Source organism: Paenibacillus sp. J31R98, from assembly GCF_056269245.1.
Window position 1 is genome coordinate 1 of record NZ_JBWDNO010000005.1, and the last position, 115343, is coordinate 115343.

Consider the following 115343-nt stretch of genomic DNA (forward strand, 5'->3'; position numbering starts at 1 on the left):
TCACCCGTCCGCCGCTAACCTTGTCCCGAAGGACAAGATCCGCTCGACTTGCATGTATTAGGCACGCCGCCAGCGTTCGTCCTGAGCCAGGATCAAACTCTCCATAAAAGTAATTCTTTTATGAATTCGCTTGTTAGCTCATTCAAAAAACTAGCTCCGTCAGAAACTCCTTCGCCAACGAGTGGCGAGCGACGTTTCGACGTTATTTAAAACATTGTTGAATCTGACGTGATCCATATGTTCAGTTTTCAAAGAACTTGTTCGCACCGTTTGTTTCTCGGTGACAGGTGTATATGTTATCAGCTCTTGTCGACCATGTCAACACTTAATTTCACATTCTGTCGAATGTTGTTTGTTATTGGCGTGTGTCTTCCGAAGCGACAAGAAATAATTTAACACATCCATGAGCGCGATGCAACTTGTAAAAAATGACAGAGGACTGCGCCGACATAACCGTCAGACACAGTCCTCTCTATAAATCATTACTCGCCTAGCAAACGCTGCAGCTCAGCTTCGTCTTCAATAACCGTCACGCCGAGATCACGCGCTTTGGTTAGCTTACTTCCTGCGCTCTCGCCAGCAATAACGAAATCCGTCTTCTTCGATACGCTACCGCTGATCTTCGCACCGAGCACTTCCAGCTTCCTCGCTGCCTCATCGCGCGTCATGGTCGAGAGCGTGCCCGTCAGCACGACGGTCTTGCCGCTAAAGATGCTATCCGTGCGAACCAGCGCCTGCCGCTCCGCCTCAGCCTTCACGCCAAGCGCGAGCATACGGTCGATACTATCAGCCGCTACCGGGTCTCTGAAGTAGCTGTAGATACTCTCAGCAACAATGCCGCCCACGTCCGGCAAACCAACGAGTTCCTCGACGGTCGCTTCACGAACGGCGCTCAAGCTGCCAAATTGGTCCGCGAGCATCTTCGTCGTTGCTTTGCCCGTATTCGGGATGCCGAGCGCAAACAGGAATGCCGCTAGGTCACGATCCTTGGACTTATCGAGCGCTTCAAGCAGCTTCTTCGCTTTGCGGTCGCCGAAACGGTCCAGACCGATCAGTTGCTCATACGTAAGCGCGTAGAGATCCGCCGGATCACGCACCTCGCACTCATCAAACAGCTGTTCAGCCGTCATAATGCTGAACGATTCAATATCCATCGCATCACGAGATGAGAAGTGTGTTATACGACCAATCGTCTGCGGTCTGCAGCCAAGCTTGTTGTTACAGAATAGATGCGCTCCGCGAAGCTCAAGCGGCGTTCCGCAAGACGGGCACTCCGTCGGCGTCACGATCTCGCCGCCCGGCTCATCGTCCACTTTGCCCAAAATTTCCGGAATGACATCGTTGGAGCGGCGAATGAACACATGGGTGCCTAGAGCGAATTTTAAATTCTTCCGTTCGATATCGCCCATATTGTTGAGTGTACAGTTCTGTACCGTTACGCCGGCAAGATCGACGGCTTCGACTCGCGCTACCGGGGTGATCTTGCCTGTACGGCCCACTTCCCAAGAGACGGATTCGAGAATCGTCGTCGTTTCTTCCGCCTCGAACTTAAACGCAACCGCCCAGCGCGGGAACTTATCCGTATAACCTAATGCTTCACGCGTACGCATGTCGGTCAACTTCACTACCGCACCGTCAATTAAGAAATCATGCTCGGTTCGGCCAGCGGCAACTCTCTCAAGCTCCGCCTGCACTTCTTCAATCGTCGAGCAATAAACCGCATACGGATTCACTTTGAACCGGTTATCCCGCAAGAACTGAATCATTTGCTCATGTTTATCGAAAGAGATTCCATCCGCATAGCCGACATTATAGAAGAACGCGTTCAGCTTCCGCTCCGCCGTAATGCGCGGATTCTGGTTACGAAGCGCACCCGCTGCCGCATTGCGCGCATTCTTGAGCGGTTCTGCCGCCGTCTCATTGTAAGCTTCCAGCACCGACAGATTCATAATTCCTTCGCCCTGAACCTCGATAACCCCATCGGTAAACGGAATAGTGAGCGGAATGGAACGAATCGTCTTTACCTGTGCCAAAATGCCTTCGCCAACGACGCCGTTGCCGCGCGTTGACGCCTGCACGAGATTGCCTCCGTCATAAGTGAGGTTAAGCGTGAGTCCGTCGAACTTCAGCTCGATTACATAGCTAGGATCGGGCAATGGCGCTACGTCTGGATTCTTCGCATTATAATCGGCAATCGCTCTGGCAACACGAGCATTCCATGCCAGCAAATCTTCATGGTCCTGCGCTTTATCAAGACTCCATAGGCGAGCAAGATGACGGTGAGGCGCGAAGCCTTTCAAAATATCGCCGCCAACGCGCTGTGTCGGAGAATCCGGGAAAACCAGCCCCGTCGCTTGCTCCAGCTGAACAAGCTCATCATAGAGCTCGTCCCACTGTTTATCGCTAATCGCCGGCTTATCCAGCGTATAGTAGTTGTAATTATGTTCCGCAATGAGGTCCACAAGCTCGCGCATCCGCGCGTTCTGTCCCGTTTCCTTGGCAGTAGCCATTGTCGTCCTCCCTCTCTCGCCTCTCGTCGATTATACTTTCGTAATCGGAGCGAAGCTGGCAAGCAGCTTCTTCAGCCCGACCGGAGCCGGAAACGCAATTTGCAGCTCCTTGTCATTGCCAGTACCGCGCACGGATACGATCGTACCAATGCCCCACTTACCGTGCGACACTTTATCGCCGGCTGCGAAATCACCGCCGCCGGCCGCACCGCCTGCACCAGCGGCACCGCCAGCCGTACGTGCTGCATCCATCGGCGTGCTGACGCGTACGCCGCTGCCGCTCGCCGCGGCGCCTGGACGTGCCGACGCCCCGCCAGCACCGCTGCTGCCACCGTTCCGGAAACCAAAGCCGCTGCCGGAACCCGAACCGCCGCTACCACTGCTGCTTCCAAACCGACTGCCAGAGCCAAAGCCAATGCCGCTGCCGCCGCCAGAACGCGCTCCGCGGCCGGTCTCCATCTTCAGCTCGTCCGGCACTTCGCGCAAGAAGCGTGACGGCATATTCGCGCTTGTGCGCCCGAACAGCGTGCGCATCCGCGCACAAGTGAGGAAGAGGCGCTTCTCCGCACGCGTGATGCCTACATATGCAAGGCGACGCTCTTCTTCGAGTTCTTCATTATCTTGAAGCGCCCTGCTGTGAGGGAATACGCCTTCCTCCATCCCGATGATGAAGACAATCGGGAACTCTAGCCCCTTGGCGCTGTGCATCGTCATGAGGACGACTGCGTCCTTCACTTCGTTCTCGGACTCGTCCTTATCCATAGAGTCGATGTCAGCGATCAGCGCGAGGTCAGTCAGGAAGGAAACCAGCGACTTGTCCTCGTTGCGGTTCTCAAACTCCTGCGTAACGGAGAGGAACTCGTCGATGTTCTCAAGGCGAGCCTTCGATTCCAAGGTATTCTCGCGGTGCAGCTCCTCACGGTAGCCGCTCAGCTCGAGTATCTTCTCAGTCAACTCCGTTACAGACAAGTACTCGACCATACGCGTCAAGTTATCGATCATGTCGCGGAATTCGGTCAGCGCCGTACGAGCGCGACCTGTCACATCGAGCCAGTCAATCTGCTCAAGCAGGGCAAAGACCGAGATGCCGCGCAGTCCCGCTTCATCCGCGAGCTTCGCGACCGTCGTATCGCCAATGCCGCGTTTAGGCACGTTAACAATCCGCTGGAAGCAAATGTCGTCATCAGGGTTCGAGATGAGACGCAAATAAGCGAGAATGTCTTTAATCTCTTTGCGGTCGTAGAACTTTACGCCGCCGACGATTTGATACGGAATATCAGACTTGATTAGCGTTTCCTCGATTACACGAGACTGTGCATTCGTCCGGTACAGAATCGCATGGTCGCCGAACTTGCGCCCTTTGTTCACCTGCTGGCGAATCTCGCCTGTGACGAAGTAACCTTCGTCATGCTCGGTATCCGCTTGATAGATCGTAATCGCGTCGCCTTCACCTTGATCCGTCCACAGCTTCTTATCCTTGCGGCCCGTGTTCAGCTTGATCACAGCATTAGCAGCATTAAGAATATTCGACGTCGAGCGATAGTTCTGCTCAAGCAGAATCGTCTTCGCTTCCGGATAGTCTTCCTCGAAGTTCAAGATGTTCGTGATATCCGCCCCGCGCCAACGGTAAATCGATTGATCGCTGTCACCAACGACGCAGATGTTGTGATGCTTACTAGCTAGCATATTGCAAAGCATATATTGCGCTCTGTTCGTATCCTGATACTCATCGACGTGAATATAACGGAACTTGTTCTGATAGAATTCCAGCACTTCCGGCACTTCTTTGAACAGCTCAATCGTCTTCATGATGAGATCGTCAAAGTCCAGCGAGTTGTTGTTCTTCAGCCGCTTCTGGTACGCCGTGTACACTTTGGCTACGATACCGTCAAAGTAATCGCCAATCTTCAGCTCGAATTGCTCCGGCGTTATCAGCTCGTTCTTCGCGCCGCCAAGCGCCGCCTGCACGCTCTTCGGCTCGAATTTCTTCGTATCGATGTTCAGATCCTTCATACAGTTACGGATAACCGATAGTTGATCCGCGGAATCGAGAATGGAGAAATTGTTCGTGAAGCCGATCCGGCTAACATCTCTGCGCAGGATCCGCACGCACATGGAGTGGAACGTGGAAACCCAAATATCTTGCCCGGAATTGCCGACCAGCGCGCTCACCCGCTGCTGCATTTCTCTTGCTGCTTTATTCGTAAAGGTAATCGCCAGGATGCTCCACGGCGCTACGCGTTTCTTCTGGATTAAGTATGCAATACGGTGCGTCAACACGCGTGTCTTGCCGCTTCCCGCTCCCGCCATAATGAGCAGCGGACCATCTGTCGCTTGAACGGCCGCACGCTGCGGGGGGTTCAGCTTCTGAACAGCTTGGTCGATGCTAAATTCATTCAACATAAGGTAAATAAGCTCCTTTGTTCGCATTTGTTCGCCTATCTTTAGTCTAGACAACCGACCGGGCAGTGTCAATTGCATTCCGGCCAGTTAAGCGAAATAAAAACGGCCTCCAGTGAGCGAACTGCACGAATGATGCGATTCGCTAACGAAGCCGTTCTTCTGATTTATTGTTGCAAGGCAAGGCGAACTGCCTCTACGGTTGAGAGCGCCGCATCCAAGTCGTCATATATAATATTGCCTACGATGACCGTATGGGCCACTTCCGCCGCTGCCCTTGCTTTATCCGCGTTGTCGATGCCGCCGCCGTAAAATACTCTGGCTCCTGTGACCAAGCTCCTCGCTCGCTTCACAAGCTCCATGTCGCCGAATTTACCGCTGTATTCCATATAGATGACAGGAAGGCGCATAAGCCGATCCGCCATATAAATATGCGCTGCAACACCTTCTGCGTCAAGCGACGACGTCGCGCTGGTCAGCCTGGCCGCTTCTGCGTCCCCATTCAGGATGAGATAGCCTTCTGCTGAAGTATTTTCCCACGGAATGAACGCCCCGAACTTGCGCAACGCTTGAATCTGCCGTCCAGCCAGCCATTCTGCCTTATCGGTATTAAGCACGAGAGGAATAAAGTAATGATCGAAGCCCGGAACGGCAGCCTCTTCATTCGATACTTCCAATGCGCATGGCACTTCATACCGACGAATGCGCGACATTAAGTCGACCGTGTTATCGAATGTGACGCCGCTCGATCCGCCTACGATAATCGCATCCGTACCGGACATGCAGATCGCATCAAGCCGCTCGTCGCTAATCTCGCGGTCAGGGTCGAGCTTGAACAGATGCCGCCACTCTTTAAATATTGCCGATTGCAATTCCATAATGCCCTCCGCCTTCTCAAACTATCCTTCGCTTCCAGACTATTGTCCAAGCGCTTCGATCCGCTGCATGACGGCAAACTCGTTCGGATAAATCATCATATATTCCGTTAAGCCGACCATACGAAACAGTTTCTCGTAGTGAGGGGTAATCCCCCAGGCGAAAGTATGCACCCCCGCTTTGCTTCCCATGCGGGCAAGCCGGATCAATACAGCCATTCCACCGCTGTTTATGTATTCGACCTTCGTCAGGTCAAGCGTCAGGAAACGGATGCTCTTGCCAAGCTCCGCCTCTCCTTCGAAGCCGCTCAGCAGCTTCGTCTCCGCCGATTTGCTCAAATCCCCTTCCAGCTTCAGCGCAAGGCCACCCTGGAACTTATGTAATGCTATCGAAAACGGCTGGTCCGCCATATTCAATCTCCTTTCTGCGCAACCTGCTCTGCTTCGGAATCCGGATGTGATTTTCTCATAAAATAAAGCTCCGTGTAGAAGCCCCGCTCGTCCCGTCCGGTCGTCCAGTAATCCGCAAGCGTATCGATCATGACCAGCCCCCATCCGCGAGGGTCCTCGGATTCCAGCTTCTTACGCATTTCATCCTCATCCCGCGATAATTTCGGGTAAAAACCGCCGCCTTCATCGTACACCCGGCACACCATCAGCATGCCGCCAATCTGTGCGATTACAGATACATACGCATTGGGCTGCATTTTGTTGCCATGTTCAATTGCATTAATCATCGCTTCGCACACGGCGCTTTGCACATCTTCATATATATCGGAATTCGGCCATCGTTCCTTTATCCAATCGCCCAGCTTGAGCGCAATGAGCTTCTCGTCGCCGAGCTTGCTGCGGATCGCCCATTCGCGTGACATAAATGGATTCTCGAAGGAAGCCGCAGACGCGAGCGAACTGCGGTATTCGCCAGCCAGCTCAAGGACGACGACAGTCCTGTCATCCATGCCGGAACCACATTCCAGATCCATACGGGCCAGCCAGTCATCTACGATTTCCGTAAGATCCTGCTCAGGCTGCCATAACGCAAGCTCTGCCTCTAATCCGTCGAAGCTGTACATTTGACCGCTCTGATTAACGGCCTCAATGAGTCCATCGGTGTACAGGAGGAAACGGTCGCCATTGTTCAGTCCAAAACTGATCTCCTCATACGCTACGTCCGGATCAATGCCGATTGGGAGCGAGCTGCATGCCACTGCTTGAACGCGGCCATCTTGCGTAATGATATAAGGCGACAAGTGACCAGCGCTTGCATATTGCACCTCATTCGTCGTTAAATCAATGACGCCTACGCCGATAGAGACTGTTCCTTCCTCTCCCATCGCTTCGCACAGCTGCCTGTTCATCCGTGCCAGCACTTCCGATGGACTGCCGTTACGCCGAATTTCCGAGCGGAAAATAAGCAGCTGAGCAGACATGATAAGCGCCGCAGGCAACCCTTTGCCGGAAACATCGCCAATCATAACCGCGAATCGGTTCGGGCTGAGCGACACGACGTCGAAGAAATCGCCGCCAACCTCACGGTACGACTTGCAGCGCGCCGTAATCCGGTAAGCCCCGATCGTTAGATCCCCGGGCGGAAGCAGCTTCTGTTGTACATTGTAAGCCATCTTCAGCTCGCGCTCCAGCGATTCGTATTCGCGGTTGATTCGGATCTGCAGCTCGTTGTACGCAACAGCCAGCTCGCCGGCTTCATCATGGAGAATGGCAGGCGCGCCGCCGCCTGGCAAGCCTTGTCCGGCCACCAGCCCGCGAATGTCGCGGATAAGACCGCGCAGCTCCTGTCTGAATTGCATCGTGACGTAACTGAATAAAGCGATACTCATTATAATATAAAACGCAGCGATTAAGCCGAGCTTGTACGGGTCAATGGTTTCTTGCGGTCTTAATGTCATGAACGCCAGCTGAAGCAAGCTGAATATCGTCACCAGCATCGTACACGCGTAGGTAAGAATGATCGGCTGAACGATTGAGGTCCGCCCGTCAAACCGATTCGGCAGCGGCTGCATGCGCATGACCGGCCTGAATATACGCCTTGTCGTCGTGAACAGGACAATCGCTAGTGAGATGAACAAGCTCTGCTCACCGGATACTTGCCCGAACAGGTGCAGCCAAGTGCAACTGCCCTGCACCACTTCAGCATGGTACAGAACAGAGTAAACCACGCCGATAACGGATACGCCGATGAGCAGCTCATACGGCATCTTGTACAGCCGGTGAAGCGAACTGTTCGTCAATCCCGCGGAGCTCTTCTCGCATTGGCGATCGAGCTCCTGCATGATCGGCTTCAGCCGCCAAGCGGAATACCCTGCTATCGCTAGCGCAAGCAGCAGGGCGAATATCAGATAGCCCAGCCGCGGGATACGCAGCCCGTCAGAAGCCGAAGGTGCTACCAACATTGTATCCGCCTGCAAAATAATTAGTCCGCCAAGCAGTACGATACCATAGACGAACAGCAGTCTGCTTAGCAGCATATAGCCAGTGTAGTGCGGCTTGCCGTCTTGGTCACATCGGTAGGCTTGATGGACTGGTGGGACTTGGGAGGCTGGAGAGACGGGTTGGACAGGTGGAACTTGTTCCTTGCCCGTCACTTCCATAAGAGCTTCCTGACTTCCTCAAGCGGCTCACTGCCCAGCTCTTCCTTGCAAATCCGCTCCAGCCGCCGGTACCAGCTGATCGCCTCGATTCTCCGTTCTCCGCGCAAGCAGTGAACGATCATTGCCTCGTACGCTTCTTCCTGTTCAGGACGAAGCGCAATCCAATCCGCGAGGCACTGCTCTACCCGTGCCTCGTCACACAGCTCTCCATAATAGACAGCTAGCCGTTTAATCATATTCGTCTGACGATCTAGCAGCTGCTCCCGCACACGCTCAAGCCATTCAGTATGCGGCAGCTCCGTACCAAGCCGTCCATAGAGCTCTCTGGCCTTCTCATAGAGTCGGCAAGCTTCTTCACGGTCATCCATCCACAGCTGATCGCCGATTCTTGCCAGCGTCGTGTAATCCTCCACATCATTCGCTTCGAAGGTGTTCTCGGCAATACCGATAACGCCCCGCTTGGCAAAGACGATATCCTCCGGCATGCCGAGCTCCTTGAGCGATGAGCGCAAATCGTGAAGCGTCACATACAGCTGATTGGATCGTTTGGATAGATCGCCTTCGCCGAAGACACGATCAATCACTTGCTCCCGATTTGCACGGAAGTTCGGTTGCAAGAGCAGGTAGACGAACAATTCGCCTGCCTTGCGCCGCTTCCAGATTGGCTCGAAAACATGGCCATCCATCGCAGTGAAGTTAATGCCGTTAAACAGGCGCACCCGCCACTTAGCCGACGTTTCCGGTTGCTCTGGAGCAGCGGCTTCCACGTATTCTTCCAACACAGCATCTCTGTGGGGTCCATTTCGTTCCTCGATCACTGTCGGCGATGCGACTTCTTCTAAACCGGCCGCGGCGAGAGAGGCCGCCAGCTGCACCGTCAGCTTCTCTATAGCAGGCGTTGTTAACAGCTTGCGCATGCGGTCCAGCTGACCAAACGCTTGCTCCGCCTGGACCAGCTGACTTTCCTGCAGCAGCTGCTTGATTCTCGCACCTGCCGCATAGATGCAGCATTCGAGATCAGCCGTGAGCGCTTGCGGCAACTCCGGCGCCGAATCCAAGAAAATGGCTTGGCTTAAATAAGCGTAGCGAGCCGGCAGCTCGCTGCACAAGGACTCGCTCAGCTCAGTAGCGGCCAACACGCGAGCGACAGCCGCGCCATGCGAATGATCCGACGCGTGGCGCTTGAGCCAGCTTAGCCACAGCTGCCAATCCGGTTGTTCGCTCGCTGAGCCATCGAACAGCAGCCGTTCCAGCAGCACAAAGCCCGCCCAGACCGGCTTGCCTTCCTCGCGAAACCGCTCAGCCGATGCTTGGAACAATCGATTCGCTTCGGGAGCGTATTCCGCTGCACCTCTTTTAATCGATGCCGCGGCGCGGGCTAGCGCCCACGGCACAAAGCCGCTGCACTGCTCAGGCGTGCGGTTCCACTCCTCGGCGAGCTGAGCCATGAACGGCCCCGCTTCTTGCCGATCGCCAACTTGCATATACAGCAAGCCAAGCATCGCCATCATCGTCAGCATCGCTGACTCATCCGCTTGCGCAGCGAAGCCGCGCAGCGCCGCTTCCAGCATCTGCTTCGTCTCGATCAAGCGGCCGTTCAACAGGCCCTCTTCGCATTCCGCGCGAAGCAGCAGCGGCGATTTCAGACGTATATCAGCCGGGATGGCCTGTAAAAGCTGTGCGGTGGGCATGTTCCCATCCAATATCGCCCGCTCCGCCTTAAGTACCTCTATAAGCCAATTATCCTGCTGCGAAATCGTTATTCCATCGTTTTTTTGATTCATTGGTCATTCCTCACCATGCTACTTTGTTAACCTGCCAAGCAATATCCCGGCAGCCTTACATCCAAAATAATACTTTAGGGTATAGACATTATACGACGTTAACCTTTGCTACCTATTCGCCCTCTATCTCCTAATCCCTCCCTGCTTCTAGAAATCGCCACTGCTGGGGCTAACGAAAAAAGAGGAGCCGAATGACCGGCCCCTCTAGTTCTGTCCATTATTTGACCAACTGGCCGCGAGTTACGCCAAGCTGATTGATGGCTTTCAAGCTGCGCCACACTTGCGTTCCGCCAATGCGTCCTGCAAGCGCGTCGCTGTATAGGTCAATAACTTCATTCACTTTATCGGCTGTCTCTTCCAGGAACTCTATCCGGAACGAAGCTATGCCGAGCTCGCCGAACTGCTTCATATACTCCGCACCAGACTGCTCAATCGCATTGTACACCGTATTGCGGCAGCCTTCGTCGACGCGAACAGGATGCGACATGCCGATCCGATCCTGTAGGGAGACGTTATGATCCTCGCAAGGGCGACCGCAGTTCGTGAAGTCCGTCCCTTCACTGAGGAAGGTGCAGTAGACGCAGTGCTCGGTATGGAACATCGGCAAATGCTGATGGATAACGACCTCCATCTTCGACGTTTCGCTGCGGCGCAACAGGTCGAACATTTGCTGAACATTCAGGTCATAGGAAGGTGTGACGAGACTGCAGCCTGCATCTAGGAACAGATTCGCCGCCTTATGGTTCGCGATGTTCAGCGAGAAATCGCCAATCAGCTCCGGGAACGACTCGTTCGGCTTCGCAGCACGAGCGCGCAAGTAGTAATAGAGCGCGCCTGTGTTGCGAACTAGCACCGCATCCGGCTTCAGCTTCAAGATGTTTGCATGGTAGCCGTTCTCATTCGGCATGTGAATGCGCGGCGTTACAAGGCCGATTGGCTTGCCCGCGCTCCGCGCCAGCTCCATTGCAGCCGGCAGCTGCTTAATAAATTCAAAGTCGGCGTATACCATGCCTACTTTATCGGACTTCACGGCAGCTTCCAGCTGAGGAAGGCTGCGGCAGAGCACCGTGAGCTTCGCTTTAGCAGCTGTAGCAGACTGACGCCCGCTCTCGATGCCACGATTGTCGTCATTGATATCGACTTCGTGCTTGATATAAACCGGCGGCTTCGGACGTTCGCCAGCCAATGCTTCTACCGCTTCGCGGCGCATCCGGTTCAATTCGCGCATCGGCACGATCAAATCCCCGTTCAGCTCGGCTTCAAGCGACTCCAGCTGATAGACTGTGCCGCCAAGGCGGCCAAGCTGCTCTTCGAGAATGGCACGGTCCATCGGGCGCTTCTGCGCCTGCTCGAGCTCCAGCTCAGAGCTGACCTCAACCGTGTTGCCCTTCTCTACATCCGTCCATACGGTACGAAGCGGTTGTCCGAGCTCACCTGTCACTTTCACATTCAACGGGAATACACGATATGGCTTCTCCGTCTCGAACGAAGCGCGCAAACGCCGGTCAAGCGCCGGATCGCTCGTCTTCCATACACGGTCGCCGACATGAACACGGCGCAGGTCTACGTCATTTCGACCTGGAACAAGCTCAATGACGAGCCCCTCTTGCGCCTCGCCCTCCAGCTTCGTCCCTTGGCGACGAATATCATAGATGCGGCCGCCTTCTTCTTTCTTCGTTGGATCGCCAGCGTCGAACACGATCCCATCACCGCGCTTCACCGGCGCTTCCACCCGGCAAACGACCGCATCGCGAAGGATCTTCTCGACACGGCCGAGATAGACGCCGCGGCTCTTAGGGAATGTCCCTTCCACGAGCTGCTTGTTGTTCGTGCCGTCGAGGAAGCCGTGCGTAAACCCACGCGAGAAGCTCTGCTGAAGCTCGCGCATCTCTTCCTTCGACGGCGCAGAACGGTCGCCATCGAAATACTTGTCGATCGCGCGGCGATACTTGCTTACCACGTTCGCTACATATTCCGGACTCTTCAAGCGTCCTTCAATCTTAAAGGACGTAACGCCAGCTTCAATCAGTTCCGGCACAAGCTCAACCGCCGCAAGGTCCTTCGGCGAAAGCAGATACGCCACATCGCCCATCGGCTTCTGTTCTCCGTCGACCATCAGGTCATACGGAAGACGGCAAGCTTGCGCGCATTCGCCGCGGTTAGCTGAGCGTCCGCCCCACATTTCGCTCGTCAAGCACTGGCCTGAGTAAGAGACGCACAGCGCGCCATGCACGAATACTTCCATCGGAAGCTTCGCCTGATCGCCGATAGTTTGAATTTGCTTCAAGTTATTTTCGCGTCCAAGCACGACCCGTTCAATATCAAATGGCTTCGTGAACTCAACTGCCTCCGGCGACGTAATCGTCATCTGCGTCGATCCATGAATCGGGAAGTCCGGCGACATCTCGCGAATGAGCTTCACGAGACCCAGATCCTGAACGATTACCGCATCAACGCCGGCGTCGATACAAGCTTCAATTAGCGCTTTGGCTTCGCCGAGTTCTTCTTCGAATACGAGAATATTAAACGTAAGGAACCCTTTGACGCCGTAGCTGTGCAGAAACGCCATAATCTCTGGCAACTCGTCTGTATGAAAGTTATTCGCTCTCGCTCTAGCATTAAATTTCTCCACACCAAAAAAAACAGCATCGGCCCCATTGGCCACTGCCGCCCGCATACACTCCCAATCACCGGCTGGTGCCAGCAATTCGATATCTTGCCGTTTTATCGTACCCATCTTTAATTAACGCCATCCTTATCCTCGTTCACTTATTTCCCTACAGTGTACCAGAGCAGACGCCCAAACGAAAGCCGCGCTATAACGCAAAAGCCGCTTCTTCCCGAAATATTTCCGGTCCGAAGCGGCGCAGCGCCTTATGAATCACTAGCTTGTGAATGTGAACGATCCAATAACTTTCTCTACCGCGGCGATATTGCTGTCCGTATTGTTGGACTGCTGACGGGTATAGTTGATCATGTACGTCGTACCGTTCTTCTCGAAAATATAGTACGTCGTTGTTGTTGGAACCGTGTCTTTAGGGAAATCGACAACCAGCTTCGTTGCCGAAATGCCGCCTCCCAAAGTTACATTCTCTGTTCCTTGAATAGTCGCGCCAACCTTCTTCATCGTGTCATCGGTATTAAGGAAGGTTTTCACATCATTGATGTAGTCACTAGCACTCGTATCCTCAATAACATCAATTCCGAACGAACCATATGGAATGCTGTAGTAAACCGAATCCTTCTCAAAATCTTTATCAACGCCATGCCAAGATTCAGGAAGTGCAATGGAATAACCATAAGCTTTGCTTGATTTCGTAACCGTCTGCTGATCCAGCGATTCCGCATCATCCAGGTCACTGAAGTTTGCTTCTACATAAATCGTATTGATATCCAGTGAGCCAACGATATTCTTAAAGAGTGTTTCGCCAGTACCAGATCCATCCTCTACATAGTAGAAGTCCGTTTCATACTTATGCTCACCTACGGTGAGGAAAACATTATATTCTTTGAACCATTTCTTCTTGTCGAACGTGAACTCATAGCTTAGCACTTGCGCTGTTCCATCTACTAGAGAAAGCGTGGATTCTGCGACATTACGCAAAGAATCTGTTACAAATGCGCTCTCTACCTTCTGACGAACACGGTGCATCCAATCTGCCGCTGTGTCGCCTTCTTTCAACGAGCTGATCTCGAAGCTCATATAGCCTTTTTCATTGTAGAACGCCGGGCTTGGCAATTCTTGGTCCCGCACCCAATCCACAGGCAGCTGAACAGACAATCCGTAATCTTTATCTGTCGCCGTGAAGAAGCCATTGCGCACCTTCGTAATGTCTTTCAATGCCGATTCATTCTTTGCAAAAGAAGGCTTGAAGCTGCTCAAAATATCATCATATACCGCCAATTTATCGCGCGAATCCGACTTGATGCCTGCCATAATGATATAGATGCGATCACCGACTTGAATCGCACGATTATCGTAGAACCATCCGTCGCGGTCTTTACTAATGACTTTCTCAAAGCTCAGATCGCCGATCGTAACGGTTTTCTTCTCCATCGCAAACTCGTTATCATCGAAATAGCTCATAATCTGCTCGCGAACCTCTTCGCGGGTATAGCTCTGGTCTACTTTATCTACTCTGACGATTAGATCACGATCTTCGGCAATGGAAGACCACTGCGTGATACTGCCGTTGTCGCTCTGATACGTCAACACCAAGTCCGACGGATACTTCATCGACCAGTTGTAGTAGCTATCGCCTACCTGTGTTTTGCCTGCATCGGAATTAATGCCGCCTGTGTTACTGCCAGTTGAAGTACCTGGCGTAGACACCTTTAATCCTTTGATCGTAATGGAATTACCGTTTAGCGCAAGCGTAGCGCCAAACGCCGATACAATGACACGAAGCGGAACCATCGTTACACTGTTCACGATCTTCGGTTCAGCCGTAAGCGTAATTGGCGAACCGTTGACCTTTACCGTCTTGCTGCCGATCGTAAGCACAACTGTCGTCTTGTTGTAGGACAGCGTGATGATCTTGTTATTCTCCAGCTTCAAGCCTGCGCCGAATGCTTTCGTAATGACGCTGAGCGGCACCATTGTTGTGCCATTCTGCTTATACGGCTTCTGAATCGTGGATGTTGTACCGTTCACAGTAAGCGTTGGACTGCCAATCGCTAATTTAATCTCAACTGATTTGGTTTCATAGGCCATATCGGATGCTCCTGCGACTGCAGGCATAAGTGCAAATAACATACATGCTGCAATGAGTAGTGCAAGCAGCTTGTTCTTCATGTTGATTTCTCTCCCTTGATCTAATGTTAGTTCGTCTCAGACAATGTCAGTTTCTTCTTAACGAGGTCTCCCTCGGACTGCACCATCACTTCAATTTGCTGCCCAGGCAGATATGCCTTCAGCAGCTCATTCACTTCAACAATTGAGGATACCTGCTTGCCGCCAACGGAGTAGATCTGGTCGCCCGCATGCAAGTTCGCTTGCTTCGCCCCAGAGCCCCAAACCGACTTGACTTCAAGCGGTTCTGTTGTAGGCAGACCAACGAGTGCGGACCAGCTTTCTTCCAGCTCCACGCCTAGCGACGGACGCTTCACTTTGCCATACTTAAAGAACTGATTCACGACATAACGGACGGTATCCGCCGGAATGGAGAAGCCCAAGCTCTCGACGCCATCGCTGACAAACTTCATGGAATTGATCCCAATGACTTCGCCCTTCAAATTAACGAGCGGCCCGCCGCTGTTGCCCGGGTTGATTGCCGCGTCGGTCTGAAGCAGCTTGTAGTACGAGGAGATCGAACGGTTCATGCCGCTCAAGATGCCTGTCGTCGCTGTGTTGCGCAGCGAGAACGACACCGGCGTCCCTATCGCCACGACCGTCTCGCCCACTTGCATCTGCAGCGGTACAGGCGCGAATACAGCCGGCTTCAAATGGGTTGCGTTGATCTTCACAAGCGCAAGGTCGCTTGTTTCGTCGATATTGACGCGTTTGCCTTCGTACTGTTTTCCGTCTGATGTCACGACAACGATATTATTCATGTCTTTCACGACATGGGCGTTCGTTACGATCCATCCGTCCGCCTTCCAGATCACACCTGTTCCGTGTGCCAATGCAAACCGGTTGTCTTCATACTCAGCCGGCTTGCCGATAATGCCGACGACCGAAGGCGATACTTTCTTCACAACATCCGGTACTTCCGACTTAGGCGTATAAGCGTAGCTTTGCGTCTTGGCATCATAGACCCCAGAACCGCCGAGCTCCTTCGTCAATGAACTTGCTTTGACGTAAACTTCTCCGTTAATCATCTTTGCATCCAGCTTCGTACCGCCTGAACTTCCGGCGGCTAATGCGGTCCCTGTCATGAAGAGCGCACCGGCTATGATGACTAGAACTAGACGTAAACCCTTATGCCTCACAATGCTTCCCCCATTTGAACAATCTACTAATTTACAATATTTTACTAGACCAGTAGGTCCACTCTACTATATTTGGGTTTATGTGACAATTGGTTGCCCCTTAAACTTTATTAAAACTTGATTTGTCCACTTCGTATGCTTTTTTGGCATTAGCCCTGTTGAATCTTAACCTTGCAAGTTGCTCATGTTATAATAAGAAAGGCTACGCGCAATACATATCCCATTTAGGAGGTAACTATACACGTATGAAACTCGGTGTATTCTCTGTACTCTTCGCCCAAAAATCATTGGAAGACGCACTCGACTACATTGCATCCAAAGGCTTGGACGCAATCGAGATCGGCACAGGCGGCTACCCTGGAAACGCACACTGCGATCCAGACGTATTGCTTGCTGACGAGAGCAAGCTGAAAGCATTCAAGGATGCAGTTGACGCTCGCGGCTTAACAATCAGCGCGCTTAGCTGCCATGGAAACCCGCTTCACCCGCAAAAAGCAATTGCAAGCGAGCATGACGCTGTCATCCGTAAAACAATTCAGCTGGCTTCTAAACTCGGCGTACCTGTTGTAAATACATTCTCCGGCTGCCCTGGCGACCATGAGGATGCGAAATATCCGAACTGGCCGGTTGCTCCATGGCCAAACGATTTCCAAGACATCCTGAAATGGCAGTGGGAAGAGAAAGTTATTCCTTACTGGAGCGAAATCGCGAAGCTTGCAACGGAAAGCAACGTGAAAATCGGTCTTGAGCTACATGGCGGTTTCTCTGTTCACAGCCCGGCTACACTGCTTCGCCTTCGTGAAGCTTGTGGCGATGCAATCGGCGCTAACCTTGACCCGAGCCACATGTGGTGGCAAGGTATTGATCCTGTTCAAGCGATCCACATCCTGGGCCGCGCAGGCGCAATCCACCACTTCCATGCGAAGGATACAACAATTGATCCAATCAATGTGAACAAGCACGGCGTAACAGACATGCAGTCCTACGCTCTGATGCTTGACCGCGCTTGGCAGTTCCGCACTGTTGGCTACGGTCACGATCTGAAGGTTTGGGCTGACATCATCAGCGCGCTTCGCCTTGTTGGTTACGACTACGTCGTGAGCATCGAGCACGAAGACGGCCTGATGTCCGTAGACGAAGGCTTCACGAAAGCTGTTCAAAACCTGCAATCCATCCTCATCAAAGAGCCGCTCGGCGAGATGTGGTGGGTTTAATACCCGGATAAACGAAAACCTCCAGCCCTATGGGTTGGAGGTTTTTTATTTACGTATATAAAAATGCCGAAATCCTGAGCGCTCAAGATTCCGGCATTATCCGTTCATTCATTATGGTTCCCTGGAAATTACTGCAACCAGACTTTGAAAATCATAACGTAGTTCGCGAACAGGAATACGGCAAGCGAAACCCCCGCAAATCCGATTGCGAATACATTCTTCTTCGGACGAGCCATTAGCAAACGCACAAATCCGATGAAAATAACAATTGTAAATAGAAGCATCATAATATCCATTGGATCGAACTTTGTAAGGGTATTTGCTGCTTTTTCAGCAAGAAACATGGGTGTAGACCTCCTTATTTTCGCACTTAGCCTATATTAGTTTATGTTAGCCTCATCACGAGCTCGATGCAAGTGACAATCGAGAATCGTAACAAGTTTGTCACCATTTGCTAAAAGGATAGTTATATAAACAAACCCTTCATTAATTATAATAATCTCTTATAATTACATGATTCCTACTCATTGTCGCTTGGTCTGAAGTGTGGTACCATTCTGTGTAGTATTCATACGAAAATCGTCGGATTTTCGCAAATCAGCGCACGATATGCTGAGCATAACATCCTTAGGAGGAACGAGCAATGGCGTATGAAGCCGTGTGGATGAATGACCCTTCCAAACTAAATAAATTTGAATTTATTAAAATGGAAAAAGATGGACTAGATGTAATTCGAACCATTATCGACAAGTATTCAAAGGAAGGCTATGCCTCCATTCCCGAGGATGACATGAACCGGTTTAAGTGGGCCGGCGTCTATGAACAGAAGCCTAAAGACGGCTACTTCATGATGCGAATCCGTATCAACACCGGTATCATTACTTCTGCACAAGCTCGTGCAATCGCTTCAATCGGCCGCGATTACGGTCGTGACCTGATCGACGTTACGACGCGTCAAGCGATTCAATATCATTGGTTGAAAGTCGAAGACCTGCCGGACATCTTCAACCGCCTTGAAGCGGTTGGCTTGTACTCCTACGAAGCGTGCGGCGACTGCCCGCGTACGATTGTAGGCAATCCGCTTGCCGGCATTGACCGCGATGAGCTGATGGATACTCGCGAAATCGTTGAGCAAGTGAATGATTTCTACCTGATGAACCGTGATTTCTCCAATTTGCCTCGCAAATATAAAATGTCCATTTCTGCAAACATCTATAACAATGCGAATGCCGAGATTAATGACCTTGCATTCGTTCCTGCAACGAAAGTGATTGACGGCGAAGAAGTCATCGGCTTCCACGCTTATGTGGGCGGCGGTTTATCCGCTAAGCCTCACATGGCGAAAGAGCTCGACATGTTCGTTCGTCCTGAAGAAGTACTGAAGGTCTCGATCGGCGTTACGACGATCTTCCGTGACTACGGCTACCGTGAAAAGCGCCACCAAGCCCGTCTTAAGTTCCTTGTCGCTGACTGGGGTCCAGAGAAGTTCCTCGAGAAACTGAAAGAAATTATCGGGGACATGCCTTCTGCAGGCGAGAACAAAGTCGTTGGCTGGAATGCCGTTTACTACGATGGCGTATACCCGGAGAAAGAAGAAGGCTTGAACTTCATCGGCCTGAACGTGCCTGTCGGCCGTACAAACTCGGATGAGCTTGAGCAGCTGGCTGATGCAGCGGATCAATTCGGCGATGGCAAGATTCGTACGACGATGTCGCAAAACATCATGCTGAGCGGCATTCCTGATGATAAACTTGAAGAAGCGCTTGCTGTTCCTGTGTTGAAGCGTCTCTCTCCTAAAGCAAGACCGTTCATGAGCCGTACGGTTTCCTGCACAGGCAACGAGTTCTGTAACCTTGCTGTAGTAGAAACCAAAGAACGCGCACGCCGCGTTGCCGACTTCTTGGACGACCATGTGGAGCTGGATGAGAAGATTCGTATCCACTTCATCGGCTGCCCGAATGCATGCGGTCAGAAACACATTGCCGATATCGGTCTGCAAGGCGCCCTGATTAAGACCCCTGAGGGTATGGTTGACGCCTTCGATATCGCTGTTGGCGGCATCCTCGGTCCCGGTGCGAAGTTCAATGAATCGCTTAAAGGCCGTGTCAAAGGCGATGACCTTGGCTACGTGCTTGTGAAGCTGATCAACTTCTACAAAGAAGGCCGCGAGTCCGGCGAAACGTTCCATAACTATGTGAACCGTGTAGGCGTACCAGCGTTCCAAGAACGTTTAACTGAAATTTTAGCTAGCTAATGAATAAGGGGCTGAACATCCTGATGGATGGTTCAGCCCCTTTTTGTTATGATCGCTTACTTATTGATGCTTCGAATGCTGATCGACGTTCCGCCGCTGCTCTTTGTATACTGCACGACACAGCTATAAGCTTCTGCGATTGTCCGAAGTGGCACATAGACACGACCGTTAATCAGCTCAGCCGGTTGTGATATCGCGATCGTCTGGTTCCGTACATAATCGGTGAACTTCTTCTCGCCTATTGTAATTGTGAAGCCCTTGCGCCTCTCGCCGGGAGCATCTAAGTCAATCGTATCAATCTGGAGCGTTTTCTTTTCTGTTAGGTAATAAACCCCTTTAGATGCAACTCTGAACGGCAGGATATTCACGATATCGCCTGCCCAAAGCATGACTCTCCCGTTCACTAGCCGGTAATCACCTTGATGCTCCAATTTAGTTGAATAGTCATTCGGATATGCAATCGTAATCGGCTCCACCTTATTCGCGGCATTAGCCGACGGCATACTGGAAGTGAAACAGGCTAACAGCCCGAGAATTGCTGCTGCACCTAGAGATTGATATCGTCGTTTCAAGTTTGGTTCCGCCCCTTCTTATTGGCTTGTCATTCTTGCTGACGGCTATTATGTGCAGAAAGTTTCAGATCAGTAATAAATAAAGCCCTTCTGATAACACCGACGACAAGTATCGTCGATGACCAGAAGGGCTAACTATTTTCAGTTCTCGATTCCAGCTGCCGCAACGCTCTCTACTTCGCGCTGCTGCGCAATCGTGCGCTCACGGTCACGCTCGAGGATCGGCTTCAAGTAGCGGCCTGTATAGGAGCCTTCCACTTTAACGACGGCCTCAGGCGTACCTGTCGCCACAATCATACCGCCGCCATTGCCGCCTTCCGGCCCAAGATCGAGCAGGTAGTCGGCTGTCTTGATGACATCGAGGTTGTGCTCGATGACAAGGACACTCTCGCCGGAGTCGACGAGTCGGTGAAGCACGACGAGCAGTCGGTCAATATCATCGACGTGGAGACCGGTTGTCGGCTCGTCGAGGATATAGAGCATCTTGCCCGTGCTGCGGCGGTATAGCTCCGCAGCCAGCTTCACGCGCTGCGCTTCGCCGCCGGACAGCGTTGTCGCCGGCTGGCCAAGGTTCATGTAGCCGAGTCCGACGTCAAGCAGCGTCTGCAGCTTGCGATGAATACGCGGCACATTGCGGAAGAAATCGGTCGCATCTTCAATCGTCATCTCCAGCAGCTCTGCAATGCTCTTGCCTTTATATTTCACGTCAAGCGTCTCGCGGTTATATCGTTTGCCTTTGCAAATCTCGCACGGCACATAGACGTCCGGCAGGAAGTGCATCTCAATCTTAATAATGCCGTCGCCGCGGCAGGACTCACAGCGGCCGCCCTTCACGTTGAAGCTGAAGCGCCCCTTCTTATAGCCGCGCACCTTCGCTTCATTCGTCGATGCGTACAGATCACGGATATCGTCGAATACGCCGGTATACGTCGCCGGGTTCGAGCGCGGTGTACGTCCGATCGGCGATTGGTCGATATCGATGACCTTCTCGATATGCTCGAGACCGCGGATCTCCTTATGCTCGCCAGGGCGAACCTTCGCTTTGTTCAAGTCGCGAGCGAGCGTCTTGTAAAGAATCTCGTTCACGAGCGTCGACTTGCCTGAACCGGAAACTCCGGTTACCGCTGTGAATACGCCAAGCGGAATCTTCGCGTTCACGCCGCGCAGATTGTTCTCCTTCGCGCCGCGAACCTCCAGCCACTTGTCGCTCGTCTCACGGCGCTTCAGCGGAACCGGAATGAACTTGCGGCCGCTGAGGTAAGCGCCTGTGAGGGATTGCTCGTCCGCCATTACTTCTGCCGGCGTCCCCATGGAGACAACTTGACCGCCGTGAATGCCGGCGCCTGGTCCGATATCAATAATATAGTCAGAGGCAAGCATCGTGTCTTCATCATGCTCGACGACGATGAGCGTATTGCCTAGATCGCGCATATGCTCAAGTGTTTGAATGAGCTTGTCATTATCCCGCTGGTGCAAGCCGATACTCGGCTCATCCAGGATGTACAATACGCCCATTAGGCTGGAGCCGATCTGTGTCGCTAGACGAATTCGCTGCGCTTCACCGCCAGAGAGCGTGCCTGCCGCACGGTTCAGCGACAAGTATTCCAAACCGACGTTGACGAGGAAACCTAGGCGGCTGTTGATTTCTTTCAGAATGAGATGAGCGATTAAACGCTCTTTCTCCGTCAGTTCCACCCCATTGAAGAAGCGCTCTGCTTCACCGATGGAGAGAGAAGTGACATGCGAGATATTCTGGCTGCCGATCGTGACAGCAAGGCTCTCCTTACGCAGACGATGGCCCTTACAGCCGCCGCAAGGCTTCGCGCTCATATATTGTTCGATATGATCGCGAATGCCGTCCGAGCCTGTTTCACGGTAACGGCGCTCCAAGTTGTTTACGATACCTTCGAAGGGTACATGAGCTTCCTTGGAATGGCCGAAGTCGTTCTCGTAACGGAACCGGACTCGCTCTCCACCTGTTCCGTAGAGCAGCTTCTTCATATGCTCAGGTATCAGCTCACTGACTGGCACATCACGCGGAATGCCATAATGAAGGCATACCGACTCGAGAAACTGCGGATAGTAGTTCGACGTGCTGCCCGCCCATGCTTCAAAGGCACCTTCTTCAATCGACTTCGAGCTGTCCGGAACGAGCAGATCAGGGTCGACGATCATCTTCGCACCGAGTCCGTCACAATCCGGGCAAGCGCCGTACGGACTGTTGAACGAGAACATCCGCGGAGCCAGTTCATCGATACTGAAGCCGCACACGGGACATGCCAGGCTGGAGCTGAACAACAGCTCCTCCTTCTCCATCACATCGACGATGACTTGACCGCCAGACAGCTTCGTCGCTGTCTCCAGCGAGTCCGCGAGACGGCTGTGGATGTCGCTCTTCACGACGATTCGGTCGACGACTACCTCGACGTTATGCTTCTTATTCTTCTCCAGCTCAATCTTCTCGCTAAGCTCGCGCAGCTCGCCGTTCACGCGGACACGCACGAAGCCCTGCTTCTGCACGTCAGCCAGCAGCTTCGTATGCTCGCCCTTGCGTCCCGAAACGATCGGAGCAAGAATCTGCAGCTTCGTCCGCTCCGGATATTCCATAATCCGGTCCACCATCTGTTGAACCGTCTGGGAAGTAATTGGGGTCCCGTGTTCCGGGCAGTGCGGCGTGCCGACACGCGCGAACAACAGACGCAAATAGTCATAAATCTCCGTTACCGTACCGACAGTAGAGCGCGGGTTACGGCTCGTTGTCTTCTGGTCAATCGATATCGCCGGCGACAAGCCGTCAATGGAATCGACATCCGGCTTCTCCATTTGCCCGAGAAACTGACGCGCATAGGCGGATAGCGATTCGACGTAACGGCGCTGCCCCTCAGCATAGATCGTGTCAAAAGCAAGCGACGACTTGCCCGAGCCGCTGAGACCTGTCAGAACGACGAACTTATCCCGCGGAATCGTCACATCGATGTTCTTCAAATTATGGGCTCGCGCCCCTTTAATGACGATCGAATCATTAGCCATTTATTTAATCCTCCTAAAGGAAACATCAATATCATCAAATCTATCAATAATTGCAGCGCTACATCCCAAGCTCTGCCTTCAGCTCAAGCAGCGCATCGCGCAGCTCCGCCGCCCGTTCGAACTGCAAGCCCTTCGCCGCTTCCTTCATCTCGGATTCCAAGCGCTGCACCAGCGACTGGCGCTCCTTCTTCGTCATCTTCTCTACGCCGACGCCTGTGAGGTAATCGCTCTTCTGCTCGGCAACCTTCGTCGCTTCGATGACGTCATGAACTCTCTTACGAATCGTCTGCGGCGTAATGCCATGCTCATCATTATAAGCAGTTTGAATGGCACGGCGGCGCTCAGTCTCGCCTATAGCCTTCTCCATGGAGTCCGTTATCTTATCCGCGTACATAATGACGCGACCTTCGGAGTTACGCGCCGCACGGCCCATCGTTTGGATTAGCGACCGTTCGGAGCGGAGGAACCCTTCCTTATCCGCATCGAGAATCGCCACAAGCGAAACTTCCGGCAAGTCGAGACCTTCCCGCAGCAAGTTGATGCCGACAAGGACATGGAACACGCCCATCCGCAGGTCACGCAATATCGCAAGCCGCTCCAGCGTCTTAATGTCCGAGTGCAAATAGCGGACTTTAATCCCGACATCCTTCATGTAATCAGTCAGATCCTCTGACATCTTCTTCGTCAGCGTCGTCACGAGCACACGCTCATCCTTCGCAATGCGGTCGCGGATCTCGACAAGCAAATCATCGATCTGCCCCTTCGTCTTGCGCACTTCAATGATCGGATCAACCAAGCCAGTCGGACGAATAATCTGCTCTACCATCGTCGGACAGTGCTCCAACTCATATGGACCTGGAGTTGCTGATACGTAGACGAGCTGCTTCGCCTTACCTTCGAACTCCTCGAAACGAAGCGGACGGTTATCCATCGCGGACGGCAGACGGAAGCCGTGATCCACGAGCACCTCTTTACGCGCACGGTCGCCATTGTACATAGCCCGGATTTGCGGAAGGGTAACATGCGACTCATCGATGACAATCAGCATATCATCAGGGAAATAGTCCATCAGCGTATAAGGCGTCGCCCCACGCTCGCGGAATGTCAGTGGCCCCGAGTAGTTCTCAATGCCGCTGCAGAAGCCCATCTCCGCCATCATCTCCAGATCGTACCGCGTCCGCTGTTCCAGACGCTGCGCTTCAAGCAGCTTACCTTGCTCATGCAGCTCTGCAAGACGCCCTTCCAGCTCCGCTTCGATGTGCTTCAGCGCTACCTTCATCGTATCTTCATGCGTAACGAAGTGAGAAGCCGGGAAGATCGCAACATGATCGCGTTCGCCGACGATCTCGCCAGTCAGCACATCGATCTCGGTAATCCGTTCAATCTCATCGCCGAACAGCTCGATACGCATCGCGCGCTCGTTATTGGCAACCGGGAAGATTTCGATAATATCGCCGCGCACGCGGAATGTTCCCCGAATGAAATTAATATCATTGCGTTGGTATTGAATATCGACAAGCTTATGAAGAATTTCGTCGCGCGACTTCTCCATGCCGACCCGCAAGCTCAGCACAAGCTTCCCATACTCCATCGGAGAACCGAGGCCGTAGATGCAGGATACGCTCGCTACGATAATGACGTCTCGACGCTCGAACAAGGAGCTCGTCGCCGAGTGGCGCAGCTTATCAATCTCATCGTTGATGCTCGAATCTTTCTCGATAAACGTATCTGAGGACGGGATGTAGGCTTCCGGCTGATAATAATCGTAATAGCTGACGAAATAAGAAACCGCGTTGTCAGGAAAAAACTCCTTGAACTCGCTGCACAGCTGCGCGGCAAGCGTCTTGTTATGCGCAATAACTAGCGTCGGCCTGTTCAGCTTCTCAATGATGTTCGCAATCGTATAGGTCTTCCCTGTTCCGGTTGCGCCAAGCAGCGTTTGATGCCGAAGACCGGCCCCGATGCCCTCTAGAAGTTGCCCAATTGCTTTAGGCTGATCGCCCTGCGGACGGTATTCCGACTTCAGCTCGAAGAGCTTGCCTCCGCTTAGTTGCTCATTCATCTGTTCCTACACCCCAATCCTACGTCTTCTATGAATAAGTTCTATTAATTGTATGCCCAATATACACGGAAAAAATAGATTCATCCGTAACCAAATTTCATCGTCTTCCAAGGAACATAAGAATATGTGTTCCCATAACAAATTTATTATACCGATTCGGGGCAATTGATGCAATGAAAGGTTATCGCTTCTCGTCCCGAATGGCACAAAAAAACACCCCGGGCCCGCCAGACAAGCAGCGGTTACCCGAGATGTTCCATTCCATCAACACATTACTATTATAAAGGTGTCGTTGTTGTCGTTGATACGCCTGCCTGCCGTGATTTGGAAGCCCGCTTCTGACGAAGCAGATCGAAGAGCGAAGCCGGCGAAGCCACCGCATACACATCCGCCTTATCATCCGGCGATAGCACGACGCCAAGCTGATGATGCTCGCCTGCATAACGCGACCGCTGAACAAATTTGATTTGCCCCTCGTGATTAAGCACCTCAAGCTTACAGAACGCGGAGTTGACGTGCAAAGCGGCGTACAGTTCTTCTTTGGTACGTACCTTAACGCCGTTAACCTTGTGCAGCACTTCCCCCGTCAAGATGCCCATCGCTTCAGCCGGCGTGCCCGGAATAACGGCAAGCACGCGCAAGCCTTGGTCATTATGCACGTAATACGGCGGGCTTGATTCCTCTGTAAAATAGCTGATCGCAACGAGTGCCTCATGCAGCAGCAATGCGCCGAGTGCAGCCGCCAAGGTGAGCGGCGACCAATACGAAGCGAGCACTGCGACGATACCTACTCCGAGCCCGTAGATCAGCAACCCCTTCGAGGCGTTGCGCGCTTTCGCCGCAGGCAGAAGGCTGCGCGTTAATTCACTGAATCCGATCATCATCGGGAACCCGATCATCGTAAGTCCGCTGCTCCACTGCGCGCTACCTTCGAGCAGCATCGACCACGGCAGCGACAGATCTGTGCCGCTCCCCGCCGCAGCAGGCACCAGCATCAGCATCGGTACCGGCCAGTAGCCTTGCAGCGTATAACCGCCGACGATTTTGCCTCGCTTTCCTTCCAAGAAAACGGGGCTCGCGAAACGATCCCCCTGCCAGCGTACAAGCAGCGCCTCCGCCAAATGCATGAGCGCGACGATCACTAGCAAGCCTGGAATATCAAGTCCCGCAAGTGTTGCTGCCGTAGAGCCAAGCCAATCCGTACGGTCAGCCAGCGGCGTCCAGCCGATAATCCATTGCAGTACTCCGAGCAAGCCTACGCTGTACGCGAAGCATAAATATCGCACACGCACGAGGACGAGCACCGCCGCCGTCCCCCACATCCACAGTATCGCTTCTCCTGTTATCGTCACACCGAGAAACAGTCCTGCAAGCGACATAATCACACCGACAGCGAGACCCGCCAGCATCGTGCGGATCAGTTGATTCGGCCATGCGCGAAGCCTCACGCTGAACAGCTTCCGTTCCAGCCGAGTCTGACGCATATATTGAAGCATGATGAGCAGTACAGCTACATAATAGAATGGGGAAAGCAAAAGTCCGACCGTCGCCGACCCTGCCAGGCGAAGCAATTGTAATGCTGCATCCAACGCTTATCACTCCCTTAATATAAAAAAAGAAGGCCGCTCCTAATCATCGGAGCTAACCTTCTTTCTATTCGACACAGAGCCCGCATTCTCCTGCAAACCCTTTATTTGGATGCAACAAGCTTCTGCTGCAGCACGCTAACCGCCTTTTGCAGCTGCGTATCGCTCGCTTCATCGCGAACTTTCTGTACGAGCTGTTCTTCGAGCTTCTCCGCTGTCGCTTTGTCGGCAAACCCGGTTACAGGCAGACCCGATTTCTGCTGAAAAGCTTGAACGCTCTGCTGCGTAACTTTGCTATAGTAGCCGTCTTTGCGGTCCACTTTGTACCCGAGACCCGAGAGCATAATTTGCAGGCTCTTCGTGTTCTCGTCGATCGTATCCGGCGCAAGCGTCTTCGTCTTATCCAGACGCGCAACCGTGTAATAATCCGGCGGAAGCACTTCAACGTCCGGCTTCAGCCCTTTCTCATGCACCCAATTGCCGAGCGGCGTCAGCCACTTCGCAATCGTCATCTTCACCAAGCTGCCGTCTGACAGCACCTTGTCATAACTCACTTGTACCGTCCCTTTGCCGAAGGACGTCTCGCCGACAAGCACCGCATGCGCCTCTTCCTTCAGCGCACCCGCGAGCACCTCCGATGCGCTTGCACTGCCTTTATTCATCAGCACCGCAACCGGATAGCTCTTGCCTGTCCCGCTTGAGACCGTCTTCTCGCGGTGCCCGGTCTTGTCCTCAACCTGCACGATCGGCTCGCCCTTCGGAACGAACGGCTGCGCAACCGATACGACGACCGGCAGTACGCCGCCGGGATTGCCGCGCACGTCAATGATAAGCCCCTTCATGTGCTGCTTCTCGAGCTTGGCGAGCTCCTCGGCGAAGCGATCGCCCGTATTGAGCGAGAATTGGCGAATCTCAATGACGCCAATGCCATCGCTGCGCAGATGTGCATAAACCGTCTCGTAGTCGATATCGTCCCGCACAATCGTCAGCTGCAGCGGCTGTGATAGCCCTGCCCTCTCGATAACAAGCTTGACCTTCGAACCCTTCGGCCCGCGGATCTTCGTCACCGCATCGTTCAGCGACAAACCGTCTAGCGACACCCCGTTCACAGAACGAAGCACATCGTTCGGGAGCACGCCGGCACGCTCTGCCGGGGAGCCCTTAATCGCGGATTCTACCGTGATTTTGCCATCCTTCAGCTGCACCCCTGCTCCAATCCCGGTGAACGAGCCTTCAATCGACTCCGAGAAATGCTGCGCAACTTCTTTCTTCATATAAACGGAGTAGGGATCGCCGAGCGCCTCCATCATCCCGTTCACTGCACCGTCGAGCACCTTCGTCCGGTCCACTTCGCGAAAATATTTGTTCTCGATTAATCCGAGCACCGTGTTTAATTTCTGGAGCTCCTTCGCGGTTAAACCACTGTTTCGCATGGACGATTCTGATGACGCCGCACCAGCTGTACCGCTGCTCTCGATTGCGATGAATCGGTCGGCAACCGTCAAGGTGACAAGCGTTGAAGCCGCCATCGTGAGCAATATAAACGCTGCCACTGTCCGTCCTTTGAACTGCACGTTAACACTCCTTTCTACCCTAGCGCCATGCTCATTTTATGAGCCGAACATCTTCCCTAGTATACGACAAGCCGTACCCAATTATTTGCATCAGGTACGGCATTGTCTATTCGGATAGAGCCGCCAGCCTCTTGCACGGCATACTCTCATCCGTTATTTATTTCAAGTAAGGCGCCGGATTTACCGCTACCTCATTCTTGCGCACTTCGAAATGCAAGTGGTTGCCCGTCGAGTTGCCCGTGCTTCCAACCTCAGCAATTTTCTGACCTCGCTTGACTGCTTGGCCTTTCTCCACCATAATACCGCCGTTGCGAATATGACCGTAGATTGTCCATAGACCGCCGCCGTGATCAATGATTACGCAGTTGCCGTACTCGCCCATCCACTGGGCAACGAGAACAATCCCCGACTCCGCTGCATAGATCGACGTGCCTTTTGGCGCTGCCATATCCATGCCTGTATGCAGCTTCCGCTTGCCCGAGATCGGGTGAATCCGGTAGCCGAACGGCGAGGACAGATGCCAGCTCGCATGAAGCGGCATGCCTAGCTTACCGCCTGTATAGTACACTTTGATTCTGCGCTTCTGCGATTCGAGTTCAGATACCTTCTTTGCAAGCTTGATGAGCATCTCTTCCTGATCGTCGCTGATTTCTTCGAGCTCTTCTGCTTGCGCGCTGTACTTCTGAACCATGACTTCTTTCTCGTTCTCTTTATCCTTCAAGAGATCGTGGTAGTCTGCCAGCTTGCCGTACATCTCTTTCACATCGCCAAGAGACTTCTCGATTTCCTTCTTCTTGGCAGCGATCGTCGCTTTATCTTTCTTGTGATTCTCCAGAATGTCCTGATCCTGGCTAAGAATCGATTGCAGGGAATCCATCCGGTCGATGAAATCGCCAAAGCTTGTCGCACTAAGCAGTACATCCAAGTAAGAGACAACGCCGTTCGTGTACATAAGACGAATACGCGACTTGAGCAGCTTGTCCCGCGTGTTCAACCGCTTCTCGGCCGCCTCTAAATCCGTCCCTGCCTGCTGCAAATTCGCTTCCGTCGTATCAATCTGCGTCTGCACGCCCGTAAGCTGCGTACTCACATCATTAATCTGCTGCAGAACTTCACTAACCGACTTCGCCGTCTTCGCTTTCATCGAGAGCACATATTCTTTATCCTTGGCCGCCTGGTTGCGGTTATGGGTTGCAGCGCTCATTTCTTTGCGGACTTGTGAAAGTTCTTGGTTGATCTTATCGAGTGAGGAAGCTTCGCCTTGATAAGGCTGAAAAATATATCCGGCTAATAGGACAACAACGAGGACAATTAGCCCCTTCTTCACGCTTGCATTCACGCTCAACGTCACCTACACTTTCAAATATTTGCGCACAGACAACGTACTGCCCCATATGCCGATCAATGTACCCAAGCCAAGAATGAGCATGGAAATGTAGAAGCCTGCTTCCTTCAGCGTCACAAGCTTGATCATCATGAGGCCAAGCTCAAATTGGGACACTTCCACGAGACGAGAGTAGCCAAACAATAGGATGGCAATGGTTACACCGGAACCTGTCAGTCCAATCAGCGCACCTTCGATAAAGAATGGCCAGCGGATGAAGTTGTTCGTCGCGCCTACCAGCTTCATAATGCCGATCTCCCGGCGTCTTGCGACAATGGTCATCTTGATCGTATTGGAAATCAGGAACATTGCAGTGAGTCCAAGTCCTGCCACGATGACAAGTCCGATATTACGGACAGCGTTCGTAATCTTAAACAGCGTTTCAACGGTGCCTTTACCGTATTTGACGCTCGTAATTGGCTTTGTTTCGTCTGTCTTGCCGAGTGCTTCGATCTGCTTCGCCGCATACGCGATCTTCTGCGGCTCGAACACCTCAACCGTGAACGAGTCCGGCAGCGGATTGTTCGTCTTATCGTAGCCTTCCAGCAGTTCAGCGCCGTCAGCGCCAATGTTCTTCCGAAGCAGCTCAAGTCCATCATCCTTGGAGACGAACTCGACGCTCTTCACTTCCGGAATATTACCGATTGCATTCTTTAGCTCGCTGATCTTCGCTTGTTCGGTGTTCAGCTGCAGGTATACGCGGATCTCGACCTGGCTCTCAATTTGGTTCGCCAAGTTGTTGACGTTCATCGCAAGCAGCAGAAACACCCCGAGAATAAAGAGGGAGATGACGATTGAACTGACGGAAGCGAATGTCATCCATCCGTTACGCACCACATTCTTGAATCCCTCCCGCAAGTGGCGGATCACGGTATTAACTTTCATACCCGTACTCTCCTCTCAGTTCATCGCGCACAATCATTCCGTTCTCAATGGCGATGACACGTTTGCGGAGCGTATTGACGATCTCTTTGTTATGCGTGGCCATGATGATGGTGGTACCGCGGAAATTAATTTCTTCGAGCAAATTCATAATGCCCCATGAGGTCTCAGGGTCGAGGTTGCCCGTAGGCTCATCCGCTACGATTACAGCCGGATTATTCACGATCGCCCGTGCAATCGCGACCCGCTGCTGCTCGCCGCCGGACAGCTGCTGAGGCAGGCTGCTATGCTTGCCGCGCAAGCCGACGAGCTCAAGTACCTCCATCGTCCGCTTCTTGATAATGCGGCGCGGTGCTTCAATAACTTCCATCGCAAAAGCGATGTTCTCGTACACGGTCAGCTTCGGAAGCAGTCTGTAATCTTGGAAAATAACTCCGATGTTGCGGCGTACATATGGGATCTTGCGAGGCTTCAGCTTGCCGATATTAAAACCGTTGACGGAAATTTGACCTTTGGTCGGAATTTCTTCACGGTAGATGAGTTTCATGAATGTCGATTTTCCGGCCCCGGAAGGCCCGACCAAATATACAAATTCGTTGCGGTCGATACGAACGGAAACGCCGCGAAGCGCATGAGTGCCATCAGCGTACGTCTTCCATATGTCTTGCAGTTCAATCACAATATCACATCCTGTATGTAGTCAGCTTATTACTATTCGACACGTTTTCGGTAAATCCTCTACCAAAGTACTGTTTTCTGCATTTTTCATATTTCTCATGGTGCAAATTTTAGCCGGGACTCGTTGTTGGATGAAAGATTTTTCGACAAATGGTTGGTAGTGGACAAATTATAGGCAAAAATCCATTCTTGGCGCATATACATCTAGGAGGAATCCTTGTCCGAGGTGATGTGTGTTATGAAACTATCGCGGCTGCATCTGATATGGACCGCTATTGCGGCATGCCTTCTCCTGCTCTCTATCGGTGCTGGTCTGATATGGACCTATGCTTCGCAGAAGACCGTTCCGAAGCAGGTGAACATTGTGCTTACGAAAGATGGCGCAGGACTTTCGAAGCAGCAAATGCTGCTAAAGAGCGATGCCATGCTCCAAGTCGGCGCTATGCGTGGAGAAGAAGCGCTACAGCTGTTGGCCTCCCGGAAGCAGGCGCTGGAGCAGCTTGCAGTAACGATAGACGGCAATAGCGTCGCGAAGAACGGCAAGAAGCGGACATGGACGTTAGCCGAGCTAGGCGTTTCGGTGAGTATTGCAGATGCGCAGCGTGCGATTGAGGGGCTGAAGCAAGGCAGTGTGTGGGACCGCGCGCACTACCGTTATGATTTTCCGAAGGTGCTGGAGATGAAGGTGGTCTTCGATCGGGTTACGTTTGTGAAGCAGGTGCTGAGCCAGTGGGGGTATCTGAATACAGGCCAGCCGGTGAATGCGAAACGGACGATTACGTCGCGTGATGAGGTTGTATATTGGCCGCATAAAGACGTGTACAGACTTGATACGGATAAAATGATCGTTCGTGCAGTGGCGGAGATCGAAGGGGCTTTGCGCGACAATTGGAGCAGCGGCGGCAGCTTGGCGCCAATGAAGCCGATGACCTGGCCGCTCGTGCAGAGAACGGTGCATCCCGCCGTGACGCTTGATCGGCTGACGAATGAAGGCATTGATCACATGCTTGTCTCCTTCACGACGGAGTTTGCTACCAGCGGCCCTGGCCGTGCTTACAATGTGACGATGACTGCCCGCACGCTAAACGACTGGGATCTGGCGCCTGGCGAAGTCTTCGACTACAGCACCGTCATTAAGCAGACGAACAAGCAGTACGGCTACCGCCAGGCACCGGTTATTCTGAACGGCGAGTTCGTCCCCGGCATCGGCGGGGGCATCTGCCAAGTGTCGAGCACGCTCTACAATGCGGCACTGCTGGCGGGTCTTGATATGGTTGAACGTCGCAACCATTCGCTGCCGGTCGCCTATTTGCCCTTGGGACGTGATGCGACCTACGCGGATGATGCGATAAACTTCCGCTTCAAGAACACGACCGGCAAGCATCTGCTCATCCGTACCGCCGTGGATGGGCGCAAGCTGACGGTAAAGCTGTTCGGCTCGCTGCCGAAGGGCGTGTCCTACTCGCTGGAATCGAAGACGATTGGCACCGTTGTTCCGCCGGTGAAAGAAATTGCGAGAGCGGGCCTGTTCCGCGGTGAGCGTCAGCTCGTGACCGAAGGCAAATCCGGCTATGTCGTCGAGACGTACCGCATCAAGAAGGTCGCCGGCAAGGAAGTGTCCCGCACGCGGATCTCGCGGGATGTGTACAAGGCGCAGGCGGTCGTCTATGCAGTGCCTCCGGAGCAGGCGAAGCTGCACGGCGGCGGCGGCGACAAGCAGAAGCCGCTGCTGGAGGATGGGGTTGGGCAGTAATGCGGCACCCACCATTCTCGCGCAAACAAAAAAAGCCCGCTCGCGCCTCCGCTGCTTGATCATTATCGTGATCAGCAGTGAGACTCGAACGGGCTTCTATTATTTAACGGCTGCGCTCCGCAAATTCCGTGACCCATGCCGCTGTCGCAGCAAGCTCCACTTCAGCGCGGGCAATCGCTTCTGTCACTTGCGGCTTCGCAGTACCGCCGTAGACATTACGGGCGTTAACGACCTGCTCTGGCTGCAGAACAGCGTAGATACGGTCGTCAAACAGCGAAGAGAACTGTTTGAACTCGTCCAGCGTTAGATCGAGCAAATATTTGCCCTGCTGGATGCAGTATAGCACCGTCTTGCCAATGACTTCGTGCGCTTGGCGGAAAGGCATGCCTTTGCCAACGAGGAAGTCCGCGATGTCTGTTGCATTGGAGAAATCCTGATTCACCGCTTGGCGCATCCGTTCCTTGTTCACCTTCATTGTCGCGACCATCGGCGCGAACAACTGCAAAGCACCTTGCAGCGTCTTCACTGTATCGAACATGCCTTCCTTGTCTTCCTGCATGTCCTTGTTGTACGCAAGCGGCAGCGACTTCAGCACGGTCAAGAGGCCAACGAGATTGCCGTAGACACGGCCTGTCTTCCCGCGGACAAGCTCAGGCACGTCCGGGTTCTTCTTCTGCGGCATAATGCTGCTTCCTGTGCAGAAGGCATCATCAAGCTCGACGAAGTGGAACTCCGTACTCGACCACAGGATAAGCTCTTCGCTAAGGCGCGACAGATGCATCATGATGATCGACGCGTGCGACAGGAACTCCAGAATGAAGTCGCGGTCGCTGACTGCATCAAGGCTGTTCTCATACACACGGTCAAACTTCAGCTGGCTCGCGACAAAATGGCGGTCAATCGGGAACGTCGTTCCCGCAAGCGCGCCTGCACCAAGCGGCAGCGTGTTCACGCGTTTGTAGCTATCCTGCAAACGCTCGATGTCACGGCCGAACATGGACACGTAAGCCATCATATGGTGCGCGAACAGAATTGGCTGCGCACGCTGCAGATGCGTATAGCCTGGCAGGATCGTATCGACGTTGGCTTTCGCTTGCTCCACGAGCGCCGACTGCAGCTTCTTCAGCAGGTCAACGAACTCAACTACGCGTTTGCGCAAGTACAAGTGCATATCCGTCGCAACCTGATCGTTCCGGCTGCGGCCCGTGTGCAGCTTACCGCCGACCGGACCGATATCGTCAATCAGCGTCTTCTCGATATTCATATGAATATCTTCATCAGAGATGGAGAAATCAATATCGCCGCGCCCAATGCGCTGCAGGACGCGATGCAAGCCGTCCTTGATCTTCTCCACATCATCGAGCGTCAGAATGCCCTGTTTGCCGAGCATTGTGACATGTGCCAAACTGCCTTGAATATCCTCTTCAGCAAGCTCTTTATCAAACATAATCGATGCCGTATATTCTTCTACCAGTTGGTCGGTCTTCTTCGTGAACCGGCCGCCCCACAATTTACTCACAGTAGGTGCACTCCTTTATTCTCGCTCTCTTATTTCTTGCTTTGCTCTACACCGGAGGATACCTTCAGACGCAGCGCGTTGAGGCGGATAAAGCCGGTTGCATCGCCTTGATCGTATGCTTTGGACGGATCTGCTTCCATCGTTGCGATATCCGGGTTGTATAGGCTGACTGGGCTTTTCACGCCAGCGCCGATGACATTGCCTTTGTACAGCTTCAGACGAACGACGCCTGTCACGTTCTTCTGGCTTTCCAGTACCAATGCTTGCAGTGCAAGACGCTCAGGCGCAAACCAGAAGCCGTTGTATACGAGCGATGCATATTTGGAAATGAGCGAATCACGAAGGTGCATTACATCGCGGTCCATCGTGAGCGACTCCATTTTGCGATGTGCAGTGAACAGAATTGTACCGCCTGGCGTCTCATACACGCCACGGCTCTTCATGCCGACGAAACGGTTCTCGACCATATCGACGCGGCCGATACCGTGCTTACCGCCAAGCTCGTTCAGCTTCTCCATGACTTCGAGCGGGCTAAGCGCTTTGCCATTAACTGCTGTACAGTTACCTGCTTCGAACGTCAGCTCCACATATTCGGATTGATCCGGTGCATCCTCAGGGGACACGGACAGAACGAACATACCTTTGTTCTCATCGCTGCTCGGATCGAACCATGGATCCTCCAGCATGCCGCTCTCGAAGCTGATATGCAGCAGGTTGCGGTCCATCGAGTATGGCTTTGCAGCCGATGCCTGAACCGGAATGTTATGCTTCTCCGCGTATGCGATCATCTCTGCGCGTCCCGGGAACTGCTCGCGGAACTCTTCAAGACGCCAAGGCGCGATAACCGCGATGTCCGGTGCAAGTGCTGCAGCCGTCAGCTCGAAACGCACTTGGTCGTTGCCTTTACCTGTTGCACCGTGAGCAATTGCCGTAGCGCCTTCTGCGCGAGCGATGTCAACCATGCGCTTCGCGATCAGCGGACGAGCAATCGACGTGCCGAGCAGGTATTGGCCTTCATACAGTGCGCCGGATTGGAACATCGGATAAATGAAGTCCTGTGCGAACTCATCGCGCAGGTCATCGATGTATACTTTCGAAGCGCCAGTTGCCAGAGCTTTCGCTTCCAGGCCGTCAAGCTCATCCTTCTGTCCGATATCTGCCGTGAATGCGATAATCTCCGCGTCGTAAGTTTCTTTCAGCCATTTCAAAATAACGGACGTGTCCAGACCGCCCGAGTATGCAAGAACGATTTTTTCCTTCGCCATGAGTTCATTAACGCTCCTTATTTATAATTTCATTTATTAACGCCATTACATAATGGCAGCCATAATCGCTTTCTGTGCATGCAGACGGTTCTCCGCCTGGTCAAAAATAATCGAGTGCTTGCCGTCGATAACGCCTTCGCTCACTTCTTCGCCGCGATGCGCAGGCAGACAGTGCATGAACAGATAGTCGCTCTTCGCGTAACGCGCAAGCTCCTCATTCACCTGGAAGTTTGCAAAAGCAAGCTCGCGCTCCTTCTGCTCCGCTTCAAAGCCCATGCTCGCCCAAACGTCCGTGTAGACAACATCGGCATCCGCAATCGCTTCCTTCGGATCACGGCAAACGACGATGCGCGAGCCTGTCTCCGCTGCATTTTCCTTGGACAACTGGATGATCTCCGCATCCGGCTCGTAGCCTTCCGGTGTCGCCACCGAGATGTGCATGCCAAGCTTGGCAGCGCCCATCATCAAGGAATGAACCATATTGTTACCGTCGCCGATGTACGCCACTTTCAGCCCTTCCAAGCGGCCCTTATGCTCAAGCACCGTTTGGTAGTCGCATAGCGCCTGACAGGGGTGGGACAGGTCTGTAAGGCCATTAATGACCGGAATCGTTGCAGCGCGCGCAAGCTCAATGACGGTGCGGTGCGCAAACGTACGGATCATGATGCCGTCCACGTAACGTGACATCACCTGCGCCGTGTCAGAGATGGGCTCGCCGCGGCCGATTTGCAGATCATTGCGGCTTAGGAACAGCGCATGCCCGCCAAGCTGGTACATGCCTACCTCGAACGAAACGCGCGTACGCGTCGATGATTTCTCAAAAATCATACCGAGCGTTTTGCCCTTCAACGGGTGATACACTTCACCGGCCTTCTGCTTACGCTTCAAATCGATCGCCAGATCGATCAGATAGCGCACCTCGGCAGGCGTATAGTCCGCGAGCCCAATAAAGTCGCGGCCTTTTAGGCTAACCGCCATTTCTTCCGTTAACAGATTCGTCATCATTTATATCTCCCTTTCTTCTACAGCTATCTATACCAGTGCCGTTTGATCCGCAAAGATCGAAGCCAAAATACTCACTCCATGGTCTACTTCCTCACGCGAAATGAGCAAGCTAGGCAGCAGCCTCACCACATTCGGACCAGCCGTTACAACGAGCAAGCCGCGCTTCTGTCCTTCTGCAATAATGTTCGCAACCGGACCGCTGCATACGATGCCGATCATCAGTCCTTTGCCGCGAATCTCTTGCACGAACGGGTTGCCGGCAAACTTCTCGCGCAGCTGGCTCATGAGATATTCGCCCGTCTCCGCTGCACGGTCCGCCGCTTTCTCTTCGAGCAGCGTTTCAATCGTCGCCTTCACGACAGCTGTAGCAATCGGGGTTCCGCCGAACGTCGAGCCGTGGCTGCCTGCGTTAAACGCTTCTCTGAGCTCGCCCTTAGCGAGCATGGCGCCAACCGGGAAGCCGCTTCCGAGCCCTTTTGCCAGCGTAAAGATATCCGGCTCAATGCCGTAATGTTCAAAGCCAAACAGTTTGCCCGTACGGCCCATGCCTGTTTGAATCTCATCAACAATAAGGAGCAATCCGCGCTCCTTGCACACCTTCGCCAGATGCTGTACGAATGCAGGCTCTACAGGGATTACGCCGCCTTCCGCTTGAATCATCTCAATCATGATCGCCGCTGTCTTGTCGGTAATCGCCGCTTCGAGCGCATCGTAGTCATGCAGAGGAATGTAATTGAAGCCTTCCGGCAGGGGGCCGAAGCCTTCTTTTACCTTCTCCTGGCCTGTTGCAGTAAGAGTCGCGAGCGTACGTCCGTGGAACGATTGGGCGAACGTAATGATCTCGTTGCGACCGTTCCCCTTCACCTTCTGATGGTAACGGCGGGCCAGCTTGATTGCCGCTTCATTCGCCTCCGCGCCAGTGCTGCAGAAGAATACCGCGTCCGCATGACTGTTATCGGTCAGCAGCTTCGCCGCCGCCTCCTGATTCGGAATGTGGAACAGGTTGGATACATGCCACAACTCATCGAGCTGCTTCACGAGCGCTTCCTTCACTTGCTTCGGCGCATGGCCAAGGTTCGTAACAGCAAGCCCGCACATGAAGTCCAAATATTTGTTCCCTTGATCATCCCACAACCAACTGCCTTCGCCCTTCACGAGCGCTATCGGATATCTTGCATACGTTGGAAAAAGAGAGCTGCTTGCTGTTTCTGCCACTTTGTTCATATCGCTCATCATTCGTTCACCCCGCTAAATAGTAATGGTATTAAGCTTGCACAATACGTGTGCCAATGCCGCCTTCGAGGACTGCTTTGCTCAGTACGCCAGGCACATCGCCATTCACGATAACAACTTCCTTCACGCGGCCGTGGATGCATGCAATCGCTGCGCGCACCTTCGGAATCATGCCGCCGTAGATCTCGCCGCTTGCAATCATCGCCTCGATCTCTTCTACAGTGACCGTCGGCAATACTTGCTTCTGGCCGTTCATAATGCCCGGCACATCGGTAACAACGATCATCCGCTCTACGCCGAGGTGCGACGCTACTGCGCCGGCCGCCGTATCCGCGTTAATGTTGTAGCGCTGACCTGCCGCATCAATACCGATTGGTGCGATGACCGGAATGTAGCCCATGCCCATCACACCTTCGATGATCTCCGCGTTCACGTCAGTCACATCGCCGACGAAGCCAATCTCATGCGCGTTAGCCACAGGCTGCGCCTTAATGAGCTCGCCGTCCACGCCGGACAGTCCAAGCGACTTCGCGCCGCTTTGTTGGATGCGCCTTACGATCTCCTTGTTAATGCGCCCTGCGAGCACCATCTCGACGACGTCGAGCACTTCGTCACTCGTCTTGCGCAGACCATTCACGAACTCGCTCGCAATGCCGAGCTTGCCGAGCGTCTCGGAGATAGCCGGACCGCCGCCATGGACGATAACCGCCTTCACGCCGCGCTCCTGCAGATCGCGCAAATCCTCGAAGAAAGAAGCCGGCAGCGCCGCCAAGGTGCTGCCTCCGCATTTCATTACAAACCGCTGTTCCATCGTTCGCCCGTTCTCCTTCTATCCGAAAGCGGCGTTAGCCGGCCGCTGTCTCTTATGTGCGGTATGCCGCGTTAATGCGGACATAGTCATACGTCAGGTCGCAGCCCCACGCTGTTGCGTAACCTTCGCCCATATGCAAATCGACGTAGATGACGACCGTGTCGCCTTTCAAATACGCCAGTGCAGCCTCTTCGTCAAAAGCAACCGGACGCGACTGGGTCAGCGTCACGATGTCGCCAAGCGCGATATCGACTGTCTCCGGGTTAACCGGAACGCCTGCGCGTCCGACTGCCGCGATGATGCGACCCCAGTTCGCGTCTGCGCCGAATACGGCAGACTTCACGAGCGAAGAGCCGATTACCGTCTTCGCAATTGCCTGTGCCGCATCGTTCGATTCCGCACCGCGAACTTGCACTTCCACAAGCTTCGTCGCGCCTTCGCCATCACGCGCGATCGCTTTCGCCAGCACTTCGCATACGTAGCGAAGGCCTTCCGCGAATGCCGCGTAGTCCGGGTGGCCTGCGTGCAGCTCATCATTGCCTGCAAAGCCGCTCGCCATTGCAACGAGCATGTCATTCGTGCTTGTATCGCCGTCAACGGTAATCATGTTGAACGTCACGTCCGTCACTTGGCGGAGCAGCGTGTGCAGCTCTTCGCTGCCAATCGCCGCATCCGTTGTTACAAAACCAAGCATCGTCGCCATGTTCGGATGAATCATGCCGCTTCCTTTGGAAGCGCCGGCGATATGTACCGTCTTGCCGTCGATCACAACAGAGACGCACACTTCTTTCTTCACGAGGTCTGTCGTCAGAATCGCTTGGCAGAAGTCATCCGCCGCTTCATATGTGGAACCGAGACGGGCTGGCAGTTCTGCAATGCCGCCGCGTACGCGGTCCATCTTCAGCAGTTCGCCGATGACGCCAGTGGACGCAACGGCAACCTGCTCGGCAGGAACGCCAATCGCTTCCGCGAATGCGGAACGCATCTCATAAGCATCAGCTTCGCCCTGCTTGCCCGTGCAAGCGTTCGCGTTCCCGCTGTTCACGATCACCGCACGCAGCTTGCCGCTCGCGCCGATGCTCTCGCGCGTTACATGAATCGGTGCCGCTTGAAATACATTCGTCGTATACACGCCGGCTGCTGCCGCGGGTACTTCACACACGATTGCGCCAAGATCATGGCGCGTCGTCTTCTTCAAGCCGCAATGCAAGCCTGCGGCTTTAAAGCCTTGCGGTGTCGTGACGGACCCGTCCGGTACGACTGTATAAGTTGCTGCAATGTTCCCCTGTCCCATTGTTCAATCGCGTCTCCTTATGTTTACGGATATACCGGTACGAACTTCAAGCCTTCCGTCTCGTCCCAGCCCATCATTAGATTCAAGTTCTGGATCGCTTGCCCTGCAGCGCCCTTCACGAGGTTATCAATAACCGAGATAATCGTGATCCGACCTGTGCGCTCATCAAAGGAGAAGCCGATATCGCAGTAGTTCGAGCCGTATACTTCTTTCGTCGCCGGCCAAATACCATTGGCGCGAATACGGACGAACGAACGACCTTCGTAATAATTGCGATATAGCGAGATGAAATCTTCAACCTTGCGATCGCCAGTAACCGTCGCGTACATCGTGCTCATAATACCCCGCGTCATCGGTACGAGATGCGTCGTGAACGTCGTCAGCACCTTTTTGCCCGCAACGTCCGACAGCACTTGTTCTATCTCAGGAATATGTTGATGCTTATTCACTTTATAAGCTTTGAAGTTCTCATTGACTTCAGAGAAATGCGTACCAAGGCTCGCACCCCGGCCAGCGCCCGATTGGCCTGTCTTGGCATCGATAATAATCGTCGCCGGGTCGATGTATCCTTCTTTGACCGCCGGTATCAGACCAAGCAGCGTCGCAGTTGGGAAGCAGCCCGGATTGGATACGAGATCCACGCCGCGCACGGCATCGCCGTACACTTCCGATAGGCCATACACCGCTTGATCCAAGTATTGCTGCTCTGCAGCTTCTTTCTTGTACCAAGTCTCATATTCGCTGCGAGATTTCAGCCGGTGGTCGCCGGAAATATCAATAACCTTCAAGCCTGCTGCTAGCAAGGAAGGCATTAATTTCGTTGCAACTCCTGCTGGTGTAGCTATAAATACGACATCCGCTTTGCTCTTGATCAAAGCCGGGTCGACATCATCAAGTAGATCTGTGCGAATTTCTGTCAGATGCGGATAGCCTTCCGCGATTGGCGCTCCCGCGCTAGAAGACGAAATAACCGAGGTCACTTCCACCTTCGGATGGCCGGCTAGTAGCCTTATGAGCTCAACGCCGCCGTATCCGGTTGACCCGATAATTGCTGCCTTTACTGCTGTACTCATACCTGTTCTCTCCCATCCTTTATTTCCTAACTATCCATTTTACACGAACAGGGGGATAGAGGAAATAGCTAACACTTTGTATTATTATACATACGTATTCATATAAATACAACGCAAAAGTTGTGGATATTTCGAACGTTTTTATGGCAATTTAAAGCCTTCCCCAAGCACCTCTGCCGTCTCGCTAATAATAACAAAAGCATACGGATCCGTTGACCGCACGAGACTCTTCAGCTTCGATACTTCATTCTGCCCTACGACTACCATGAGCACAGTCCGCGCTTCCCCCGTATACCCGCCATGACCGTCCAGTTTCGTGAGTCCCCGGTCCAGATCATGCAGCACAACATCCGTAATTTCCGTCGGCTTGTCCGAAATAATGAACGCCACCCTCGAAGTCGCAAGTCCTGTCTGGACAAAATCAATCGTTTTGCTCGTCACGAAGAGGCCGACCAGCGCATAAAGCGCATTCTCCGGCGCAATCAGAATGCCTGCTGCCGCGATAACTGCCCCGTCGAAGCAAGCCACAGCAAGGCCAAGGCGTATGCCAGTGAACCGATGCAGCAGCTGTGCCGCCAGATCAAGGCCGCCTGTCGACGCCTTGCCGCGGAATACGAGGCCAAGTCCGGCGCCCACGCCGATACCGCCGTAGATCGATGCAAGCATGGCATTATCCGTTGGGGCATGCCAATGGGAGGTGAATAGGACAAGCAACGGCAGCAGGAACGAGCCGAGCGCTGTCTTCAGCGCAAACTTCTTCCCAAGCAGCCAGAGACCAACTAAGAATAAGGGGATATTCAGCGCCCACTGCGTGTACGCCGGTGTGATGCCCCACTCATGCTGAACGAGAATGGAGATACCCGATACGCCGCCGGACGCAATACCAAGCGGGACTAGAAATAAGTTGAAGCTGATGGCAATTAGGAATGAACCGATAAGCAGGAGCGCTACACTAATTACAGCTTCTGTCTTCGCCCCCATCGGTTTCCTCGTTCGGCTGTTCGGCTTATGCTTTGTAAATGAATGCTGATCTTGTTGTTTCTTCATCGTATTGACCCGTCCTCTTATGTCGTTATCGTTTCCATTATAATGATCGCAAAAAAGAGTTCCAACACATTCAGTGTAGGAACTCTTTCCTTAGGCTATGCAAACAGCCTTAACTTCACTGTTCTTCATGGCGGATTTTGCTACGCAGATAGCCGTCGATAAACATATCGATATCGCCGTCCATCACTGCGCCAACATTGCCTGTTTCTACCGATGTGCGATGGTCTTTGACCATGCTGTACGGGTGGAAGACATAGGAGCGAATCTGGCTGCCCCAAGCAATGTCGGATTGTTCGCCGCGAATCTCTGCCAGATGCTTCTGCTGCTCTTCGATCTTCCGCTCATAGAGCTTGGAACGAAGCATCTGCATCGCGCGCTCGCGGTTCTGAATCTGGGAACGCTGCGTCTGGCACGATACCACGATTCCCGAAGGGACATGCGTGATTCGAATCGCCGATTCCGTCTTATTGATGTGCTGACCGCCCGCGCCGCTGGCCCGGTATGTGTCCACCTTCAAATCCTCGGACCGAATATCGATCTCGATGTCGTCGTCAATCTCCGGCATAATGTCGCACGATACGAAGGACGTATGGCGGCGGCCCGAAGCGTCGAAAGGCGAGATGCGCACCAATCGGTGCACGCCTTTCTCTGCTTTCAAATAGCCGTATGCATTATGGCCTTTAATCGACAAGGTTACGCTCTTAATGCCTGCTTCATCGCCTGCCAGGTAGTCGAGCAGCTCGACCTTGAAGCCGTGCTTCTCCGCCCAACGGGTGTACATCCGGTACAGCATTTGGCCCCAGTCTTGCGACTCGGTGCCGCCTGCGCCGGGATGCAGCTCCAGAATGGCGTTCAGCTTGTCGTATGGCTCGCTCAGCAGCAGCTGCAGCTCGAACTCGCTCACCTTGCCCATAAGCTCGGATACGCCCTTCGTCAGCTCCGCAGCCAGTTCCTCATCATCGCCTTCATCTTCCGCCAGCTCCAGCAACGTCTGCAAATCCTCTTGCTCACTTTGCATCCGCGTATACTGGTCGACGACGGACTTCACGGCGTTCAGCTCCGCAATCGTGCTTTGCGCCCGCTCGTTATCGTCCCAGAAATCCGGCGCGCTCATTCGCTCCTCGAAGTTCGCGATCATCTCTTGCTTAATATCTAAGTCAAAGAGACCCCCTGAGTTCTTGGAGACGCTTCGCCATTTCACGCAAGTCTTGTTTGACCGCTGTGTCTATCATGACTGTCGCTCACCTCAAAATATATTCGTTGCCCTACCTTATGCAGGTAGCAGCCTTATTGTCCGTGGCACTGCTTATATTTCTTACCGCTGCCGCAAGGGCACGGATCGTTCCGGCGTACACGTTCTTCCTTAACAACTGGACGCTTCTGAGCATTTTCGCTGCTGCCGCCAGACTCGGTTTGGCCTTTGGCAACCTCTTGACGCTCCAGGTTGTTCTCGACATGCGCCTTCATAATATATTTGGTGACTTCTTCTTGGATATGCTCAATCATTTCCTTGAACATTTCGAAGCCTTCAAATTGGTATTCGCGAAGCGGATCTGTACCGCCGTATGCACGGAGGTGGATACCTTGGCGAAGCTGATCCATCGCATCGATGTGATCCATCCACTTGCTGTCTACTGCACGCAGCACGACAACCTTCTCGAATTCACGCATCGTCTCTGCGCCGATATCTTCTTCACGCTGATCGTATAGCGCAACGACTTTCTCGAACAGGAACTCGATGATCTCGTTTGGCTCCTTGCCCCACAGATCATCCTTCGTAATCATGTCTTCATGCAGAATGTTGCCTTCCGCGTAATCGACGATTTCTTGAAGCTCCCAGTTCTCCGGAACATCATCAGACGGGCAGTGCGCTTCAACGATCTTCGTAATGACCGGTTTAATCATCTCAAGAACGATCTCGCGAATGTTCTCAGAGAACAATACTTCGCGGCGCTGCTTGTAGATGATTTCACGTTGTTGGTTCATTACGTCATCATATTGAAGGACGATCTTCCGCTGGTCGAAGTTGTTGCCCTCAACCCGCTTCTGAGCAGATTCAATCGCACGGGAGATAAGACGGCTCTCGATTGGTTGATCTTCCTCGAAGCCCAGACGCTCCATCATGCCCATAATATTCTCGGAACCGAAGCGGCGCATCAGTTCGTCTTCAAGCGACAGATAGAACTGCGATGAACCCGGGTCGCCTTGACGTCCCGCACGACCGCGCAGCTGGTTATCGATCCGACGGCTCTCATGGCGCTCCGTACCGATGATGTGCAGACCGCCCACTCCATCAACCGATTCGCCGAGCAAAATATCTGTACCACGGCCAGCCATGTTCGTCGCAATTGTAACCGAGCTCGATTGGCCCGCACGCGAGATGATTTCCGCTTCTTCCGCATGGTACTTCGCATTGAGAACCTTATGCTGGATGCCTTTCTTCTTCAGCAACTCGGACAGCTTCTCGGAGTTCTCGATGGATACCGTACCTACAAGCACCGGTTGATTGTTCTTATGGCGATTCACGATTTCCTCAACAACAGCCTTGAACTTCCCGTTCTCCGTTTTATAGACAACATCCGCAATATCATTACGAACGTTCTTCCGGTTAGTCGGTACCGTAATAACTTCAAGACCATAGATCTTCTTGAACTCTTCTTCCTCTGTCTTCGCCGTACCTGTCATACCAGACAGCTTGCGGTACATACGGAAGTAGTTCTGGAACGTGATTGTCGCGAGCGTCATGCTCTCGTTCTGTACCTTGATTTGTTCTTTGGCCTCAATCGCTTGGTGAAGACCATCGCTGTAGCGGCGACCAGCCATCAGACGGCCTGTAAACTCGTCGACGATGACAACTTCATCGTCTTGCACAACGTAGTCAACGTCGCGCTTCATAATAACATGCGCTTTAAGCGCCTGTTGAATGTGGTGATTAAGCGTTACATTCGCATGATCGAACAAGTTCTCAATGCTGAATGCTTTCTCCGCTTTCTCTACGCCGGCTTCCGTCATCGTAACCGAACGCACCTTAATATCAACGGTGAAATCCTCTTCTACTTTCATACGCTGCACGAAACGGTCCGCAGCGAAATAAAGCTCCGTCGATTTCGCAGCTTGACCGGAAATAATTAGCGGCGTACGCGCCTCATCGACAAGGATGGAGTCAACTTCGTCAATAATGGAATAATAAAGCGGACGCTGTACCATCTGTTCCTTATATAGAACCATGTTGTCGCGCAGATAATCGAAACCGAACTCATTGTTCGTTCCGTATGTGATGTCGCAAGCATAAGCCTCTTGCTTCTGTTCATGCGACAGGCCGTGCAAGTTACAACCTACGGTCAAGCCGAGAAAATTATATAGCTGGCCCATTTGCTCGCTGTCGCGAGTCGCCAGGTAGTCATTGACAGTAACAACGTGAACGCCTTTACCTAGTAGCGCGTTCAAATAAACGGCAAGGGTCGCAACTAGCGTTTTACCTTCACCCGTCTTCATCTCTGCGATTTGGCCCTCATGCAGCACCATACCGCCAATCAATTGAACGTCATAATGACGCTTGTCCAGCACCCGCTTGGATGCCTCTCTACAAACAGCGAACGCCTCAGGAAGCAGGGAGTCAATATCTTCTCCTTGTTCAAGACGAGCTTTAAATTCAGCTGTCTTATCTCGAAGCCCATCGTCCGATAGTTGTGAGATTTGCGGCTCCAGCCCATTAATTTCCTCAACAGTTCGCAAAAGACGCTTAATCTCTCGTTCGTTGGCGTCTCCGAATAATTTTTTAACAAGTCCGAGCATGGTCTTCCCCTTTCGTGTGTAACGCCTGTTTGCATAAATTGTATCAGTTTGCGGCAGTTCTCGCAATGTTGCCCCCCTTAGGGATAAGCTGGGTTAACCTAATTTTCCATTTTTCACGCGTTTCTTCCTTATAAAGAAAGACCCTGGTTGCCCAGGGTCCCGTAACTTGTCCTAATCTGCTGCAATTAATCCGTATTTGCCGTCACTGCGTTTGTAGACGACATTCACTTCCTTCGTCTCGGAATTGGCGAACATGAAGAAGGAATGGCCGACCATATTCATTTGAAGAATGGCTTCCTCCACATCCATCGGCTTTAATAGAAATCGCTTCGTCCTAACAAGCTCGTAATCCTCTTCCTCATCAAGCACGCGTACCGCTGCACCGTCATCCTTAAACAACGTTCGGATGCCGCTTTCCCTACGGAATTTATTGTTTAATTTCGTTTTATGTTTGCGAATTTGCCGCTCGAGTTTGTCCACAACCAAATCAATCGAAGCGTACATATCCTCGCTCTTCTCCTCAGCTCTAAGTATAACGCTCGCGAGCGGGATCATCACTTCTATGACATGCTTGCCTTTCGTTACAGACAGTGTAACATTTGTTTCGGAGGTAATCGGCTCTTCAAAATACTTCTCCAGGCGGTTAAGTTTCTTCTCGACGTAATCGCGCAAGGCGTCAGTCACCAAGATGTGTTGACCTCGAATGTTGTATCTCATGTGGCATTCCTCCTTTTACATGTTCTTATTATAACACTCTATGAACCCAATCTCAAAGATATTTTCAGTCAATTTTGAATATTTAATTTATTTTAGTAGATTCTGTGAATGCGAGGCAAAATGAGAGTTTCTGTCTGCGTTTGGAAACAACAAAAAAACCCCGGTTGCCCGGGGCTGCTGCTGTTCACATTCGGTTAAGCGATTACAATTATGTGGCCGCTTAACAGCGGGATGATTACAGTTTAGTTACGTTTGCTGCTTGAGGACCGCGTGCGCCTTCGACGATGTCGAACTCTACCGCTTGGCCTTCTTCAAGAGTTTTGAAGCCTTCAGCTTGGATAGCTGAGAAGTGAACAAATACGTCTCCGCCTTGCTCAGTCTCGATGAAACCATAACCCTTCTCTGCGTTGAACCATTTAACTTTACCTTGCATTCAGAACATTCCCTTCATCTTCAAATAACTGTAGGATCACTAGGCGTGGCCCACAAATCGAATATACCATCGACTTCACAATATTGTCAATATATTTTTGTAAGCGAATACATTTTGAACAAAACTCACTTTGTTCACAGGCAATAATACAATTAATAGAAAAGGTCCGGATATCTCCCAGACCCTTTCTATCATTTAAATCATTAGTTCACAAAGCTAGACAGCCAGCTAGATTGTGCGTTGCTGTTTGCAATAGCCGTGTCCATTTTGGAGAACATCGAATAGTAGTTATCTTCTTTGGTCGATAGCTTGTCTTGCATTTCAAGAATTTTTGCATTCAAATCATTCACTTGATGACCTAATGTATTTGTAACTTTATCATAGGCTTCCGATCCAGAACCCGCGGTCTTGATAATGTTCGTTATCGAGCTGGTTGAAGAGGAATAGAGCCTCTGCATAACACCTTGTTCCGATGTCGTGCCAGTTAGGGACTGATTCGCAAATATCTTAATGACGCCTTGTGGATCTCTGGAAATTGCATCCTTCAATTTCGTTGCATCTATTGTAAGTTTACCTGCATTGGTCGTATCCCCTTGGGTAAATCCAGAGGTTGAGATTCCGATTTCGTAGAGCGCGTTCATGTCGGATGGTAACCCAGAGACAGAAGAATACGAAATTTGACGCATTGAGTTGCGAAGCTGCTGCAGACCGCTATCTCTAGCTAATAGCCCGCTCTTGGACTTTGCCTCCCAGTTGTTAATATCCGTCTCGGTCATTGCCTTCCTCTGATCATCGGTCAGCGGCTGAAAATCACGGTAGACAGGCTCATTGATTTTCGTATTCAGACTTGTCATCAAATCGTTATATTTATTAACAAAGTCCGTAATCGAATTATAGATGGAGTCCGTATCCTGGTTAACATTCACATTGATACCAGCTGAATCCGTTTGGGCTTTCAACGTGTATGTTACTCCGTTTGAAGTTACTGTATTGGATGGGTAAGTAGCGTCAACGCCGTCAATCTTTACCACCGCGTTCTTCCCTTGCTGAGCTGCTGCAGGTGTAGCTAAATTGAATGCCGATTGAAAGTCACTAGAAGCTCCAAATTCGATTCTAGCAGTATCGCCCGTGGTTTTGCTTGTCACGCTAATTTTATCCGTTACGGAATCATAATACATGTTGACGCCTGCTGCGGAATTGTTCACTCTAGCCATCACGGAACTGAGCGTATCTGTTGCTGAAATGGTAAAAGTTTGATCGTTGATTGTAAAAGAGTCGCCTGTCAGATCTACTCCGCCTAATTTTGCCGCTTGTGAAGCTAAAGTAGCTGTGCTATCCAGCTTGAAAGATTGGCCCTCGGTAAAACCAAGGTTAGTCATCAGCGCTGAATTACCGCCAGCCGCCCCCACCTTCAGTTGCGGCAAATAACTAGGATCTCCTTTTGGAGTCAAATTTATTTTACCCGAGGATAAATCAGCTTTAATTTGATTAGCGCCAAAGGATTGATCCATCGCGGATTGAATAGCTGATTGTAAGGAATTGTTATCACTGTATGTTCCAGCTGCAACTGTGATCGTCTTCGTTACTCCATTCAACGTTACACTGAGTTGATTGTTGTTGTTTGCAGAAGAGATCGTAAGACCTCCGCTCAAATCTGCAGTCCCTTGCAGACTCGGCGCTACACTAGCAGTAGAACCGCTTACCGCGGTAGCCCCTCTTGCTAATGATGTTACAACAATATTATGAGTACCCGAAGGTGCATTTCCAACCGAGGATACATCAACCTTCGTCGTATCGGAAGACACCGAAGATGTTTTTCCCCATGAGCCGCTGAAACGAAGTGAAGACAATGAATCACGGAAAGCTGATATTTTCACATTAATGTCGCGGTAAGCTTGAGCTTTCCATGCGAGTTTCTGATCGGTTTGCTTTAATTTGTCTAGCGGGGCTCTTTCTGCCGTCATCAGCTTTGTAACCATGCTGTCGATATCCATACCTGAGCCTAAGCCTGCTATTCTCATGACCATATGCGTTTACCTCCGATAAAGTTCTTCTTATTATTAATATCGTTGATTCGACCGCAATTGTTTAATGTTTCCTTGAATTTCCTGTCTATAATATTGCATTAACAAACGAAAGTCCTTGAAGCTTCGGGAACTTCTCCAAGAAGGCTTTCTTATAGCGTTTTTTATCGGAATGATTACGAGTCTGCTTGCAGTACAGAAGATATAAATCCGGCTTGTCCGGACTTAGCGCAATCGCTTGAGTGAGCCATTCCAAGCCTTGATCGATTTCACCTTGGCTTAGATACAACTTCGCAAGGTTCGCGTAACCAGTCGCTTGTAGAGCATTCTCCTTAAGGAGCAGAGAATAATAATCCAGACTTAGTTCAATCTGATGAATGGAGTAGAAATAATCACCAATATAGTTAATAGTATTTGGTCCCGATAAATGATTAATTAGTAAATCATACGCCTCATAAGCTTGCAGATTAAATAGCTGCATAACTAGCTCATTGAAATAGATATGGTCTTGATCTGCAATTGGGGTAGGCTCCTCGCCTTTTAGCAATGCAGTAACAGAAGACCAAACGTTATGCAGCGAGTGACTCTCTGCTAGTTGAAATTGGGCCATGTGAGTCGGCTCTCTCCAAATCAGTAGAGCAAGCAAACGAAGCTTTATAAACAATGGCTCCAGCACTTCTGTCTGTTGAATCATATCATTCACTCGATTAAATAGTGGCAAGTCATTAATTAGCAGCGCGTAGTCAAGCCATTCTGGCTTGCCAGGTTCTACCTGCAGTGCGGTCAGTCGATTATAGTAATGCCCAGCAAGTCCCGCAGCAGAAGCCATAATGGACACCCGGAACAGCAGCAGTAAATTGGTAGGTTTAGCTGCAGGGTACAGTTTCTCAAGCAAAGAGATAATTTCCGAATCCTGCTCGGACTGAACCAGAATCTTGATGAGCTTAAATAATACAGCAGCATCATCTGGTGTATGGTTTAGCACCTTAGACAAATAGTAGACGCTTCGTCCCATGTTTTGCTCATTATAATAGATCTGTGCCAGACCACGAGATGGGAACACATTAGCAAATTGCGATCTAATAATCGTAGCAGATTTTCCTGATTGATCCGCTGTCTCTTCAATCTCTATTGCCTTCAAATAGGCTGTCTTCGCCATTTCATTAAATCCCAGTCCTTCATACAGAAAGCCGGAATAATAATGATAGTCGCTATAACCCCCCCAGCGCTTCAGGCCGGTTTGTATCATGTGATGAGCCTTGGCATACTCATGTATAAGTAAATAATTCGTTACCATGAAATCACTGCAATGCGGAATCCAGTTCAAACTTAGGTCGGACCGTTTATAGGCGCGTTCGTAACATTCCAACGCTTTATGGGGATCCCCTGCATTCGCGTACTCATTCCCGAGTGTAAAATCATAATAGGGATCAAGTTCATCACCATTGCTTTGAATGGCATCGAAGATCTCCATATTCCGCTTAGACTTATCTTTCTTAGCTACTGTCTCATCGGTGTAACCCGAATGGAAAATAGTGAATTCCATCGGAATACATTCAACTTCACCATGTCTATAAGTCAATTGCTCATGAATCGGTCTTGTATAGTAAAGGTCCGGAGAATTGGGGAACAGTCTGGCAGCTGAGGACTGCAGCAAACCGCTCATGTTCTCTTCATTCTGACCTGTCATATTCATAATTGTCAGCAAATATCCTTGAGGCATGCTGGTGTCGACTTTGGAGATCGCATTTCTCAGATTGTCATGATTCACTTGCTCAACAAACTCATCGGCATCTAGTACAAGAATCCATTTCCCTGTCGCTTTCCGTAAGGATTCGTTCCGTGCGGCGGAAAAATCTTTCGTCCACGTATAATCATAGAGATTAGACGTATACCGGAGTGCTATTTCTTTCGTGGTATCCGTTGATCCAGTATCGACAATAATGATCTCGTCCACTAGCCCCTTAACGCTGTCAAGGCATCGTGCTAATGTGAGCTCTTCATTCTTTACGATCATACAAAGGGATAAAAGCATCGTAATCGTTCCTCCTAGCTTTAACAAATGAACCCCTTACCGGCTAGCAGGCCGGCAGGGGTCATTTGTAAGCCATTTTATTGATGTTCATCCAGAAAATATCCTTCCGCCTGCATATAAGTCGTCTGGTACTTGCTGCGCGCCATCTCAGCTTTCTTAAATTGACTTATATGCCCGTTCAAAACTCCGCGTTGTTCTGATAGCTTCTCTGCAATTTGTCTTTCCATTTCGACACATTCAATAATCGGCTCTCTCAAACTCCGTTTATCAATAGGCATACCGCCGCTGTTGCACAACTCGTCAATTCGCCCTCTCGTTAGAGATTGAACCGTTTGAAGCTGCTCCAATCTTTCAATAGCGGATTCATTGCTCAAATCCAGCTGCAAAATTTCCAGAGCAGTTGACTTCAACCGCAGAATTAACTCTTGTACGGAATCCACTGCATTCATTTTGCACCCTGACTCTTCACTTGTTTAAGCGCTTGTGCCCATGTATCGCGAAGCTCCTCAGTCATCTCAAAAGCAACTTGAAGACTTTCTTTGCTCATACGCATGTTCGCTTCAATCAGCTTGTCCTTAATAAAAGCATACAAGCTAAACAGATTGCGAGAAATATCATATTGCATATTCAGCGTAGCTTGAAGCTCTTCGATAATATCGAGCGCACGCTTAATGTTGGTATTTCTCGCTTCAATATTTTTATTCTCGAGATGCTCCCTAGCCTGTTTAATAAATTTAAGACATCCGTTATAGAGCATCAATGTAAGATCACCTGGATGAGCCGTATTGACTTGAGTCCTCGCGTAAATATCCTGGGGCCTGGCATTCATCTGTTTCTACCTCTTTTCATCGACGACTCTACCGTTAATTTCCTGAAGTTTATCGATTAAATCTAACAGTTTCTCATTCGGATACTCATGAATGACTTCTTTCGTATCCTTCTTCAACACTTTGACAACAATGTCTCCTGACGGCTTATGCACGCTGTATTCGACATTACTCTCCATGCCCGCACGTACTTTATTCGCTTTCTCCACAGCCTTCATAACGACGCGTTCTGAAATCGTGAGATCGGAATCTGATTTTTGCTTCAGATCTTGCGTTGTCGGAAGCAAATTCGTGTTCGCACCAGATGCGGCAGCGATATCCGAAGTCTGCTTAGCTGTGGGTACGTACCCCACTTGATTGGCTTTGTTTATTTCCACGACCTACACCCCTTATATAAAGTTCTCTACCAGTAATATCGAACTTTCCGCTCCTAATTTTTAGAGGGTTTGTGAATTTATTGCCGTAAAGCCAATTGATTTAACCTTTCTTGTGCTGGCACATAGTTCGATGCAGCAGAAGATCTATAATAATGAAGCGCCTTCGCCGTATTTCCCGTAATTTCATAATAAACAGCCAGATTATATTCCGCCTTATATGAACCTACACCATCAACAGACGTATACTTCGATGTATCCCCTATCGCTAGAGCTTTCAAGAAGTTAGATTCAATTTCGGCAATCTTACCTGTGTCCATAGCCAACAATCCAAGCAAGAATGGCATATCTGGAAATTGCGGATAGTCTGTCTGCACAGCACTTAGCAACTCTTCAGCTAGCGCACTTTGTCCAATTTCCTTTAGCGTGTAGCCCAGCATAACAAGCATGACAGGGTAGTACAGCTGCCCCCTTTCATTTACAGCAAGACACCGCTCAAAGGCGTCGAGGGCCTTGTCCAGCTCCTTATTGGAGTGGTACAGCTTCCCTAACTGATATAACATATAACCGTCTTTCGGGTTATGGCTTAAATGTTTATTATACAGCTCCACATATTTGCTTACTTTCGATCCATCCGCATATTGTTCTTCCTGATATCCATAGTGATATATGATCATCTCCGATGTTTGGAACGGAGCTGGTTGTCGATGGTGATACAGCATCTCATGTACGATGCCGATAAATTGAAAGTCACGCTTATTCGGGAAGAAGCGAACCATACGATGTTTATGCGCTTCATCGTTAATCGTGGTTATAATCGTAACCGCGGCAGCGCTGTCCGGCTCCTTCGCGATAAATTGTTCAATCTGATTCTCAATATCATGATCGAGTGCTTCATCTGCATCCATTATTAGAATATATTTGCCTGTTGCATGGGAAATACTGTTGTTTCTTGCAGCAGCAAAGTCGTCCATCCAAGTAAAGCTTGCTAGTTTTGCACCTAGCCTTTGAGCAATTTCTACTGTTGCGTCAGTTGAACCGGTATCAACAACGACCTTCTCATAGGATGCAGGAATACTGGTTAATGCCCGTTCCAAATTCGCCTCTTCATTTCGTACAATCATACAGACAGATACGAGCATCTAGACCCTCCATTAAAAAAAAAGCCCATTGAAATTTCAATGGGCTTTTTCCAGTTAAAATTAGTGCAACAATTGAAGAACGCCTTGTGGTGCTTGGTTCGCTTGAGCCAACATTGCTGTAGCAGCTTGCTGCAGAATGTTGAACTTCGAGTAGCTCATCATTTCTTTCGCCATGTCTGTATCACGGATACGGGACTCAGCTGCTTGCAGGTTCTCAGTTGTCGACGCCGTGTTATTGTAACGGTGCTCGAGTTGGTTCTGAACAGCACCAAGCTCGGAACGGCCAGTGTTAACAGTGCCGATTGCAGTGTCGATTTCAGACAGCGCGGATTTTGCACTTGCAGCAGTCGAAATGTTAGTGAAAGTCAGAGTGCTAATAGTTGCTTTCGACAGGTCAATCGCAACGACGTCAGCGCTGTTGTCGCCAGTTTGAATCGAAACAGTCCCTTTCGTACCGTTCAACAGAGTGATACCGTTGAATTTCGTGTTGGATGCGATATCAGTTGTGATCGAAGTAGCGAGCTTCTGATACTCGTTATCCATTGCTTTCAGGTCAGTAGCGTTGTACGTACCATTGTTTGCTTGTGTAGCAAGCTCTTTCATACGAGTCAGCATGTCGGAAACTTCGTTCATCGCGCCCTCAGCTGTTTGTACGAGAGAGATACCGTCTTGAGTGTTACGTTGTGCTTGGCTAAGCGATTTGATTTGTGCGCGCATTTTCTCGGAGATCGAAAGACCTGCAGCGTCATCTGCTGCACGGTTGATACGGTAACCGGAAGACAATTTCTCGCTGGATTTGCCTTGTTGAACGTTGTTGAATGCCAAGTTGCGGTGAGCATTCATTGCATTAATGTTGTGATTGATAATCATTGAAAGTTTCCTCCCTGAATGTTTGTTTTCCACTTCCATGTGGAACCGGCTGTTAGCCTTACACATTATTTATCGGAAGAACTTAATGAAAGTTTAGAGTGATTTCAAAAAAAGAATAAAAGGCTTCTGCTTAATTTTTCTTTAAGCTTGAGAGCTTTTTCAAGTCATTCAGATTTACCTGAGTTTGCATTGCTTGCTTATTGCTTGCTTGCACAGCTTCGTATACTTCTTTACGCAGTATACTAACCTCGATCGGCGCATTAATGCCAACCTTAACCTGATCCCCATCAATCGCAGAGATAAAGATCTCGATATCGTTATTGATGATGATGGACTGACCTTTTTTCCGGCTCAATATAAGCATATCTATTCACCACTTCCCACTGATTCTGCTTTAAAGAGCGGTTCCACCGTACTGTATTTACGCTTCGGTGGAAGGACTGTCTGTTTCCCTTGTTCATTCTTCACATTCAGAATAATCGGAGCAAGCAAATTGATTGTAGATGCATGGAAAGGCTCATTGATTGTTACGATCGACAGAATGCAGACGTCTTCAGGAGCTTGAATGCCCAGAAGCTGATTATCCTTCTCCTCTAACTCAACCCAATAGTCCGGATAAAACGAGAACGGGGAGACGACTAGAAACTCAACACCTTCCTGATTAACGCTTCGCAAATAAGCAAAATGATCATTCTCTTCCACCACAGATATAGCAAACTCATTGCATTGATCGAAACCAAGTATAGTGCCATTTAATTGAAACACTTTATCCTGCAAAAAATTTAGCAAGTAAAAAGCCCCCTCAAACGAGATAATGCTATAGCATGTGCTATAGCATCTCTTTGTATTATTTGTACCAATCATATTGACTCGCTTGAATATCAATACTATTCTGCTGTTTCATGTAGATGTTAACTGAACCGGGATTATATTGAACATCCAATTGAGGAGAGGAAGCTTGCAATTCAACTGGATGCGGCACACCTGTAACTTCTGCAGGATGAGCCTGATAATTGATTTTCACATTTGTGTAGGAGGGTGCTGTCGTATACTGAACCGGATTTGGCGCACGGTAATTCTGCTTCGCAATCTCAGCAAATGGATTCTGCGGATTCGTAATCTGAGCCATGCGATGCCCCTCCGATACGATTCGAGCGATTCCCTGAAGCGCGATGCCTTTGCTCTGGCTATAGATCATCGACATCCACTCTAGATTGGGCCCTTTCCCAAGTGCCGACCAGGCAGCCGAAGAATCGATGTTCAAATCACCAGGTGGCGAATTGATTTCAAGTGTTCCAGGTGGCTGTTTAATAGACAGCTCCGCAGCTTGCGAATGCATCTCTTGACTAGCATTCTGTGTCTGTATGGCAATTTGCCCGAAGGTTTGTTGAATAGACACCTTAGATAAGTTCATAGTCGAATCACCCGCTTTGGATTATCTTAAGTAGTCCATCAGGCTCGGCTGGATAATCTTAGCCCCAACGGAAAGAGAGGCCTGATACACATTCTGATCTTCTTGCAGTTTCGTAATCGTCTCTGCCATATCCGCGTCTTCTACCTTGGAATCAAGTGCCGTAATATTGGTGTTCATATCGTCAAGGCGATTAGCCATCAGATCAATACGGTTCGATCTTGCCCCTACTTCTGATCGGACATTTAATATTTTATCCATTCTGCTGCTAAGCTGATTCATCAAGTCTCGCGCCTTCTCCTGATCGCCTGACGAGAAAGCATTCTGCAGCCCTTTTAACACTGAAAATAGGTTATCTGGGTTCGTTTCGGGAGCTGGAGGAGCTGGGTTGGCCTCGCCAAACACTTCATTGCCCGTCACATTAATGGGAACCGTAACGCCTGCCGCAAATGTATAGTTGATGGATTGGGTATCCGTTTGCTCATACGCTGCATTTGCAGATGTGTATGGAGTTTGATCTGTAAGTTGTCCATTGAAAATCGATTTGCCGTTATATTTATCATTAGCAATCGTTACGACTTGGTCATAAATCGTTCCCATCTCTGCAGAAATCGCATCCAGAGCTGTCTGTGGGTTTGTTCCGTTTACGCCTTGATTCGTAATCTCGGTGGCACGCTGCAGCGTATCCGTCAGTTGGCTTAGAATGGTATCCGTGTAATCAACAAATGACTTCGCGGAGTCCACATTCTTCTGATACTGCTCATTTATGGAGAGCTCACTGCGATAACGCAGCGCATATGTAATACCGACTGGATCATCAGAAGGCTTGTTGATTTTGAGTCCTGTTGCAAGTACATTCTGCCCAACGTTCATACGTTGCAGATTATTATTGACGTTACTAAGCAATTGCGAATGCATCATGCCTTGAGTGATTCTTAATGCCATTTAATTGCCTCCTCTTCCGGTTAGCGACCGACTTGACCTGTCCCATTAATAAGCTTATCTAGAATCTGATCGTAGGTTGTCATAAAGCGTGAAGCTGCTCCGTATGCGTGCTGAAATTTAATCAAATTAGACATTTCTTCATCGAGCGATACTCCGCTCACCGATTGGCGACTAGCATCCACTTGTTGAACAAGATTCTGCTGGTTATCATACTGTCGCTGTGCCTCTTGCCCTTGAACGCCGAGTTGTCCGACAAAAGATTGGAAATAATCGTCAATCGTTCCACTCTGGACTCCATTTGTGCTTGAAGTAAAGGAGAACGAGGTGTCTTTGAGATTCGCCATCAATAATGCCATCGTATTATTACCTTTAACCGCAACTTCGTTCGCACCAGTTCCTGTAGTCCGTAGCGATGTCGCAATTAAGCCGGAATCATTGGCCAGATCGGGATTCAGTTGAATGCTTGAAGCTGTAATTGAGCCGTTAGTAGATGTGAAGAAATCCCTACCTGATTGAGCAGGAGTTTCAAAGGTATAGCCAAGTCGATATAATCCATTCAGACCCGCGACGTTCACGGTAACATCTGAATTAACAACGCCTGAATAATCTACACCGTCGAAAACAGAACCAGTAGGCAAAACGGATCCTGCTGGAATAGTTACAGACAAATTACCATTAGCAATGGTATTCGCAAGTGTATCCAACTGCTTCATATAATCTCCAACGTATTTCTTCTGTGATACAAACATACCGAATACTTCGCCGTCGTTTAAGTCACCTGTTCCGTCCCCGGTACCATACGCCGCTGTCAAATCCTCTAAGGTGGTTGGAGTTGCTGTAGCGCCGGAAACTAGTGAAACGTTGCCCATCGAAATGTCATAGCCTTGTGGCGTATTCGTCACATTGATGTTCACGATTTTAGACAAATTATCCGTTAACAGGTCGCGTTGATCTCTGAGATCGTTCGCATCATTACCTAAACCTTCGACCCGTTCGATTTCTACGTTCAAGCTGGAGATTGTGGAGATCGTCGAATTAATTTCGCTCACTTTAACTTGAATGTTAGACGTCAGGTCATTGTTAAAATCGTTCAACTGCTTGCTCATTTGATTAAAGGCATCGGTGAGAGCCATCGCATTTTCACGAACGATTTTACGTCCGGTTACGTTCTCAGGATCTTTGCTAAGATCTGACCATGACTTCCAAAAGTTGTCCATAACCGTCCGCAGTCCAGAATCTGAGGGTTCGTTCACAATACTTTGAAGCTTGTCCAATGTGCTTGCTTGTACTTCCCAGCTGCCTAGCGATTTATTCTGGTTTCGGAATTGATCGTCTAAGAATGATTGACGAATGCGAGTAATCGATTGAAATTCGACACCTGTACCGATTTGTCCCGGTGTACTTGAACGCTGCATCCCGGGATACTCCATCGGTCTAGCAGCCGTCATATTGACAACTTGTCTGGAATAGCCCGCTGTATTGGCATTTGAAATGTTATGCCCTGTTGTATTCAATGCGGCAGTCTGTGTAAACAAACTTCTCTTCGCCGTTTCGATCCCCATGAAAGAAGACGTCATGCCTTAGTTCACTCCCTATCCTCTTGTATTGAAAATACCAGATCGCACATTGGTGTTATAACCTTGACTATGGGGATGCTGATAAACAACATCACTGTTCGGGTCTTCCACCATCAAATCGATGGAATAATCTATAAATTTAAGAGACTGCTGAATAAGCTGCTGATTAAGCCCACTTACTCTCTGCAGATCTTCCAGTAGGCTCGTTAACGTGTGATGCAGGTCAGTTAGCTGCTGCTTCTCGCGTGGCGATGTCACGGTACGGATCATCTCGCTGATCTTGCCGCCTTTATAGCGAAGCATCCCGAGACTCGTAAAGTATTGGCCGCACAGCCTCATACGCTGCTGCTCCAGATCATCTGCCGCCTTCACTAACTTCCGTTCCTTCTGAAGCGCCATATTCAGCTGCTCCACTTGGTTATTTACAAGATAAGGTGTTTTTTCATTCGCCAGAGCAAGTAGTTGACCATACACATCAGCCTGCTGCTCAAGCGTTGCGATAATTGTTTCTACATTCACGAGGCTCACCTATCTTGTCGTTAATTTTTCAAAAAAGGAAGCAGCTTCTCAGCGATCTTGCCGGATTCCACGTGATAAGTGCCGGAGTTAACCGATTGCTTCAAGTTGTCTATCAGCTGGCTGCGGTCGGCGCTGCTTACACGGCTGCTAGATAGCATCTCTTGCGCCTCTGCTGAAATTTGCACCTCGTCTGTCTTGCGCTTGCGGTTAGAAGCTCCTGTCTGCAAGTCGTTCTGTTTCTGATATGGATTTACCGCATTAATCCGCTGCGTCTGATTGATCTTCATCATAATCCCTCCAAAACATATAAAAAAGCCGATAACTCTATCTAAGAGTATTATCGGCACATTACGTTAATATTTTATAGGAAATGCAAAGGAAACCGCAATCATTCGCCTCTGTCCAAATTCCGGTAGGCAGAAGCAGCGGAGGATGGTGTTTTTTCAGGGGCTTTGGTAGAAGTTGAAGTCTGAGTCGAGCGATACTTGTTTACTTCCGTCAGCAGCTTGGCTCTACAACTATCACACTTCGTATGATCACGAATCAAAACACCGCACATCTCGCAAGGATACATCAAGTTCGGAGCATTCACTAGCGAAATCCGGCCCTCACGAATAAACTTCGTAATCTGCTTGATGGAAACTTCGGTTGCATCAGCGAGCTCATTAATATCGGTACCCTTATTTTTGCGAAGGTAGTCGGAGCATAAGGTATATTCATGATCAATATCTTTTATACAATTTCCGCAAACATCACGAAAGTTTTTGGCAAACAGCTTTCCGCAGCGAGGGCAATTACCGAGATCCATCGTTCACTGCTCCCTTCATTCATCCATTGGTGACTTCATATTAACTCATAAAAGGACAAATTTCACCACCTTTTTCACCAACTTTTAGCAGGATTAGTTCGTTATGTACTAAAAATGATTCTATTGTCCTATGAGCGCGCCAACGTAAGAATGTAGAGTTCCACGACAGCGGTCGGCTTGTGCCTTCGAATTTCTTCTGCGATTGCAACTGCGCAAGCATTCGCCGTACTTCCAGTTGTATATATATCATCGACGATAACGAGGCGGATATGGGTTTGGTTTAACTCTAATAGCATGCTCGAGGTGAGCGCTGGGTCTGCTGCAAAGAGATTATTCGTATCACGCAAGCGCGCTCCTCTGGTCTTGTAGCTCTGCTTAGAGCTATGGCGTGTTCTCTTCAAAATGGGATGAAGCGGAGTCTGTACGTTTGCCGCGAGGTAAGCGCCAAGTCGCTCCGCTTGATTAAACTCGCGCTCTGCCAGGCGCTCGCTGCTTACGGGAACCGGAATAATCGCATCAATTGGAGGAAGCGATTCAACACGGGCTTCCCGGGGAGGAAGCTCCTTCGATAGACCGCGATAAGCAGCTGCCAGCATCTCGCCAAACAATGGAGCGAGCGCTTCGTGTCCCCTATACTTATAGAGCGCGAGCCATTCCCGAATGCGAGCATCGTATCGCACAGCCGAACGGTTGCAGAGAAAAGCTGCATCGCTGCGGCGGGAGCAATCTGGACAATACTCGGGGCGGCCGCAAACCATGCAAGCCATTCGGGTAATCCACGGGATTTGGCGAAAACAAGGCGCGCACAGTGAGGGGAATTTCGGATGACGCGGTCTGCTGTCTGCGTTACTGCAGATTAGGCAAACGCTGGAGGCAGTGGTAAGCAGCTGAACCGACTGCCGCATTGCAGTCATGATCGATCGGAGCTTGGCAGGGATGGTGATGGGCAACACATTGGGGGAGACGGGAGAGCTAACACTGGACATGAAGACAATCAGCTCCTTTCCTTGCGGGATAGTAGGAAACCTTTGCGGCGTGCGATTCGGTTCATGGTTTTAATTTGCCGGATAGCGGACTGCTGCGATCGCGTACGGGAGGAACCGAAGAAGTAGACCATGCCCGCAGGGTCGTCGCTGGACCTCCCCGCTCGGCCTGCCATCTGGATAAGCGAAGCATCGTCAAACAGCTTGCCATCCGCATCAAGAATATACACATCGATCTTCGGTATTGTGACACCGCGCTCGAGTATCGTAGTCGTAACAAGCAGCCGAATCGCTCGTTCCCGAAAGCGAGTAACTTTCTTTGCACGATCATCGTCTTTGGATGAAGTGCCTTCAATGACAATACCAGGAAAGCTGGTTCGGAGCATGCGAACAAGCGGCTCGACCTCACGAATCTGCTGAACAAACAAGAACAGCTGAGCGCCGCGATCAAGCGAACGTTGAATCGATTGGACAAGCTTCCTCGGGAAGCGGCGCCCGCCTAGAAGTTTATGCACAGGCGGGATGCTATGCTGCTTAGGCACCGGAAGCGGATGCCGATGAAACCTCACAGGCACGCGTGCATGCGCAAGACGGCCTTTCTTTGCCGCGCTGCGAAGGTCTGCTGGCGGTGTTGCCGACAACAGCACGTTCACCCCGTCAGGCTTGCATACCTTATCGGCGGCATACTGGAGCATTGAATCGTTATGATAAGGAAAAGCGTCGATCTCATCGATTACGACCAGATCAAATCCATGTTGAAAACGGAACAATTGGTGTGTCGTGGCGATCGTAATCTCGCCCTGGTCCCAGCGCTGGTTGCTCCCGCCGTACAAGGTGACTACAGCCGCGGCAGGGAATGCTTTGCGAATTCGTGGATCTAGTTCCAGAACAACATCACGGCGCGGAGTTGCGATTAACGCCCTTCCCCCTCGCTGAATTGCAGCTTCAATAAGCGGGAAGATCATTTCGGTCTTGCCCGCTCCGGTGACTGCCCAGAGCAGGAATTTGCGCGGAGCACTTGGGTGGCGGGTAGGCGGTCCCGCCATGTAACGCAGCGCCGCGGCTGCAGCCTCGGCCTGGGCAGAGCTTAGTGCCCAGGATGCACTTGGCGCGAGGGTAGCGCTTGGCACGATGGCGGCGCTGCGCACCTGCAGACTTGGCGTGCCAAGGATGAGCAGGCCGCACTCACGGCTGCGGCCCATGGTGAGGCACGCCTCGCAGTACGCGCATGCGCGGCCGCATCCCGCGCATGGAGTGCGGCGCATTCGCGCCGTGCCGCTGCCGCAGCGCTGGCAGCGGAGCCGCAGGCGCGGCCTTGCGCCTAGCGCCGCACGCCACCGGAGCAGCCGGGGCTGCGGCTCCGGGGCGACTGCGCCGCCTAGGCGCAGCAGGCCGAGCAGCGCGGCCAGCTGGAGCGCGGGGGCTGCCGCGCTCCACGGCTGCGGCGCTGCGCCGGCCGGCTCGGCCGCGCCTGCGGCCCCAAGCAGGGCGAGCGCTTCGCTGCTGAGCAGCGCTCGGCCCTGCAAGAGCGAAGCTGCGCGGCAAGCTCGCGCAGCCAGCTCCGCCGCGTCCGCCGTACCTCCGGACGCAACAACCCGAACCGCATGGGCAACCTCCCGCTCCTGAATCGGCAAGCCTAAGCGGACATCGAATGCCCATGCTTCCTGAACAAGGCGCGTTAATTCCTCGCGCAGACCATGCTCGTCCCGAGCTTTGCCGGACCACCTCGCTGAAACTTGCGCAGCGTGCCCTAACGGTATCGGAGCTGACCACGCCATAACAGCATGCGCATAACCAGCCTTTTCCTCAAAACGGACTCCTCCACTCCGATCTGTCGCAGCGCTCCATTGCTGGGCTACCTGCTCAGCTACCTCCCTATATCCGCTTTCCAGCAAGTAAGCATAATCCACCTCAGGCGCTACGGACCAACTAGCCCACGATTGCCCCTGTGCCAATACCGCATACACAACAACCTGCATACCATAACCACCTCTCCCTTCTCCGCTCGCTCAAACCACTATCTCTCTGGTTTACTGTTTTCCAATTCGGCGGCAAACTTAAGTTGCAGCTATCTATTTCACGCTCGTACGCTTGTACGTTCCCAAGTATCACTCCTAACCACTAGCTCCAGCCCCCTTCCCTCAAATCCGCACAACAAAAAAGCACACCCCAAAACTGCCAAAGGCAGCTTCTACGGGTGTGCTTCACTCGTCCGGATATTCAGTTGTTACGATTATACATCGACCTCCGCGGCACTGCAATCCCTTGTAAGAACAGCGCAGGGTCTTCCCGCATCTCTTCCGTCAATACGGCAGCTTCGACAAGTCCGCCGGATCTCGCAGATCAATTAATACCGCATGTTCCTTCGCAGAAACAATGCCTTCAGCCTGGAGCATCCATAACAGATTCGTCGGTTCAACGGAAGCAGACTGCTTCTTCGCTCGCGGCTTGCGCGATTTCCAGAGGCTCACACGGAAGCGTTGCCATTTTGAAGGTCTGTGCCCGAGACTTGCATCAGGCTTTTGCCCATTCGTTACGATCTTCTGTACGGTTTGTTGTGGATCGCCAGCACGCAATGCTTCCTTCCCACTACGCTCGTCGGCTGTCACCGTAGCCGCACGCCCTTTTACAGATGCGAACCTTCCGCGTGTCTCCATCACAGTGCCGGTATACTCATTCTGCAAGGTAGCGGAGTGAAAATCGACATTCATGCCCATTCTTGCAAAGCACCTCGCGATGCCCAGCGTATCATCATGCGAACCGCGCTCAACGACAGTCACTTTCACTTCTGTGCCGGTAAAACGAGAGAACCGCCTAAGCGATCGCATATACCACTCCATCTGCAGCTGGTGGTTACCCGCGATTAGCACGTAATGCTGCACATTACGCTGTCGCTTCCAGGTAAGCGCGTATGCGGCATGGACGGCAGCCGCTGCCAAGGCGTAACAACCGAAGATCCATAATAGTACTGGAATCAAGGCAGCCACCTCCTTTTTTGTGACATCATATGCCGCGAAGCGCCCATGGGTGACGGACATTCACGGACAAGTCGCAAAAAGGGGCTTGCCTGTCAGCCTAAAAATACTACTGTATGACTTGCCATCCCTTCGGCAGACTAGGTCCCGGCGGCATCATCATCCCTGACCCTTGCCTAATGCTAACCGCCTTCTCGCGCGGCAGCACAATCGTAAGATCGCATGACGGCGTACCATCGTTCAGCATATGCCGTTCCTCCGAAGGCTGTTTCACCGTTACGTACAGCGCATCTCCTACCTGTCGCGTCTCGACCAGCTCCGGTGATCCAGGCGCCGCAGCATCCTTCTGAAGCTCAAATCGGCAACCACCGAACGCTTGAACCTGACTGCTGCCGCTGCCGTCGGCATCGAGATGAACACGGCCGTTCCAGTAACTCTCGCCTTGTACCACGATCCGTTTCACGTCAGAAGCAATTGGCTCCGACACCGCTTTGGCCTCTACACGAACCTGCTGCGCGCCGATGCTGCCACGCACCTCATCGAGCAACCCAGATGCGCTTACTGTCGTAAACACCAGACAACATCCGCCCAGCGCCGCTACGACGATAATGCTGAACAAGTCATATCGAAGAATCACTGCCTGCTGTTCGGATTTGCCGCGCCATAGATAGATGACGATCTCAATTCCGAGTAAAATAAGCAGCATGGGCCACCAGACAATGCTCTGGTCCAGCCACTTAACCCCGCCAAGAGTGGAAGCCATCAGCATGACGCCCATCGCAATGAGAGCTGTCCCCATCGACCAAGTTCCTACACGCCATTGTCTCATTCCGGCTTCACCTCTTTCTTGCCAGTGAGCAGCTTAACGCCCGCTCCGATAAGCAGCAATGCGGTCAGTCCAGTCTTGAAATAGTAGCGAATGCTCGAAGAGAGCTGCCAGTCCCAGAATCGCTGCACATAATCGAGCAGTATCCGATCGGCGAGATAGTATAGTCCAAGCGCCATAAGTCCGATTCCGAGCCATTTCTGCTGATGAATAAGCCAGTCGACTATCGGCACATCCTCAAGCTGCCCTTCCCCGCTGTTCAGACGGGATTGCTGCTGCAACGCGTCAAAGAAAGAGAAGCACCAAAGAATCGGTACGATAAACAGAAACAACGACAGGTGCAGCACGTCGAGAAGATAGATCGACAAGAGGAAGCCTGCCATGAGCTGAAGCCCTCTTTTTTGCAGACCGAGATACATGTGACCCGCTCCCGGCATAATCGAGAGTACCGTCGAGAGCCATTTGCTGCGCTTGCCCCCTTGGCGGTGCTCCTCCCAATCCTCGAGGACGGACTTATCCTGCAGCGTCACGCCCGACTGCTTCAATTGCACAAGTCGAATCGCATCAAACATGCCGAAGATCCAAATAATCGGCAGTGCAATGAGGAAGGTCAGGAAGCCTGGCTGATCCGCCCAGATTGCTATAAAGACGATCATCGCGAACAAGCCGAAGAAACCAATCATCAGATTCAGCCCCCGCTGCATAAGCCCCAGCTGCAAATGGCCAAGCCCTGGAATAAACGACAACAGAATCGTATAAAATTTCTCTCTGGACCTGTTCTCCATCTCCTCAGGGGACGGGGATGGGGAGGAGGTATACATCACGCTATCCATCTGGTCCGAGACATACATCGGATGAGCCGGCGGGGCTGTAATTGCTCGATTGCCTCCGCTATGACGGATGAGATAGATAATGAGATCCAAGAAATTAATGATCCAGGTTACCGCGGAGAAGAATAGCCCCATGAAGAGAAAGCCTTCCTCATCGGCGGATCCTGCTATAATCGCGAAGAATAAGAAGCCAATGCATAATAGAAGGTACAGCATCCCTCGTCCCGGGCGACCGACATTGAAATGCCCGATGCCCGGCAGAAAGCCTAGAAACAAGGTCAGCACTGGATTTTTGACCACAACGCTCTCTCCTTTACTTATATAATTGATTATTTGTTCGGCTTCTCGACCATCGCATCAATAACGGCAGATGTCCGTTCCATGATGGAGGTCGTTACCGTATCTTGCTTACTAAGCTGCTGCTCCTCCCAATGCTCGGGCTGGTCAGCAAGCTTCTGGAATACTCCTGTCGACATGAGCAGCAGCATGACGCACACCGCAATGAGATAATGAATGAGCGTCTGTTTGCGACTTCCTCTGCTCGTCTTCTTGCGCCGCTGAACCTCTGCCTCGCCTGCATTTTGCTGAGGAGGGGATTGGACTGCCGCAAGCTCTACCTCAGGAGTCGTTACAAGTCTTGGCTCTAACGCTCTTACCTGTTCCATGACTCGCATTGTGATTGCATTCGCAGCCTGCTCGCTTAGATGCTCCACCTGCGGGCCACCTGCATCCGCATCCACATTCGATAGCAAATCCATATACCGCATCAAGCACTGCTCGCACTCTGCCAGATGCATCTCCGTCTCAAGCCTCTCTTGCTCCTGCAGTCTATCCTCCGCGTAATCTCGCAAGTTCGTTTCGTCCCGATGGTTCATTCCAAATCCTCCTCCTTCCAATGCTTGCGCATCCATTGTTTCGCGCGGTACAACTTCGATTCGACACTCTTAATCTGCAGCTGCTCCCTCTCTGCAATTTCCTTCTGCGGCCGATCTTCCAGGAAATACGAGCGTACAATGCTGCGATATCCTTCCGGCATCGCGCCGACCAACGCCCTCACTCGTCGCCTGCGATCTCGCTTCAATACCTCCGTCTCGGCAGGCAGCGCATGAAGCTGAACCGCCGGCGTTTCGGTACTTGCTGCAGCTTCACGCTGGAGCAGCTCCGTCTTGCGGGCATTGCTCCGTTTGCAGTCAATCGCAAGATTAACCGCTATCCGCGCTGCCCACGTCTTGAATCCTTCACCCCGATAGTTCCCGAGGGAGAGGTAGATTCGGACGAATGCTTCCTGCAGCGTATCCTCCGCATCTGCCGTATCCCGCAGCACGCTCCAGATTAGCCGGTACAGCTCGTCCCGGTACTGCGCTACAAGCTCGCTGTACGCCTCCTGGTCCCCATTTCGAATTTGTGCAATTAACGCTTCGTCCCGAATCTCTCTCCCCCCTCTCACCTACAATAGACGATTGTGCCCTCGCTTACCCCTGCACTTCGCACAAACTTTTTTGAAGATGACATACAAAAAGCTCCCGCCATCAAGCGGAAGCTTCTTTACGTTACTATGTATGCATCGAATTATAGCGTGACCCAGCCAAATTTGATGGAATTAATAACTGCTTGCGTACGGTCATCCACTTCCATCTTCTGCAAAATGCTGCTGACATGGTTTTTAACCGTTTTCTCGCTAATAAACAGGAACTCGCCAATCATCTTGTTGCTCTTGCCCTCTGCCATGAGACGAAGCACTTCAGCTTCACGGCGTGTTAGCGGGTTATTCTCGCCTGCGATAAACTTCACGCCAGCCTCACGTGTTGCAGCCGCTCCTGAAGTTGCGCCGATCTCATCGAGGTACGTCATGCGGCGCAGCTGATTAATCAGCTTGCCCGTTACCTTCGGATGGATGTACGCGTAACCGCTCACAACTGAACGAATGGCATTTGCCAGCGCCTCTGCCTCCATATCCTTGAGCAGATAGCCGCTTGCACCTTTGCGAAGCGTCTCGAAAACGTAGCTTTCATCATCATGGATAGATAGAATAATAACCTTGACCTCTGGGAAAATATCCCGCAGCCGTTCCGTTGCAACGACCCCATTCTCAATCGGCATATTAATATCCATCAGGACGACTTCCGGCTTGTTCTGGTTGCAGAATTCGAGCACTTGGATGCCGTCATTGCACTCGCCGATGACTTCAAGATCTTCTTCCATATTTAGAATCCGCTTTAAGCCTTCGCGGAATAGCTGGTGGTCATCAGCTATCAATACTTTAATTTTGCGTTTGCCGTTTACAGCATTGATTTCCATCGTCAATTACTCCTTTCTTTGATCCGGATTTATCGGGATATGAATAATAATTTTGGTGCCATTATCAATCTTGGACTCAATCTCCATCCTTCCATCGAGCAGTTCAACCCGCTCGCGCATGCCAATCAGCCCGAAGTGGTTACTGTCGCTTACCTGCGACTCCAACGCATCGACATTGAAACCTACACCGTTATCTTTCACGACAATCTTCATCATTTGGCCTTGATACGTAACCTCGAGCGAGACGAAGGATGGGTTCGCATGCTTGAACGCATTCGTGAATGCTTCCTGGACCATGCGGAAGATCCCCGCTTCCATTGCCGATGGAAGTCGAATTTCCTTGCCGATCGTATCGAACATCGCGCGAATTTTACTTTTTTCCTCAAAATCTTGAATATATTTGCGAAGTGTTGGCACAAGTCCCAGATCATCTAAAGCCATAGGTCGCAGATTGAAAATGATTTTGCGAATTTCTTCGATGCCGGAGCGCACTTGACTCTTCAAATCTATTAATTCTTCCTGGACGATTTGAAATTCCTGCTTAACCAGCATTCTTTCCGCAATTTCCGTCCTAAGAACTATATTGGCGAGCGACTGGGCAGGACCGTCATGAATCTCTCTAGCAATCCGCTTGCGCTCTTCTTCCTGTGCCAAAATAATTTTCAAACCAATCTGCTGTCTGTTCTTAGCCGATTCAAGAATGCGAGTGACCTGCGTAAGGTCACCCGACAAATATTCAAGCACGACGTTGATTTGCGAAGCGATGGATTCCGCACGCTCTATCGACTTCTCTACGCCCCGCACACGCTGCTGTAATTCATCGCGGCGAGACTTCAAGTAGGTCTCTTTCTCCCTGAACACCATGAGATCGAGCTGCAGCTGCGTCGCTTTCTCGTAGGCCGCTTTAATGTCCTCTTCCTTATATCGGACAAAGTCGCGACTTACTTCAGTCAAGCGGATTCGCGCTCTGCGATAATCCAGCTCCAGCTTATCAACCTTATCGATAACGGCTCCTGTTTCAGCAATAACCTGGTTCAGCTCTTGGCCTAGGGCAAACATTTCCTTGCGCGCGGACTCGCAAATTTCGAAGATTTGATATTTGCTGTCCTCCATCACAAGAACCGCGTTTTTAATTACACGATCAATGTCGTTAATGCGGTAATCCATGCTCTTACGGCCCACTTTCTACAAGTTCTACTCATTCTATCATACCACATAACGGTAGACTGGCGGGCATCTTAAGAAACGGTAATCCTGCCCAATTTCTGCTCCCAATTAACCGTCAGACCCAGCTGCTCGGACACGAGACGAACTGGAATAAGCGTCCGTCCGCTGCGCGTAATCGGCGCTACTTCAGACTGCTTGCGTACGCCTGTGAGCAAGAAGTCCGTTTGGCCTACCTGCATCTCCAGCAGCTTGTCGCCGCGAAGCACGGATACGCGCTTCGCCTTCGCATCCCAGCTTACCTGCGCACCCATTGCCTCGGATATAAACCGCAGTGGCAGGTATGTGGTCCCATTCAGCAGCAGCGGCGCGACATCCAGTTGGTATGCCTTGCCGTCTACCTTCGCGCCCTTGGAACCGAGCTTCAGCTCAATCGGAACCCGCTCCGGCTCGGGTGTAACCGCAGGGTATTGGAAGGATAGATTATCCCAGCCAATCGTGCCTGTCAGCTCCCGCTCATCCTGACCGTCCGCTAGCGAAGCGACATAGAGCCGCTTAAGCGTAATTGGATACGCCATCTGATCGGCTGGCAAAGACACCTTAATCTTCTTCCATCCCGTCCAGTCGACCTGTTTTGCAATCGTTACTAATTGGGCTGCGCCTTTGCTGTCAATGAACTCAGCCCGAATCCAGTTCAAGCTGTTGTCACCCATAACGTCCAGCGTCATCGACGAAGGATTGCCTTCTACCTTGCGTCCGCTGCCGTTCAGCACCGCATAAGCCGCCTTCGTACCGGTCCCACCTGTGAAATCATAGGCGAGCTGCAGGACATTCGTCGTATTCGTGCCTGACAATCCCGATACAACGGTAGAAGTTCCCATTACACCATTCGTACCTTGGAACGAAATTGGGTAGGTCTTCGCTTCAAAATCTTCAAATTTTTTGTCGGCGCCCGCCGCGAGTACCGCCATCGCAGAAAAACCGTCATAACGGGCGATCAAATATCCCGCCTTTGCAGCTGCATTCACCGTTCCAATCTTCAGCGTGCCGCCGCTCATCGCGCCTGTGAACCCGTTCATTTCCCATTGCAGCGATGCCGCCGGTACCGTTAGCTTCCGGCCGTCCGTAAGCGTCACATGAACCGGAACGGAAAGTGACATGCCTGCCTCAAGCACGGCCGCGCTTGGATCCACGCTCATCGAAGCAATCTGTGCGCCCCCGATAATTTCAACCGGCAGCTTGTCGCTAATCGCGCCCGACTTCACCGTAATAGACGTCTTGCCTGCTTTGGAAGCTGTGAACGTATTGCCCGCGAAAGTGCCGAGCGCGCCGTCCACATTCCAATTCTTCGTTAATGTACTTGGATCGAGCGGATTGTAGAACGAATCGTAAGCAGTCATATCATATGCCGCCTGCTGTCCGATAAAGAGGACGCTGCTGCCTTTGGCAATGATGCCTTTCAATTGCCCTGTTGGCGCGGTCGTGAAGACGCCGAGACCGTTCGCCACTTGACGCTGTGTTGTGCCATACTCCGTCGGGAAGGCAAGCAGCGTGCTTGTATCCCCAAGCGGGCGGTCAATCATCGTCGTCGAGCCGCCGCCGTCGAGGTTGACGCCGCGCCATACATTCAACTGCACCATCAATTGCTGTAGCTCAGGCAGTGTCACGCCTTGACTTGACGTGCTGTCCTCAACCGTTATGATAAAGACTTTCTTGCCATCCTTCGAATAGCCCACAGCCGTACGTGCACGGTCGCTGTTTGGACTGATACTGCTTGGATTGCGCGAGTATGCAGACGCTGCGCCTTGATCCACGAGAATGGTATGGCCTCCGATTACCATTTGCAGCGAATTCGGGTCTACCTTCTCCCCAGTCGATTGCGCAATCAGGTTATAGTTAGCCGTTACCTTCTGGCCGACTTGAAGATGCTCGCGCGCATATTGCGCTGCCTTGCCGTGCGTACGCAGTATGTAGCCGTCTGCCGGAATTGCGCCAGTGATCATGCTATTGTCCGCAAACTTGGTGACAACGCCATTCTGCACGAGTACCTCCGTCGGCGTCGTCGCGCTATCTGTGCTATCAGGCCTCGTCTGCGTCCATGCGCTTGTATAGATGTACATCGCATTCACGTGGCTGTACGCATCGTCCGGATCCATTCGGTAGGCCGCCTTGTTAACGCCGGTCAGAGCGAACGTCGTGCCGTCTCCTGCCTTCACTTGTCCCTCAAAGCCAAACATATCAATGAGCGGCTTACGGTCCTTCGTCACGGCAAAAGCATACATCCCCGTCAGCTTGGATGGACTTGAAACCAATGTCCCTCCAGTGACTTCTGTACCAATCGGCGCCCCTTTGCCACTGCTCGCGGTATTGAAGTAGTCGCCATTCACACCGGCTATCGCGCCGGAGTTCTTCACCATATTGCCGACAGAGCTTACGCCTGTTACCGAACCGGTCTTGCCATTCATGACATCAAGCAGTACATACGGATTCGTTAAATCTACTTCTATGACATGCACGTTCGACAATACTCCGCCAGGCTTGCTTGTCCATGTATAATCGACTCGTTTCGCGCCTGCTGTCAGAATCTCTTCCCCAAGGCGCACGAGCTGTGCTTGTGTTGTTGCCGCTACTATATCATTGCCCGCTGCGTGTGCAAATGTAGGCAATAGAATGGATACCGGCTGAATGAGCAATGACGCTCCTAATGACAGTACAAGGAGCCGCTTCGCATGCTTCTTCTGTTGTGGCTGCAGCAGCTGCGGCTTTCTATCAAGACTCTTATTCCTGTGCATTTTTCTCGCAACTCTCCCATCTCTTAATCTATCTCTATATATAGACTATGAAACTAGTGGAAAGTTACATGTGATAGAAGAATGCTATCGACATCATTCGACCGACAAAAAAAAGCTATCCGATCCCAAAGGACCGAATAGCTCCATTCACCTAAACATTGATAAATTCTAAGTAGGTCAGCAGTCGCTTCACCATAACAGCCGCTTCCGCACGCGTTGCATTGTTCTTGCCGCCGAACGCGCCGTTCGACATTCCGTTAATGACGCCTGCCTCAACTGCCTTCGCCACGTCTGTCTGCGCCCATGTCCCAATTTTGCTGCGGTCACTAAACTTCTTCAGCACATTCGCAGTGGTTTGCTGCAGGACGACTTGGACACCGGCAGCGCTTGCTGCACGGACCATCATTGATGCCATCTCTTGACGCGTCACTGGACTGTTCGGCTTGAAAGAACCGTCTGTCATCCCTTGGACAATGCCCGCCTTACTCGCTGCGCCTATATAAGCGGCAAGGATCGTGTTCGTGTTCACGTCCTTGAACTTCGCCGCTGCGCTGCGGTCACCCGTAAGACCGAGTCCCTTCGCGATGAACATCGCAAATTCGCCGCGCGTGATTGCTTTATTCGGAGCAAAGGTCGTCAGCGTATTGCCTTCGACAATAAACTTGTTTGCTAGCAGAAGGATGTCGTTGCGAGCCCAGTGCTTCGTAATATCCGTATAGGATACGGAGCCTTTCACAACGGCATAAACGCTGTTGCCTTTGCGCTTGAAGCTCACGACGCTTTGGCCGTTCTCTTGCGTCACCTGCGTCGGTGCATAAGAGATTTTGCCGGATTGCGGATCTAGCCATACAACCGCGATTTGTCTGCCATCTAGGCTCGCGGAAGTCTTGATCGTACGGGTTACAAAGCCGCTGAAATCATCAAAATGCTTCGTTTGGCCATTGCTGGTCACCGCGAGGTCGAAGCTTATCGGACTAACGAGCGTTTGAACACGCGCGCCGTTCAGCTGAGTCGTCAGTGGCGTTGCCAACGCGCCTGCGTTCGTATCTATTGATACGACCAGCTGGCCGACGGCGCTCGCTGCATTCATCATTTGGCCGAGCTGCGTATAGTTCAGCGCGCTAAGCGGAATTTCATAAGTCGCATTCTGGTATGCGATCACGAATGACGCATTCGGCGTCGCCTTCTTCACGGATTCCAGCGCCGCTAATGGAAGTGCAACCATTGCAGCCTTCTCTGTACTCGGTACGGTGAAGACAACCCTAGGCAACATGCCACCTGTCTTGCGAATCGTATTGTAGGCGTTATTGACCGTCTCCGCCGTAAGTGCAAACTGGTTCACGGAGTTTCCTGCTGGCGACACGGCGGACATCGTCGTTGCTGCAGACGTCTTGATACCGAGACCGCCTCCTGTTGCCGAGGTGTAGTCGCCACTTGAGCTGTCATCCCAAGTTGTCTGATTCGCAGCAGTCTTATCCGTGAAGGACGCTGCTGTCCCGCCAGTCGTTGAGCGAATGCCGACGGTGCTCGAGCTGTAGCTCACCGCCACCACGTCGCCGACATTTACCGGCGTGTAAAGCGTCAGTACGACAGTCGAGCCGCTTACTGACACTGAGGAGACCGGACGAGCCGCTGCGTTAACCTTCACCGCAAACAATGAAGTCGCCGGTTGATACGCTGTATCCAAGATCGAATCGAATGTAATTGTGATGCTGTCGCCTTTGGCAATCATGCCGTTAAGCGCCATTGTACCTGTTGAATTATCCGCATTAGCCTGCTTGCCGCTGAATACAGAAGCAACGTTACCGCCCAGGTCTCTCAGCCAAGGAGAACCACCCGTGTAAGACACAAGAACAGACTCACTGGATAAAGCAGCAGACGTTAAAGTGATGAGTACCTGGGAACCGCTGATGCGAATGTATGAAATAGATCGCGTTACGCTATTTACTGTCACATAGTAAGATGAGACCGGCGGAACATAAGAAGAATCCAGATCTTCATTATAGTTGAGAGTAATCGTCGAACCTGTCGAAGTAACCGACTGCAGCACCGGAGATGTCGTATCAACCCCGTTCTGAATCGCGAAGTTGCTGAATGATACGAGCGCGTTGTTCGACAAATCCCGGATTGGATAAGAGCCGGACGAATACGAGAGCGTGACCACTTGCGATGACGTAGCAGCGGTGCCGCTGTAGGATATAAATAAGGTATCGCCAGCTGCAACGACTTGCGTGACGCTACGGGATGAACCATTAATCTTAACGCTGAACTGCGTATACGCATAAGTACTAATGCTTGCAAGTTCCTCGCTCAGATCCAGCGTAATCATGTTTCCGCTTATGGAACCGCTCAGCTGCTTGGGAGCTGTTGTATCCACTACATTCGTTACACTCAAACTTGAGAAGCTCGCCGCCAGTGTTCCTGTTAAATCTTTGACAGGGGTCGCTCCTTGCGAATACGAGACTTGTACCGATTGCGTGTTGGACACCGTCCCTTGCAGCGTCAACGTAACGACCTTACCTCTAACCGAAACCGCTGTAACCGCTCGGCTGCTTCCGTTCGCGGTTACGTAGTAATTCGCTGGCACTGGCGTAGCTCCCACGCTTGAATCCAAGGTTTCATTGTACGTGATCGCAACCTTTGTACCGCCAATCAGCTCCAACTTTGATACTATAGGGGCACCAGACGTGCTGCTGGAGGTTTGGAATGTCCATTGGTAGGTATTCAGAATGCCGTTAAAATTATTACCTACCATATCTGTAACGGTATCGGAAGCAATCTCCACATAATAATTAGTTGAAGTTGCCATCGTCCCCGTAGCGTCGATTAACAACTTCCGATTGTTCGTCGAATCAATGGATAACGTCGTATCAACCGGCGAACTGAACGAACCAGACACCTGCTTTAACTTCACGCCGGAGGTGTTTCCAATCTGAATCTGCTCACTGAACAGCACTTCGAAATGAGCTCCTGTAACAGGTACGTCAACTGATTCATTGTCAGGTGTCAATGTTACAATCGACGGCTGAACGGTGTCTGTCGTTACTGTAAACTTCCACCCAGTTTGACTGGTTAATCCAGCATAATAGTTGCCGTTTGAATCAGAGAAAGCTTGACTGTCAATCTCAACATAATAGGATTGACCATTGGTAAGCCTCTTTGTGCTGTCTGTTACTGTAATTGCTGTTGTACCCCCACCGTTTACATTGCTGGAACGTACATCATAGGCGGCAAACTCAGCGCCTGATGGATAACTGCGAATGGTTATATTTCCTCTATCTTGATAGACTGGCTCACTGAAATTCATTACAAGCTTAACCGTTGTTGATGCTTGAGTGCTAAGTGGCTCCCTGTTCGCTAGCAATGTCGGGGGCGTTGTATCATTGCTTGCATTCGTTGTGAAGTTCCAAGCTGTTGCATCAGAGATCCCTTCATACTGCTGGTTGGATGAATCAATGAACGCACCTGCATCAATAAGCACATAGTATCCTGTATTCGCCGCTAGATTGCTTGTTGGATTGATAATGATATTCGTACCGCCGCTTCCATTAGCAGTCGTAATGTTGCTGGATGTCACGTTCATGGATTGAACCGTGCTATTATCAGCGATCTTCTTAATTATAATCGTCTTAGACGGTGATGCGCTGTTTACGTACACTCGCTCTGGAAAACTAAGCACCAGGTTGGAATCGACAGGTACTCCATAAGAATTATCCTCAGGCTGTAAGGTAACGGTACCAAGTGGCGGCACCGTTGTCGTAAATCGCCATACATTCGTTCCAATGCCAGCGAATGAATTGCCGGAAGCATCCTGAAAAGCACCGCTTGGTACATTAACTTCATACCGTGTACTGCCTTTAAGCACATTCGGCATTTGAACGACAATGGTATCCGTTCCGCTGCCCGTCACATAAGGTGAATTGACAGAAATACTTTGTTTGTCGGTAGATCTGGCCGTATTGGTAATCGTGATGCTGCCGCTTGTTGCGAACACAGGCTCACTAAATACCATCGTTAGCGTACTATCTACCGCAGAAATACCATTAGGAATAGGTGATAAAGGAGCCGTTCTTGCTAACACTGGAGGAACCGTATCTGCTCCAGCAAGCGTCGTGAACGTCCAATCTACAGCGCTTGATAGCCCTGTATAAATAGCTCCATTGCCTTCGTTCGCGAATGCACCGCTGTCAATCGTCACATAATAGCTCGTGTCCAGCTGAAGCGTGTTAGTCGTTGGCGTAACCGTCACGACGCTGTGGTTGGCAGAGCTAATTGCAACCTTGCTATCGCTTGCGACTACATATGATGCGACGACGGTGTTGTCCAGCTGCTTACGGATTTGGATCGCAGCTGAGCCCGTTCCTTTTTTTACATTTTCATCAAAAGTCAAAATCAGCTTCGCGTTTGTAGGCACATTCGACCCATTATTCGAAGGCGAGAAGCTTGAAATAACAGGTCCGCTTGAAGCTGCCAATACCCGCGACGGTACGGCCGCGATTCCGCCAACTGTGAATTGTACGACCAATAATGCTGCCACTAAGAAAGATATCCATCTACGATTTCGGACCAAACTCATTCACTCCCCAATTAAAGACACTCGTACTATGTTTTTCGGTTGGGAGCGCTTCGAAATGAAGACATATACATCAAAATTCCCATGAAAAAAAACCGCCCCTGCAAGCAGAGACGGTTTCATCAGTTCATTATAATTAGCGCAGTGCGTCAGCTTTCAGCTTATCCGCTTTGTCAACGCGCTCCCAAGGAGCATCGATGTCTGTGCGGCCGAAGTGACCGTAAGCAGCTGTTTTGCTGTAAATTGGGCGACGAAGGTCAAGCATCTTGATGATGCCCGCTGGACGAAGATCGAAGTTGTTCTTGATCACTTCAACAAGTACTTCTTCATCTACTTTGCCTGTGCCATAAGTGTCCACGTTGATGGAAACCGGATTTGCTACGCCGATTGCGTAAGCAAGCTGAATTTCGCATTTGTCTGCAAGACCTGCAGCAACGATGTTCTTCGCAACATAGCGTGCTGCGTATGCTGCGGAACGGTCAACTTTAGTTGGATCCTTACCGGAGAAAGCACCGCCGCCGTGACGAGCGTAACCGCCGTACGTATCAACGATGATCTTACGGCCAGTCAAACCAGCGTCACCTTGCGGTCCGCCGATTACGAAACGGCCAGTTGGGTTGATGAAGTATTTAGTCTCTTCATCCAGCCACTCTGCAGGAACAACTGGTGCGATAACGTGCTTGCGAATGTCCGCTTGGATTTGCTCCAGCGTAACTTCTTCCGCGTGCTGTGTCGAAACAACTATAGCATCGACGCGTTTCGGCAAGCCGTCAACGTACTCGATTGTTACTTGTGTCTTACCGTCCGGACGGAGGTACTCAAGCGTACCGTTCTTACGAACTTCCGCCAATTGACGCGAAATGCGGTGCGCCAATGCGATTGGAAGGGGCATAAGCTCAGGTGTTTCGTTGGATGCGAAACCAAACATCAAGCCTTGGTCGCCTGCACCGATATCTTCGTTCTCTTGACGAACGTCTACACCATCACGGGTTTCAAGCGCAGCGTTGACGCCTTGCGCGATGTCCGCGGATTGTTCATTAAGGGAAGTAAGAACGGCACAAGTGCTGGAGTCAAAGCCGTATTTTGCACGCGTATAACCAATTTCCTTGATTGTACGGCGAACGATCGACGGGATATCGACATAATCCGCTTTCGTGCTGATCTCACCAATAACAAGTACCAAACCTGTTGCAACGGATACTTCACATGCTACGCGCGCGTAAGGATCTACCTCAAGAAAGGCATCCAATACCGCATCGGAAATTTGGTCACATATCTTATCCGGATGGCCTTCAGTAACGGACTCCGATGTGAACAAATGACGTCCTTTAAGTGACATCTAATCTCAACCTCCTACAGCTTTCAAAATTGTTAAGTATGATGCATATAATGCACAATTTGCTGGGACTCTATAAGAAATCGTTTGTCCCATACGGGATCTAACGCTGAACGTTTCGATTCCAAAAAATGAACCTTTTCCAATGACGGAAAAGGTCTCATTAATTACTCTCTAAAACAGTATGATACCGAAACTGTCGCTTTGTGTCAATGGATACGCGCCGTGCTTCACAAACCTTTCAGAACACGCTCGGCTTCTGCAACCAAGCGTCTTGTCATGCTGCCGCCGATGGAGCCGACATCTCTCGTCGCCATCTGCTCCCAGTTCACATGACCGCTGGCACCTGATCCGCTTGTACCGCCTAATTCTGAAGCAAACTCCGTATCCCCAGAACCAGCTGCATACCCGCCTGATATTAATCCAAGCTCAGCTGCGATCTCATATTTCATTTGGTTCAGCGCTTGTGCACATTCAGGAACAACCTTGCGATTACTTCTGGACATTTATTTAAGCACCTCCTAATGGGATGCTTATATTGTGTGCGGGTTCGGACCATTCGAAGCGGATAACATGTTGTCAGATCGGGTAAAAATAACTACTGCTGGACTTGCATCTCATAATCGCCGCGAACGAGCACGGTCAAAGCGCTTTTCTGTCCGACTTGTGCCGTAACGCCACGTCCGCCCCGCGGAAACAGAATTAGGTGATTATTCGGCACAGGCTTGCCATTCGTAATGTCTTTACCGTCAGTTAGGTCAGAAATTCCATTGCTGTCTGTACTGTAAGCCATTGCCTTACCTGCACGAACGATGAATTCTGCTCCATCCTTCGCCACGAGTCGCTTACCAACAGGAACGGTAACCACTTCTACCTTCTGACCGCCCTTATTCTGTTCGATCTCAGCACGGAACTCGTCAAGTGTCTTCTGCAGCTGCGTATTATCTACCCCGCCTTGCTGCTTCGCCAATTCTGCCTTCACCAAATCGCTAACCTGTTTATCAATGTAGCTCTTCGTTACGACAGGATCGTTAACTGAGCCGGGAACGACGTCGCCTTCAGCGCTAATATTTCGATCATTCGACAATTGCACAACAATACCTAAGCCAACGATGATTGCAGCGATTAAAATGGTAATTCTTAATTTCAAAGCAGTCTGCTCCTCTCAATTTCGCTTGTCTATGAATAAGAATACTAGATTAAGAGGAGCAGTACCAGAATTATCCGTTATCTTGCGCAAACCAATGCAAGTCTTTGGTAGCGATCAAACGTTTGGAATCTCCATAAACATCATAGATATTCAGTTTATAGTTTTTGAAGGACTGAACCTTCTCTAGCAGCTGCGGATCATTGAATTCAACGGTTAGCGGAATAGAAGTACCCTCAGTCAGCGCTGTTTCGCCACTCTCTGCTGTAATGAACGAATATGTCTTGGTATATGTTGCTTTTGAAATATCCTGGTCAATAAACTCAAACATCAGCTTATGTTTGCCTGCAACGATATCATAAGCGTTATTCGTAGAAAGGTCATATTCAAGATTTAATTTAACACCATCTGCTTGAACACCGCTCGAAGCATTAATAACTGCATATAAATCATGAAGACTGAGGTTAAATACGGATACGTTCATATTTTGGAAGTCAGATTTGACAACCGGTTCCGTAGATAGCATTTGGTAAGCAATTGATTTTACTGTAACGAACTCTGATGCTTCGCCTGCACTGTTTGTCGTCACAGGAAGCTTCTCACCTAATATGAGTTTATAGTTATTCTTATTGAATGAATTGGTCAACTTGCCCGACACAGAGAGAAGCACTTTGCCGTTTGGCAATACTTTATCTTTCACTTCAGTAATATCTAGCGGTGCGATTTGACCGGAATCATCCTGAAGATAACCGCCCAGACTCGATATTAGAGCAGAACGCACCTCAAGATTAGTAACTTCTAGCTCCGAGTAGAAGTACTTGGAAGAGTCACTATTGAAGACGTTAGACTGCAGCAATTTTACGGAAGACTTCTTGCCGATATCATTAATTTGATAGAAAGTATTATTATTGTAAACCGGAATTTGACTGACTCCCTGACTAGAGAATCGGAATAAACTAACTGCTGCCTTATCTTGCTGCGGTTTCGTCAACACGAAGCTAATTGACTTCACGGTACTTGTATATGGAATCTTCGTATAAACAACCATGTTGTACGTACCATTCGCTGGAATATTAATAATCTGATCCAATCCTACCGCCGCACTGGTAGTTTCAACTTTCACGCCATCGACAAGGAAGTAACCGCTAAGCGATGGTACTTTCTTAGCTGTATTGCTCTTGTTCGTGATTGTCAAATCAGCCACCAACATATCACTATCAGCCAATGCCGTTCTTTGAATATTGTTCAATTTCACTTGATAATCGGTATCGTAAGTGAATGACGTACCCACATTGCCTTGTTGGTTAGTCGATTTCACTTTATAGCTACCTACCATATAAGCAGCTTCATTATTAGTCGCAGCAGTTTTCACAATTAGCTGTGATGTGCTTAAGTCAACATTCGATGGCAAGTCCCCTGTAAGTACAAAAGACTTCTCGATACCTGGCAGCAGCTGAGCATTCTGTTCCTTCTCATAGTCAAGCGGATAGAGAACATTGTTTTTTGTCTTTAACGAGAATTCCAATGCAGGCTCGGCCATCGCAGTATCTCCCGTGTTCACTGCCGAGAAATCGATTGTCATGCTCGAAGTGTCATCATTCTGATCAACTACTGCGCTATTCATCGTTGTGCTGATAGGCTGTCCGCCTATGTAAACCACCTTATTCTTACCGTACTCAACAGCTGGAGCAGCAGTTAGCGTTGGAAGACGGAATGCGCCGATTGGGAAAGATGCTTGTGTCTGCGCATCTTTACTCGCAACGATCAATGACACATTCTTACCAGCAATTGTTATAGGTAACAGCGTTTGCAGTGTTATTACTTTTCTTTCCTTCGGCTGCAGAGTAACGTCAGCTAAGGATGAAGTATTCACATCGAATTCGGAATAACTATCGGTCTGAAGAGTTAAACCTAAGTTCGACAATTTCAGACTGCTCGAACCTACATTTTCAAGCAGGAAACTACTGGTTACATATACATTATTCCGATCAGTTGTTACAAACGATTGTTTGAGGGCGCCCTTCACCTTCGTATTGTTCAACAGCATAACCAGTGGCTTGTACGGAACCACTTTACCTGATTTATCTATATTCGTGCCTCCAGCTGCATTTAATGCAGACATACGAAATGCACCGATAGGCAATGTAACTTGATCTGGCTCACTCTTAGTCGAAACAATCAATGTTACCGTTTTACCATAAGCGGCCTTAGGCAGCTTTGTTTGCATAGTTACTGTTTTTTGATCATTGGGCTGCAATGTCACATCAGCAAGAGAAGAATTATTCACATCATAGACGGAATAACTATCTGTTTGAATGGAGAAATTAAGATTGGACAGCTTGGCGCTGCTTGAACCGACATTCTCAATCAGAAAACTTGTCGTAACATAAACATAATTCTGATCTGTAGTCACATAGGATTGTGTAACGTGACCTTTGAGCTTGGCGTTATTCAAAACCATAACCTTAGATTGATTCGGCGCTGCAGTTGCAGTTGAACTGCTCTGAGCCTTGAGAGAACCTAGATTGCGTTCATATGTACTTGAAGTGAAATCCCACTTGATAATATTAAATGTAATATCCGATAACTTCGTTTGATTATCAACTACAGCGAAGTAGGTGACATTCGTAGAAGATTTCGGAGCAAGCGTTTTCTTATTCTTATCCGCGTCGGAAATGGTCGTCTTAAATACTTTGCCGCCCTTTCCAATCGCCTTGATCCAATAATCGGTAAGATCCATCTCTTGTGATCCATTATTCGAGATGGTTGCTGTAAATGCCAATACGAGCCCTTTATCTTGCATCAACAGGTTGGCACTCTGTACCGATAAGGTACTCGTAGAACTTAAATGCACATACTGGTTAGCTGCAGCGGCCTCTACAATATTTGGTCGTAGCCCAGGTGCATGTGTCTGCAAGAGCAGTGCAGCTGCCGAAATAGCTACAAAACCAGTTTTCACGAGTTTAAAACCCATTCAAAATTCCTCCTAAAGCGTTCTAATAGAACTGACGATTATGGAGCCAGTTTTGTTTTACTTTTATCAACTATTTTTTCAGTCTACACCATCTAAGTGAATACCATGTGAAGGCTAGTGAAATATTATAGAAAAAACCCAACGCATAGCGTTGGGTTTTCTCTTCTCTTAGCTGTTAGGCTATGAGTTTCAATCAATTATTGAACTTTAACTGTTACGGAACCTACAATACCGTTCTTAGTGATGTAGGAGATAGTTGCTACACCGTCTACTGCGAATGTAGTTACTGTACCGTTTGCAGCTACATCAGCAATTGTTTTGTCGGAAGTAGCCCATTTACCAGCACCAGCTGCTGCTGCAGTTACATCTACGCCGTATTGATCTTTAACAACAAGATCAGCTGCGATTGTAGTGTCTGTATCAGCGTTAGTCAGGGAAATGCCTGTGTTGTCGAACTCAACGCTCTTCGCAACTGGAGCTGCGTCAGAAGCAGTTACTTTCAGTTCAGCCAACTTAGTAGCGCCATTGTAAACTGCGATTGTCGACTCACCTTTAGCGCTAGCGTAGATAGTCGAAGCATTTACACCAACAACAGACAGATCGCTCGAAGTAACCGAAGTTACAAATTGAGTTTGATCGATTGCAACTTTCTTGCCGTCGCTTGTTTTACCGCTCACTGCTACATCAACACCATAGTCGCCACCAGTGTTAGCATCAGTGAAAGTATCATTCGCATACAGCGTACCAATGGAATCAATCGAGAATGCTGTTACTTTATCATTTTTGATAACTGTAACTTTTTGCTCGAGAGTAGAACCAGCAATTGCAGTACCACCGTTTGCGAGACCAATAACAATCGTTGTAGTACCTTCTGCTGCACCAGTAATGTTAGCACCAGCTACAGTTGTAGCAGTGTCCGCAGGTGTTTTCTCAGCTACTGTCAATGCGTAACCAGCTGGCAGCGAAGACATTGTACGACCGTAGTTATCAACAACTTTAACGCTGTCAAGATCTACTGTGTCAGTACCGCCGATTGCATAAAGAGTTGCAAGGTCTTTCAGACCAGCTACTTTCTTAGGAGTAGCTTGTTCTTTAATGTCTACTGTTACTTGGCTTGCGATTTGGCCGCCAACCCAAGCGTAGATCACTGTGGAACCATCTTTAGTGTCGTCAACTCCGAAGTTCAGAGTCAATTCACCTTTGCTGTTCCAGCTAGGAGTTACAGCGCCGCCACGGTTAGTTGTGAACGTCACTTGCTCATTGTTGGAAGCTTTTGCGAAGTCGCCTTTAGTAAGTGCAGCGCCATAGTTGTCAGATGCAGCAAAGTTAAATGTAGCATCTTCGCCTTGTGCTACAAGTGCACCAGGACCTTGAAGTTGGAACTTGCCAACTTTAGTAACATCGTCAACTTTAACAGTTACGGAAGTCGAAGCACCGGACTTAGCGTTAACTGCTGTGATTACAGCTGTTCCTGCATCACCAGCAGTAAATGTCAACACACCATCAGTAAGTTCAATGCTGTTAGCATCAATGATGTCATTGTTGCTCGAGATGAATTGAATGTCGTCGAATTGTACTACATTGTCAGTTTGGTCTGCGTCAGTAGTTTTTTCGGACAACACGTATTTGTTACCAGTCGAATCTACGAAAGTATAAGGAAGTACGAGATCCTCATCGCCAGAAGTGATACGAGTAGAACCTTCAAGAGGCTTCACTGTGTCAAGTTTCATCGACACGATCGCGCTAGCATCACTTGCTTTGAACGATTTAGTTGCAGTTACGCCAGTGTCAGGGTTAGTTACAGTAACGATGATAACATCGTCTTTCTCAACGCCTGCAGTTTTGTAATCTACAGTGTAATCGCTATCTGCAGAAAGTCTAACAGCTGAATCTGTACCATCAACAACATTGATGCTCAGGTTTGGATTCTCAACAGCTTTACCAAATTGGTTCAGTGCTTTGATACCCAAGCTTTGGTTGTCAGCAATAACAACCGATGTAGCACCGATCTCGATTTTGGAGATTACTGCGTTTGCAACTGTTACTTTAACTGCTGCAGCATCATTAACGCTAACGTTGTAGTCGCCAGCTGGCAGGTAAGTAGCATCAATTACAACGGATTTCTTGTCAGTAGCTACAGTTGTAGTTACTGTGTAGTCAACATCGTCTTTCTTAACCGAGATCTTCACAGCTTTTTCTTCATCTGCAGTCAAAGCACGGTTATATTCAACAGTGATTTGGTTCTCGTCAGATTGTGCGATTTTTGCAACTGTAAGAGCTGCATCAGCAGGTTTTGCAAGCGTGTAAGCCACGTTTACAAGCGTCTCACGAACTGCGTTGGATTTATAAGTGCTGGACTCTTGAATGAAGCCTGCTTTGATAGCTGCTGCTACATAAGCTTTAGCCCATGCAGAAACTTCGCCAACAACAGTTGCGTTCTCATCAAGAGGCAATTTTGCGAACAAGTCAGCTACTTTAGCGATTTGCTCAGTTGTTACTTTACCGGATGGACCGAATTTGCCGCCGCCAAGACCGTTAAGAAGGCCAGCTTTAGTTGCAGCGCCGATGTAACCAGCTGCCCAGTGAGTAGCTGCTACGTCGGAGTATTGAGCAGCTGTTGCGTCTGGAGTCAGACCAGCTACCAGTGTAAGTACTTTCGCGAACTCAGCGCGAGTCATTTCTTTGTCAAGGCCTGCGGAACCATCCGGGAAGCCGTTGAAGATACCCGCTGCTTTAAGTGCGTCAAACTTTTCTTGTGGCGTCAACGCTGGAGCGTTGTCAGCGAATGCTACAGATGCTGTTGTAAGAGTCATAGCTGCTGCTACGATCAGGGATAAACTTTTTTTCATAACCTTTTTGTCTCCTCCTCTAAATACCTTTGGTTCTTGAGAGTTTTGTTTAGAATATAGTTTGCTCGTTTGTCTCATTGGCCGATTCACCCCCTTTCACGAGTTGAGCAGAGTTAGTATAAATAATGTCTGCAATTGCGTCCTTGTAGGAACTTGTCGCAGAAACTTGTAAACTGATGAAAGCATGAAAAATTTGGTAGAGTCTAAACACCACTTTAACATTATACAATGGGTGTTTCCTAGCGTAAAGAGCAATTTCATAATTAGTTCCAAAAGCTCTTATCTTGCTAGGATCGCTTCCGTTGTGCCATGTTCATGTATTTAAACGCACTGTGTTCGGAAAAGTTGCGCTCTCTTTGAAAAAAGTTTTACTTTTTTTCGGCAACGTTACGATTCCGACTCTGTCGTTATGTATCATGAACTAGGACAACTTGTCTACCACGTCTCTTATTATAGACCGAATGTCCTATATTCGTCATCAAGGAACATTTGCCATGTAAAGATAACTCTAGCAAGGCTTAGAAGTGCTTCTAAGAACATGAAGACTGCCCGGGAATATCCCGGGCAGTCTTCTGTCACCAGATTAGTTCATTTTAGGAAGACGCTTCAGATCTGCTAGCACTTTACCTAGAATAATGGCTGCATCGGAGCGTAGAAGACTGGATTGCGGCTCAAATGCGAAGCCCTTCTTAGGATCCTTCGAATCGAGTGGTGCCCCTTGAATGTAGCCCTTCTTCGCAATCGCCGAAACAGAGGCTCTTGCGTAGTAATCGACCTCGCTGTAATCCTTGAACTGCTTCTCAAGCGCTTTATTAATCTTCGTTGCATCCGTATCGAGCTTCGTGTTAAGTGCTCTTGCTAGAATAACAGCTGCTTCCTGACGAGACAAGTTATCGGATGGCGAGAAAGTACGCGGCTGTTTGCCTCGAATAATACCTTCGCGTGCAGCCGTTTCTACATAACGATAATCCCATAACGCATCCGGATTGATAATAGAAGGTACATCATCAAAGTGGGACTTGCCTAGCTCATAGTTGAGAGGTACATCAAGAGCCTTAACAAGCATACGCGCAAACTCACCACGGGATACGTAGATGTTCGCGCCGAACTCATCAAGTCCAGCCGAGTTCATAACACCTTTTGCATACATCGCTTCCAAGTAGTTGCGTGCATATGGATGATCACTTACGTCGTTGAAGCCATATACCATCTTCGCGACAACGTAGTAACCGAACTGAGTGAATGGTACTGTGACGGTATTCTTCTTGGTGTCGACAACACCGCCAAGGTTCTCCCAGTACTTGTTCTTCACGTCATAACGATAAACGGTAATAATCGTACCAATCGAGTTTCTCATGCTTGGATCAAAGGCCAAAGTAAGAGAACCGATCTTCGAGGTAACGAGCTCACGATCGTCCGGTCGCTCATCATAGGTTGGAAGCTTAGTACCGTAAGTACCTGTTGCTCCTGGGAACTGATATGGGTCCACGCCTGTTGTTTGCGGATCATACTTATCAGCGGAGCTCATGTCATCCGCCATACCGGCATCGATCCAGTAAACTGGACTTGCTTTCGTAAAGCGGGTCGGGAACGAGTATTTAAATCTCGTGCCGAAGCTCTCCAAGATTTTATCGAAGTTGCTCGGCAAAGTTTCAAATTCGTGACGATCAACTACACCGTCTTCGCCATTAGCAATGGCGAACAGAAGCTTATGGCCTGTGTAAACCTGAGTCTTGTACTTATCTGGCACGTTATAATCGCTGCGTGTTAATGTAGTCCCTTTCGGGAATGTTAGTGACAGCGCATTATCAAACACTTTATGCGAATTCTTCATGAGCTGCATCAATTCTGCCCCTGGAATGTTCGTAGGGGAATACGTGATGTTGAAGTAATCCGTTGTTTTGTCATTCTTACTCTGTAGCGTGAAGCTGATCTTATTAACGCCAGGCTTTAAATCTTCTATGACAGCACGGAATGCATCATAATCAGCACCGTTCACGCCGCCGCTATTGTCAGCGTCATATTTGATCTTATCAGCCGTTACTTTATTAATAACAACCGAATCTGCGCTTGGCGCTTTAATAATAACTTCAACGAAATTTTGGTTAATAATCGCTTTAGTCGGCAGCAACGGACGAATAATGTCATACGGCAATGATGTCGGGTCAACTTCCATTCGGTAACTTGCACGCGGACCTGCTAGACCACTGTTGTACACGTAGAAGTTATACACGCTTGAGCTGCCATTCGTGCTTAGTGGCTGTGTCGGCAATGTAAACGTAAAGATCTGCGTATGAAGATCGTAACTTACCGATATGCCCGCTACAACCGCACCTTGGTTCTCCGTCGAGCTGATCGTTGGATTCGTACTATCGTAAATATGCAGTTCTTTCGATAGATCCCACTGAATGCCATTAGCTGCAGGGTTTGTGCTATCGATTTTGAGAATATAGTCTTGCTTGTTAGCAAGCGCGCTCAAATTGCCTTGAGCCGTGGTTAGAACAGTGCCCAAATCCAAGAAGTCGAACGTACCGAATACTTTCATCTGCGATTTCTTCGTTGTATAGATGCTTCCTTCTAACGGAAATCCAGGATCCTCCGGTAGTGGAGTCAAGTTCTCAACGCTGTAAGGATAGATTCCTACGCTATCCTTCGCTGGGATCTCCGGCAAGTTCGTCGGATTCAGATAAATTTTGATCGTTTTCTCATACGAGGATTTGGTGCCTCGATATACGAATCGAATATTGTTCTCGCCAGTGATAAGTGCATTCATAATATCATCACTATATCCAGCACCGTTAATATTCTTAGCAGTGAAATCCGCTGCTGTAGCGCCATTTTGTTTTAACGGAATTGGCGTGTTATTCACGTATAAGAATACGGTCTGCGGTCCCGCTGTAGAATCGAACCGAAGATCGGAGACATTAGTGATGTTATCCAAATGTCCTGATAAGTTGTCAAGGTTATCGAGTACGATACTTTTCTTTCTGGTACTTGATGTTGTATCATCTGCGATATTCATACCATCGTAGGCCTTGGAATAATTCACATACGGCCCGAACAAAAGCGTCATCTTCGCTGTACCTGCAACAGTGCTACCAAGCGAGAATTCCATCGTTTGCGTTCCTTCAAACGGCATCTTCGACACTTCCATTACGACTCGGTGGAACGTTGTTGGTACGCCGTCAATGGTTTTAACAACAGTACTTGTTGGCGCATTTTTATTTGTCCAAGCAAATTTACCTGTCAAATCTGTAGCATTCAGACGATTCCCGGATACATCGGTGATTCCACTGACGGTGATATTGGCATTAGGAGTACTTTCATTGCCGATTAGAAGTTCAATCGCGTATGGCATCGAATAGAGATTCTTACCATCCAATGCTACACCTTCAATTGAATCAAAAGATGTATTCGCCTTATAACCAGGCAGATAGTTAATCTGATAGATATAAGGGGCTGAGCCATTCAATACTTCAAAATTAAAGTCTGCGCCTTCTTCAATCAACCCGTTGGATAAATAGGTCTTTTCTTCGTTCTTCGCAGTCAATGTCAATCTATACTTATCAAAACCTAACTGAGCTGTGGCAGCTGGAATTGTGAAGTTATAGATATAGAAGGAGTCATTCTTATCCGGCGTCCCGGGCAAGCCCTCCCATTTGGCATCAACCTGATTACTACTCGTTATACCAGTATCTAAATTCTTCAAATCAAGCTTAATCGGAAGCGGTAGGCTCGCATTGGGATGCGGATCTAGCGTGCCATCGGCTGGGGTATTGTCAAAGAGTTTGTTCGGAACAATTACCGAACCTGTGATCATCGCTTTATTCACAGCCGAAGCTAGAAACTTCGGATTATATTCTAATGCACTTGAATTCGTGCCCTCTTTGATGTTGACATCATAGAACGTAACGTCCCCATTATAGAATGCAATTTCTCTTGTTGTTTCAATGATTTGGTTTTGGTTAGAAACACGGATAGTAACCATGTTCTTACCCTTTAATAGATGAATCGGGGACGCAGCAAAGGAGTTATTGTTCGTGCTATTGACAGCATAGGTGCGGCTGCTGCCATTCACAATAACTGTAACTTGGCTCGAGTTCGGCGCGTTACCCGTTATGCTGATGTCCGCAGATGTACGGCCACGTGAAAATTGCGACTCTACAACCGTCGTACCAGTCTCTTTAATCGGGAAGTTATTCCCGTCAAGGCTTGCCGTCAGATTATAGAACAGAGGACCATTGCGGTAGTCCACATAAATAGAGCTTGTTACAATACCTCCACCTTGAACACCTGTGAAAGTAATCCGGTTAATGCCCGGGAAAAGCTGAAGATTGTATACTTGTAGAGACGAACCTGTGACGTATAGATTACTCGTCAGGTTCTCACGTTTATTCGTGACGGTATCCAGTGTAGGATCCGCGTTTCCTTTAGTGATTTGAAATACGCTGTAGGTAATAGACGTCGGGTCAACTCCAGAGATCGAGCCTGTCAAATTAATCCTTTCATCCGATGTAGTTCGCGGCTGCGAAGGAATAGAACTCTCATCAGGAAATACAAAGCTTCCAGCTGGTGCTGCGGTTACTTGCGATGTGCCGAGCGATGGAATCAGCTGGAGGAATAGGGCGAGCATCATTAGAATTATGCCTAGTTTCTTACTCACGGTAAGCCTCCTTCAAAAATGTGAACTGTTTCAGTTTTTTCTGTACCTTAGTTATCGGTTCGAAGCGGAAGAAAGTTTAGGGGAATAGCAAGCAGTAAACTAGTGAAAATTGTAAATTAGACTAAAAAAAGCCTCGGCTCCAATGGGAACCGAGGCTTAAGCTATATTCACAAATTACTTCGAGCGTGATTGTTCTGTGCGAAGAATAATTCGCTGAAGGAAATGAATCACCGGACGTCGGGACTTGTCGACGATACCGATCAGCTCTGCGCCAATCTGAAGAACGAAGACTAGCACGAGGATAACGCCGAACGTCACCCAGTTCGCTGCGTCAGACTGAACGACCGTCGACTGCAGAACCGCGCAAATACCGAAGATCGAAGCAATTCCGTAAATAATTAGAACTGTGCGGCGGTGGCTGAAGCCAAGCTCACGCAGACAGTGATGCAGATGACCTTTGTCCGGCGCGAAGATCGGTTTCTTGTTGACCCAGCGGCGTACGATCGCGAAGAACGTATCCGACAGCGGAACGCCGATAATCAGAAGCGGTGTGACGAACGAAACCATTGTCACCTGCTTGAAGCCAAGCATCGAAAGTGTTGCCAGGGCAAACCCTAGGAATAGCGAACCCGTATCACCCATGAAGATCTTCGCAGGGTGGAAGTTATACACCAAGAATCCGATGACGCCGCCAAGCAGAAGCGTACAAAGAAGAATAACCGGTGCAAAGCCTAAGATTGCAGCCATTACTAGAATTGTTCCGATTGCAATACCGGAAACACCTGCTGCAAGACCGTCCAAGCCGTCAATCAAGTTAATCGCATTCGTTACGCCGACGATCCAGAGAATCGTAAGCGGGATGCTAATCCAGGCCCCAACCGGCTGCATCGCTTCGCCGAACGGGATGTTAACGAGGTCAATCTTAACGCCGAAGCCAAAGACGACGACGCAAGCTGCGATGATCTGACCAAGCAGCTTTACTTTCGCAGAGAGCTCAAAACGGTCGTCGAGTGCGCCGATAATGACGATAATCGAACCGCCGGCCAGCAATGCGTTAATTAATTTAAGATCATAGCTGCGCAAGAGACCTTCCGGAATGAAAGGCTGCAGCGCGAAGTATGCGCCGATAAATGCGCCATATATACCTAGCCCGCCAAGTCGCGGCATTATTCTTGTGTGAACTTTACGATGATTTGGCTTGTCAATTGCCCCAATCTTGTTCGCTAATTTAATGACGAACGGGGTTAATACAAGCGCAAGACATAGTGAAATGATAAATCCGATTGTATACAGAACGACCTGACTCATCTCCATCTCCCTTTCATAGCTATCGCCGGATAGAATTATACGCTGTTTGAAAAAGAAACACCATCCCCATTTTCAAGCAGTTTTCAGGGAATTTCGCCCTTTTCGCCTGCTTGGCCGTGGTTTTCCGACATTTTCTTTCTCTCACAGCACTTTGTCGCTCTTTTTCGGCGGGACTATTGCCTATCGTGTCTGCAATCGCTGCCAGGGAGAAAGAAACTCTACATATTGATTAACGTAAAATCGAAGCGATTTGTTTCGCTGGATCACGCGCTTCTTGTTTCAATTGATCAATTGCAGCTTGATGCTCGCTCCGCCAAGCATCTGGATCGTCGAGAAGCTGGCTGATCGCAGCCACGAATGCTGCTGAATCAAGCGCTTCTGTCGTGCCGACAGGCGTAAGTCCGAGCCGATTCAAGAATTGATCAATCTTCGGATCGTATGAAAGCCCCAGCATCGGCACGGACTGGTTCGCCGCATAGATTAGCGCATGCAGACGCATGCCGAACAAGGCATCGCAGCGGCTGACCTCCAGCAGCATCTGCTGCGGGTCTTCTCCTACTTCGGCGATCTCGGCTACGCTCTCGCCGCCGAGATCGCCGAGCCGTTCGATCACCCATCGCGACGCCTCCGCGTCTGATGGGGTGTGGAACGGCAGGAACCGCAGCCGCACCGCCCGGCTGCGCGCCAGCGCGCCAAGCGCGTCCGCTGCGCGCGCCAGGTCGGCTCCATCCTTGCGCCAATGACGCAAGGACACGCCGACCACTGGCAGCGCCGGCGCCCTTCCAGCAGCCGCTTCGCCAGCTGCTGCAGCCATCTCCGCCGCCGCGCGCTCATGCGGCGGCACAGCCGCTGCCGGGAGCGGCAGCGCCATGACCGGATCAGGCACAACGTTGATCCGGTCACGCGGCACGCCAATCCGCTCGAGCAAAGCGGCGGATTCGGCATCGCGAACAGAAACATACGCGCTGCGGCGCATGACTCCGCGAATCAGCCGGTCCATCCACCGGCGATTCACAGGGCCTATGCCTTGCGCGTATGCAAATGTGGGCTTGCCAAGAAGCTGAGCCAGCTTCATGACGCCCGTATAGTAAGGAATCGACTTGACGCCTGTTGCATCCTGCAGCAGGCTTCCCCCGCCGCTGATGAGACCGTCGCTCGAACGAATGGCGCGCACGATCTCGCCAAGCTTCATGCGATGGACGGCTTCTACGCCGTACATCGCAGTCGTCCCAGCCGGATCGCCGGACAGCACGATAGGCACAATGCGAAGCCCTTGCTTCACGCCTTCTTCCTCGAGCGCGAACAAGATGGACTTCAATACAGCTTCATCTCCGCTATTGTGAAAGCCATAGTAACCGGAAATAACTAAACGCCGGACTTGTAGCCCTGTTTCGCCTGTGCGATTCGTGGTGCCCATCGTTTCCAAACTCCTTCCCCTAGCTGCCAAATACCAATTAGAACCAGACCGATCAGCATGCCCAATACGAGGCCGAGCGCGTCACGGATAAGCGAAATCGGAATCGGCGTATGAATATGAGCGAATGTGTCCACCATGGACAGCTGACCAATTGTGCCTACAATAAACAATACCCACGCCGCGCGATAACGAAGCGCCAGGAATAGCCCTAAGAAGAAGAGCGGGTGCGCCAAGAGGAATTCCTTCGTCCGTGGACGAACCCCGAATGTATTCTCCAGCACGTTACGGAACATCAGCTCAGCAGAGGAAGCGGTGCCTGCATTGCCTGTACGTGACAGGTAATAGAGCGCCATGACGCCCAGCACAGCCGCAACGGCAACCCAAAGCACGGTAATTTGCATGGATAGCAGCTTGCGGATGTTGCTGACCACACTCTCGCCGGTGTACAGGAACAGATAGATCGCCACAAGCGCAATCGGAGCCAGGTGAAGCAGGCTTACGCCGCGGAACTGCTCGAGTACGAGCTGATACGTAATGTTATTGAGCAAACCAACAATAAACGCGATACCGCTTAACGAAATAATCGATGTCATCAGGAATAGCGTAACCGCCATTGTGAAGCGACGTCCTGCGCTCAAGCCTGGGAAGACCCAACGCATGCCGCCATCATTACTGCGGGCATTATCCACTGTACCGCTAACAGCTCTGCGGTTGCCAATGGTATGCGCCCTCACACGGCGAATGGCCCAGATCATAGCGAGCGTCGGTGCACTTATCGCTGCGCCGAGCGCCAAGCCTTGCTCAAACATCGACTTCGACAGCACATACAAACCAGCACTGCCTACAAGTCCGATTGCAAAGACCGGAATCGCAACGCCAGGGATATACATACTAACCAGAAGTGCAATAATCGCAATTGCGCCAAGTGCCGTAACCGCTTTTAACGGCTTATGCCAAGCTGGTGGCGACTCATACTTAAACGGCTGTGCATGATCGACTTTCAAGCCAAGATCATGCATTTTGTCGAGAACGCCGCCTTTATTCTGCATCGTATCGTAGATGTTCTGCATCGGGTCAGTGATTGCCGATTTCGCCGCTTTGCTTATTGGCGATACATTAATGTAGAACATCCGAATGCTGCGGTCCTTCGCGGCCAGGTGGAAGCGGTCCGTAATCTCTTCTGGCTTCATCGAATAGGCGCTTGCTTCCGATAGCGAAAGAAGGCGAACGACATTATAGTGGGTCAGATTGCTTAAAGTAGCCAGACCCTTCTGAGGATTAGAATTCTCAATTGTAACAATTCCAATTCCATGCTTGTTCAAGATGTCTGCAAAAGCGTTCAAGCTGTGCAGCTCGGCATTGTCCGTATACCCTTTTACAGAGTCACCATCGAACAAGATACGGTCTACACCCATCGCTGCATAAGAAGCCATCATCTTGTCCACTTCTGCCGCATCGAACGGAATCCGGTCAGACAATCGAGGTACGATGTTGAGACCCGCGTCCTTAATCATTTGAAGAGCGCTTGGATCCGGCTCCATCGCCTTCAACATCGCGTCCTCAATTGGCGTCTCGAGGATCATGCCTTTGCTTCCGGCATATTCCCAGCTGGAGACGGAGATATCCCACTTACGGAACGTTGATTCAATAATTGAACGAAGTGCCTCATCATCCTTCTCGCTTGCGAACAGGATGTACGTATAGTTCTCGTCGCCGTTCAAAGGCTTGCCTTGCAGCTGCATAGCAGCAGAAGAGGAGTAAAGCGAGAGATGTCCAGCCCAGCTCAGCTCTTGCAGCGACGATTCGAATACAGCCATCGAGTTGATGCCGGCTGCTTTGATATTGTTCAGCTCATCACGAATGTATTGCTGCGGATGAGTTTTGTACGCCGCAACTTGCAGCAGATCTCTATAATCCAGAACAAACTCCACTTGCTTGGAGGTATTCTGATCCTTCCAGCGATCTGCGCCGATTGGCACAGCTGCAAGGACACCCAGTATAGTTAGCACACATAGCACCCATGTTGCTTTACGATTCCATTGAAGCCACTGCTCTCGCACGCCTTCCACTCCTTAATCTCTCTGTTTAAGCCTGATGATCTACACGTTCCATGACAAGCTGCGTCAGACGGGCCACCGCTGATTTCGCCTCCGCCTGTGAGCTCGAACGAACCGCAAAATACACTTTAATCTTCGGCTCTGTACCTGATGGACGCAAACAGAACCATGAACCGTCCTCAAGCAAATATTTCAGCACATTCTCCGGCGGCAGGTCGCCGAGACCCGGCAGATAGTCTTGCACTTGCTTGACACGAATGCCTGCAAGCTCAACCGGGGGATTGCTGCGCCAGTCTTCCATAATTGCAGCGATCTGTTGTACGCCGTCTACACCTTTGAGCGTACGGGATTCCAGATGCTCAAGGTAATTGCCGTGCTTCGCATAGAGTTCATTCAGCACGTCATACAAAGTAAGACCTTTGCTCTTATAATAAGCAGCCGCTTCACTAATCAACATCGAAGCGATAACCGCGTCTTTATCACGCGCATACGTACCCGCCAAATAACCGTAGCTCTCCTCGTATCCAAACAGGAAAGAATGCTCCCCGCTCTGCTCGAACTGGGTCATTTTCTCACCGATATATTTGAAACCGGTCAATGTATTCAACACTTCGGCTCCGTAGGATTCGGCGATATCCGCGCCCATCTCGCTCGTTACGATCGTCTTGATTACAACGCCGTTCGAAGGCAGTTCGCCGCGCTCCTTAAGCGTGCTCAGCAAGTAATTGACCATAATCGCACCGGACTGATTGCCTGTCAGCACGACATATTCCCCTTCGTTATTACGGACAACCGCACCCATCCGGTCGCAATCCGGATCCGTGCCTATAATAATGTCAGCGCCGATCTCCTGGCCGAGCTTGATCGCCAGCGTGAATGCTTCGCGCTCCTCCGGATTCGGAGACTTCACCGTACTGAAGTAGCCGTCAGGCTGCTCCTGCTCCGGTACAATATGTACATTAGATAAGCCTACTTGCTTCAGCACTTCGCGCACCGGCATATTGCCAGCGCCATGCAGCGGCGTATAGACAACCGTCAACGCCTCGCCAAGGCCGTTCTTCAAGCTCTCGCTATTCAAGCTCTGTGCAGCGACCGTCTCAACATACGCGCGATCCTCTGCTTCGCCGAGCCAACGCAGCAAACCCTTCGCTTCCGCTTCTTCACGGCTGATCTTCCGAACTTGATCGAAGCTGCTGATTTGCTGAATTGCAGCGATCACCTGCTCGGCATCTGCCGGCACGAGCTGACAGCCATCAGAGCCATACGCTTTATACCCGTTATATTCCGGCGGATTATGGCTTGCCGTAATGACAATACCGCTTGTCGCGCCAAGTGCGCGCACCGCATAGGACAATTGTGGCGTAGGACGAAGCGCTTTGAATACATGCGCCGTTACTCCATTCGCAGCCAGCACGAGCGCCGCATCCAGCGCAAACTCAGGCGAGTTGTTGCGTGAATCATAGGCAATAACAACCGATGGCGAGCCACCTCTGCTAAGCACCCAATTTGCAAGACCTTGTGTCGCTTTGCCTACCGTGTAGCTGTTCAACCGGTTCGTCCCTGCGCCCATAACGCCGCGCAGACCGCCTGTTCCGAACTCGAGCTCGCGATAGAAGCGATCTTCAATCTCCTTATCGCTGCCCTGCAATGCAGCCAGCTCCTGCTTTGTTACCTCATCAATAAGCGGATCGTTAAGCCATGCTTGATAACGTTCTACTGCCATATGATTCATACGAAAACATCCTCTCTCCACTTAAGATGTCTATTGCAAGAAGGCAGCGAGTGCTTATGCGTCCTTCAGAGCAAACATAATTTCACCTTCGGCTACCACTTTATCGCCAACCTTCGCGACAGCTTGTCCTTTGCCAATCATACCTTTGAGACGCGTAATCTCCACTTCTAGCGTAAGCGTATCTCCAGGGACGACTTGACCTCTGAAACGGAAGTTATCAATGCCGGCGAAGAAGCCGATTTTGCCGCGGTTCTCTTCAACCTTCAGAATGGCTACGCAGCCGACCTGTGCAAGCGCCTCTACGATTAGAACGCCTGGCATAACCGGATATTGCGGGAAATGGCCTGTAAAGAATGGCTCGTTCATCGTTACGTTCTTAATGCCGACAGCACGTTTGCCGTCCTCCACCTCTAGTATCCGGTCCACCAGCAAGAACGGCGGTCGGTGTGGAATAATTTCTTGGATTTGTCTAATATCTAGCATGCAAGGTGACTCCCTTCAGTCAGTTGTAATAAATTACATGGCAATGTGTCACAATAAGCGCATCCTTCACGAAACTGCAGTCGTGGGGGTTAAGATAAGGGAGATTGGCCACTATTGTCCCGCTGGGGCAGCAGTGTCCAGTCTCCTTTTTTTTACAATTTAGCCTGTTTCGAATCGTTCTGCTCTCCGTTCGTTTGAACCGCTCCTATACCCGCCTCTTCGTCTTTATTAAGCGAGACAAACAAAATAATGTAGATAAGCGAGGTCACGAACGAGAACACAATGACGCCCCACAAGTACGTGCGGGCAAACGGCAATTCAAAGAAAATGAATAAAATGGCCAAATAATACAGAATGGTCGTCAACTTGCCCATCCAATTGGCTGGCACCGTCTTCTTCCCCCGAAAGTGAAAGATAGCCGACCCCACAATCATCCCTGCGTCGCGGATAAAGATGGCCGCACCCGCGCTCCATGGAATATGTCCGGTAATAAGCAGCGACAAAATGACCGTAATCATCATCGTCTTGTCTGCAAGCGGATCGAGCATCGAGCCGATCATCGTGACTTGACCGTACTTGCGCGCCAAATAACCGTCTAGGATATCGGTAAGTCCAGCAATGACGATAACAAGAAATGCCCATTTCATATGACCCGATGTATCTGATGCAAATACGGCGATGTAAACGGGAACTAATGCAAATCGAAGCATCGTGAGCAAATTAGGCAAATTCAATCGTTAGGCCCCCTTACCTGGTAACCAATGACGCCTCAGAGATTCTTACCCATTATACCTCTACGCTGGAAAAAATAAAACTATCGCACCCGTGCCTGTATGGCGTATTCCTTACCATTTTGGCCTCTGAAACATATCGCATTCCCTCCAAAAGAACTAAATTTGGAAATGGTGATCTCACACCTTCAAAAAAGCGTCTTTAAAACCGTTAATTAAGAAAGACGCAGCTAAGAATGAACACGAAATTAATGTATTTGGAGGTAGTAACACAACATGCGCATGAACAAACACGCATCATCTGCAAAGTATCTTCGCCCATGGCTCACAGTCGTAATGGCATTTGTCCTAATCTTCTCATCCTTCGCAGGTATTGCGAACGCCGATGAAGTCGTCACAGGCGTAAGCTTCGACGACGCTCCTTCACCAGCTATCCTGTATGTCGATGACGACACGATTCCGCTTCACTTGAACGCAGCCATTCAAGGCGCGACTTCTGTGAAGGATGTCACAACGGATGCAACTTGGTCTTCCTCCAATAGCGCCGTCGTGAAAGTAAGCGCAGGCGTACTTACCGGCCTAACCAGCGGAACTGCAACGATTACCGCTACCTATAAAGGTTACAAAGCTACTTTGGCCGTTACGGTTAAGTATCTGTACGACAGTGTTATTCTGACTGATGGCAGCACAGACTTATCTACTACTGCAACTGCTAACTTAGGCGACACGCTGAACTATAAGCTAATCGGCAAGAGCAGCGGTCAGACTGATGAAGAGGTACAGGACAATGCGACTTGGTCTAGCTCTAACACAGCAGTCGCTACTGTAGATGATGGTACCATTACATTGCTGGCTGCCGGTGATACGACAATCGTCGCGAAGTATAAAGGCCGCTCTGATTCCGTCAAATTGACGGTCAGCTCCCCTTACAAATCTCTTAGCATTCCTATGGATGATGATCTTCTGGAATTAATCACAGGTGACGATCCCGTTACGCTTGATGCGATTGCAGTAAAAACAGGCGGAAGCAGCGATTCTGTAGCGGATACCGCACAGTGGGCGTCAAGCAATGCAGCCGTCGTTACTGTTTCCAAAGGTGTTGTAACACCGATAGGTGCAGGTACTGCGACAATTACAGCCTCTTATCTCGGTGCAAGCAGTTCGGTGTCTGTTGTAGTAAGACCTGCATATGAAGCGCTTCGTCTGACGCCTAAAGCAGATCTGCACCTGACATTGCAGGATTCACCGGTAACACTGACAGCAGAAACTCTCAAGGGAACAAGCACTCCGGAAAATGTAACAGGTACAGCAACTTGGAATTCCAGCAATGTCTTCGTTGCGACTGTAAAGAATGGTGTGGTTTCGCCAAAAGGTGTAGGCAACACTGTCATTAAAGTCACTTATAAAGGAATATCCCAGCAATTAACGGTTACCGTCTATCCAACAGTGACAACTGTAAAGGCAGCCAAAGATACGCTCGATGTCTTCTTGGATGACTCTGTAACACTGCCAACAGTTTCGGCAGAATCCATCTCCGGAGAAACGGTTGATGTCACGAATTTGACTAATTGGACAAGCAGCGACAGCGATGTTCTTGATAAAGTGGACGGCAAATGGACGGCTAAGAAGCTAGGTACCGTTACAATGACCGGAACGATTCAGTCCAAAACAGTTACGGTTACTGTAAATGTACATGAGAAACCGCTTCTGCTCACTCCAGATCAAACTTACGCTTCGGTAGTTCTTGGCAAAGATGCGAAGCTGCCAGCCATTACTGTGACCTACGAGAGTGGTAACGAAGAGGATGTAACGAGCTCAGTCACGTGGAAGAGCTCTTCGGCTAACCTGCTTGTGAAGTCGCCTAACATGAAAGGTCTTCAAGCCTCGAACGTTACGCTGACAGCTACGTATCTTGGCAAGAGCACGACTGTTCGTGTAACGATTGAAGAAGAACTTACGAAGCTGTTCGTGGATACGACCGCGATTACGCTGAACCCTAACCGTACTAAGAGCGTGAAAGTAACCGGTATCTATAAGAGCGGCAAATCCGTTTCGTTGGCTACCAAAATGAACTGGACGATCGATCCGGAAACTGTCGCATCTGTTAAAGGCAGCACTTTCAAAGCTTTAACTGAAGGAACAGCTAAACTGACAGGTACGTACCAAGGCAAAACCGTAGAGATCTCACTTTCTGTCATTCCGAAGCTGAAGAAGCTGACTGCTTCTGATAAGGCATTGACGATTGCGCCAGAAGGCAAAGAATCCGTGACTGTATCTGCTGAATATGACAATGGTAAAGTAACGGATATTACCAAGACGGCCACTTGGACAAGCGGCAATGCGAAAGTAGCAACAGTGAGTAACGGCACGATTACTGCCATAGCGAAAGGCACGACGGTGATTCGAGCCAATTACAACGGCAAGACCGTCAGTATCCGCGTTTCTGTAAAATAGCCATGCGAAAGAAGCACCCTTTGGATTTCAAATCAAAGGGTGCTTCTTCTATGTACCAAGCTGCTGCCCTCATATAAAAAAGCCTGCTCGATATCGAGCAGGCTCATCGCTTAATCCGCGAATACAAGATCGTACATATGCTTCCAGGTTTCAATCTCGAACACTTCATCCCCTGGACGCTTGCCTAGAATCACATAGCCGGCGTACATGCCGCCTAGAATGGCTACTACACACAGCACGGGCACAACAAGTGCTCGCATTGTCCATAACAGCGCACGCAAAGCAGGATTACGCTTCTTCCGCTGCTTGCTCTGCGTAGCTTCACGCTGAGCGCTTGCAGATTGTCGCGACTGATCTTTGGCGGATACTGTTGCGGCTTCTAATCCGGCCGCGGTTTCTTTCCTTGAATCCATATTCGCAATCACTCATTTCCTAAGCGCGCAGGTTATTCGCGAGGCCCATCATCGTATCGCTCGATGTTACTGCTTTCGCGCTGAGCTGGTAAGCTCGCTGCACGCTAATCAATTCTGTCATCTCGTCTGCCAAGACAACGTTCGACTGCTCCAGAAAGCCTTGCTTGATCGCTATTTTATTCTCAGCATTTGCATCTACGGGGTGAAGAACATCGGTGACATTCACGCCATCGCCAATGGCGAATAGATTGTCTGCCACTTGCGAGAGCAGCGCAGGCTTGTCTACCTGTACAAGCTTAAATTGTCCCAACGTTACAATTTCACCTGATGTACTCGTTCCAACAACTTTACCTTCCGCGTTAACACTGACATTCTTCATATCCGGCGGTATTTCGATCGGCTTGCCATCGACTGAGGATACCGGATATCCTTCTTTGGTTGTCAATATATTACGACCGTCCTGCGTAAGCGAGGTCTGGAACGATCCGCCGCGGGTATAACCGAGGTGCCCGGCATCATCGACCGTAACTTCAAATAATGCATTGCCTTCAATCGCAAGATCAAACGGTTGATCCGTCTGCTGAATCGGTCCTTGCGAGAAATCCGGTTGCACCATCGTAAGTCGCGAACCCCAGCCTTGGCTGAAGCCGAGCGGGGTTAAACGCCCAGGTTGATTGAACGCTTCCGGCTGCTTCTTCAGCGTTGTCAGCAGATCTTCAAACGTCCCTTGCTTGCGCTTATAACCGACCGTATTCACATTGGCAATATTGTCAGCAAGCAAGTCAAGCTTCTGCTGCAGTCCATTCATGGACACCATTGCGTTAACCATCGAACTGTTCATCTAAGTAGCCTCCTCTGCCGCTGCACCAGCACACTTCCTTATACTCTACCAACTTCATTAACCGCTTTATCCAAGCTCTTATCGAAGAATTGAATCACTTTCTGATTCGCTTCGTAAGCGCGGGACGCCGACATCAAATCAACCATGGATTGTGTTGCATCCACGTTCGAGCGCTCGACATAGCCTTGGCGCACTTCAACGCGATCCGTCGCATCCAGCTCTCGAACGCCTGTCGTGACGTCTGGATCAAGCTTGAATTTGCCGTCCCCTTCACGAGTGAGGTCGTTAGGGTTGTCTACGCGCGTTATAAGCAGCTTGCCTGCGCTCTTGCCTGTAAGCGGGTCAACGAGCCGATTGTCCTTCGTCAGCGTTAGCTGATTGAACGACATATCTGCTGGCAATTTAAAGGGCTGTCCGTTCGAGTCAAGGACACGTGAGCCGTCAGGCAGTGTGAGGAAGCCCTCAGCGTCCAGCTTGAATTGGCCGTCACGCGTATAGCGTGTCTCGCCGTCCGTATTTTGAACGGTAAAGAAAGCTTGCGGCTGGAAGATGGTCTCGCCATCCGCCGTCACTGCTTTGCCTGAGGAGTCAAAGTTGACGCCAGGCACTTCAATGTCGGATACAATCGCAAAATCGCTGAAGCGGTTCGTCTGCATCAGATCGCCTTGTTGATTGATTTGCAGGCTCTCCTCTGCGAATACGCCCGTGCTCAGCTTGCCGATAGCTTGTCCGCCTGCATCCTTCGTGCCAGTCAGACGAAGCAGCATGTCCGGGAACGAATGCGTAACGGCATCCTTTTGTTTATACCCCGGTGTATTTAAGTTTGAAATATTATTCGTAATCGTATCATGTCGTTGCTGCTGGGAAATCATGCCCGCCGCAGCTGTATAAAGACCTCTAAGCATGGAGCCGTCCTCCTGTTGGTACATATCACATATCTATACCGTATATATCGGAACTTGCATCGCATCGTTGAAGAGGACGTCCACAATTCTTATTATTTCTATATAAAGGTCAATGTTCCTCAGCACGCCCCCCCAGGCGTCTTACCCGAACATCACCCGGACGTTAATGGGGTAATTCAACTAGCGCCTGTCTCTGCGAGGTGTACGGTCCAAGTGATCAAGCAGCAGGCCTGTCCCTTTAACAACGCAGTGCATCGGATCTTCAGCGATGAGCACCGGCACCTTCAGCTCTTCAGCAAGAAGCGCATCCAATCCGCCGAGCAGTGCGCCGCCGCCTGTCAGAATGACGCCGCGGTCGATGATGTCAGCAGACAATTCCGGCGGAGTCCGTTCAAGCACCGATTTAGCCGCTGACACGATGGACGATACCGGCTCCCAAAGCGCTTCACGCACTTCTTCCGAGTAAATCGTCACTGTCAGCGGCAAGCCGGTAACCATATCCCGTCCGCGAATATCAATCTCTTCTCTGAAGCCAGTGTCGTATACCGTACCGATCTTAATCTTAATATCTTCGCTCGTACGCTCACCGATCAGAAGCTTGTACTTGTTCTTGATATATCTCATGATGGCTTCGTCGAACTTGTCCCCCGCCACTTTAATGGAGGAGGCGGTTACAACGTCGCCCATTGAAAGCACGGCAACATCCGTTGTTCCGCCGCCAATATCAACAACCATATTGCCGCTCGGCTGGTAGATATCCATACCTGCGCCGATTGCAGCTGCTTTAGGCTCTTCTTCAAGGAAAACGTCTTTCGCGCCGCTGCGCTCTGCAGCTTCACGAATCGCCTTCTGCTCCACCGACGTAATATTCGTAGGGGCGCAGATAAGAATGCGAGGGCGGCTGTACCATGAACGGCCGCCGACGCGGTCAATAAACGCTTTAAGCATAATTTCTGTAATCTCAAAGTCGGCGATAACGCCGTCTCTCAGCGGTCTGATGGCGATAATGTTGCCGGGAGTCCGTCCCACCATCCGATGCGCTTCTTCACCAACGGCAAGCACGCGCTTCGTCTCGCTCTCGATCGCGACGACCGAAGGCTCATCCAGAACGACGCCCCTCCCTCTAACATGAATGGAGACATTTGCAGTCCCAAGATCGATCCCAATATCCTTGCTAAACATACGTCTGAAGTCCTCCAGGGCGAATAATAGTCGGTTTAATGTTCATCTTGTATAGTATTCGCTAAAATGTGCGAAATTCCTCTATTCTTGTAGAAAAATTCGTTACGATTTTGCGGCGGCGAGAACCTCGCGTTTGCGCCCAGAGCTCTTCTTATACTTGATTTTGGTCGCTTCTCCTCCCCTCAGGTGCCGGATCGACTTGTGGTATTCCAAAATGTGTTTGACCTGGTCAGCCAAATCAGGATTTATTTCCGGTAACCGCTCGGTCAAATCCTTATGGACTGTGCTTTTGGAGACGCCAAATTCTTTAGCGATCGTCCGCACCGTGTGCTTCGTCTCGACGATACAACGGCCGATTTTTATGGTCCGTTCTTTGATGTAATCGTGCACGCTCCCGCCTCCCTACTCGAGATAGTTTGGTACATTATATGAGGGGTACGGGTATATATTCTTTGTGTCCAAGCATGACAAGCATGAGATGTGCAAATATTTTCAAAAAATTGAGCCTAGCCCTCATTTCACCTGCTCTAAGTCCGGATTAAACGCAAAAAAAGAAGGCAAGGGATAGTCCCTTGCCTTCTCTTCTTATTTTAGTTCTCTGCGCTTGTGAGCAGCGTATTCGGATTGATCGCTTTGCCGTCCTTGCGCACTTCAAAGTGCAGGTGAACGCCAAGGTCTTTCTCGAGCTCGCTACGGCCAGCTTGTGCGATCACCGCACCTTGCTTCACTTCATCGCCGACTTTCACTTTCAGATCACTCAAGCTTTGGTAGATGGTCACAACACCGTCCGCGTGCTTGATCTGTACGATGTTGCCGTTCAGTGGATGTTTCTCTGCAACAACGACGCGGCCGCTAAGAGCTGCCTTGACTTCGAACGGTTGATCGTTCTTGGAAAGGTCGATACCCATGTTCGCCACGAACGTGTTGCCCGACTGGATGATAGCCGCTACACGCTCATCGCTTGTTGCTTTCGCATCATAGTAGCCAGCGACGACATCTACTTTGCTGCGATCAGTTGGCCACTGCATCACTTCATTCTCGGAATCTTTCACAATCGGGTCATCCGCAGGCACTTGAACTTCGTCAGAGCTTACCGCATTCGAACCTTGTGCATCTTCTATAGTGGTGCTGGCTGGTTTGTTACTAGTTTCTCCAGCTCCCCCATAGAGCCACATTAAGGTTACGATAATTGCTGCCGCGGCCAGAAATGCTGTAGGTGCTGCCCATTTTTTTGCTAGCAGCTTTCTCCAGGCAGACGGTTTAACAGTTTTGCCTCCCACTGAATTTTTGGGAGCCTCTTCATTGAACTTTGATTTATCACTCATAGTTCGATCACCTCACTAGCCATTGTTGCCACAACCTAGCAGTTTATACGTGAGGGATTCACATTTTTTGAGATTGTTAGAGTTGACCTTTATTGAGCTAGCGGCTTTTCAGCTATTCTAGTATACCGCTCGCCTGCTCCAGCTTCGTTCCGGAATAGTAGTGTGCAAGAATTTGACCCGCTGTTTTCCCTTTCATCGCCATCCCGTTCGCTCCCCATTGACTCATGCCAACGCCATGTCCATAGCCGATGGTCGTAATTCGGATCTGGTCGCCTATGATTGCCCAATTGAATTGAGAGGATGCGAGCGCTAGCTTCTCTCGTATTTCTTTGCCGCTGAAGCTCTCTCGTCCTATTCTAATCGTCTTGATGCGATGGCCCGCCGTCGTATCCATAATGCGCATCTGGCTCACATCGTTCTCCTTCACGCCGAGCTTGCGGCTGAATTCATCCAGATCCATTGTCTTTGTTTCTTTATAGTTAGGCGATATCGACTTGTCCCATGGGCTCGCTACGCTTCTCAAGTAAGGAAGGTCCATGTTCCAATAATCGGACGCGTTCTCCGTATATCCGTTGCTGGTAGAGAAGAAAGACGCTTCAATCGGCTCGCCCTTGTACGTAACAATCTGTCCCTTCGTCTCCTCTACTGCATCATTGAGCTTCTTCAAGTTCGCCTCTTTCTCCTTGCCGCTCCATCGTCCAACCAGTTCACCTAGCGGGATATACACCTGATTCTTAATCGTATCATCAACATCCGCTTCGTCTGACGGCCCGCTCGCACTTCCTGCCTGCAATCTTCTATAGATATAAGTACGAGCGGCGATTGCCTGCGCTTTGAGTGCCTCCAGTTCAAAATCAATCGGCATCTCCCCAGCCAACACACCGCGTACGTAGAGCTCGATTGGCATTTTCTCGATACGCTTGTCCTCCGAGACGTAGACGTCCACCCAAAGACGGTCATAGGCGCTAAGCTTGTTATGCTCGTTCGTCACGCTGCTTGATGCAGAGGCTTGTACAGACTGTGAGGGCTCCTTCTCCTTGGTTGCGGACGGCTTGAGGGGTTTAGGTTTAGGAGGTGCGGACTCCGCTACTTGCGTCATCATACGTTGCTGCTCTCTTACCGCGGCTGCGCGCAGCTCTGTTACATAGACGACTCCTCGTACTAGCACGACTAGCAAGAGACCCCATATAAAGCCGATGATCCAATTCCTTGTCCGAATCCGCCGGCCGCTTATGCCTCCTGCCTTCCACTTGATCTGCTTCATCTCCCGCTCCTTTCGAAAGGCTCTACTCTCTTAACTACTCTTGGTACAGTCTATGAAGTGGAAAAGTAGAATAGTACGGGGAGGGAGGTTGAACATTTGAACATAGTGATACTTGTGAGAGTCCCGCTGCGCGTGCGGATCATTGTTCCGATCGCTGTTGTCCTCGTATATATATGATTAGGTGAAAGACTAAGCGGTTTATATACGAGGACAAAGGCGCAAATGATATGCGTAGTTTAGACAACGCACATCATTTCGCCTAGGCGACCACTACCGTTTCTCCACAACGATTCCGCCCGCTCCGCTTGCTCACAAGATCAAGTTCAAAGTTCAACCTTAAGGAGAGGAGCAGAAAGCCTCATCACTATATTGCTTGTGATGAGGCTTTTGATTACAGAGAAGCCTTTCTTAAAGCTCTAGAGGTTGCCACAGAGCTTATTCGCGCTATAGTAGCCTCTCTAAATTCCTAACGGATGAGAGAGAGGTTATTTGATCCTAGCGAGCCCGCAAGTGAGGCACATGACATCGCATACAGCAAAAACCCCATCTCCAATGAAGGAGATGGGGTTCGGGATGACCCTATAGTTTTAAGCCCATGTAGGCTGTGCTTTCATTCGTGGTACTTCTTTCTCACGCTTCGCTGCTGGCTCTGGAGACATTGCCGCTACAACAACCGGCTCTGCTTCTTCAAGCGCTGCTGCGACCCCTTCAAGCACCTTGTAGATCGGTGCAGGAGCTGGCGTATCGTCTACTCGGCTAATGTCAGCGCCTAGCGCTGCAAGCTTGCCGGTAATATCGACATAACCGCGGTCCACGTGGTGAAGTCCTGTAAGCTCAGTTTCGCCGTCTGCCATCAGTCCTGCGCACAGAAGCGCTGCGCCAGCGCGGAGATCCGTCGCCGTAACTTTCGCGCCCGTCAATGCTGTGCTACCGCTAACGATTGCAGTGCGGCCTTCGATCTTGATCTGAGCACTCATCTTCTGGAATTCCTCAACATGCATGAAACGGTTCTCGAACACCGTCTCCGTCACAAGGCTAGTGCCTTCAGCAACCATAAGAAGCGCCATCATCTGCGACTGCATATCTGTCGGGAATCCTGGGTATGGTAACGTCTTGACGTCAACCGACTTCAGCTTCTTCGGCGCCGTAACGCGAAGACCGTTGTCAGTCTCTTGGATGACGACACCCATTTCTTCAAGCTTGGAGATAACCGGCGTCAAGTGATCACAGATTGCGCCTTCAACATGAACATCGCCGCCTGTGATCGCTGCTGCGATCATAAAAGTACCTGCTTCAACACGGTCCGGAATAACGGTATGACGGGCGCCCTTCAACTTCTCGACGCCTTCAATACGAATGATGCCTGTGCCGGCGCCGCGAACGGTAGCGCCCATAGCGTTTAAGTAATTTGCCAAGTCGACAATCTCCGGCTCCTTGGCCGCATTCTCAATTGTCGTCGTTCCTTCAGCAAGCGAAGCTGCCATCATGATGTTCTCTGTTGCGCCAACGCTTGCGTAATCCAGATAAACCTTCGCGCCTTTCAGCTTGCCTGTCGAACGAGCTTCGATAAAGCCTTGACCCAGTACGATCTCCGCACCCATCGCTTCAAAGCCCTTCAAGTGCTGATCGATCGGTCTTGTTCCGATTGCACATCCGCCCGGAAGAGAAATTCTTACGCAGCCGAGGCGAGCAAGCAAAGGTCCCATTACGAGAAACGATGCGCGCATTTTGCGTACCCATTCATATGGGGCTTCGTACGAAGTCAATTGTTCGGCCGAAATACGCATAACTTCATTGTCATATGTCAGCTTACCGCCGAGTGCAGCAAGCACTTGTTGAATTGTGATAACATCGTCAAGAAAAGGCACATCGTGAATGATACTTTCACCTTCGCTAGCTAGTAACGTGGCAGCGAGAATCGGTAATACGGCGTTCTTAGCTCCGCTTACTCGAACATTTCCGGTTAGTCGCTGGCCGCCGCGGACGATTATTTTGCTCATCCTAGGTTTCCCTCCGCGTGCAGTAGATTCTTATTCTTCCTAAACGGGCAATATCTGGCACTCTGGCCCGCACCCAACCTACATCTTACCACCTGCTTACACGAGTCGACAAGCGTTATTTTCTGCCTGTCGAAAGCAGTCATTTAGGCTCTTTTTTATAGGATTCGTAGCGGATTCCAGATTTAGTACTGTCACATATTACCCATTGTTGACATGTTTCCACCTTGTTATTCGACAATGCCCTTCAGCTGGCCCGACCAGTTCCAATAATCAAGCACAAATCCGGCAAAAGCATGACCGATTATGATCGCGAGCATAATTTGCAGCACGCGCGCTTGCGTGCTTCGCGGACGCTTCAGAATGGAGTCCAGTTTCAGCTCCTGAAGTACGATCCAAGCGACCGCGATGCTGAATAGCTCGACAAGAATGGAGATCAGCGCATGAACGCCGGCTGTTGCGGCGAGTTGGTCCATCATGGAAAAGGCTCCCTAGTTAAATTATGTTTTCGTAAGATGCATGGTTCTAAGCAGCACTGTCGCGAATTCCGCACGACTTGCCAATCCCTCCGGCTTGAAGCCGCCGTTCTCATAACCGCCGAGCAGACCTTTCTGCTTCATGGTCTGAATGGCCGGCGCTGACCAGCGATCCGCTTCGACGTCAAGGAACGGTGCATCCGTAGGACGTACGCTGCCCATTCCGAAAGTTCGCAGCAGCATTACCGCCATCTCTTCACGGTCAATGGACTGATTCGGGCCAAAGAAGCCGCCAGGGTAGCCGCCTACCCAGCCCGAGCCAGCAGCGCTGTTGATCGGACCGTACGCCCAGTGCGAGCGAGGTACATCAACGAACCCGACAGTTGAAGCTCCATTAGGCTTCACTGCACGAACGAGCATAGAAACCGCTTCTGCGCGCGTAATGCTGAGATCTGGATTAAAGCGGAGGCTGTCGCTTCCAGCTACCACGCCGAGCTCTCTAAGTGCTTCAATGGAGTCAACTGCCCAATGACCTTCAATATCGCGGAAGCCGGCCACAAGCTTATCGGTGTTGATTCGCAGCTTGTAGTACTGCCTGTCGAAGCTGGCGCTTGCGGTCACTTTTATATAGTAGACGCCTTCGCCAAGCTTCAGTTCTTTCGTTAAAGCCTTCTGATTCGGGGCCGATTGCAGCTGCGTCAGCAGCTTCTGTTTCTTATCGTACAATTCGGCCTTCATCCGAATACCGCTTGGTATGCCGCTAAGCTGCACGGTTGTCATGCTTGCGCTGGATAGCCGCAGCTGATACCAATCCACGTCGCTTGACGTTCCGACTACGCCCCAATAGTTCGATCCGGGTGACACGCCTGTTGCTTCATAGGTTTTGTTATTCGGCTCATTCGGATCCGTCAGTTTGGAGATCACCTGAAGCTTCAGATGGTACTCCGCAACTGTCGGGCTCGCTTGTGCCGACATACTGTTTCGGACCCGTATATAGTACTGGCCGGGGGTGACGTTGAACGAGCGCGTCGTTTCGGTCTCACCGTCCCCTTTCTCATCCGTTTCCTGCATCGCTTCGCCTTGCCGCTGAAAGCCTACCGAGGGATCAATCCGCGCAGAGTCCACCGACATCGTCAGCTTCACTGTGCCCCCCGTATCGAAATGAATGGCATACCAGTCCATATCGCCCGTCTGATGGAAATTACCCGTAATCTGCTGGGAACGGGGCGATAAGGTAAACGCTTGGTACTGTTTATCATTCATTTCGTAGGCATCCGGCGCAATCTCGAACGCAGAGGTAAGCAAATACGGCAGATGCTGGCTGAGCGTCTTATCGAAGAGATGAAGTTCAAAATAGTTTCTACCCTTCTTAACGTTCCATCGCATCGTTTGGTTGCCGAGTTTTGCATCTTTTATACTCTGCGGCGAAGTGTCACCGTCATGGGACATTTGAACGGTTGGCATTGCATCGTCTGCTCCGATCAGCGCTTGCAGCTGAATCGATAGAACGCCGTCATAAGGCGCATCGATGCTGTACCAATCTTTATCGGCGCCGCCTGCAAGCTCTGCAGAAACCTTCTTGCCGAGCGGGAAGACTCGCGCCGCACTCTTGCTGTTGTTCGGCTCGTAGCTATCCGGCTTCAGCGTAGCTGTTACCGCTTTGTCCACCTGCAGAAGACCGTAACCGCTCGCTGTATCAAAGCCGGGGTTGCCGATATCAAGCGCGGATTGCCGCAGCAGAGCCCGAATCTGATACGGCTTGTAATCGGGATGCATCGCCCACACCAGCGCAGCTGCTGCCGCCACTTGCGGAGCTGCCATCGAGGTGCCTTCTTCCTGCTTGTAACCGCCGCCAATTGCCGTCGTGTAGACATGCCATGGAGCTGCAAGGTCGATCTCCGGTCCCGCATTCGATCGCGGCTCTGGATTGCCGTCAGGGTCTGCCCCTGCGACGGCGACAACGGTCGGATAGGCTGCCGGGAACTTCACGTCTGCCCGGCTTCCGAACGTCACTCCGTCATTGCCGCTTGCTGCAACGAGCAGCGCCCCCTTCGACTCCGCATAAGCCGCAATATCCTTTAAGTAGAGCGAGTAGCGGTACAGCCCTACCGAGAGCACAACAATGCGTGCTCCGTGATCCACTGCATATACGATCGCTTTGCCGAGCCGCTCTTCATCGCCGTAACCATCAGCGTCAAGCGCCTTAATCGGCATAATGCGGGCATGCCATAGAATGCCGGAAATACCGAGTCGGTTGTCGCCTTCTCCGGCCAGCACGCCTGCTACGGACGTGCCATGCCCGTTGTCATCCTCCGGTGGCTTACCTGGAGAGACGAGATTCGTGCCCGGAACCAAATTATCCTTCAGATCCGGATGGTCGAGATCAACCCCCGTATCAATGACGGCAATCGTAAGCGCCGTCTGATCATGCACGGTGCTCCAAGCCTTCTCTGCCCCGATCTGATCGAGATGATGCTGAAGCGACAGCTTCGGATCATTCGATGCAGGCGAGGACGTTGCGAGCAGCTCCACTTGGCTGAGCGGCTCGACATATTCGATCTCCGGCGTCTGCTGCAGCCGGAGGAGCCATGCGGACGTGTTCGCCCCAGCAATCTCGGGGCGGACAACGTCCACGGCGCCCGCCGCCGCCGGCTGCGCGAGGCGGCGAAGCACATGCGTCCCCGGCAGAGGCTTCGCCAGCGCCGGGTCGCGCCACTTCACGAGCCAGCTCGGCGAAGCCGCTGGCTCAGCTCCCGCAGGAGCGGCTCTAGCGGGGGCCGGGTCCTGGCCCGCCGCTAGGGCGCTCCAGAGCAGCAGCGCTGCTAGCGAAGCGTGCAGCGCAATGCGCGCGGAGCGGCGCTGCCGCAGCTTCGAAGCATCCGGCGAAGCCGCGCCGCCGGATGCACGCGCAGCAGAAGAAGCCTGGGCACTACGGCCCGGCTCTGGATCAAGCCTCGACAGCTGCATCGACGGTATGGTATTCGCAATCGCGGAACGCTTTTCGTTCATCATCATAGTCTGCCTTTAACCTGCAAATTGATATCTGAAACTTGTTCGCTGCTTGGTGTCGTATTCCTTTTAACAAATTGTAGAAATATGAATTAAAAGGTCGATGGTCCTACCTCAGCAACATGGATATTCGATATTTATGCGACGAAATGCCTTTATACGTCTAAAGATTACGTGAACTTTGTCTCACTCTATTAGGTCTATATGCCTTCGGTAGTTTCTAGCCGATTCTGGCCTTTAGACCTGCGAGAGACGCAAAAAAACCTCCAATTCTACCAGAGCGGCATAGAATCGGAGGCGTCTTTAGGAGGATATGAGAAACCTGTCGAATGACTATTGTAACCGTACGAACAAATCGCTCACAATCGAGAAATGATCATTCACAAAGTCCAGTACCGGACCCGGCACGATGCCAAGCACGAATGTCGTTCCGGCGCACAGCCAGATCACGATGCCCGTCGTCACCGGCACACGCACTTCATTATCGACCGTCGAACGCATGAACATTTGGCGGATGAGGCCGAAATAGAAGTAGTACGAGATGACGCTGCTGACGACCATCACGGCGATAATCCAGTACAGCTGCGACTGAGCCGCGCCAAGGAGGATGAACAGCTTCCCGAAGAAGCCGCCCGTTACCGGCAAGCCAGCCAGCGAGAGCACGAAGATGATGACTGCGACAGCTGTCCAAGGCGCTCGGTAGTAGAGGCCGGCGAAGCCGCTTATCTCCTCATGGCCGACCGATTTGCTAATGACCGAGAATACCGCGAGGATACCGATCGTCATAAGCAGGTAAGCAGCCAGGTAGAACAAGAACTCGCCGAAGTTCGAGGCGTGCATGCCTTTGAGCGATAAGCCGACAGGCACAAGCAGATAGCCTGCATTAGCAACCCCGGAGAGTGCGAAGAGCCGCTTCACATTGTGCTGGCGCAGCGCCATCGTTGAGCCGACCAGCATAGCCGCAGCTGCCATGACAAGCAGAGCGAGGAACACATCATCGGCAATTGGCTTATCCGGCGAGGAAGCGAAGAACGCCACATTGTAGACGATTCGGAAAATAACCGCGAACGCCGCGCCCTTGGAAACGACAGCAAGGAATGCCGTAACCGGCGTCGGAGCTCCTTGGTACACATCTGGCGCCCAGTAATGGAACGGCGCGGCAGCAATCTTGATGCCAAGGCCCGCCAGCATGAAGAAGAGAGATACGTATAGCAGTGCTGGATATTCCGACGCATGCTGCTGAATGCCCTGGGCAATCGCGCCGAGATTCGTCGCGCCTGTGATGCCGTATAGATACGACATCCCGAACAGGAGCAGCGCGGACGAGATGCCGCCGATTACGACGTACTTGAACGCCGCTTCCGCGGACTTCACATCCTGCTTGCGAATGCCAACGAGCACATACGTGGTGATGCTTAGCAGTTCAAGACCGATGTAGAGCGTAATCATATCGCCTGAAGAGGCCATAATCATCGCGCCAACTACAGCTGGCAGGAGCAAATAGTAGAACTCGCCTTTATCCGAAATATCTGCTCTACGCACGGTACCGAGGCTCATCAAGACGATCAGCATCGTGGCGACGAGGAACAGAATTTTCAGCAGGCTTGAGAACATGTCTATCCGGTAGCTGTCGCCCATCAATCGAATAACATGGCTGACGGCCTGACCATTCTCATCGGACGACTGCGCCTTATCAATGAGATCCGTTAAGCGCCATACGGCAAAACCAAGCGATACCGCAAGACCGCCGAGCGTCAGCCAACCGATTGCGGTGCGGCGCGGCAGAAACAAATCCAGTACCGCCAGCACAATGGTGAATGCGACAAGTATCCATTCCGGGGCGAGATAGGCTGCGTCACTCCAGGTGAGCGACTGCAGCTGTTGTTGTACAGCGTCCATCGTCTACCTCCCCGCCTTCTCTGAAAGTTGCTGGAGCAGCGTATCGAAGCCATGCTTCATCGGCTCCGTCAATACAGCCGGGTAAACCCCAATTAGTACGATAAAAGCAAGCAGCGTAATCATCGGCACCGCTTCAATAAGCCGCGCGTCGCGAATGCCTATAAGCTTCTCCGGCATTGCGCCGAACGTAATGCCAAGGATGCTGCGCAGCACATAGACCGCGGTCAGAATAACGCCGAGCACGGCAATTCCCGTAACAATGCGCTGCGAGTCAAACAAGCCAAGCAGCGAGAGGAACTCTCCAATGAAGCCGGACAAGCCGGGAAGTCCGAGAGAAGCCATACCCGCTGTCAGCAGGATTCCGCTGATGAACGGCATGCTTCTTGCAAGGCCGCCGAGATCCTTCAGCTCTGTCGAGCCGGTCCGTTCATAGATGCTGCCAACAATGAGGAACAGCAGCGCTGAGATCAGACCGTGCGAGATCAGCTGTATGATTGCGCCATGCAAGCCGATTTCATTAAGCGAAGCGATTCCGAGCAGCACGATACCCATATGGCTAATCGACGAGTACGCGAGCACGAGCTTGAATTCTTTCTGCACGATGGCGAGCACAGCGCCATACAGAATGTTGACGACGCCTAGAATCGCGATCGCGACTTTCCAATCCTCCGCCACCCCCGGGAACATGAATACCCCGAAGCGGAGCAAGCCATATGCCCCCATCTTGAGCAGGACGCCGGAGTGAATCATAACGACCGAAGGCGGTGCTTCCGTATGCACCCCGAGCATCCACGTATGGAACGGGAAGATCGGCAGCTTAATGCCGAAGGCAATCAGCAGCAACAGGAAGATTACCCAGCGCATCCGCTCGGACAAGTAGAACGGATTCTCTTGTCCTGCCGTCTGTTCCGACGACATATTCACATACGAATCGGCTTTCGTCAGATTCGTCGTAATAACCTCGTAGCTTCCGCTATAAGACAAGTTCGTCTGCTGTTTCTCCGGCACTTGCTCCGCGCGGAACCCGGCCGTGGCAACAAGAATGACGAAGGCGATCAACATAATCGCCGAGCCGATTCCGTTATAGAGCAGGAACTTGTTCGCCGCCTTCTCTCGGTTCATGTAGCCCCAGATGCCGATGAGGAAGAACATCGGTATGAGCGTCATTTCGAAGAAGACGAAGAACAAGAACACATCTCTTGCGAGGAACACGCCGAGCATGCCGATCTCCAGTAGCAAGAACCAAATATAGAACGACTTCCACCGCTTCTTCACATGGACAGAAGCAAGTGCTGCCATGACACCAACGATAGTCGTGAGCAGCAGGAGCGGCATCGATAAGCCGTCTATGCCCATATGATATTGCATCTCGAATTGGTAAGAGCTAACTTCGCCGACTGCTTCTTTGTTGAGCGAGACGTCGAGCCAGGTCGCTTTCTCCTCATACGCCTTGCCGCCCTTCGTGCTGTTATAATCGGCATACAGCCACAGCGACAGCAGCAGCGGAAGAATCGTCGCGGTAATCGCGGTAATCTTCAGCCAACGGCTTCGCTGCTTCGGCAGGAAGAGCAGGACGAGAATGCCAAGCAGCGGAGAAAACGTAATAAGCGATAGAATCGGAAGATCAGCCAGCATTACCAAAACCTCCTTCCGACAAGTGCAACGATAAGAACGACGAGTCCAAGCAGCGTCACTACGCCATAGGTTTGAATTTGGCCGTTCTGTACGCGGATTCCCCCGCGGCCGAACAGCACCGCCGTTCCACCAACCAGCCGAACGATGCCATCTACGATATAATCGTCAATTGCATTCAGCAGACGTCCAAGTCCACGAAGCGGCCGTACCAGAAGCGCTTCATAGAGCTCATCCATATAATATTTGCGTTCCAGCAACCTGAGCAGCCAAGGCGCTCGGGAGGAAACTGCATCGCGAGCAATCGTTCCTTTCACGAAGACGAGCCAGCCGAGATATAAGCCTAGCAGTCCAACCGCTGCGGAGATCACCATCACGATACCCGCTCCACCATGCTCCTTCTCTGCGCCATCGGTGAGCCATGTGCCAAGCGTTTCGTTCCATGGCGTCTGGATGAAGCCGGCCACAATGGAAAGCACGGCCAGCACGATAAGCGGAATCGTCATCGAAGGCGGCGATTCATGCGCATGTGCGTGCTGCTCGCCTCTCGGTTTGCCCATAAAGACGAGGAAGAACAGCCGCGACATGTAGAATGCCGTGAAAAAGGCAGCAGCTACGCCGACTGCGAACAGCACAGGCTTCTCATGCAGCGCGGTATTGAGAATCATATCCTTGGACCAGAAGCCGGAGAACGGCGGGATACCCGACAGTGCGAGCGTGCCGATACCGAACGTCCAGGTCGTTATCTTCATTTTGGTGCTTAAGCCGCCCATCTCTTGAATGTTCTGCGTATGTACCGCGTGGATGACACTGCCCGCTCCGAGGAAGAGCAGTGCTTTGAAGAAAGCATGCGTGAACAGGTGGAAGATACCGCCTGTCATCGAGCCTAGCCCCAGCGCCATCATCATGTAGCCGAGCTGACTGACGGTAGAGTAAGCGAGAATCCGCTTAATATCATTCTGCGCCACCCCAATTGTAGCGGCGAA

Annotated in this window: 85 protein-coding genes and 1 rRNA gene (1 of these 86 running past the window's edge); 4 read left to right on the top strand and 82 right to left on the bottom strand. The window is 50.7% G+C overall.

The features are described from left to right. The 10 genes from AC0YNX_RS18765 to AC0YNX_RS18810 all read right to left on the bottom strand — a co-directional run. Positions 1-108 (bottom strand): 16S ribosomal RNA (locus AC0YNX_RS18765); the annotation flags it as partial. A gap of 374 nt (positions 109-482) precedes the next feature. Continuing rightward, entirely contained in the window at positions 483-2510 is a 2028-nt protein-coding gene (gene ligA / locus AC0YNX_RS18770) for an NAD-dependent DNA ligase LigA (protein ID WP_475817239.1), read from the bottom strand. 30 nt (positions 2511-2540) lie between these two features. Continuing rightward, entirely contained in the window at positions 2541-4913 is a 2373-nt protein-coding gene (gene pcrA / locus AC0YNX_RS18775; protein ID WP_475817240.1) for a DNA helicase PcrA, read from the bottom strand. Positions 4914-5077: 164 nt separating this feature from the next. Continuing rightward, on the bottom strand, positions 5078-5788 hold the full coding sequence (gene pcrB, locus AC0YNX_RS18780) for a heptaprenylglyceryl phosphate synthase (protein WP_475817241.1): 711 nt from the start codon (positions 5786-5788) through the stop codon (positions 5078-5080). Positions 5789-5827: 39 nt separating this feature from the next. Continuing rightward, positions 5828-6196, bottom strand: a complete 369-nt coding sequence (locus AC0YNX_RS18785) for an STAS domain-containing protein (RefSeq protein WP_475817242.1) — start codon at positions 6194-6196, stop codon at positions 5828-5830. Positions 6197-6198: 2 nt separating this feature from the next. After that, positions 6199-8271: an ATP-binding SpoIIE family protein phosphatase gene (locus AC0YNX_RS18790; RefSeq protein WP_475817243.1), complete on the bottom strand. Its 2073-nt coding sequence runs from the start codon at positions 8269-8271 to the stop codon at positions 6199-6201. 113 nt (positions 8272-8384) lie between these two features. Beyond that, positions 8385-10178, bottom strand: a complete 1794-nt coding sequence (locus tag AC0YNX_RS18795) for an AfsR/SARP family transcriptional regulator (protein WP_475817244.1) — start codon at positions 10176-10178, stop codon at positions 8385-8387. A gap of 217 nt (positions 10179-10395) precedes the next feature. After that, positions 10396-12915: a U32 family peptidase gene (locus AC0YNX_RS18800; protein ID WP_475817245.1), complete on the bottom strand. Its 2520-nt coding sequence runs from the start codon at positions 12913-12915 to the stop codon at positions 10396-10398. A 147-nt stretch (positions 12916-13062) separates the two neighbouring features. Continuing rightward, complete coding sequence (locus AC0YNX_RS18805; RefSeq protein ID WP_475817246.1) at positions 13063-14973, bottom strand: stalk domain-containing protein; 1911 nt, start codon at positions 14971-14973, stop codon at positions 13063-13065. Between the two features lie 26 nt (positions 14974-14999). Further along, positions 15000-16109 (bottom strand): S1C family serine protease, encoded by a 1110-nt coding sequence (locus AC0YNX_RS18810; RefSeq protein WP_475817247.1) that lies wholly within the window; start codon positions 16107-16109, stop codon positions 15000-15002. 245 nt (positions 16110-16354) lie between these two features. Here AC0YNX_RS18810 and AC0YNX_RS18815 point away from each other — a divergent pair, with 245 nt between their 5' ends. Then, positions 16355-17323: a sugar phosphate isomerase/epimerase family protein gene (locus AC0YNX_RS18815; RefSeq protein ID WP_475817248.1), complete on the top strand. Its 969-nt coding sequence runs from the start codon at positions 16355-16357 to the stop codon at positions 17321-17323. 128 nt (positions 17324-17451) lie between these two features. Here the strand turns inward: AC0YNX_RS18815 and AC0YNX_RS18820 are convergent, their stop codons facing one another. Beyond that, positions 17452-17667, bottom strand: coding sequence for a hypothetical protein (locus AC0YNX_RS18820; protein ID WP_475817249.1), 216 nt, complete (start codon positions 17665-17667; stop codon positions 17452-17454). 299 nt (positions 17668-17966) lie between these two features. Here AC0YNX_RS18820 and AC0YNX_RS18825 point away from each other — a divergent pair, with 299 nt between their 5' ends. Further along, the gene (locus AC0YNX_RS18825) at positions 17967-19577 is read left to right on the top strand and encodes a nitrite/sulfite reductase (protein WP_475817250.1); all 1611 of its coding nucleotides are present in this window, start codon (positions 17967-17969) and stop codon (positions 19575-19577) included. Positions 19578-19633: 56 nt separating this feature from the next. Here the strand turns inward: AC0YNX_RS18825 and AC0YNX_RS18830 are convergent, their stop codons facing one another. The 8 genes from AC0YNX_RS18830 to ftsE all read right to left on the bottom strand — a co-directional run bounded on the left by AC0YNX_RS18830 (position 19634) and on the right by ftsE (position 31346). Next, on the bottom strand, positions 19634-20149 hold the full coding sequence (locus AC0YNX_RS18830) for a stalk domain-containing protein (protein WP_475817251.1): 516 nt from the start codon (positions 20147-20149) through the stop codon (positions 19634-19636). 141 nt (positions 20150-20290) lie between these two features. Next, positions 20291-23179 (bottom strand): excinuclease ABC subunit UvrA, encoded by a 2889-nt coding sequence (gene uvrA / locus AC0YNX_RS18835; protein WP_475817252.1) that lies wholly within the window; start codon positions 23177-23179, stop codon positions 20291-20293. A 58-nt stretch (positions 23180-23237) separates the two neighbouring features. Beyond that, positions 23238-25241 carry an excinuclease ABC subunit UvrB gene (gene uvrB / locus AC0YNX_RS18840; RefSeq protein ID WP_475817253.1) on the bottom strand — a complete coding sequence of 668 codons (2004 nt, stop codon included), beginning with the start codon at positions 25239-25241 and terminating at the stop codon, positions 23238-23240. A gap of 278 nt (positions 25242-25519) precedes the next feature. After that, complete coding sequence (locus AC0YNX_RS18845; RefSeq protein ID WP_475817254.1) at positions 25520-26830, bottom strand: PDZ domain-containing protein; 1311 nt, start codon at positions 26828-26830, stop codon at positions 25520-25522. A gap of 101 nt (positions 26831-26931) precedes the next feature. Then, complete coding sequence (locus AC0YNX_RS18850; protein ID WP_475817255.1) at positions 26932-28401, bottom strand: S41 family peptidase; 1470 nt, start codon at positions 28399-28401, stop codon at positions 26932-26934. A 157-nt stretch (positions 28402-28558) separates the two neighbouring features. After that, the gene (locus tag AC0YNX_RS18855; RefSeq protein WP_475817256.1) at positions 28559-29740 is read right to left on the bottom strand and encodes a murein hydrolase activator EnvC family protein; all 1182 of its coding nucleotides are present in this window, start codon (positions 29738-29740) and stop codon (positions 28559-28561) included. Between the two features lie 12 nt (positions 29741-29752). After that, entirely contained in the window at positions 29753-30670 is a 918-nt protein-coding gene (ftsX, locus tag AC0YNX_RS18860) for a permease-like cell division protein FtsX (RefSeq protein WP_475817257.1), read from the bottom strand. Further along, entirely contained in the window at positions 30660-31346 is a 687-nt protein-coding gene (gene ftsE / locus AC0YNX_RS18865; RefSeq protein WP_475817258.1) for a cell division ATP-binding protein FtsE, read from the bottom strand. Before ftsE ends, ftsX begins: the two co-directional genes overlap by 11 nt. 237 nt (positions 31347-31583) lie before the next feature. Here ftsE and AC0YNX_RS18870 point away from each other — a divergent pair, with 237 nt between their 5' ends. Continuing rightward, positions 31584-33098 (top strand): VanW family protein, encoded by a 1515-nt coding sequence (locus AC0YNX_RS18870; protein WP_475817259.1) that lies wholly within the window; start codon positions 31584-31586, stop codon positions 33096-33098. Positions 33099-33201: 103 nt separating this feature from the next. On the opposite strand, the gene argH is transcribed toward AC0YNX_RS18870, so the two are convergent. The 50 genes from argH to AC0YNX_RS19120 form a co-directional block, all read right to left on the bottom strand. After that, positions 33202-34617 (bottom strand): argininosuccinate lyase, encoded by a 1416-nt coding sequence (argH, locus tag AC0YNX_RS18875; RefSeq protein WP_475817260.1) that lies wholly within the window; start codon positions 34615-34617, stop codon positions 33202-33204. Between the two features lie 29 nt (positions 34618-34646). After that, positions 34647-35882, bottom strand: a complete 1236-nt coding sequence (locus tag AC0YNX_RS18880; RefSeq protein WP_475817261.1) for an argininosuccinate synthase — start codon at positions 35880-35882, stop codon at positions 34647-34649. Between the two features lie 45 nt (positions 35883-35927). Next, positions 35928-36884: an ornithine carbamoyltransferase gene (gene argF, locus AC0YNX_RS18885; RefSeq protein ID WP_475817625.1), complete on the bottom strand. Its 957-nt coding sequence runs from the start codon at positions 36882-36884 to the stop codon at positions 35928-35930. A 30-nt stretch (positions 36885-36914) separates the two neighbouring features. Continuing rightward, positions 36915-38123, bottom strand: a complete 1209-nt coding sequence (locus AC0YNX_RS18890) for an acetylornithine transaminase (RefSeq protein ID WP_475817262.1) — start codon at positions 38121-38123, stop codon at positions 36915-36917. A gap of 28 nt (positions 38124-38151) precedes the next feature. Beyond that, positions 38152-38931, bottom strand: coding sequence for an acetylglutamate kinase (gene argB / locus AC0YNX_RS18895; protein ID WP_475817263.1), 780 nt, complete (start codon positions 38929-38931; stop codon positions 38152-38154). 52 nt (positions 38932-38983) lie between these two features. Further along, a complete protein-coding gene (gene argJ / locus AC0YNX_RS18900; protein ID WP_475817264.1) occupies positions 38984-40225 on the bottom strand; it encodes a bifunctional glutamate N-acetyltransferase/amino-acid acetyltransferase ArgJ in 1242 nt (413 codons plus the stop codon). Between the two features lie 23 nt (positions 40226-40248). Then, positions 40249-41298 (bottom strand): N-acetyl-gamma-glutamyl-phosphate reductase, encoded by a 1050-nt coding sequence (gene argC / locus AC0YNX_RS18905; RefSeq protein WP_475817265.1) that lies wholly within the window; start codon positions 41296-41298, stop codon positions 40249-40251. 141 nt (positions 41299-41439) lie between these two features. Further along, entirely contained in the window at positions 41440-42345 is a 906-nt protein-coding gene (locus AC0YNX_RS18910) for a YitT family protein (protein WP_475817266.1), read from the bottom strand. Positions 42346-42460: 115 nt separating this feature from the next. Next, positions 42461-43577 (bottom strand): peptide chain release factor 2 gene (gene prfB / locus AC0YNX_RS18915; protein WP_475817267.1). Its coding sequence is split into 2 segments (ribosomal slippage): positions 42461-43504 and positions 43506-43577, totalling 1116 coding nucleotides; the frame shifts between segments, so codons are not numbered across the junction. Positions 43578-43632: 55 nt separating this feature from the next. After that, positions 43633-46140 carry a preprotein translocase subunit SecA gene (gene secA / locus AC0YNX_RS18920; RefSeq protein WP_475817268.1) on the bottom strand — a complete coding sequence of 836 codons (2508 nt, stop codon included), beginning with the start codon at positions 46138-46140 and terminating at the stop codon, positions 43633-43635. A gap of 171 nt (positions 46141-46311) precedes the next feature. Further along, the gene (hpf, locus tag AC0YNX_RS18925) at positions 46312-46857 is read right to left on the bottom strand and encodes a ribosome hibernation-promoting factor, HPF/YfiA family (protein ID WP_475817269.1); all 546 of its coding nucleotides are present in this window, start codon (positions 46855-46857) and stop codon (positions 46312-46314) included. 235 nt (positions 46858-47092) lie between these two features. Further along, positions 47093-47290, bottom strand: coding sequence for a cold-shock protein (locus AC0YNX_RS18930; protein ID WP_116189559.1), 198 nt, complete (start codon positions 47288-47290; stop codon positions 47093-47095). Positions 47291-47493: 203 nt separating this feature from the next. Beyond that, a complete protein-coding gene (fliD, locus tag AC0YNX_RS18935) occupies positions 47494-49317 on the bottom strand; it encodes a flagellar filament capping protein FliD (protein WP_475817270.1) in 1824 nt (607 codons plus the stop codon). Positions 49318-49402: 85 nt separating this feature from the next. Then, the gene (locus tag AC0YNX_RS18940; protein WP_475817271.1) at positions 49403-51349 is read right to left on the bottom strand and encodes a glycosyltransferase; all 1947 of its coding nucleotides are present in this window, start codon (positions 51347-51349) and stop codon (positions 49403-49405) included. Positions 51350-51426: 77 nt separating this feature from the next. Next, on the bottom strand, positions 51427-51798 hold the full coding sequence (locus AC0YNX_RS18945; RefSeq protein ID WP_475817272.1) for a hypothetical protein: 372 nt from the start codon (positions 51796-51798) through the stop codon (positions 51427-51429). Further along, on the bottom strand, positions 51795-52178 hold the full coding sequence (gene fliS / locus AC0YNX_RS18950) for a flagellar export chaperone FliS (RefSeq protein ID WP_475817273.1): 384 nt from the start codon (positions 52176-52178) through the stop codon (positions 51795-51797). The genes AC0YNX_RS18945 and fliS overlap by 4 nt, the downstream gene beginning before the upstream one ends. 6 nt (positions 52179-52184) lie before the next feature. Continuing rightward, positions 52185-52553: a flagellar protein FlaG gene (locus AC0YNX_RS18955; RefSeq protein WP_475817274.1), complete on the bottom strand. Its 369-nt coding sequence runs from the start codon at positions 52551-52553 to the stop codon at positions 52185-52187. A gap of 77 nt (positions 52554-52630) precedes the next feature. Continuing rightward, on the bottom strand, positions 52631-53692 hold the full coding sequence (locus tag AC0YNX_RS18960; RefSeq protein WP_475817275.1) for a tetratricopeptide repeat-containing glycosyltransferase family 2 protein: 1062 nt from the start codon (positions 53690-53692) through the stop codon (positions 52631-52633). Positions 53693-53752: 60 nt separating this feature from the next. After that, positions 53753-54562, bottom strand: a complete 810-nt coding sequence (locus AC0YNX_RS18965; RefSeq protein WP_475817276.1) for a flagellin N-terminal helical domain-containing protein — start codon at positions 54560-54562, stop codon at positions 53753-53755. A gap of 130 nt (positions 54563-54692) precedes the next feature. Beyond that, positions 54693-54926: a carbon storage regulator CsrA gene (csrA, locus tag AC0YNX_RS18970; protein WP_475817277.1), complete on the bottom strand. Its 234-nt coding sequence runs from the start codon at positions 54924-54926 to the stop codon at positions 54693-54695. Between the two features lie 2 nt (positions 54927-54928). Next, positions 54929-55351, bottom strand: a complete 423-nt coding sequence (gene fliW, locus AC0YNX_RS18975) for a flagellar assembly protein FliW (protein WP_475817278.1) — start codon at positions 55349-55351, stop codon at positions 54929-54931. Between the two features lie 58 nt (positions 55352-55409). Beyond that, positions 55410-55976, bottom strand: a complete 567-nt coding sequence (locus AC0YNX_RS18980; RefSeq protein WP_475817279.1) for a DUF6470 family protein — start codon at positions 55974-55976, stop codon at positions 55410-55412. A gap of 21 nt (positions 55977-55997) precedes the next feature. Next, positions 55998-56918, bottom strand: coding sequence for a flagellar hook-associated protein FlgL (gene flgL, locus AC0YNX_RS18985; protein ID WP_475817280.1), 921 nt, complete (start codon positions 56916-56918; stop codon positions 55998-56000). 20 nt (positions 56919-56938) lie between these two features. Beyond that, positions 56939-58495: a flagellar hook-associated protein FlgK gene (gene flgK / locus AC0YNX_RS18990; protein WP_475817281.1), complete on the bottom strand. Its 1557-nt coding sequence runs from the start codon at positions 58493-58495 to the stop codon at positions 56939-56941. Positions 58496-58510: 15 nt separating this feature from the next. Next, positions 58511-59014 carry a flagellar protein FlgN gene (locus AC0YNX_RS18995; RefSeq protein ID WP_475817282.1) on the bottom strand — a complete coding sequence of 168 codons (504 nt, stop codon included), beginning with the start codon at positions 59012-59014 and terminating at the stop codon, positions 58511-58513. Between the two features lie 20 nt (positions 59015-59034). Then, complete coding sequence (gene flgM / locus AC0YNX_RS19000) at positions 59035-59301, bottom strand: flagellar biosynthesis anti-sigma factor FlgM (protein WP_475817626.1); 267 nt, start codon at positions 59299-59301, stop codon at positions 59035-59037. A gap of 101 nt (positions 59302-59402) precedes the next feature. After that, positions 59403-59822, bottom strand: coding sequence for a flagellar protein (locus AC0YNX_RS19005; RefSeq protein ID WP_475817283.1), 420 nt, complete (start codon positions 59820-59822; stop codon positions 59403-59405). A gap of 128 nt (positions 59823-59950) precedes the next feature. Continuing rightward, complete coding sequence (locus AC0YNX_RS19010; RefSeq protein WP_475817284.1) at positions 59951-60808, bottom strand: ComF family protein; 858 nt, start codon at positions 60806-60808, stop codon at positions 59951-59953. Positions 60809-60816: 8 nt separating this feature from the next. After that, entirely contained in the window at positions 60817-62784 is a 1968-nt protein-coding gene (locus AC0YNX_RS19015; RefSeq protein ID WP_475817285.1) for an ATP-dependent helicase ComFA, read from the bottom strand. A gap of 324 nt (positions 62785-63108) precedes the next feature. Continuing rightward, on the bottom strand, positions 63109-63783 hold the full coding sequence (locus AC0YNX_RS19020) for a hypothetical protein (protein ID WP_475817286.1): 675 nt from the start codon (positions 63781-63783) through the stop codon (positions 63109-63111). 106 nt (positions 63784-63889) lie between these two features. Beyond that, positions 63890-64609, bottom strand: a complete 720-nt coding sequence (locus tag AC0YNX_RS19025; RefSeq protein WP_475817287.1) for a LiaI-LiaF-like domain-containing protein — start codon at positions 64607-64609, stop codon at positions 63890-63892. Further along, positions 64606-65736, bottom strand: a complete 1131-nt coding sequence (locus AC0YNX_RS19030) for a hypothetical protein (protein ID WP_475817288.1) — start codon at positions 65734-65736, stop codon at positions 64606-64608. The genes AC0YNX_RS19025 and AC0YNX_RS19030 overlap by 4 nt, the downstream gene beginning before the upstream one ends. Before the next feature lie 29 nt (positions 65737-65765). Further along, the gene (locus AC0YNX_RS19035) at positions 65766-66311 is read right to left on the bottom strand and encodes an anti-sigma factor family protein (protein ID WP_475817289.1); all 546 of its coding nucleotides are present in this window, start codon (positions 66309-66311) and stop codon (positions 65766-65768) included. Then, entirely contained in the window at positions 66308-66883 is a 576-nt protein-coding gene (locus AC0YNX_RS19040) for an RNA polymerase sigma factor (RefSeq protein WP_475817290.1), read from the bottom strand. Before AC0YNX_RS19040 ends, AC0YNX_RS19035 begins: the two co-directional genes overlap by 4 nt. Before the next feature lie 122 nt (positions 66884-67005). After that, positions 67006-67734, bottom strand: coding sequence for a response regulator (locus AC0YNX_RS19045; RefSeq protein WP_475817291.1), 729 nt, complete (start codon positions 67732-67734; stop codon positions 67006-67008). Between the two features lie 6 nt (positions 67735-67740). Then, positions 67741-68901 (bottom strand): sensor histidine kinase, encoded by a 1161-nt coding sequence (locus AC0YNX_RS19050; RefSeq protein WP_475817292.1) that lies wholly within the window; start codon positions 68899-68901, stop codon positions 67741-67743. A gap of 71 nt (positions 68902-68972) precedes the next feature. Next, positions 68973-71690, bottom strand: coding sequence for a stalk domain-containing protein (locus tag AC0YNX_RS19055; RefSeq protein WP_475817293.1), 2718 nt, complete (start codon positions 71688-71690; stop codon positions 68973-68975). 151 nt (positions 71691-71841) lie between these two features. Then, entirely contained in the window at positions 71842-76227 is a 4386-nt protein-coding gene (locus AC0YNX_RS19060; protein WP_475817294.1) for an Ig-like domain-containing protein, read from the bottom strand. 172 nt (positions 76228-76399) lie between these two features. Beyond that, the gene (metK, locus tag AC0YNX_RS19065) at positions 76400-77602 is read right to left on the bottom strand and encodes a methionine adenosyltransferase (RefSeq protein WP_475817295.1); all 1203 of its coding nucleotides are present in this window, start codon (positions 77600-77602) and stop codon (positions 76400-76402) included. A gap of 227 nt (positions 77603-77829) precedes the next feature. Continuing rightward, on the bottom strand, positions 77830-78105 hold the full coding sequence (locus tag AC0YNX_RS19070; protein WP_090575427.1) for an alpha/beta-type small acid-soluble spore protein: 276 nt from the start codon (positions 78103-78105) through the stop codon (positions 77830-77832). Positions 78106-78197: 92 nt separating this feature from the next. After that, positions 78198-78749, bottom strand: a complete 552-nt coding sequence (locus tag AC0YNX_RS19075) for a hypothetical protein (RefSeq protein ID WP_475817296.1) — start codon at positions 78747-78749, stop codon at positions 78198-78200. 70 nt (positions 78750-78819) lie between these two features. Next, the gene (locus AC0YNX_RS19080) at positions 78820-81720 is read right to left on the bottom strand and encodes a hypothetical protein (protein ID WP_475817297.1); all 2901 of its coding nucleotides are present in this window, start codon (positions 81718-81720) and stop codon (positions 78820-78822) included. A gap of 197 nt (positions 81721-81917) precedes the next feature. Beyond that, positions 81918-84647, bottom strand: coding sequence for an S-layer homology domain-containing protein (locus AC0YNX_RS19085; protein ID WP_475817298.1), 2730 nt, complete (start codon positions 84645-84647; stop codon positions 81918-81920). Positions 84648-85152: 505 nt separating this feature from the next. Continuing rightward, positions 85153-89232 (bottom strand): S-layer homology domain-containing protein, encoded by a 4080-nt coding sequence (locus AC0YNX_RS19090; protein WP_475817299.1) that lies wholly within the window; start codon positions 89230-89232, stop codon positions 85153-85155. Positions 89233-89406: 174 nt separating this feature from the next. Beyond that, entirely contained in the window at positions 89407-90540 is a 1134-nt protein-coding gene (locus AC0YNX_RS19095) for a glycosyltransferase family 4 protein (RefSeq protein WP_475817300.1), read from the bottom strand. Between the two features lie 229 nt (positions 90541-90769). Beyond that, on the bottom strand, positions 90770-91957 hold the full coding sequence (csaB, locus tag AC0YNX_RS19100) for a polysaccharide pyruvyl transferase CsaB (protein WP_475817301.1): 1188 nt from the start codon (positions 91955-91957) through the stop codon (positions 90770-90772). Continuing rightward, positions 91906-94017 (bottom strand): DUF5693 family protein, encoded by a 2112-nt coding sequence (locus AC0YNX_RS19105; protein WP_475817302.1) that lies wholly within the window; start codon positions 94015-94017, stop codon positions 91906-91908. Before AC0YNX_RS19105 ends, csaB begins: the two co-directional genes overlap by 52 nt. Positions 94018-94042: 25 nt before the next feature. Then, positions 94043-95746 carry a phospho-sugar mutase gene (locus tag AC0YNX_RS19110; protein ID WP_475817303.1) on the bottom strand — a complete coding sequence of 568 codons (1704 nt, stop codon included), beginning with the start codon at positions 95744-95746 and terminating at the stop codon, positions 94043-94045. Positions 95747-95800: 54 nt separating this feature from the next. Beyond that, a complete protein-coding gene (gene fabZ / locus AC0YNX_RS19115) occupies positions 95801-96229 on the bottom strand; it encodes a 3-hydroxyacyl-ACP dehydratase FabZ (protein ID WP_132486784.1) in 429 nt (142 codons plus the stop codon). 152 nt (positions 96230-96381) lie between these two features. Further along, positions 96382-96963, bottom strand: coding sequence for a CDP-alcohol phosphatidyltransferase family protein (locus AC0YNX_RS19120; protein WP_475817304.1), 582 nt, complete (start codon positions 96961-96963; stop codon positions 96382-96384). 273 nt (positions 96964-97236) lie between these two features. On the opposite strand from AC0YNX_RS19120, the gene AC0YNX_RS19125 reads away from it, so the two are divergent. Next, positions 97237-99414, top strand: a complete 2178-nt coding sequence (locus tag AC0YNX_RS19125) for an Ig-like domain-containing protein (RefSeq protein ID WP_475817305.1) — start codon at positions 97237-97239, stop codon at positions 99412-99414. Positions 99415-99524: 110 nt separating this feature from the next. Here AC0YNX_RS19125 and AC0YNX_RS19130 read toward each other — a convergent pair whose 3' ends face one another. The 13 genes from AC0YNX_RS19130 to nuoL all read right to left on the bottom strand — a co-directional run. Then, positions 99525-99827, bottom strand: a complete 303-nt coding sequence (locus AC0YNX_RS19130) for a DNA-directed RNA polymerase subunit beta (protein ID WP_475817306.1) — start codon at positions 99825-99827, stop codon at positions 99525-99527. A 19-nt stretch (positions 99828-99846) separates the two neighbouring features. Then, a complete protein-coding gene (locus tag AC0YNX_RS19135) occupies positions 99847-100668 on the bottom strand; it encodes a flagellar hook-basal body protein (RefSeq protein WP_475817307.1) in 822 nt (273 codons plus the stop codon). A gap of 38 nt (positions 100669-100706) precedes the next feature. Further along, positions 100707-101573 carry a flagellar hook-basal body protein gene (locus tag AC0YNX_RS19140; RefSeq protein WP_475817308.1) on the bottom strand — a complete coding sequence of 289 codons (867 nt, stop codon included), beginning with the start codon at positions 101571-101573 and terminating at the stop codon, positions 100707-100709. A gap of 180 nt (positions 101574-101753) precedes the next feature. Beyond that, positions 101754-102755: a rod shape-determining protein MreB gene (mreB, locus tag AC0YNX_RS19145; protein ID WP_475817309.1), complete on the bottom strand. Its 1002-nt coding sequence runs from the start codon at positions 102753-102755 to the stop codon at positions 101754-101756. A gap of 102 nt (positions 102756-102857) precedes the next feature. Beyond that, positions 102858-103145: a sporulation transcriptional regulator SpoIIID gene (gene spoIIID, locus AC0YNX_RS19150; protein ID WP_090575384.1), complete on the bottom strand. Its 288-nt coding sequence runs from the start codon at positions 103143-103145 to the stop codon at positions 102858-102860. A 200-nt stretch (positions 103146-103345) separates the two neighbouring features. Next, positions 103346-104080, bottom strand: coding sequence for a peptidoglycan DD-metalloendopeptidase family protein (locus tag AC0YNX_RS19155; RefSeq protein ID WP_475817310.1), 735 nt, complete (start codon positions 104078-104080; stop codon positions 103346-103348). A gap of 112 nt (positions 104081-104192) precedes the next feature. Beyond that, positions 104193-105344 carry a stage II sporulation protein D gene (gene spoIID / locus AC0YNX_RS19160; RefSeq protein WP_475817311.1) on the bottom strand — a complete coding sequence of 384 codons (1152 nt, stop codon included), beginning with the start codon at positions 105342-105344 and terminating at the stop codon, positions 104193-104195. 587 nt (positions 105345-105931) lie between these two features. Next, the gene (murA, locus tag AC0YNX_RS19165; protein ID WP_475817312.1) at positions 105932-107344 is read right to left on the bottom strand and encodes a UDP-N-acetylglucosamine 1-carboxyvinyltransferase; all 1413 of its coding nucleotides are present in this window, start codon (positions 107342-107344) and stop codon (positions 105932-105934) included. Positions 107345-107571: 227 nt separating this feature from the next. Then, on the bottom strand, positions 107572-107820 hold the full coding sequence (locus AC0YNX_RS19170) for a DUF1146 domain-containing protein (protein ID WP_475817313.1): 249 nt from the start codon (positions 107818-107820) through the stop codon (positions 107572-107574). Positions 107821-107841: 21 nt separating this feature from the next. Continuing rightward, positions 107842-110832 carry a S8 family serine peptidase gene (locus tag AC0YNX_RS19175; protein ID WP_475817314.1) on the bottom strand — a complete coding sequence of 997 codons (2991 nt, stop codon included), beginning with the start codon at positions 110830-110832 and terminating at the stop codon, positions 107842-107844. Between the two features lie 327 nt (positions 110833-111159). Beyond that, complete coding sequence (locus AC0YNX_RS19180; RefSeq protein ID WP_475817315.1) at positions 111160-112725, bottom strand: NADH-quinone oxidoreductase subunit N; 1566 nt, start codon at positions 112723-112725, stop codon at positions 111160-111162. Positions 112726-112728: 3 nt separating this feature from the next. After that, positions 112729-114360 (bottom strand): complex I subunit 4 family protein, encoded by a 1632-nt coding sequence (locus AC0YNX_RS19185; protein ID WP_475817316.1) that lies wholly within the window; start codon positions 114358-114360, stop codon positions 112729-112731. Further along, positions 114360-115343 carry the 3' portion of an NADH-quinone oxidoreductase subunit L gene (nuoL, locus tag AC0YNX_RS19190; RefSeq protein WP_475817317.1) on the bottom strand. The gene runs 894 nt beyond the window's last position, so 984 of the gene's 1878 nt are visible here — the last part of the coding sequence; its start codon lies beyond the right edge, outside the window — the gene reads right to left on this strand; the stop codon is at positions 114360-114362. Before nuoL ends, AC0YNX_RS19185 begins: the two co-directional genes overlap by 1 nt.

Coding starts and splice junctions, on each gene's coding strand:
- ligA (WP_475817239.1), bottom strand. CDS start 2,510: ATGGCTACTGCCAAGGAAACGGGACAGAACGCGCGGATGCGCGAGCTT.
- pcrA (WP_475817240.1), bottom strand. CDS start 4,913: ATGTTGAATGAATTTAGCATCGACCAAGCTGTTCAGAAGCTGAACCCC.
- pcrB (WP_475817241.1), bottom strand. CDS start 5,788: ATGGAATTGCAATCGGCAATATTTAAAGAGTGGCGGCATCTGTTCAAG.
- AC0YNX_RS18785 (WP_475817242.1), bottom strand. CDS start 6,196: ATGGCGGACCAGCCGTTTTCGATAGCATTACATAAGTTCCAGGGTGGC.
- AC0YNX_RS18790 (WP_475817243.1), bottom strand. CDS start 8,271: ATGCTGCTAAGCAGACTGCTGTTCGTCTATGGTATCGTACTGCTTGGC.
- AC0YNX_RS18795 (WP_475817244.1), bottom strand. CDS start 10,178: ATGAATCAAAAAAACGATGGAATAACGATTTCGCAGCAGGATAATTGG.
- AC0YNX_RS18800 (WP_475817245.1), bottom strand. CDS start 12,915: ATGGGTACGATAAAACGGCAAGATATCGAATTGCTGGCACCAGCCGGT.
- AC0YNX_RS18805 (WP_475817246.1), bottom strand. CDS start 14,973: ATGAAGAACAAGCTGCTTGCACTACTCATTGCAGCATGTATGTTATTT.
- AC0YNX_RS18815 (WP_475817248.1), top strand. CDS start 16,355: ATGAAACTCGGTGTATTCTCTGTACTCTTCGCCCAAAAATCATTGGAA.
- AC0YNX_RS18820 (WP_475817249.1), bottom strand. CDS start 17,667: ATGTTTCTTGCTGAAAAAGCAGCAAATACCCTTACAAAGTTCGATCCA.
- AC0YNX_RS18825 (WP_475817250.1), top strand. CDS start 17,967: ATGGCGTATGAAGCCGTGTGGATGAATGACCCTTCCAAACTAAATAAA.
- uvrA (WP_475817252.1), bottom strand. CDS start 23,179: ATGGCTAATGATTCGATCGTCATTAAAGGGGCGCGAGCCCATAATTTG.
- uvrB (WP_475817253.1), bottom strand. CDS start 25,241: ATGAATGAGCAACTAAGCGGAGGCAAGCTCTTCGAGCTGAAGTCGGAA.
- ftsX (WP_475817257.1), bottom strand. CDS start 30,670: ATGAAAGTTAATACCGTGATCCGCCACTTGCGGGAGGGATTCAAGAAT.
- AC0YNX_RS18870 (WP_475817259.1), top strand. CDS start 31,584: ATGAAACTATCGCGGCTGCATCTGATATGGACCGCTATTGCGGCATGC.
- AC0YNX_RS18880 (WP_475817261.1), bottom strand. CDS start 35,882: ATGGCGAAGGAAAAAATCGTTCTTGCATACTCGGGCGGTCTGGACACG.
- argF (WP_475817625.1), bottom strand. CDS start 36,884: ATGACGAATCTGTTAACGGAAGAAATGGCGGTTAGCCTAAAAGGCCGC.
- AC0YNX_RS18890 (WP_475817262.1), bottom strand. CDS start 38,123: ATGATGAGCGATATGAACAAAGTGGCAGAAACAGCAAGCAGCTCTCTT.
- argB (WP_475817263.1), bottom strand. CDS start 38,931: ATGGAACAGCGGTTTGTAATGAAATGCGGAGGCAGCACCTTGGCGGCG.
- argJ (WP_475817264.1), bottom strand. CDS start 40,225: ATGGGACAGGGGAACATTGCAGCAACTTATACAGTCGTACCGGACGGG.
- argC (WP_475817265.1), bottom strand. CDS start 41,298: ATGAGTACAGCAGTAAAGGCAGCAATTATCGGGTCAACCGGATACGGC.
- AC0YNX_RS18910 (WP_475817266.1), bottom strand. CDS start 42,345: ATGAAGAAACAACAAGATCAGCATTCATTTACAAAGCATAAGCCGAAC.
- secA (WP_475817268.1), bottom strand. CDS start 46,140: ATGCTCGGACTTGTTAAAAAATTATTCGGAGACGCCAACGAACGAGAG.
- hpf (WP_475817269.1), bottom strand. CDS start 46,857: ATGAGATACAACATTCGAGGTCAACACATCTTGGTGACTGACGCCTTG.
- AC0YNX_RS18930 (WP_116189559.1), bottom strand. CDS start 47,290: ATGCAAGGTAAAGTTAAATGGTTCAACGCAGAGAAGGGTTATGGTTTC.
- fliD (WP_475817270.1), bottom strand. CDS start 49,317: ATGGTCATGAGAATAGCAGGCTTAGGCTCAGGTATGGATATCGACAGC.
- AC0YNX_RS18940 (WP_475817271.1), bottom strand. CDS start 51,349: ATGCTTTTATCCCTTTGTATGATCGTAAAGAATGAAGAGCTCACATTA.
- AC0YNX_RS18945 (WP_475817272.1), bottom strand. CDS start 51,798: ATGAATGCAGTGGATTCCGTACAAGAGTTAATTCTGCGGTTGAAGTCA.
- fliS (WP_475817273.1), bottom strand. CDS start 52,178: ATGAATGCCAGGCCCCAGGATATTTACGCGAGGACTCAAGTCAATACG.
- AC0YNX_RS18960 (WP_475817275.1), bottom strand. CDS start 53,692: ATGCTCGTATCTGTCTGTATGATTGTACGAAATGAAGAGGCGAATTTG.
- AC0YNX_RS18965 (WP_475817276.1), bottom strand. CDS start 54,562: ATGATTATCAATCACAACATTAATGCAATGAATGCTCACCGCAACTTG.
- csrA (WP_475817277.1), bottom strand. CDS start 54,926: ATGCTTATATTGAGCCGGAAAAAAGGTCAGTCCATCATCATCAATAAC.
- AC0YNX_RS18980 (WP_475817279.1), bottom strand. CDS start 55,976: ATGAACTTATCTAAGGTGTCTATTCAACAAACCTTCGGGCAAATTGCC.
- flgL (WP_475817280.1), bottom strand. CDS start 56,918: ATGGCATTAAGAATCACTCAAGGCATGATGCATTCGCAATTGCTTAGT.
- flgK (WP_475817281.1), bottom strand. CDS start 58,495: ATGACGTCTTCTTTCATGGGGATCGAAACGGCGAAGAGAAGTTTGTTT.
- flgM (WP_475817626.1), bottom strand. CDS start 59,301: ATGAAGATCAATCAGACGCAGCGGATTAATGCGGTAAATCCATATCAG.
- AC0YNX_RS19005 (WP_475817283.1), bottom strand. CDS start 59,822: ATGGATCTCGGTAATTGCCCTCGCTGCGGAAAGCTGTTTGCCAAAAAC.
- AC0YNX_RS19010 (WP_475817284.1), bottom strand. CDS start 60,808: ATGTCCAGTGTTAGCTCTCCCGTCTCCCCCAATGTGTTGCCCATCACC.
- AC0YNX_RS19015 (WP_475817285.1), bottom strand. CDS start 62,784: ATGCAGGTTGTTGTGTATGCGGTATTGGCACAGGGGCAATCGTGGGCT.
- AC0YNX_RS19025 (WP_475817287.1), bottom strand. CDS start 64,609: ATGAGACAATGGCGTGTAGGAACTTGGTCGATGGGGACAGCTCTCATT.
- AC0YNX_RS19035 (WP_475817289.1), bottom strand. CDS start 66,311: ATGAACCATCGGGACGAAACGAACTTGCGAGATTACGCGGAGGATAGA.
- AC0YNX_RS19045 (WP_475817291.1), bottom strand. CDS start 67,734: ATGGAAATCAATGCTGTAAACGGCAAACGCAAAATTAAAGTATTGATA.
- AC0YNX_RS19050 (WP_475817292.1), bottom strand. CDS start 68,901: ATGGATTACCGCATTAACGACATTGATCGTGTAATTAAAAACGCGGTT.
- AC0YNX_RS19055 (WP_475817293.1), bottom strand. CDS start 71,690: ATGCACAGGAATAAGAGTCTTGATAGAAAGCCGCAGCTGCTGCAGCCA.
- metK (WP_475817295.1), bottom strand. CDS start 77,602: ATGTCACTTAAAGGACGTCATTTGTTCACATCGGAGTCCGTTACTGAA.
- AC0YNX_RS19070 (WP_090575427.1), bottom strand. CDS start 78,105: ATGTCCAGAAGTAATCGCAAGGTTGTTCCTGAATGTGCACAAGCGCTG.
- AC0YNX_RS19080 (WP_475817297.1), bottom strand. CDS start 81,720: ATGGGTTTTAAACTCGTGAAAACTGGTTTTGTAGCTATTTCGGCAGCT.
- AC0YNX_RS19085 (WP_475817298.1), bottom strand. CDS start 84,647: ATGAGACAAACGAGCAAACTATATTCTAAACAAAACTCTCAAGAACCA.
- AC0YNX_RS19095 (WP_475817300.1), bottom strand. CDS start 90,540: ATGAGTCAGGTCGTTCTGTATACAATCGGATTTATCATTTCACTATGT.
- csaB (WP_475817301.1), bottom strand. CDS start 91,957: ATGGGCACCACGAATCGCACAGGCGAAACAGGGCTACAAGTCCGGCGT.
- AC0YNX_RS19110 (WP_475817303.1), bottom strand. CDS start 95,746: ATGAATCATATGGCAGTAGAACGTTATCAAGCATGGCTTAACGATCCG.
- fabZ (WP_132486784.1), bottom strand. CDS start 96,229: ATGCTAGATATTAGACAAATCCAAGAAATTATTCCACACCGACCGCCG.
- AC0YNX_RS19125 (WP_475817305.1), top strand. CDS start 97,237: ATGCGCATGAACAAACACGCATCATCTGCAAAGTATCTTCGCCCATGG.
- AC0YNX_RS19130 (WP_475817306.1), bottom strand. CDS start 99,827: ATGGATTCAAGGAAAGAAACCGCGGCCGGATTAGAAGCCGCAACAGTA.
- AC0YNX_RS19135 (WP_475817307.1), bottom strand. CDS start 100,668: ATGAACAGTTCGATGGTTAACGCAATGGTGTCCATGAATGGACTGCAG.
- AC0YNX_RS19140 (WP_475817308.1), bottom strand. CDS start 101,573: ATGCTTAGAGGTCTTTATACAGCTGCGGCGGGCATGATTTCCCAGCAG.
- mreB (WP_475817309.1), bottom strand. CDS start 102,755: ATGTTTAGCAAGGATATTGGGATCGATCTTGGGACTGCAAATGTCTCC.
- AC0YNX_RS19155 (WP_475817310.1), bottom strand. CDS start 104,080: ATGAGTGATAAATCAAAGTTCAATGAAGAGGCTCCCAAAAATTCAGTG.
- spoIID (WP_475817311.1), bottom strand. CDS start 105,344: ATGAAGCAGATCAAGTGGAAGGCAGGAGGCATAAGCGGCCGGCGGATT.
- murA (WP_475817312.1), bottom strand. CDS start 107,344: ATGAGCAAAATAATCGTCCGCGGCGGCCAGCGACTAACCGGAAATGTT.
- AC0YNX_RS19170 (WP_475817313.1), bottom strand. CDS start 107,820: ATGATGGACCAACTCGCCGCAACAGCCGGCGTTCATGCGCTGATCTCC.
- AC0YNX_RS19175 (WP_475817314.1), bottom strand. CDS start 110,832: ATGATGATGAACGAAAAGCGTTCCGCGATTGCGAATACCATACCGTCG.
- AC0YNX_RS19180 (WP_475817315.1), bottom strand. CDS start 112,725: ATGGACGCTGTACAACAACAGCTGCAGTCGCTCACCTGGAGTGACGCA.
- AC0YNX_RS19185 (WP_475817316.1), bottom strand. CDS start 114,360: ATGCTGGCTGATCTTCCGATTCTATCGCTTATTACGTTTTCTCCGCTG.